Below are 111,593 nucleotides of genomic sequence, written 5' to 3' on the forward strand. Positions count from 1 at the left end.
CAGGCCTCGCTGGAGCCGGGGACTCCGTCGCCGGCAGCACGGCTCGGCCTCGTGCGCGCCGCGCGGGACGCCGGCCTCGACTGCGGGGTGTTCGTGGCGCCGGTCCTGCCCTGGCTCACGGACTCCGCGGACCACCTCGACGCGCTGCTGGCCGCTCTCGCGGACGCGGGCGCGAGCGGCGTGACCGTGACGTCGCTGCACCTCAAGCCGCACACGAGGGAGTGGTTCCTGGGGTGGCTCGGGCAGGTGCGGCCGGACCTCGTCCCGCGGTACCAGGATCTCTACCGCGGTCGGGTCTACGCCCCGCCGGAGTACCGGCGATGGCTCGCCGCGCGGGTGGCGCCGCTGCTCGCCAGGCACGGGTTCGCGCGCGGCGTCGGCGGGCGCGCCGGCGCCGACATCGAGCCGAGCGCACGCGAGGACGACGCCCGGTACCCGGCCGGCGCGCTCGCCGGAGCGTCCGGACGCGGAACCGGGCCGGCCCCCGCAGTGGCTGCGGCGGCCGGCCCGGATCAGGACGCGCTGTTCTGAGTCAGAGCACGTAGGACGACGGCGGTCAGTACGCGCGCGAGGGCCGGCGCGAGTCGCGCGGACCCCGCGCGTCACGCTGGCCGCCGCCCGAGCGGTGGCCGCGGTTCGGCGGGCCGTCGTCGAGCCGGATCCGCAGCGGGCGCCCCGCGACCTTGGCGGCACCGATCCGGCGCGCCACGTCGGGGGAGACCCCGCCCGGGATCTCCACGAGGGAGAAGCTCGGGAAGATGTCGATCTTGCCGATGTCGGCGCCGCGGAGGCCGCCCTCACCGGTGATCGCGCCGACGATCGCCTGCGGGCTGACGCCGTCCCGGTGGCCGACGGCGATCCGGTACTTCTCGCCGTCTCCGCCCCCACGTCGTCCGCCGCGCTCGCGACCCCGGTCACCGTCGAACCCGCGCTGCCGGTCGCCGTCGTGCGCGGGAAGGGCGAGGTCATCGCCGGCGGGAGCGCCGTCGTCGCCGACAGCGAGCGCGAGGAGCGCAGCAGCGACGTCGAGCGGGTCCACGCCGAGCTCCGCGACGTGGGCGACGAGACGCTCCCGGTGCGCGGACACGTCGCCCGCCCCGAGGCGCGCGTGCGCCGTCGCCAGCGCCGCACCGGTCCGGTGCGCGGCGACCTCGGCGTTCGTCGGGATGGTGGCCTCGACGAGGCGGGAACCCGTGACGCGCTCGATCGTGCGCAGGCGCGGCTTCTCCTTCGGCGTGAGGAACGTCAGGGCGTTCCCGGTACGCCCAGCGCGGCCGGTCCGCCCGATCCGGTGCACGTACGTCTCGACCTCGCGCGGCACGTCGAAGTTGACGACGAGCCCGATGCGCTCGACGTCGAGACCACGGGCCGCGACGTCGGTCGCCACGAGCACGTCGAGCGCACCCGAGCGGAGCCGCTCGACGATCCGCTCACGTTCACGCTGAGCGACGTCGCCGCTGATCGACGCGGCGTTGATCCCGCGCGACGCGAGGGCGGTGCCGACCTCCTCCGCGGTCTCACGCGTACGGACGAACACGATCGCGGCGTCGGCGTCGCTCGTCGCGAGGACCCGCGACAGCGCCTCGGCCTTGTTCCGGTACGGCACGATGGCGTACGTCTGCGTCACCGCGGCGATCGGCGTGGCCTGGCGGGCGACGGCGATCTCCTCCGGGTTGCGCAGGTGCGTCTCGGCGACCTTGCGGATCGGCGGCGGCATGGTCGCGGAGAACAGCGCGACCTGCTTCGTGGCGGGCGTCTTCGCCAGGATGACGTCGACGTCCTCGGCGAAGCCCATCCGGAGCATCTCGTCGGCCTCGTCGAGCACGAGGTAGCGCAGCGCGTCGAGGTCGAGCGAACCCCGCTCGAGGAGGTCGATCACGCGACCGGGAGTCCCGACGACGACCTGCGCTCCCCGCTCGAGGCCGCGCAGCTGCGGCACGAAGCTCGCGCCGCCGTAGATCGGCAGCACCTTCACGCCGGCACCGGACGGCACGAACGACGCCACCGCGTCGCTCACCTGGATCGCGAGCTCGCGCGTCGGCGTGAGCACGAGGGCCTGCACGGCGGCCAGCTGCGGGTCGACGGCGGCGAGGAGCGGCAGACCGAACGCGGCGGTCTTGCCGGTGCCCGTCTGGGCGACGCCGACGAGGTCCCGGCCGGAGAGCAGCGCCGGGATCGCCGCCGTCTGGATGGGGGTGGGGGTCGTGAAGCCGAGGCCGGTGACGGCGTCGAGGAGGGCCTGCGGCAGGCCCAGGTCGTCGAACGACGGCTCGGAGCCGGCGCCGACGGGCTGGGTGGCAGGGGAGGTCAGGGCAACATCGGACATGCGAGGAGGAACCGATCGTTCGAGTGGGAGCGCTGGTCGGTGCCGGCGGCACCGAGCTCCGCATCCCGACCCGCACGCACGCCTGAGGCGCTCACACATCTCGTGGGTCCCCGGCGGAAGTCTCGCTCCAGGTGGGGACAGTCTACGGGCACGAGTCCATCGGCGTCCCGCGGCGCCCGGGTGAGGTCGCTCACGCCACCGAGGGGCCGCGACGCCCGGACACCGGCCCGCGTCCGCCGACCCGGCAGGATGGGGCGATGGGTCCCTCGCGTCGCTCCGCCGTCCCGCCGTTCGCCGTCATGGACGTGCTCGCGGCCGCGAACGCGCGGCGGGCCGCGGGCGCCGACGTCCTCGTCCTGTGCGCCGGCGAACCCGCTACGGGCGCACCGGCCGACGTGCGCCGCCGGGCGGCCGAGCTCGCCGCCGCGGACGGCCTGGGTTACACCGAGGCCGTCGGCATCCCGGCCTTGCGGGAGGAGATCGCCCGCCACTACGGCCGCTGGTACGACGTGGAGGTGGACCCCCGGCGGATCGCCGTCACCACGGGATCGTCCGGAGGGTTCGTCCTGGCGTTCCTCGCCGCGTTCGACCCGGGCGACCGCGTCGCGCTGGCCCGACCCGGCTACCCCGCCTACCGCAACATCCTGCGCAGCCTGGGCTGCGCCGTCGTCGAGCTCGACACCGGACCCGAGGTCCGCTACCAGCCGACGCCGGAGCTGCTGGCCGCCGCCCATGCCGAGGCGCCGCTCGCGGGTCTCGTGCTCGCCAGCCCCGCCAACCCGACCGGCACCATGGTCAGCCCCGCCGAGCTGACGGCGATCGCCGACTGGTGCGCCGAGCACGGCGTGCGGCTCGTCTCCGACGAGATCTATCACGGGATCTCCTTCGCGGGGATCCAGGCGGCCACGGCCGCGGACCAGGTCGGGGCGATCGCCGTCAGCTCGTTCTCCAAGTACTGGGGGATGACCGGGTGGCGCCTCGGCTGGCTCGTGCTGCCGGACGACCTCGTCGACGCCGTCGACGCCCTCGCCGGCAACCTCGCCCTCTGCCCACCGGCGCTCGCGCAGCACGCGGCGCTCGAGGCGTTCACGCCGGGCTCGTACGCCGCGGGCGCGGCCGCCGTCGCCACGTACGCCGCGTCGCGGGACCTGCTGCTCGCTCGGCTGGGCGACCTGAGGTGGGACCCGGTGGCCCCTGCCGACGGCGCCTTCTACCTGTACGGCGACATCAGCGCGACGGGTCTCGACGCCGTCACGTACCGCTCCCGGCTGCTCGGCGAGGCCGGCGTCGCCCTGACGCCCGGCACGGACTTCGACGGCGCCGCCGGGCATGACTGGGTGCGGTTGTCCTTCGCGGCCGAGCCCGGCGTGGTCGCTGACGCGATCGAGCGGATCGTCGCCTGGCAGGATGCCGCGACCACGCGCCGCTGACGCCCGGGACGCCCGCCACCGGCTGGGCACTACGATCGAGGGCGGTCCTGCCGTCCCGGACCGACCCCCTCCCGAAAGGACACTCCAGCCGTGCTCCGCACCTCCCCGGCCGGCTCGCTGCGGGCCGAGCACACCGCCCAGGTCGTCACGCTCACGGGCTGGGTCGACCGTCGGCGCGATCACGGGGGAGTGGCGTTCATCGACCTGCGGGATGCCTCGGGCATCGCCCAGGTCGTGATCCGGGACGAGGCGGTGGCGCACCCCCTGCGCAACGAGTTCGTGCTCCAGGTGACCGGCGAGGTGTCGCGCCGCCCGGCGGGGAACGAGAACCCCAACCTGCCGACGGGCGAGATCGAGGTGGTGGCGAGCGACGTCGTCGTCCTCAACTCCGCTGCCGCGCTGCCGTTCCAGGTCTCGACGGCGCTCGCTGACACCGAGGCGATCGGCGAGGAGGTCCGGCTCAAGTACCGCTATCTCGACCTGCGCCGGCCGGCCCCCGCGCGCGCCATCAGGCTCCGAGCGAAGGCGAACCAGGCGGCGCGGCGCGTGCTCGACGCCGAGGAGTTCGTGGAGATCGAGACGCCGACGCTCACCCGGTCCACCCCGGAGGGGGCACGCGACTTCCTCGTGCCGGCCCGGCTCGCCCCCGGGTCCTGGTACGCCCTGCCCCAGTCGCCGCAGCTGTTCAAGCAGCTGCTCATGGTCGCGGGGATGGAGCGGTACTACCAGATCGCGCGGTGCTACCGCGACGAGGACTTCCGCGCCGACCGGCAGCCGGAGTTCACGCAGCTCGACGTGGAGATGAGCTTCGTCGAGCAGGACGACGTCATCGCGCTCGCCGAGAAGGTGCTCGTCGCGCTGTGGGAGCTGATCGGGTTCACGATCCCGACGCCGATCCCGCGGATGACGTTCGACGACGCGATGCGCCTGTACGGCACCGACAAGCCGGACCTGCGATTCGGCAACCCGATCGTGGAGCTCACCTCCTACTTCGCCGACACCCCGTTCCGGGTGTTCCAGTCCGAGTACGTGGGCGCCGTCGTCATGGCCGGCGGCGCGTCGCTGCCGCGTCGGCAGTTCGACGCCTGGCAGGAGTGGGCGAAGCAGCGTGGGGCACGCGGGCTCGCGTACGTGACGTTCCCCGAGGACGGCTCTGACCTCGGCGGTCCGGTCGCGAAGAACCTGTCCGACGCCGAGCGCGCAGGCCTGCGGGAGGCCACGGGCGCCGCTCCCGGCGACGCCGTGTTCTTCGCCGCCGGCGCCACGACGCCGTCACGCGCCCTGCTCGGAGCCGCGCGCCAGGAGATCGCGAAGAGAACGGGGCTCATCGACAGCGCCGACCAGGAGGGCGCGTGGGCGTTCGTCTGGGTCGTCGACGCGCCCCTGTTCAAGCCGACCGGAGACGCCGCGGACGACGGTGACGTGGCGCTCGGCCACTCCGCGTGGACGGCCGTGCACCACGCGTTCACGTCTCCGACGCCGGAGTGGATCGACACGTTCGAGCAGGACCCCGGCAGTGCGCTGAGCAACGCGTACGACATCGTGTGCAACGGGAACGAGATCGGCGGTGGCTCGATCCGTATCCACCGTCGGGACGTGCAGGAGCGCGTGTTCCAGGTGATGGGCATCGACGCCGCCGAGGCCCAGGAGAAGTTCGGGTTCCTCCTCGACGCGTTCTCCTACGGCGCACCGCCGCACGGCGGCATCGCGTTCGGCTGGGACCGCATCCTCGCGCTGCTGACCGGCTCCGAGTCGATCCGCGAGGTGATCGCTTTCCCGAAGTCGGGCGGCGGCTACGACCCGCTCACACAGGCGCCGGCGCCGATCACCGCGGAGCAGCGCCGCGAGTCCGGCGTCGACGCGGTGCCGGACGACGAGACCGCACCCCAGGCGTGACCGGGGCCGCCCCGCTGCCGGACGCGTGGGCGGCGCACCCGCTGCTCGTCGCCGACACCGGGCGCTGGGTCCCGAGCAGCGTGTGGTCGACCCACGACGCGTTCCTCGCCGTCGTCAGCGGCGTCGAGTCCGGCGTGCGCTCCCTGCTGGGACTCGGTGCGCCGGCCCCGCTGGCGGCGCTGCTCACTCAGGTTGCCGCTGAGTCGGGCGCCGACACGCCGTGGGCTGCCGGCCTGGACGTCACGCGCGCCTCGTTCACCCGCGGGGCGTGGGAGGCGGCTCCGGCGGGCCTGCGAGCTCACAGCGGTCTCGAGCGGGTGAGCAACTGGGACTGGTTCGTCGCCGACGCGGGGAGCCTGCGCACGCCGGCGGCGCCGGACGCCGCCGGGGCGGTGGAGCGCCTCGAGGCGTCCCGCCGCGCCGACGTCGACCGGATCGCCGCGCTCCACGCGGAGGTGCTGCCGACGTCCTCGTTCACGCCGGACCGCACCGACGTCACCTGGACCGGCTGGGTCGCCGGCGGGGAGCTCCTCGCCGTCGCCGGAGCGGCGGACCGCCCGCGCGCCAGCCAGCTCGGGGGCGTGGCCACGCATCCGACGGCGCGCGGCCGTGGCATCGGCGCCGCCGTGGTCTCGGCGGCGGCGCGGGCGGCCGCCGAGCGTCGCGAGCTGGTGTGTCTCGGGATGTACGCCGACAACCACGCGGCCCGCGGGCTCTACACGCGGCTCGGATTCGCCGTCGGGCAGGAGTTCACCTCGTTCGAGCGCGCCGGAGGCTGACGGGCTCACCGAGCGCGTTCAGTGGGAGAGCGAGAGCCGCTCGTACACCCGGCGCAGCGGCCGGGGCGCCCACCAGTTCGCGTCGCCGAGGATCGTCATGGTCGCGGGGACGAGGAGCATCCGCACGAGCGTCGCGTCGACGGCGACCGTGAGGGCGAGCGCCACGCCCACCTCCTTGATCATGAGCATCTCGCCGGCCGCGAACCCGGCGAACACGACGATGATGACCAGCGCCGCCGACGTGATGATCCGCCCGGACCGCTGCAGACCCAGGCGCACCGCCGCGTCGTTCGAGAGCCCGGCGTCGTACAGCTCCTTCACACGGGCGAGGAGGAAGACCTCGTAGTCCATCGCCAGGCCGAAGCCGAACGCCACGACCACGGCCACGATGTACCCCTCGAGGCCGCCGTTGGAGGTGAAGCCGAGCAGGCCCGCCCCGTGCCCGTCGGCGAAGATCCACGTCGCCGCGCCCAACGAGGCGGCGAGCGACAGGATGTTCACGAGGAGCGCCTTGAGCGGGACGAGCACGGAGCCCGTCATGAGGAACAGCAGCACGAAGGTCGCGAGCACCACCAGGCCTCCGGCGAGCGGGAGCCCCTCGCGCAGCGCATCAGCGAAGTCCACCTGGTTCGCCGCCTGGCCGCCCACCCAGAACTCTGGGCCCTCATCGAGGTCGTGCAGGTCGCGCACGATGCCGACGGCGTCCTCGCCCGCCGGGTCCTCGGCGTCCGGGCGGACGCCGATCACGGCGTACGCGGACCCCTCGGAGAGCGGCACCGGCCCGTCCACCGACGCGACGCCGTCGAGATCCTCGATCTCGGCGACCAGAGGGGCCAGATCCTCGGGCTGCGCCTCGGCGACGACCCGGATCGGCGCCACCGACGTCTGCGGGTAGTCCTCCGCGATCGCAGCGAGGAACGCACGCTGGTCGGAGTCCGCCGGGAGCAGGTCGGTCGTCGAGCTGCGCAGGGCGAGGTGCGTCAGCGGGTACGCCATCACGCCGAGCACGAGCAGCACCAGGGCGCCGACGAGCCACGGCCGCCGCTGCACACGCCCGGCCAGTCGCGAGAAGATCCCGCGTGACGGCGCGACGTCGCCCAGCCGGCCACCCAGCCAGCGGAGCCCGGGAACGCGCGCGAGCGCGGGAGTGCCCACGAGCCGGCGGCCGCCGAGCGTGAGCAGCGCCGGCACGAGGGTGAGCGCGGTGAGCAGCGCGATGACGACGACGCTCACGGCCGCCGCACCGATGGAGCGCAGCACGTCGGCGCGCATGAGCAGCAGCCCCGCCACGGCGACGGCGATCGTGACGGCGGAGAACGTCACGGTCCGTCCGGCGGTCGCGACGGTCCGCCGTACCGCGGCGACGACGACGGCGTCCCGCGCGCCGGCGCGGTGCCGGGTGCGGCCCCGCCCGCCGGGGTGGGTGGAGGCCGGCTCCTCGTCGATGCCGGCGTGGAGCTCCTCCCGGAACCGCGACACCATGAGCAGGCCGTAGTCGATGGACAGCCCGAGGCCGAGCACCGTCACGACGTTGACCACCACGGAGTCGAGGTCGAGCACGTAGCTGAAGCCGAGGAGGGCGCCGAGCCCGCCCGCGATCGAGGCGAGGGCGCCGAGGAGCGGCATCCCCGCCGCGAGGACGCCGCCGAACACCACGACCATGACGAGGAGCGCGATCGGCAGCGCGATGATCTCGCCGCGCACGAGGTCCCGCTCCATCGCCTCGACGATCTCGTCGCCGATGAGCGCACCCGTGGACACGATGCCGCTCGCCTCGGGCGCGGCCGCCCGCAGCTCCTGCGGCACGTCGCGCAGCCGGTCGACGACGGCGTCCGTCGCTTCCGCCTGGGCGTCGCCGTCGAGCGTGGGATCGAGGTCGACGCTCATGAGGAAGCCGTCCCCGCGTGCGGAGACGAGTGCGGCCACAGCGGGGTCGGTGGGGCCGGACGGCAGCACCCAGGGGTCGATGACGTCGGCGACCCCGTCGATCGAGCCGACCTCGACCCGGACGGGGCCGAGCGCCTCGCCGAGCGCCGCCGCGTCGGTCGCGACGTCGACGTCCTGGACGAGGAGCGTGACCCGGACTCCGCCGGACTGATCGGCAAGGATCTCCGCTGCGCGGTCGCTGGAGGAGCCCGGCACGCGCGGTTCTCCGACCGAGAGCCGGTCGAACAGTCCTTCGCCGGTCACACCGACGACGGCGACCGCCGCCGCGAGCGCGGACACGACGAGCCAGATGAGCACTGTGGCACGCGGACGGTGCGCGACGGCGGCGCCGAGACTGTCGAACACGAGGCAACTCTCGCAGGTGACGTCCCCGCGCGGATGCGCAGCCGGACCTGTGGGTGGCGGCCCGTAGGCTCGCGGTGTGGATCTGTTCGAGGCGGCTGCGAGCGACCCGGCCGGCGTCCCGGCCGCCCGGCCCGATGCGCCGCTGGCCGTGCGCATGCGCCCGGCCTCGGCGTCCGAGGTGGTCGGGCAGGAGCACCTCCTCGAGCCCGGAGCGCCGCTGCGGCGCCTCACGGAACCGGCCGACCCGGGCGCGCCGCCGCCGTCGTCGGTGATCCTCTGGGGACCACCGGGCACGGGCAAGACGACGCTCGCGTACCTCATCGCCCACGCTTCAGGTCGCCGGTTCGTGGAGCTGTCCGCCGTCACGGCCGGCGTGCGCGACGTCCGCGCGGTCATCGACGACGCACGCCGGCGCCTCGCGGGCGGCGGCGTCGAGACGGTGCTCTTCGTCGACGAGGTGCACCGGTTCTCGAAGACGCAGCAGGACGCGCTGCTGCCGAGCGTCGAGAACCGGTGGGTCACGCTCGTCGCGGCGACCACGGAGAACCCGAGCTTCTCCGTGATCTCCCCGTTGCTCTCCCGCTCCCTGCTGCTGACGCTGCGGCCGCTGACCGAGGCCGACGTCGCGCGGCTGGTCGACCGGGCCCTCGACGACGAGCGGGGCCTGGCCGGCCGCTACACGCTCGACGACGACGCGCGTGCGCACCTGCTCCGGCTCGCGGGCGGCGACGCACGCAAGGCGCTGACGATCCTCGAGGCGGCGGCCGGCACCGCGGCCCTGCCCGGCGCGGGCGACGACGCGCGGGGGATCGACCTGGAGGCGGTCGAGCGGGCGGTCGACGTCGCGGCGGTGCGGTACGACCGTGACGGCGACCAGCACTATGACGTCACGAGCGCGTTCATCAAGTCCATGCGCGGGTCGGACGTCGACGCCGCCCTGCACTACCTCGCGCGCATGGTGGCGGCGGGGGAGGACCCGCGGTTCATCGCCCGGCGCATCGTCATCGCGGCCAGCGAGGAGGTCGGGATGGCCGACCCCACGGCTCTCGCGACGGCTGTGGCGGCGTTCCAGGCGGTCTCGTTCATCGGGCTGCCCGAGGCGAGGATCGTGCTGGCCCAGGCCGTGGTGCACGTCGCCACCGCCCCGAAGTCGAACGCGGCGTACAAGGCGATCGACGAGGCGCTGGCCGACGTCCGGGCCGGGCGGGGCGGGTCGGTCCCGGTGCACCTGCGCGACACGCACTACGCCGGCGCCGAGCGCCTCGGCCACGGCGAGGGGTACGCGTACGCGCACGACGCGCCGCACGGCGTCGCGGCCCAGCGGTACGCTCCCGACGGGCTGGAGAGCGCCCGGTACTACCACCCGACGGCGCGCGGCCTCGAGGGGCAGATCGGGCCGCGGCTGGAGCGGATCCGGGAGATCCTCGGCGGCGCGGGGCGGGCGTCCGCCCCGTCTGACGCCGAGCGTGCCGCACCTCCTGCGCCTCCCGCCCCGGAGAGAGCCGATCGGCCCGACGCGCCGGGCGTGTAGACTTTCGTGGTTGCCCGGCGCCGGCGAGCTTGCTCGCGAAGAGGCCCGGGCCCCTGGGGCCTTAGCCGCATGAGCCGGCCCCACCGTCGATCCGCGACCTGCGGGTTCCGGCGGTGACATCGACACAGGAAGATGAAGGACATCACGTGAGCTCCACGAAGCGCGCGCGCAACCAGGTGCGCCTGTCCCGCGCCCTCGGCCTCCCGCTGACGCCGAAGGCCGCCAAGTACTTCGAGAAGCGGCCCTACCCGCCGGGCGAGCACGGTCGCGCCCGCCGCCGCACCGAGTCCGACTACGCCGTCCGGCTCAAGGAGAAGCAGCGTCTCCGCGCCCAGTACGGCATCCGCGAGGCGCAGCTGCGTCGCGCGTTCGACGAGGCGCGCCGCGAGGCCGGCCTGACCGGTGAGGCGCTCGTCGAGCTCCTCGAGATGCGGCTCGACGCCCTCGTGCTGCGGTCCGGCTTCGCCCGCACGATCGCGCAGGCCCGCCAGGCAGTCGTCCACCGCCACGTCCTCGTCGACGGCAAGATCGTCGACCGCCCGTCCTTCCGCGTGAAGCCGGGCCAGGTCATCCAGGTCAAGCCGCGCAGCCAGGCCCGCACCCCGTTCCAGGTGGCCGCCGCCGGCGCTCACCGCGACGTGCTGGCCCAGGTGCCGGAGTACCTGGACGTGTCGCTCGAGAAGCTGCGTTCCGAGCTCGTGCGCCGCCCGAAGCGAGCCGAGGTCCCCGTGACCGCCGACGTCCAGCTGATCGTCGAGTGGTACGCGCGCTGAGCCGCACCCACCTCGCTGCATCCTCGGATCGCCCCGGTCGCCCGTCAGGGTGGCCGGGGCGTTCCGGCCATTGAAGCCGACACAGCCGCTCGCGGTAGTGTCGGACCGCTCGCCGTCCCCTCACCCCCGCGAAGGAGCGCCCATGTCGCTCGGTGACATCGCCGGGCTGGTCGCGGCACTCGCCTTCGTCGCCCTGGTGGCGTTCATGGCGGTGCCGTTGCTCAAGCTCGGCAAGGTGCTCGACGAGACCCGGACGACTGTCGCGCGGGTCACGGAGCAGTCGATCCCCATCGTCGACGAGGCGGCGGAGACGCTCCGCACCGCCAACGCGCAGCTCGCGAAGGTCGACACGGTGACGACGTCCGCGGCGGAGATCGGGACGAACGTCTCGGCGCTCACCACGCTCGTGTCAGCGACGGTCGCCTCGCCCCTCATCAAGGTGGCGTCGTTCAGCTATGCCGTCCGCAGCGTCGTCGGTCGCCGGGCCGCTCGGCGAGGGCGGAGGCGGTAGTGCGCCGGATCTTCTGGATCGGCGTCGGCGCCGCCGCTGCGGTGCTGGTCGTGCGACAGCTCGCCCAGGCACGCGCGAAGGCCGACGCAGCCGCCGAGGCGTTCACCCCCGCCGGGTTCGCCGACCTCGTGGCACGCGGTGTCGACACGCTCCGCGACGTCGGCACCGAGATTGCTGCCGCGATGCGGGAGCACGAGGCCGAGCTCCGAGCCGACCTGCTGCCCCCACCCGACGAGGTGGCCGCCGCCCGGGCCCGCCGCGCGTCCGCACCGCGCCCCGCGCGCGGGAGGGACGAGGACGACGGCGCGGACGCCGAGCTGTACGAGTTCTTCTGATCGATCTTCCGCCGCGGCCCCTGGCCGCGGTGCACCTGCAACCCCGAGGGACCATGCGCACCGCCGAGATCCGACGTCGCTACCTGGACTACTTCGCCGAGCGCGACCACACGGTCGTGCCCAGCGCCTCGCTCATCTCCGCCGACCCGTCGATCCTGTTCACGATCGCCGGCATGGTGCCGTTCATCCCGTACATCGTCGGGACGGAGCAGGCACCGTACTCGCGTGCGGTGAGCGTCCAGAAGTGCATCCGGACGAACGACATCGAAGAGGTCGGCCGCACTACCAGGCACGGCACGTTCTTCCAGATGAACGGCAACTTCTCCTTCGGGGACTACTTCAAGGAGGGTGCCGTCGAGTTCGCCTGGGAGCTGATGACGAGCTCGCAGGACGACGGCGGATTCGGCCTGGACCCCGACCTGCTCTGGGTCACGGTGTGGGAGGAGGACGCGGAGACGGCGCGCGTGCTCCGGGAGGTCATCGACTTCCCCGCGGAGCGGGTCGTGCCGCTGTCGCGTGCTGACTCGTTCTGGGACACCGGCCAGCCGGGTCCCGCCGGCCCGACGGCGGAGTGGCACCTGGACCGGGGCGCTGACCGCGGCCCCGACGGCGGACCGGCCGTCGACACGGCGGGCGACCGCTACGTCGAGTTCTGGAACCTCGTGTTCGACGAGTTCCTCCGCGGTCCCGGCCCCGGCAAGGACTATCCGCTGCTCGGCGAGCTGCCGATGAAGAGCATCGACACCGGAATGGGTCTCGAGCGCGTCGCGGCGATCCTCCAGGGCAAGGACAACATCTACGAGATCGACGAGGTGTTCGGCGTCATCGCCCGCGCCGAGGAGCTCTCCGGCCGCCGGTACGGCGCCTCGCGCGAGGACGACGTACGGATGCGCGTCGTCGCCGACCACGTGCGCTCCGCGATGATGCTCGTCTCGGACGGCGTGAAGCCGTCGAACGAGGGCCGCGGGTACGTCCTGCGCCGGCTGCTGCGCCGCAGCGTCCGGGCGATGCGCCTCCTGGGCGTGACGGATCCCGCGCTGCCCGAGCTGCTCCCGGTGTCGAAGGACGTCATGAAGGCGTCCTACCCCGAGCTGGAGGCGGACTTCGGCCGGATCTCCACCATCGTCTACGACGAGGAGGACGCGTTCCGGCGCACGCTCACCTCGGGAACGACGATCCTCGACACGGCCGTGCGCCGGCTCAAGGAGAGCGGCGGCTCCCAGCTGGGCGGCGAGCAGGCGTTCGCGCTGCACGACACGTACGGCTTCCCGATCGACCTCACGCTCGAGATGGCGGCCGAGCAGGGCGTGAGCGTCGACGAGGAGGCGTTCCGGCGCCTCATGGGGGAGCAACGCGCCCGGGCACGGGCCGACGCCCTCGCCAAGCGCAGCGGCCACGCCGACACGAGCGTGTACCGCGACATCGCGGGTTCCCTGCCCGCACCGGTGAGCTTCCTCGGATACACCGACGCCGAGGCGCGGGTGGCCGTCGTCGGCCTCCTCGTCGACGGCGTGCCCGCCCCAGCGGCGCAGGCGCCCGCCGAGGTCGAGGTCGTGCTCGACCGCACGCCCTTCTACGCCGAGGCGGGCGGCCAGCTCGCAGACCAGGGCCAGATCGTCCTCGACGACGGCGCGGTGGTCGAGGTCGACGACGTCCAGGCTCCGATCAAGGGCTTGTCGGTGCACCGCGGCCGGCTCGTCGAGGGCGTGCTGGGGCTGGGCTCGTCGGGCGTCGCGTCGATCGACACGGCCCGGCGGCGAGCGATCGCGCGCGCCCACACCGCGACGCACATGGTGCACAAGGCGATCCGCGAGCACGTCGGTGAGAGCGCCACACAGGCGGGCAGCGAGAACGCCCCGAGCCGGTTCCGGTTCGACTTCCGTTCGGGTTCGGCGCTGCCGAGCGCGGCGCTCGCGGAGATCAACGCGCGTGTCAACACGCTCCTCGCCGACGATCTCGACGTGACGGACGAGGTCATGGCTCTCGACGACGCGCGGGCCGCAGGTGCCATGGCGCTGTTCGGGGAGAAGTACGGTGACCGTGTGCGCGTCGTGTCGATCGGCGGGGACTGGTCGAAGGAGCTCTGTGCCGGGACGCACGTGGCGAGCACCGGGCACCTCGGTCTCGTCACGCTCCTCGGCGAGTCCTCGATCGGGTCCGGCGTGCGCCGCGTGGACGCTCTCGTGGGCGACGGGGCGTTCGGCTACCAGGCCAAGGAGCACGCGCTCGTGGGCCAGCTGACGCAGCTCGTCGGGGCGCGCGGCGAGGAGCTGCCGGAGCGGGTGAGCTCCCTCATGACCCGTCTCAAGGAGGCGGAGCGCGAGATCCAGTCGTTGCGGCAGGGCCGTCTGCTCGCCGCGGCCGCGTCGCTCGCCGCGTCGGCGGCACTCGTCTCCGGCGCCCGCGTCGTGACGCACGACGCCGGCGAGGTCGCCTCCGTCGACGACGTGCGGGCGCTCGTCGTCGACCTGCGCGACCGACTGGGCGAGGCGCAGGCCGCCGTCGTCGTCGTCGGCGGAGTCGCGAAGGGCCGCGCCGTCGTGGTCGCCGCGACGAACCCGGCCGCGCGCGAGTCCGGCGTCCGGGCGGGCGAGCTCGTCCGCGTCGCGGCCGGCGCGCTCGGCGGGGGCGGCGGCGGGCGCGACGACCTCGCGCAGGGTGGCGGGTCGGACCCGGACCAGATCCCGGCAGCCCTCGAGCAGGTGGTCGCGGCCGTGGGACGCACGTTGGACGAGCGGGGCTGAGGCGGTGCGGACCGGCGTGCGCCTGGGCGTGGACGTGGGAAGCGTCCGCGTCGGTGTCGCGCGCTGCGACCCGAGCGGCGTGATCGCGACCCCGGTGACGACGCTGGCCCGGCGCGGCAAGCGTGGCGGGGTCGCGGAGATCGCGGGGCTCGTGCGTGAAGATTCGGCGATCGAGGTCGTGATTGGCCTGCCCAGGGCGTTGGACGGTCACGAGGGGTCGTCAGCACGTCAGGCACGCGCGTACGCTGGACAGGTTGCCCGCGCCGTCGAACCGGTGCCCGTGCGACTGGTGGACGAGCGGCTGAGCACTGTCGCCGCCCATCGCGCGATGCACGAGGCCGGCCGTGCGGGCAGACGCCACCGCGAGGTTGTCGACCAGGCGGCGGCTGTGGTGATCCTGCAGTCGGCCCTGGACGCGGAGCGCGCCACCGGGGCACCACCAGGGGAGCACGTGGTTCCCGCGCGCCCGGAAACCGGGGGGACGATGACGAAGGAGGGAAGTCCGTGAGCGACCTGTTCGCCGACGAGCACGTCAGCGACCTCGAACGAATCGAGGAGATCGAGATCGACCACGACGAATCCGCCCGACGCCGGTCCGCCCGCCGCGCAGCCCGGCGCGAGGCCGAGCTGCGCCGTCGCAAGCGCCGCCGGCGCACGATCGCGAGCCTCGTCGTCATGATCCTCACGCTCGGCCTGCTCGTCGCAGGTGGCTGGTTCGTCGTGCGTCCGATGCTCAACGACCTGGGTGGCGACCCCACCGTGACCGACTTCCCCGGCCCGGGGGAGGACGACGTCCAGGTGGTCGTCGCCGAGGGTGCGTCCGGGGCGGAGATCGGTCAGACGTTGCTCGACGAGGGCGTCGTGGCGACCGTCGACGCATTCGTGGACGCCTACAACGCGAACGCCAACGCCACCCAGATCCAGCCGGGCACGTACAACCTCCAGACGAAGATGGCGGCTGCGGACGCCGTGCGCGCGCTGCTGGACCCGTCCGCGCGGGCCGACTCCACGATCACCATCCCTGAGGCGTGGACCGCCGCTCAGATCTACGAGCGGGTGGCGAACGTCCTGGGGGTGCCCCTCGAAGACGTCCAGACGGCGGCGAGCGACCCCGCGAGCCTCGGCCTGCCGGCAGACATCAACACGAATGCGGACGTGATCGATCCGCTCGAAGGCTGGCTTGCCCCCGGCACCTACTCGGCGGAGCCCGGCGCTACGCCCACCGACGTGCTCTCACAGATGGCGGCTCGTCAGCTCACGGTGCTCGACGAGGCCGGGGTGGCTCCGGAGGAGCGACTCCGCGTCCTCACCATCGCGTCGATCGCAGAGCGCGAGGTCGCGAACGCCGACTACTACGGCCAGGTCGCCCGCGTGATCGAGAACCGGCTGGTGGAGGGCAACGCGACGGGCGCGACGACGCTCGGGATGGACTCCACGCTGTCCTACGCCCTGGGCCTGCCGGCGAACGAGATCGACCACAACCAGGACCACCCGTACAACACCCGTGTGCGGCCGGGTCTCCCGCCGTCGCCGATCGCCACGCCGCGCCCGGAGGCGATCGCTGCAGCGGTCAGCCCGACCGAGGGGGACTGGCTGTTCTTCGTCACCCTGGACCTGTGCTCGGGTGAGACGGAGTTCACGAGCAGCTCGGCGGAGTTCGAGGATCTTGCCGCTCAATTCCGGGCGTGGTTCGACGAGTACGAGGCGAACGGCAGCGAGTGTGGCTGATCCCCCCGGGGAGCTCAACGCATCGAACCGCCGCGCCGCCGTCCTCGGTCGCCCGATCGAGCACAGCCTCTCGCCCGTCCTGCACCGTGCAGCGTACGACGCGCTCGGCCTGACGTCCTGGACGTACACGCGCCACGACGTCGGTGAGGCCGAGCTGGCGCCCTTCGTAGCCGGGCTCGACACGTCCTGGGCGGGGCTCTCCCTGACGATGCCGCTCAAGAAGGTGGCGCTGGCGTGCTGCGACCACGTCGAGCCGCTCGCCGAGCTGCTCGGCGTCGTCAACACGCTGCTCCTGCAGCCGGCCGGCAACGGACGGCTCGTCGTCGGCGCGAACACCGACGTCGCCGGGATCGTGGCGTCCCTCGCGGAGGTTCGTGACCTCACCGCCCGGCCGCTGCGCTCCGCCGTCGTCCTCGGCGGTGGGGCCACGGCGATCTCGGCACTCGCCGCACTCGGCTCGCTGGGGGTGCGTCGGGCGATCGTGGGTGTGCGCACCCCGGCCCGGTCGGGTGACCTCGTGCGCGCGGCGCACCAGACCGGGCTCGAGCCGGACGTCCGCCGCTGGGGGGCGGCGGCCCGAGCCGTCCCGCGGGCCGACGTCGTCATCCAGACCGCACCGGCCGGCGCGAGCGACGCCGTCGCCGCGGCCTTGGACGCGCACGGCGACCGCCTCGATCCTGCGCAGGTGCTCCTCGACGTCGTCTACGACCCGTTCCCGACGCCGCTCGACGCGGCGTGGGAACGGGCGGGCGGCACGGTCGCCCCGGGCTGGCTCATGCTGTTGCACCAGGCCGCCGAGCAGGTCCGGCTCATGACGGGCAAGGTTGCGCCCGTGGAGGCGATGCGCGCCGCGCTGACCGACGCTCTGGGCGCCGGCTGACGTGCTCGTCGCCGTGTGCGCGCTGCTCGGCGCGATCGGTGGCGCGTTCGCGGCGCCGTGGCTCGGCACCCTGTCGCGCGGACGCTCCACGACCGGGTGGTTCGCCCGGCCCGTGGTCGCAGCTGTCGTCGGGGTGGTGGCCGCGGGTGCGGCGGCCCTGGTGGGGCCGAGGGCGGCTCTGCCCGCGACGCTCGTCGTCGCCCTCGCCGCGACGGGCGCGGGCCTGGTCGACGCCGCCGCCCACCGCATCCCGAACGCGATCGTGCTCCCCGCGTACCCGCTCGCCGTGGTCGGGTACGCCGTCGCGGCGCTGATCGACGGCGACGGCGCCGCCCTCGTCCGTGCGCTGGCCGGCGGGGCGATCTGCTGGTCGTTGTACGCCCTGCTCGCGTGGGTCTACCCGCCGGGCCTGGGGTTCGGCGACGTCAAGCTCGCCGGCCTGCTCGGCATCGCGCTCGGCTGGTTCGGGTGGACGCATCTCGTGGTCGGCGTCGTCGGGGCCTTCGTGCTGGGTGGCCTCGCCGCCCTCGCCCTGCTCGTGACCCGGCGGGCGAGGCGGTCGACGGCGATCCCGTTCGGCCCGTGGATGATCGGGGGAGCGTTCGTCGGTGCCGCCTGGGGACCCGCCGTCCTCGCCGGGCTGCTCGCCGCCTGACCTCCGCACGGGTGCGGCGCCGTGCCCAGGGGCTGGGCGCTCGCGCGGGCGGACGAGCCGCGCGTGGGAGGATGCGGACCATGCTCAGGTGGTTGACGGCGGGCGAGTCCCACGGCCCGGCGCTCGTCGCGGTGCTCGAGGGGCTGCCGGCGGGGGTCGAGATCACGACGACGCAGATCGGGGACGCGCTGGCGCGACGCCGGCTCGGGTACGGCCGCGGCGCGCGCATGAGCTTCGAGCGCGACGAGGTGCGCCTGCTCGGCGGCGTGCGGCACGGTCTCACCCAGGGCGGCCCGATCGCCGTCGAGATCGGCAACACGGAGTGGCCCAAGTGGGAGACCGTGATGGCGGCCGACCCGGTCGACCCGGCCGCGCTCACCGGCGCTCGCGGTGCGCCGCTGACGCGCCCCCGTCCCGGCCACGCCGACCTCATCGGGATGACGAAGTACGGCTTCGACGAGGCACGGCCCGTGCTCGAGCGCGCCAGCGCTCGCGAGACGGCGTCCCGGGTCGCGCTCGGGCGCGTCGCCGCGGCGTTTCTCGAGCAGGCGGCGGGTGTCCGCCTGGTCTCGCACGTCGTGGCGATCGGTCCCGTGTCGGCGCCCGACGACGCCGACCTGCCCACCCCGGACGACGTCGCCGCGCTCGACGCCGACCCGATCCGCTGCTTCGACGCCGCCACGTCGGCCGCGATGGTCGCGGAGATCGACGACGCGCAGAAGGCCGGCGACACGCTCGGTGGCGTCGTCGAGGTCCTCGCGTACGGGCTCCCGCCCGGCCTCGGGTCCTACGTGCAGTCCGACCGCCGGCTCGACGGACGGCTCGCCGGCGTGCTCATGGGCATCCAGGCCATCAAGGGCGTCGAGGTCGGCGACGGGTTCCGCACGGCGGCCCGGCGCGGGTCCGCCGCCCACGACGAGATCGAGCGCGCCACCGACGGCCGGGTGCGCCGGCGCACGAACCGGGCGGGCGGCGTCGAGGGCGGCATGACGAACGGCGAGGTGCTCCGTGTGCGTGCCGCGATGAAGCCCATCTCGACGGTCCCGCGCGCCCTGGACACCATCGACACCGCGACGGGCGACGCGGCCAAGGCCATCCATCAGCGCAGCGACGTCTGCGCCGTCGCCCCGGCCGCCGTCGTGGCCGAGGCCATGGTGGCGCTCGTCCTCGCGCAGGCGCTCCTCGAGAAGGTGGGCGGCGACAGCGTCGCGGAGTCCGCCCGCAACCTCACCTCCTACCTCGAGGCGATCCCGGAGCAGCAGCGGTGACGCGGCCGCGCGTCGTGCTCGTCGGCCCGCCCGGATCCGGCAAGACGACCGTGAGCGCCCTGCTCGCGGCCGCGCTCGGCGTCGACGTGCGGGACACCGACGCGGACGTCGAGGCCACGGCTGGGCGGCCGATCACGGAGATCTTCGTGGACGACGGCGAGGACGCGTTCCGCGATCTCGAGCGCGCCGCGGTCGCGGCCGCGCTGGCCGAGCACGACGGGGTCCTGGCGCTCGGCGGGGGAGCGGTCCTGGACGCCGGGACCCGCGCGAAGCTCGCCGAGCACACGGTGGTGTACCTCGAGGTGTCGCTCACGAGCGCGGCGCCGCGGGTCGGTCTCGACCGGTCCCGGCCCCTGCTGCTCGGCAACCCGCGCGCGCAGTGGAAGAAGCTGATGGACGCACGCCGTCCCCTGTACGAGGAGGTCGCCGCGATCAGCGTGAGCACCGACTCCAAGTCCCCGGACGACGTCGCCGCGGAGATCCTCGCCGCGCTCGGCCGGGCGGAGGCGGCACGATGAGCGCCGCGACCCGCATCACCGTGAGCGCCGAGCACACCTACGACGTCGTCGTCGGTCGCGGCCTGCTCGGCGAGCTGCCGGCGCTCGTCGGCCCCGACGCCCGGCGCGTGCTCGTGCTCTACCCCCGAGCTCTGGACGCCACGGCGGAGGTGGTCCGGGTCGAGCTCGCCGAGGCCGGGTACGAGGCGTACGCGGCCGAGGTCCCGGACGCGGAGGAGGCGAAGACGGCGCAGGTGGCCGCGTTCTGCTGGGGAGTGCTCGGGCAGGCGGGCTTCACGCGCACCGATGTCGTGGTCGGGCTCGGTGGAGGGGCGACGACCGACCTCGCCGGGTTCGTGGCGGCGACCTGGCTGCGTGGCGTGCGTGTGGTCCAGCTGCCGACGACGCTCCTCGCCATGGTGGACGCCGCCGTCGGCGGGAAGACGGGCATCAACACGGCGGAGGGGAAGAACCTCGTCGGGGCGTTCCACTCGCCGGCCGGCGTGCTCGCCGATCTCGACACGTTGGCGACACTGCCGCGGCACGACCTCGTGGCCGGGCTCGCCGAGGTCGTCAAGTGCGGGTTCATCGCGGATCCGCGGATCCTCGAGCTGATCGAGGCGGACCCGTCCGCGGCGATGGACCCCGCCTCGGACGTGCTGCGCGAGCTGATCGAGCGCGCGATCGCCGTCAAGGCCCGGGTGGTGAGCGCGGACCTGCGGGAGGCGAGCCTCCGGGAGATCCTCAACTACGGGCACACGCTCGGGCACGCGATCGAGCATGCCGAGCGGTACCAGTGGCGGCACGGCGCCGCCGTCAGCGTGGGCATGGTGTTCGCGGCCGAGCTCGCGCGTCTCGCATCGGGCCTGTCCGACGACGTCGTCGCCCGGCACCGGGCGATCCTCACCTCGCTGGGGCTCCCGGTCACCTACCGCGGCGACCGGTGGGGGCAGCTGCTCGACGCGATGCGGCGCGACAAGAAGACCCGCGGTGATCTGCTGCGGTTCGTGGTGCTGAGCGACGTCGGCGCCCCGACGCGGCTGGAGGGTCCGGACCCGGCCCTGCTCGCCGCTGCGTACGCCGAGATCAGCCGCGACGTGACGCCCGGGTCGAACCGCGTGGAGCTGTAGGTCGTCACGCCGCGTCCAGCCAGGCGAGGCGCGTCGCGTCGACGCGAAGCGACCGGTCGCCGTCGACCCGGGTCACCGCCCCCTCGGTGAGCAGCAGCTCGAGCACGTGCGCGCCCAGCGCCCCCGCCAGGTGAGGGCGGCGTTCGGTCCAGTCGAGGCAGCCGCGCACCAGCGAACGCCGGGAGCCGGGCTCCGCGTCGCCGAGCCGCAGACGGGCTGCCACAGGTCCCCGGACGCCGTGGAGCGTCCCGACGCCGCCCGCCACGAGCGGTGCCAGCGACCCCTCCGCGACGAGCGCGTCAGCGATGTCGAGCGCGAGGCGGCCGGCGAGGTGGTCGTAGCAGCTGCGGGCCTCCGCGAGCCGTGCCGCGGCGCGAGACTCGCGGTAGGAGCCGATCGGGCGCCGCGGCGCTATCGCCTGCAGCGCCTCGACCGCGCGGGCGACGTCGGGGGAGGCGAGCGCGAAGTACCGGTGCCGACCCTGGCGGTGCGCGACGACGAGGCCGCCCGCGAGCAGCCGGGCCAGGTGCGAGCTCGCCGTCGCCGGTGTCACGCGTGCGGCGCGCGCCAGGTCCGACGCCGGCAGCGCCCGCCCGCCGGACAGAGCCGTCAGCATCGCCGCCCGCGCCGGCTCTCCCATGAGCCGTGCGGGCTCCGCCAATTCCGCGTCGCCGTCCATGAGGCAACGGTACGACGGCCACAGTTCGGGGTGCGTCGAAGTGTTGCCGACGTACCGTCACCACCATGACCCCCGACGTCGTCATCGCCGCGGACCCCGCCGAGACTCTCGCGATCCTGGAGGACCCTGCGTATCGCGTCCCGCCCGCGCCGGCGGCGACAGCCCCGCTCGCCCGCCTGCGGGCTCTCGCGTCGCGCTTCGTGGACGGCCCGGTGCACGCGGACCGGCGCGCCCGCCAGGAGGCACTGCTCGCAGGGCTGGACCCGGCGACGCTCGCGGCCGCCGCACGCCGCCTCGCCGCCGAGCGACTCGGCGCAGCGGGCTCGTCGGCGTCGGCTGTTGCTCGCCACGTGCCGGTGGCTGTGCTCGCCGGCGCGCTCGGCTTCGCACACCCCGCGGACCTCCCGATCGTCGTCGCGCGGGTGGCGGGCGCGTATCGCGACGGCGTCGCGACCCCCGACGCCGACGCCGCGGCCACCGAGCTGTTACGCGCGTCCCCCGGCCACGACGAGCCCGAACGGGCGCTGCGGGTCCAGCTCCTCGTGCAGGCCTACGCGGCCACCGCGACACTCATCGAGAGCCTGCTCCGCGCCGGCGCGTCCGACCGGGCGACGACCCGCCGCCTCCTGCTGCACGACCCGCCGGTGGCGTCGACGCGCCGCGTGGGCCCGGGCGGCAAGGGAGTGGCGGTGCCGCTCGCGGGCCCCGCCGCACGCCGGACGCCCACGGGCACGCTCGCGTTCGGGGCGGGGGCGCACGCCTGCCCGGGGCAGGAGCACGCCGTGGCGATCGCCGTCGCCGTCGCTGGTGTGCTCTCGACGACCGGCGGGAGCGTCCGATGAGCCCCGGGGAGTTCCGGAGGCGGCACCGTCCCGGTGCCCCGCTCCTGCTGCCGAACGCCTGGGACCTCGCGTCCGCCCGGTGGTTGGTCGGCGCAGGGTTCGACGTCGTCGGGACCACGAGCCTCGGCGTCGCGTTCGCCGCCGGCAAGCCGGACGGCTCCGGCGCGATCGCCGAGGAGACATCCGCCCTCGCCAGCACGCTCACGAGGGCGGGCATCGCCGTCACCGTCGACATCGAGGCCGGCTTCTCCGACGACCCGGACGACGTCGGCCGGTACGCCTCCCGCCTCGCCGCGCTCGGCGTCGTCGGCCTCAACCTCGAGGACTCCGACGGTCGCGGAGGTCTGGTCGACGTGGACCTCGCCGTCGCGAAGGTCGCGGCCGTCGCGCACGCGGCGCCCGAGGTGTTCCTCAACGCCCGGACCGACCCGTTCTGGTTGGCGCGCGGGGATCCGGCCGCCGACCTGGCGGCCGCCGAGGGAACTGCCCTGGAGCGCGGGGTGGCGTACGTCGCCGCCGGGGCGTCCGGCGTGTTCGTTCCGGGTGCTCTGCCACCGGCGACGATGCGCACGCTCGCCGCCCAGCTCCCGGCCCCCCTGAACGTCCTCGTCCAGGAGCGGCTGGGCGTCGCGGAGCTGGCGCGGTCCGGGGTCGCCCGCGTCAGCACCGGGTCCCTGCTGTTCCGCAGCGCTCTCGCGGCCGTGCGCGACGGCGCCGCGGCACTGCGGGGCGTGCCGCCGGCGGGGGTGCCGTCGTACGACGATGTGGCGGGCGCCGGGGCCACCGATCGGGGGATGGGCGACGTCGAGGAGTCCGGATAGCGTGAGGTGATCCGCCTCGCGACCGAAGGAGCCAGCGTGTCCGTCCAGCCCGTCCCGCCTCCGCTCGACACCCCCCGCACCGGGTACGCCCCGATCGGCGACCTGCGGATGTACTACGAGATCCACGGCTCGGGCGGGACGCCGCTCGTGCTGCTGCACGGGGGACTGTTCAACATCGACCTGCAGTTCGGCGAGGTGCTCCCGTACCTCGCCGCGAGCCGGCAGGTCATCGCCGTCGACTTCCAGGCCCACGGCCGCACGAACGACATCGACCGTCCGCTCACGACGGAGAACCTCGCCGGCGACGTCGTCGCGCTGCTGCAGCACCTCGACGTGCCGCGCGCTGACCTGTTCGGCTTCAGCGTCGGCGGCGCCGTCGCGCTACGTCTGGCGATCACGCACCCGGAGCTCGTCCGGAAGGCGGTCGTGTCGTCGGTCTCGTTCCACCCGAGCGGGGACCGGGGGGAGAACACGGACGCGGTCGCGGAGCTGGACGTCAGCATGATCGCCGGCACCCCGATGGAGCAGGAGTACCTCGCGAAGTCGCCGCACCCGGAGAGGCTCCAGGCGCTGCTGGACAAGATCGCCGCGTACGACCACGGGGTAGCGGGCTGGTCCGAGGACGACATCCGCGGCTACGCCGCACCGACGCTCGTCACGGTCGGCGACTGCGACATGGTCAAGCTCGAGCACGTGGTGCGGTTCCTCCAGCTGCGCGGCGGCGACGTCAACGGCGACTTCGACGGCGTCCCCGCGTCCCAGCTGGCCGTCTTCCCGGGCAGCACCCACTTCTTCGGGATGGCGCGCACGAACCTCGTGCAGGACGTCGTGCTGACGTTCCTCGACGCGCCGGAGCCCGCGAGCTGAGCGGGGCGCACGGCGTGCGGTCGGCGCCGGAGGAACGCGGCGCGGCCGGGTCGGCCGGCCTGGCGTTCGTCACCCGATCCTCGGACTCCCCGTGGGTCGACGCGGTGTGGACGTGCACCAGCGACCGCGTGAGTCGGATGACGTCTGTCGCCGCGGCGCGCTGGGGGCTCGTCTTCTGGGAGCACGAGGGGACGGCTCGCGCGGCCGTCACCGGTCCGGAGACGAGGTCCGGCGACGCTCCGGTCCCGGAGGGAGCGGCGTTCGTCGGCATCGAGTTCGCCGTCGGGACGTCCTTGCGCCACGTGCCCACGCCGCTGCTCGTCGATGGCGGGATCGAGCTGCCCGACACGGACCGCGCCTCGTTCCGGCTCGACGGCGCTCGCTTCGAGACGCCCCGGATCGACGACGCCGAGGCACTCGTCGAGCGCCTGGTCCGGGCCGGGACCCTCGTGCGTGACCCCGTGGTGGCTGGAGTCCTGCGCGGCACGTCGCCCCGCACCTCGGCCCGCACGATCCAGCGCCGGTTCCGGGCGGCGACCGGTCTCACGCAGGGTGCCGTCGCCCAGATCGAGCGCGCCCGCACCGCAGCCGTGCTGCTCAGCACGGGCGGTGCGGGCGCCGACGTGGCCGCCACGCTCGGCTATGTCGACGAGCCGCACCTGGCCCGCGCGCTGCGCCGGTATGTGGGACGCACCGCCGGCGCCCTGCGTCGCGGCGTGGGCGGCGCGATCGCGCTCGACCTCGGTCCCTCGGGTCAGCCGACGGCGTAGATCAGCTTCACGATCCCGTTCGGGTAGGCGGTGCTGTCGCGCAGCGTCAGCGCCTGCTTCTCCAGGTCCTCGCGGCTGAAGAGGCCCTTGCCGGCACCGAGCAGGACGGGGAAGACCAGCAGGTGGTAGCGGTCGATCAGGCGCGCCTCCGACAGCCGGCGCGCGAGCTCCGCGCTGCCATGGATGAAGATCGCGCCGCCCGCCGTCGTCTTCGCCTCGGCGACGTCGTCGGTGGACCGCAGGATCGTCGTCGTCCCCCACCCGTCGACGAGCGCCTCCTCGGGAAGCGAGGAGGAGACGACGTACTTCGGGAGGTCCCGGTACGCGGCGTGATCCTCCGAGTCCTTCCAGACCGGCGCGAACGCCTCGTAGCTCCGCCTGCCGAACATCAGCGCCGTGGTGCTCTCCAGCTCCTCGCCCTTCAGGGCGAAGGCCTCGGGCACGAACGGCGTGTCCATGACCCATCCACCGCTGCGGTGTCCCTCCTGCGTCCCTCCCGGCGAGTCCACGACCCCGTCGAGGGACATGAACCCTGTGTAGACCAGCTCCCGCATCCGATTCCTCTCTCGCTCCGCACCCTGCCCGCCCACGCTAGGGGGCGTCAGGGGCCGGCGTCTTGGACGAGAACGACACACCGCCGTGCGCGGTGAGGATCTCGTCCGTCAGGGCGGGCCAGAGCCGGCCGTGGACCTCCGCTCGGAACGACCGCTCGCCGAGGAACGCGGCAACCAGCCCGGCGTCGGGATCCACCCAGAGGAAGCTCCCGGACTGGCCGAAGTGCCCGTACGTGGCGGGGGAGGACTGGGAACCCGTCCAGTGCGGCGACTTGTGGTCCCGGATCTCGTAGCCGAGGCCCCAGTCGTTGTGGTCCTGCTTGCCGAAGCCGGGCAGGACGCCGGCGAGACCGGGGAGCTGCACCGTGCTGGCCTCGTGCGCGAGCTCCGCGGAGATGAGGTGCGGGTGTGCCAGCTCGAGCCCGAGGGCGAGGACGTCGAGCGTGGAGCCCGACGCCGCGTGGGCCGGGCTGCCGTCGAGCGTGGTGGAGTCGAGCTCCAGCGGCTCGATCACCGCACGCCGGACCCAGGAGCCGACGTCCGTGCCGACCGCCGCCGCCACGACGTCTCCGAGCACCTCGAAGCCGAGGTTGGAGTAGACGCGGCGACGCCCCGGCTGCTGGGTCACTCCGCCGGCCTCGAACGGGAGCCCGGACGCGTGGGCCAGCAGGTGGCGCACGGTGGACCCGTCCGGACCGGCGGGGTCGTCCAGGCCGAGGGCGCCGGTGTCGATCGCGGCGAGCGCGGCGAGCGCGGTCAGCGGCTTCGTGACGGACTTCCACGGCAGCACGGCCTCGACGTCACCATCGGTCGAGAGGACGTGCGTCCGGTCGGCCACGGCCAGCGCGACCGGGAAGTCGAAGGAGTCCAGGGTGGGGTAGGTGGCCACGCGACGAGCCTGCCACGTGCGCCACGGGCACGAGCGCCGGCGGGTTCCTCGCAGCTTCCCTCACTTGATCGCGCGCGATCAGTCCACCAGGCTTGATCAGCGACCGCCGAGGGCGAACCGGAGGCAGCATGCTGGGCCTGAGCTGGTGTTCCGAGCGCTCCGGATCGTGGCGCTTTCCTGAAGTCGTCAGACACGATCAGCCACGGACGCTTGATCATGAGTGATCTATCCCATATGTTTGATGCATGTTCGTCGTGACAGCCGACCAGCGCGGGAGCCGCCGAGGGACCGACCTCGTGGAGGAGGCGCTCGCGGAGCTCGCCGCGCTCGTGCCCGAGCCGACAGTCCTGCGGCCCTTCGCCCGCACCGCCGGCGACGAGCTGCAGGGTGTGCTCGCCGACGCCGAGGCGACCGTCACCGTCGCGCTGCACCTCCAGCGCCGAGCGACGTGGAGCGTCGGGATCGGCGTCGGGGCCGGGACCCTCGGAGCGGACACCCGCTCGAGCACCGGCGACGCGTTCTTCCGCGCCCGGGACGCCGTCGAACGCGCCAAGGGCCGCACCGTGCCGGTGCCGCTCGCGCTCGCAGCGGGCGACGCCGGGGCGGCGGTGGGAACGGAGACCGTGCCGGCCCCCGAGGTGGAGGCGCTGCTCCATCTCCTCGCCGCGCTCGTGCGCGACAGGTCCGACGCGACGTGGCGGGTGCTCGACCGCCTCGCCGAGCCCGGGGCCACGGGGAAGGACGCCGCAGCGGCCCTGGCCATCACTCCGCAGGCTGTGAGCGCCCACCGACGCGACGCCCTCTGGGACACCGAACAGGTCGCCCGCCGCGCCGTCGCGACGCTCCTCGGCGCGCTTCCCGACGCGTCGGCCTGAACCCCTGACAGGATCGGGCCCATGCTCCTGACCATCGGCGTCGTCGTGGCCGCCCTCGCCCTCTCGTGCGTCGTCGGCTCCCCGCTCGCGACGTGGGTGCTGCGCCTGTCCGAGGGCACCGGCGCCAAGAAGGCCGCCGCGCTGCGCGCCGGCGAGGTGCTGCGCGGTGGCCTCGTCATCGGCATCCTCGAGCGCCTCGCGGTGACCGGCTCGATCCTGCTCGGTCACCCCGAGGGGATCGCCGTCGTCGTCGCCGTCAAGGGCCTCGGTCGCTTCCCCGAGCTGCGAGCGCGGGAGGGCGAGCAGCCCGGCGTCAGCGACGCCGTGTCGGAGCGCTTCATCATCGGCACCCTCGCCTCGCTGTGCTGGGCGGCGGCGATCGGGGCGCTGGCCAGGCTGCCGCTAAACTAGGGGAGTTTGCGCACCCGAACAGAGAGACTTCCGTGGCCTCCACCAACGACCTCAAGAACGGCCTCGTGCTCGACCTCGACGGCCAGCTCTGGACAGTAGTCGAGTTCCAGCACGTCAAGCCCGGCAAGGGCCCGGCGTTCGTCCGCACCAAGCTCAAGCACGTGCTGTCCGGGAAGACCGTCGACAAGACGTTCAACGCGGGTATCAAGGTGGACACCGCGACGGTCGACAAGCGCGACATGCAGTACCTGTACAAGGACGGCGACGACTTCGTCTTCATGGACAGCTCGGACTACGAGCAGTTCCACGTCGGCCCCCAGATCGTGGGCGACGCGGCGAACTTCATGCTCGAGAACACCGAGGTCATCGTCGCGCTGCACGAGGGCAACCCGCTCTACGTGGAGCTCCCGACGTCCGTCGTGCTCGAGATCACCTACACCGAGCCCGGGCTGCAGGGCGACCGCTCCTCCGCGGGCACGAAGGCGGCGACCGTCGAGACGGGCTACCAGATCCAGGTCCCGCTCTTCCTCGAGATCGGCACCAAGGTCAAGGTCGACACGCGCTCGGGTGACTACCTCGGCCGCGTGAACTGACCCGTGGCAGCTCGCAGGAAGGCGCGCAAACGGGCGCTCGACCTCCTCTACGAGGCCGACCAGAAGGCGGTGTCCGGCGGCGCTCCCGCCAGCGGTGACGCCGTCGCCCTGCTCGCCGAGCGGATCGCGACGCCGCACGGCGAGGCGCCCATGCGGGAGTACACGGTCGAGATCGTCGAGGGCGTCGCGGCGCACCAGGCACGGATCGACGAGCTCCTCGAGACGTACGCCCAGGGGTGGAGCCTCGAGCGGATGCCGGCGGTCGACCGCGCGATCCTGCGCATCGGGGTGTGGGAGCTGCTGTTCAACGACGACGTGCCCGACGCCGTCGCCGTCGACGAAGCGGTGGCCCTCGCTGCCGAGCTCTCGACCGACGACTCGCCGACGTTCGTCAACGGCCTCCTCGGGCAGCTGCTGCGGCTCGCGCCGGTGCTGCGGGACGAGGAGGCCGCCGCGGGCGGCTAGGCTGAGGTTGGACCAACCACCTTTAAGCCCGTCCCGAGAGGCGGGGAAGGAGGAGCCGGGATGAATTCCGGACGGTCCTCCACGGGCACTGTCGTGCTCGCGGAGGACGACATCGCGCGGGCACTGACCCGCATCGCGCACGAGATCCTCGAGCGCAACAAGGGCGCTGACGACGTCGTGCTGCTCGGCATCCCGACGCGCGGCGTGTTCCTCGCCCGTCGCCTGGGCGAGCGCGTCGCGGCCGCCGACGGCGGGGCGCTGCCGAGCGCTGATCTCGTCGGCACCGTCGACATCACCATGCACCGCGACGACCTGCGGCGGCAGCCGACGCGCGCCCTCGAGCCGACCCGGCTCCCGGCCGGCGGCATCGACGACAAGGTCGTGGTGCTCGTCGACGACGTGCTGTTCTCGGGCCGGACCGTGCGGGCCGCGCTCGACGCCCTCTCCGATCTCGGCCGCCCGCGCGCGGTGCAGCTCGCCGTCCTCGTCGACCGGGGGCACCGCGAGCTGCCGATCCGCGCGGACTACGTGGGCAAGAACCTGCCCACCGCGCACGCCGAACGGGTCACGGTGCGCCTGCGCGAGCTCGACGACGCGGATGCCGTGACGATCGTGCCGGCCGAGGGGGAGGGTCGATGAGGCACCTGCTGTCCGCCGCGGACCTCGGGCGCGACGAGGCCGTCGCCCTGCTCGACACCGCGGAGACGATGGCCGACACGCAGTCGAGAGCCATCAAGAAGCTGCCCCCGCTGCGCGGCCTCACCGTGGTCAACCTGTTCTTCGAGGACTCCACGCGGACCCGGATCTCGTTCGAGGCGGCCGCGAAGCGGCTCTCGGCGGACGTCATCAACTTCTCCGCGAAGGGGTCCAGCGTCTCCAAGGGGGAGTCGCTCAAGGACACGGCGCAGACGCTGCAGGCGATGGGGGCGGACGCCGTCGTCGTCCGCCACTGGGCCTCGGGCGCGCCGCACCGGCTCGCGCACGCAGGCTGGATCGCCGCCCCGGTCATCAACGCCGGCGACGGCACCCACCAGCACCCGACGCAGGCCCTGCTCGACGCGTTCACGCTGCGCCGTCGCCTCGCCGGTCCCGACGGGCCCATCGGGACCGATCTCGCCGGGCGGCACGTCGTCGTCGTCGGCGACGTCCTGCACTCCCGCGTCGCCCGCTCGAACGTCGACCTGCTCAGCACGCTCGGCGCCCGCGTGACGCTCGTCGCCCCGCCGACGCTGCTGCCGGTCGGCGTCGAGAGCTGGCCGTGCGAGGTGGGCTACGACCTCGACGCCGCGATCGACGCCGGACCCGACGCCGTCATGATGCTGCGCGTCCAGCGGGAGCGGATGAGCTCCGGGTTCTTCCCGTCCGAGCGCGAGTACGCGCGGGCCTACGGGCTCGACGCCGCCCGCGTGTCCAGGCTCGGGAAACACGCGCTCGTCATGCATCCCGGACCGATGAACCGAGGGCTCGAGATCTCGGCCGACGCGGCGGACTCCGCCCGCTCGACTGTCGTCGAGCAGGTCACGAACGGCGTCTCCGTGCGGATGGCCGTCCTGTACACGCTGCTCGCGGGCGGCCCCGACGGCGACTCGACCACCAGCCCGGGCTCCGGCCCGGAGGGAGGCACCACTCCATGACGTACCTCGTGCGGGGCGCGGCCCCGCTCGGCGGCGAAGCGACCGACCTCCTGCTGGGCGACGGTCGGATCCTCGCGACGGGACCCGACGCGGCCCGTGAGGCGCCGTCCGACGTCGTCCGGATCGACGCCGACGGGCTCGTGGCCCTGCCCGGCCTCGTCGACCTCCACACCCACCTGCGCGAACCCGGCCGCGAGGACACGGAGACCGTGTTCAGCGGCACCCGGGCCGCCGCCGTCGGCGGGTTCACCGCCGTGCACGCGATGGCGAACACCCAGCCGGTGGCCGACACCGCGGGCGTCGTCGAGCAGGTGTGGCGGCTCGGGCGCGACGCCGGGTGGGTGGACGTGCGCCCGGTCGGCGCTGTCACGGTCGGCCTCGCGGGGGAGCGGCTCGCCGAGCTCGGCGCGATGGCGCACTCCGCCGCGCGCGTGCGGGTGTTCTCCGACGACGGGAAGTGCGTGGCCGACCCGGTCCTCATGCGCCGGGCGCTCGAGTACACGAAGGCGTTCGACGGCGTCGTCGCCCAGCACGCGCAGGAGCCGCGCCTCACCGAGGGCGCACAGATGCACGAGGGCGTCGTGTCGGCCGAGGTCGGGCTCACGGGCTGGCCGGCGGTGGCCGAGGAGGCGATCATCGCGCGCGACGTCCTGCTGGCCGAGCACGTGGGTGCCCGCATCCACATCTGCCACCTCTCGACGGCCGGCTCCGTGGAGATCGTCCGCTGGGCGAAGTCGCGCGGGATCGACGTCACGGCCGAGGTCACGCCGCACCACCTGCTGCTCACGGACGAGCTCGCGCGCACGTACGACCCGAGCTTCAAGGTCAACCCGCCGCTGCGGACGTCGGAGGACGTCGCCGCCGTCCGGGCCGGTCTGGCCGACGGGACGATCGACGTCGTCGCGACCGACCACGCCCCGCACGCCGTCGAGGACAAGGACTGCGAGTGGTCCGCCGCGGCGTTCGGCATGACGGGCCTGGAGACGGCGCTGTCCGTGGTGCAGGCCACGATGGTCGACGACGGCCCGTTCGGCTGGGCGGACGTCGCCCGCGTCCTGTCCGTGACACCCGCGGTCATCGGGCGGGTCGCCGACCACGGCCGCCCCCTCGCCGTCGGTGAGCCCGCGAACGTCACGCTCGTCGACCCGTCCGCGCGCACCGTCGTCGACGGTGCCGCGCACCTGAGCGCGAGCCGCAACACGCCGTTCGCCGGACGCGAGCTGCCGGGAGCCGTGCTCTGGACGTTCCTGCGGGGCCGCGCCGTCGTGCGCGACGGGAAGCCGGAGGACGCATGACCTACCCCGTCGCCACGATCCTCCTGGCCCTGCTCGCGGTGGCCCTGCTCGCCGCGATGTGGTGGGGCTGGCAGCGCCGCGCCCGGCGCACCGGCGCGGGTCTGCCGGACGTCCCGGCCGCTCCGGCGCCCGACGGCGTCACGCCGCTCCTCGCCGGCGTCGAGGGCGTGTACGTGTCCTCGACCCGAGCGGGCGACTGGCTCGACCGCGTGGCGGCGCAGGACCTCGGGATCCGGTCGCCGGTCGTCGTCACCGTCCGGCCCGACGGCGTCCTGCTGAGCAGGACGGGCGCCCGCGACGTCTTCGTCCCCGCGGCCGACCTCCTGGCCGTGCGCCGCGACGCCGGGATCGCCGGGAAGGTCGTCGGGCGCGGCGGCCTGGTCGTGCTCACGTGGCGGCTCGGCGAGCAGACGCTCGACACGGGTGTGAAGCCGCGGCGCGCCGCCGACCGGGACGCGCTCGTGCGCGCCACCGAGACCCTGCTGGGCACGACCGCCGGGCACTCCGCGACGCCGTCGGCGCCCGTGCCTTCCACCCCGACGAACGAGGACAGCGAGTGAACGCCGCATCGACCCATCCGGACCCCGCGCTGCTCGTGCTCGAGGACGGCACAGTGTTCCGCGGACGGGCCTGGGGCGCCCGAGGTGCCAGCGTCGGTGAGATCGTCTTCTCGACCGGGATGACCGGGTACCAGGAGACGCTCACCGATCCGAGCTACCACCGCCAGATCGTGGTGATGACCGCGCCGCACATCGGGAACACCGGGGTCAACGACGAGGACCCCGAGTCCCGGCGCATCTGGGTGGCCGGGTTCGTCGTCCGGGACCCTGCACGACGGTCCTCGAACTGGCGGTCTCGTCGCGACCTCGGCGCCGAGCTCGGGGAGCAGGGGATCGTGTCGATCGCCGAGATCGACACGCGAGCCCTCACCCGTCACCTGCGCGACGCCGGCGTCATGCGCGCCGGGATCTTCTCGGGCGAGGCGTATCCGGCCCTGCCCGGCCCGCTCGGCGAGGCGGAGCTGGTGGAGCGGGTCCGCTCGGCACCCGCGATGGCCGGCGCCAACCTCGCGAAGGAGGTCACGGCTGCGGAGCCGTACACGATCGAGCCGATCGGGGAGTGGGACGAGCCGATCGGGACCGTCGTCGCCGTCGACCTCGGCATCAAGTCGATGACGCCCACGCGGCTCGCCGAGCGCGGGCTGCGGGTGCACGTCGTCCCCACGGGACTGTCGATCGACGAGCTCGCGGCGTACTCACCGGACGGCGTGTTCTTCAGCAACGGACCCGGCGACCCCGACGCCATGGAGGACGAGGTCGCGCTGCTGCGCGAGGTGCTCGACCGGCGCACACCGTTCTTCGGCATCTGCTTCGGCAACCAGATCCTCGGCCGGGCGCTCGGCTTCGGGACGTACAAGCTGACGTTCGGGCACCGCGGGATCAACCAGCCGGTGAAGGACGTCCGCACGGGCAAGGTCGAGATCACGTCCCAGAACCACGGCTTCGCCGTCGACGCCCCGATCGGACGCCCCGCGACAGCGCCCTTCGACGGCGGCCGCTACGGCCGGGTGATCGTCTCGCACGTCGGCCTCAACGACGACGTGGTCGAAGGGCTCGCCTGCCTCGACGTCCCGGCCTTCTCGGTGCAGTACCACCCCGAGGCCGCGGCGGGACCGCACGACGCCGCGTACCTGTTCGACCGGTTCGTCGACCTGATCCAGGAGCACCGCGACGCTGCGCCCCAGCAGCCCACACACGAGGAGGGGCGGGCCTGATGCCGCGCCGCACAGATCTGACGAGCGTGCTCGTCATCGGGTCGGGACCGATCGTCATCGGGCAGGCCGCCGAGTTCGACTACTCCGGCACCCAGGCGTGCCGGGTGCTCCGCGAGGAGGGCCTCCGGGTCATCCTCGTGAACTCGAACCCGGCCACGATCATGACGGACCCCGAGTTCGCCGACGCCACGTACGTCGAGCCGATCACGCCGGAGGTCGTGGCGTCGATCATCGCGAAGGAGCGGCCCGACGCGCTGCTCCCGACGCTCGGCGGGCAGACCGCCCTCAACACGGCCATCGCGTTGCACGAGGCGGGCGTCCTGGCCGAGTACGACGTCGAGCTCATCGGTGCCAACATCGAGGCCATCCACCTCGCCGAGGACCGGGACCAGTTCAAGGGCGTCGTCGAGCGGTGCGGGGCCGAGTCGGCCCGCTCGCACATCGCGCACACGATCGAGGAGGTGCTCGAGGCCGCCCGTGACCTCGGGTACCCGCTCGTCGTCCGGCCGTCCTTCACGATGGGCGGCCTCGGGTCCGGCATCGCGTACGACGAGGCCGACCTGCGTCGCATCGCCGGCGCCGGGCTCCACTACTCACCGACCACCGAGGTGCTCCTCGAGGAGTCGATCCTCGGCTGGAAGGAGTACGAGCTGGAGCTCATGCGCGACCGGAACGACAACGTCGTCGTCGTGTGCTCCATCGAGAACGTCGACCCGGTCGGCGTGCACACGGGCGACTCGATCACCGTCGCCCCGGCGCTCACGCTCACGGACCGCGAGTACCAGCGGCTGCGCGACGTCGGCATCGCCGTCATCCGCGAGGTCGGCGTCGACACGGGCGGCTGCAACATCCAGTTCGCCGTGCACCCGGACACGGGTCGCGTCGTCGTCATCGAGATGAACCCGCGCGTGTCGCGCTCCTCGGCGCTCGCGTCGAAGGCCACGGGCTTCCCGATCGCGAAGATCGCGGCGCGGCTCGCCGTCGGGTACACGCTCGACGAGATCCCGAACGACATCACGGGCTCCACGCCCGCGTCGTTCGAGCCGACGCTCGACTACGTCGTCGTGAAGGTGCCGCGGTTCGCGTTCGAGAAGTTCCCGGCCGCGGACCCGCTGCTCACGACGACGATGAAGTCCGTCGGCGAGGCCATGGCTCTCGGGCGCAACTTCACCGAGGCCCTGCAGAAGGCGATGCGCTCGATCGACAAGGCGGGCTCGACGTTCCACTGGCGCGGCCAGGCACCTGACCCGGAGCGGACGGCGGCGTTGGTGGACGCCGCGCGCACGCCCACGGAGGGGCGCCTCGTCCAGGTGCAGCAGGCGATCAGGGGCGGCGCGACGCTCGAGGAGCTGTTCGAGGCCACGGCGATCGACCCGTGGTTCCTCGACCAGCTGTTCCTCCTCGAGGAGGTCGCGGGCCGGCTCGCTGCCGTCGACGCGCTCGACGCCGGCGTGCTGGCCCTGGCGAAGCGGCACGGCTTCTCCGACGCGCAGGTCGCCGAGATCCGCGACCTGGGCGAGGCCACGGTCCGGGAGATCCGGCACGCGTACGGCCTGCGCCCGGTGTACAAGACCGTCGACACGTGCGCCGCGGAGTTCGAGGCACGCACGCCGTACCACTACTCGAGCTACGACGCCGAGACGGAGGTGCAGCCGCGGGACCGTCCCGCCGTCCTCATCCTGGGCTCGGGACCGAACCGCATCGGGCAGGGCATCGAGTTCGACTACTCGTGCGTGCACGCCGCCCTCGCGCTCAAGGGCGAGTACGAGACGGTCATGGTCAACTGCAACCCCGAGACCGTCTCCACCGACTACGACACGGCGGACCGGCTGTACTTCGAGCCGCTGACGTTCGAGGACGTGCTCGAGGTCTACCACGCCGAGCTCGCGGTGGGCCCGGTGGCCGGCATCATCGTCCAGCTCGGCGGCCAGACCCCGCTGTCGCTCGCCACGCGCCTCGCCGACGCCGGCCTGCCGATCTGGGGCACGCCACCGGAGGCGATCGACGCCGCGGAGGACCGCGGGGTCTTCGGAGAGGTCCTCGTCGCGGCGGGGCTGCCCGCGCCGGCGTTCGGCACCGCCACCTCGCTCGCGCAGGCACGCGCCGTCGCCGACCGCATCGGCTACCCGGTCCTCGTGCGGCCGTCGTACGTGCTCGGCGGGCGTGGGATGGAGATCGTCTACGACGTCGAGCAGCTCACCGACTACGTCCGGCGCGCCACCCCGACGGACGGGCCGGCGGACGCCCCGGTGTTCGCGTCGCCCGTGCTCATCGACCGGTTCCTCGACGAGGCGATCGAGATCGACGTCGACGCGCTGTACGACGGTCACGAGCTGTTCCTCGGCGGCGTCATGGAGCACATCGAGGAAGCCGGGATCCACTCCGGCGACTCGGCGTGCGTCCTCCCGCCGGTGACGCTCTCGCGCCGCGAGATCGAGCGCATCCGCACGTCGACCGAGGCCATCGCGCGCGGCGTCGGCGTCCGGGGCCTGCTCAACGTCCAGTTCGCGCTCTCGTCCGACGTCCTCTACGTCCTCGAGGCGAACCCGCGGGCGTCGCGCACCGTGCCGTTCGTCGCCAAGGCCACGGGGGTGCCGCTCGCCAAGGCCGCGTCGCTGCTCATGGCGGGGGCGACGATCGCCGACCTGCGCGCCTCGGGACACCTCCCCGCCGTCGACGGGACGTACGCCCACCCGTCGTCGCCGGTGGCCGTCAAGGAAGCGGTCCTGCCGTTCAAGCGGTTCCGCACCCGCGCCGGGACGGTCGTGGACACGGTCCTCGGCCCGGAGATGCGGTCGACGGGCGAGGTCATGGGGTACGACGTCGACGTGCCGGCCGCGTTCGCGAAGTCCCAGGCCGCCGCGTACGGCGGCCTGCCGACGTCCGGCCGCGTCTTCGTCTCGGTCGCGGACCGCGACAAGCGCTCGATCGTGTTCCCGGTCGCGCGGCTGGTCGAGCTCGGGTTCGAGATCCTCGCGACCACCGGCACGGCCGACGTGCTCCGCCGGTACGGGATCGACTCGCGCGTCGTGCGCAAGGCGTCCGACGGCAGGGGACCGGACGGCGAGCTGACGGTCGTGGACCTCATCACCGCCGGTGAGATCGACATGGTGGTCAACACGCCCAACGGGCAGGGGGCGCGCGCGGACGGCTACGACATCCGCACCGCCACGACGGCCGCCGACAAGCCCATCGTCACCACCACGCAGCAGTTCGCTGCGGCGGTGCTCGGCATCGAGGCGATCCGGCGGGGACCCTTCGCCGTCGCCTCCCTCCAGGAGCACGACGCCGCCCGCGCGGCCCGGGAGACCGAAGGAGTCCACGCATGACACGACGGAAGCCGTTCGGCGAGCGTCTGCACGCGGCGATCGACGCACGCGGCCGCCTGTGCGTGGGGATCGACCCGCACCCACCGCTGCTGCGCGCCTGGGGCCTCGCCGACGACGCCGCGGGCGTGCGGGAGTTCTCGCTGCGTGTCGTGGAGGCGCTCGGCGGGCGGGTGGCCGTGTTCAAGCCGCAGTCCGCGTTCTACGAGCGGCACGGCTCCGCCGGTGTCGCGGCGCTCGAGGAGACGATCGCCGCGGCTCGCGCGGCCGACACCCTCACGCTCGTGGACGCCAAGCGCGGCGACATCGACTCGACGATGCGGGCCTACGCCGACGCGTACCTCGCCGACGGCTCGCCGCTCGCGGGCGACGCCGTGACCATCTCGCCGTACCTGGGGTTCGCCTCGCTCGCCCCGGCGGTCGAGACGGCGCTCGAGAGCGGACGCGGGGTCTTCGTCCTCGCGCTCACCTCCAACCCGGAGGGGGGAACCGTGCAGCGTGCCCAGGCCGACGGCACCACCGTGGCGGCGTCCATGGCCCGGGCCGCTGCCCGGCTCAACGCTGCCGAGGTGGCCGACGGCGCCCCGCTCGGCAGCGTCGGCCTCGTCGTCGGGGCGACGGTCCCCGACCTCCCGGACGACGTCGACCTCGCCGACGTCCGGGGTCCGCTCCTCGCCCCTGGCTACGGCGCCCAGGGCGCCCGCGGAGCGCAGCTGCGCGCCCTGTTCGGCGACGCGTGGGGCGCCGTGCTGCCGTCGACCTCCCGCGAGGTGCTCGCCGCCGGGCCCGACGCGGCGGGGCTCCGCGCGGCGGCCGACAGCGCGCTGGCGGACGTCACCGCCGCCTAGCGGGGACATCGCATAGGTTGGCTGGCGTGACCGACTCGATCCCCGCGACGTCCCAGGTCGCCGTCGACCTGCCCGGCAGCTGGAACGCCCGCGACTCCGCGACCCTCACGGGAACGCGGGCGGGTGTGCTCTGGCGGTCGGCCACGCTGAGCGAGCTCACCGACGCGGGGCGTGCCCGGCTCGCCGAGCTCGGCGTGCGGACGGTGGTGGACCTGCGCAGCCCGGTCGAGGTGGAGCGCGACGGCGTCGACACCGCCGGCGGCGACGTCACCGTGCACGCGCTGCCGGTCACTGCCGGCGCGCAGGTGCCGGGCGCCGTGGTTGCGGCGGAGCACCACGGCGGTGCGCCGTCGGGCGACGGCTACCTCGCGGCGCTGCGCGCGATGCTCACGCAGGGCGACCCGGGCCAGGGGGCCGCCCAGTTCATGGAGGACACGTACCGAGCGATCGTCACGGACCCCGCCTCGACCGAGGCGCTCGGCACCGCCCTCCAGCTCGTCGCCACGTCGCCGGGCCCGGTGCTCGTGCACTGCGCGGCTGGGAAGGACCGCACCGGGCTGCTCGTCTCGACGGCCCAGCGACTCGTGGGCGTGCCGACGGATCGCGTCGAGGCCGACTTCCTCTACTCGAACCGGGCAGCGGACCAGCACCGGATCGGGATCTCCGCGGACGGTCTCGACCCTGCCTACCTGCAGCCGCTCCGGCGGGTGAGCCTGCGCTACCTCCACGCCGCCTGGGAGGAGGTCGACGCCGTCCACGGCGGGTTCGACGGGTATCGGCGCGCCCTCGGCGTCGACGACGCGCTGCTGGCCGCTCTGCGCGCCCGGCTCGCCGGCTGACCCGCCCCGGGCGGCCGGTGCGGATTGCCGCACCCCCAGGGGATCGCTAGGTTGCCGTACATCCCACCGCGCACGACCGAGGAGACGACCGTGGCACTTCCTGAGCTGACCCCCGAGCAGCGAGCCGCGGCCCTCGCGAAGGCGGCGGAGGCGAGGGCGGTCCGCGCCGAGGTCAAGAACCGGCTCAAGTACTCCCGCGGCTCCCTCTCCGAGGTGATCGAGGCCGGCAAGGCGAACGAGGCGATCGGGAAGCTCAAGGTCGTCGCGCTGCTGGAGTCCCTGCCGGGGGTCGGTAAGGTGACCGCGCGCCAGATCATGTCCGAGGTCGGGATCTCCGAGTCCAGACGGGTCCGTGGTCTCGGGCCGCACCAGGCGGCCGCTCTCGTCGAACGATTCGGCTGAGTCGCGCGCCGACCCGGAAGGACGCCCGATTACCGCCTCGCCTCAGCCCCCGCAGGGCGACGTCCGACTCACCGTGCTCGCCGGACCCACCGCCGTGGGCAAGGGCACCGTCTCCGCCGACATCCGCGAGCGCTATCCCGAGGTGTGGCTCTCGGTCTCGGCGACCACGCGGCCCGCTCGGCCCGGCGAGGTCGACGGCGTCCACTACCACTTCGTCACGGAGGACGAGTTCGACACGATGGTCGCCCAGGGCGATCTCCTCGAGTGGGCCGTCGTGCACGGCCGGCACCGGTACGGGACCCCGCGCCGCGACGTCGAGGTGCATCTCGCCGCCGGGGTGCCGTCGCTCCTCGAGATCGACCTGCAGGGTGCGCGGCAGGTCCGGGAGACCATGCCGACGGCGCGGTTCGTGTTCCTCGCCCCGCCGAGCTGGGAGGAGCTCGTGCGGCGCCTCGTCGGGCGCGGGACCGAGGGCGAGGCGGAGCGCGAACGGCGGCTCGCGACGGCGCGCGTGGAGCTCGCCGCGGAGCCCGAGTTCGACCACGTGATCGTCAACGACGACGTGCATGGTGCCGCCGATGCGCTGATCGCGCTCATGGGGCTCCCGGCCCGGTAGACTACGTCCTGATCCCACCCCAGATCCGAAGGGTGTCCCATGTCTGGAACCGTCGCTGCCCCCGAGGGCATCACCGATCCGCCCATCGACGAGCTGCTCACCGCTGCCGACTCGAAGTACGCGCTCGTGATCTACGCCGCGAAGCGCGCGCGTCAGATCAACGCGTACTACGCGCAGCTGAACGAGGGCCTGCTCGAGTACGTCGGCCCGCTCGTCGAGACCCGTAACCAGGAGAAGCCCCTCTCCATCGCGATGCGCGAGATCAACAAGGGCCTGCTCACGGTCGAGGCCACCGAGAGCACCGAGGACTGAGTCCACCCGTGGCGCGCCAGGGTCGCCGGATCGTGCTCGGCGTCGGGGGCGGCATCGCCGCCTACAAGGCTGTCGCCGTCCTGCGCCTCCTCAGCGAGGCCGGGCACGACGTCCACGTCGTGCCGACCCCGTCCGCCCTGCGTTTCGTCGGCGCCCCGACCTGGGAGTCGCTCGCCGGGCACGCCGTCCACACGGACGTGTTCACCGGAGCCGCCCAGGTCGAGCACGTCGCCCTCGGGCGGTCCGCCGACCTCGTCGTCGTCGCCCCGGCCACCGCCGACCTGCTCGCCCGCGCAGCGCACGGTCACGCGGACGACCTGCTGACGGCGACCCTGCTCACCGTGACCTGCCCGGTGCTCGTCGCCCCGGCGATGCACACCGAGATGTGGCTCCACGCCGCGACGCGGGCCAACGTCGCCACCCTCCGGGAGCGCGGCGTCGCCGTCCTGGACCCCGACGACGGGCGCCTCGCCGGCGCCGACTCCGGACCGGGCCGACTGCCCGAGCCGGAAGCGATCGTCGCCGCCGCCCTCGCGCTGCTGACCCCCACCGACCTCGCCGGTGTGCGCGCCGTCGTCAGCGCCGGCGGAACCCGCGAGCCCGTCGACCCCGTGCGCTTCCTCGGCAACCGCGGCACCGGGCGCCAGGGCGTCGCCGTGGCGGCCGAGCTGGCCCGGCGCGGTGCCGACGTCACGCTCGTCGCCGCGAACGTCGAGATCGGCATCCCGCCCGGCGTCGCCGTCGTGCCGGTCACCACAGCTCTCGAGCTCGAGCAGGCGATGCGCGACGCCGCGGGCGACGCCGACGTCGTCGTCATGTCCGCTGCCGTCGCCGACTTCCGGCCCTCCACCACCGCGCCCGCGAAGGTGAAGAAGGCCGACGGTGTCGCGCCCCCGACGATCGAGCTCGTCACGAACCCGGACGTGCTGGCGGGGCTGGTCGCCGCGCGCCACCCGGGTCAGGTGATCGTCGGCTTCGCGGCCGAGACCGGCGACGACGCCGGCAGCGTCCTCGACCACGGCCGGGCCAAGGCCCGCCGCAAGGGTGCCGACCTGCTGGCCGTGAACGCCGTCGGCACCGACCAGGGGTTCGGGGACGTGCCGAACGCCGTCGTCGTCCTCGACGCCGCGGGTGACGAGGTCGGACGCGCGGGTGGGAGCAAGGCGGACGTGGCTCGCGGTCTCGTCGACCTGGTGGCCGCCCGGATCACCGGCGTGGACACCGGCGCGACTGCTCCCACGGGCGGGGCGGCGAGCGATACGCTCGCGCCGTGAGCCCCACCGACGCCGGCGCGCGCAGCCTTCGCAGCTTCACCTCAGAGTCCGTGACCGAGGGTCACCCGGACAAGGTGAGCGACCTCATCAGCGACACGATCCTCGACGCGATGCTCGACGCCGATCCCGACGCACACGTCGCGATCGAGACGCTCGTGACGACAGGTCTCGTGCACGTGGCGGGCGAGGTGACGACGTCGGCGTACGTCGAGATCCCGCGGCTCGTGCGCGACGTGATCCTGGGCATCGGCTACTCGTCGTCGACCGTGGGGTTCGACGGCGCCTCGTGCGGGGTCTCGCTGTCGATCGGTCAGCAGTCGCCCGAGATCTCCCAGGGGCTCGACAAGTCGTGGGAGCTGCGGCACGACGACACCGGGCACGACGCGTACGACGCGCAGGGCGCCGGCGACCAGGGCCTGATGTTCGGCTACGCCACCGACGAGACGCCGACCCTCATGCCGACGCCGATCGCGCTCGCGCACCGGCTCTCCGAGCGGCTCTCCCACGTGCGCAAGCAGCGCGTCGTCGAGGGCCTGCGGCCCGACGGGAAGACCCAGGTCACGATCGGCTACGACGGCGACGTCCCGGTGCGTCTCGAGACGGTGGTGCTCTCCGCCCAGCACGACCCGGACTTCGAGGAGCGCGACCTGGAGGAGGCGCTGCGCACCCACGTGCTCGCCCCGGTGCTCGAGGGAGCAGCCGACGGGCTCGACACGGGCGACGTCGAGCTGCTCGTGAACCCCACGGGCGCGTTCACGCTCGGTGGGCCCATGGGCGACGCCGGGCTCACGGGGCGGAAGATCATCGTCGACACGTACGGCGGGATGGCCCGGCACGGCGGCGGCGCGTTCTCCGGGAAGGACCCCTCGAAGGTCGACCGCTCCGGCGCGTACGCGATGCGCTGGGTCGCCAAGAACGTCGTGGCGGCCGGGCTCGCCCGCCGGTGCGAGGTGCAGGTGGCGTACGCGATCGGGCGGGCGCACCCCGTCGGCGTCTACGTGGAGACGTTCGGCACCGAGGCCGACGGCGTGAGCGCCGACGCCATCTCGCGGGCGATCCGCACGGTGTTCGACCTGCGGCCCGCGGCGATCATCCACGACCTCGACCTGCTGCGTCCGATCTACTCGCTCACGTCGAACTACGGGCACTTCGGCCGCGAGCTCCCCGAGCTCACGTGGGAGCGCACCGACCGCACGCAGGCCTTGCTCGACGCCGTCTGACGGGCGCTGTGGACGGCGCCCTCGCGGCGTCGGCACCAGACGTCAGGATGGGGTCATGACCGACGAGCGCGTGGTGGCCGTCGTCGTCGACGTCCCGCTGCCGCACCTCGACCGGCCCTTCGACTACACGGTGCCGGCGGAGCTGGCCGACGACGTCGCCCCGGGCGTGCGGGTGAAGGTGCCGTTCGCGGGCCGGGAGCGGGACGCGTGGGTCGTCGCCGACGGGTCCGCAGCCGCGGAGGCCGGCGGTGACGGCGCGGGCAACGGCCGCAGGCTGGCACCGATCCGGCGGGTGACGTCGGCGGTGCCGGTGCTCACGCCCGCGGTGCTCGCGCTCGCACGCGACGTCGCTGACCGGTACGCCGGCACGCTCACCGACGTGCTGCGCTTCGCGGTCCCGTCGCGGCACGCGCGCACGGAGCAGTCGGTCCTCGGGGGCACGGCGGTCCCCGACGCTGCCGCGGGGGCACCGCGCGCGACTGACGACGACGTCGAGGCGTGGGCCGGGACCGTCGGCGGCCGCGCCCTTCTCCGCCGGCTCGGCGCGGGCGAGGCTCCACGGGCGGCCTGGTCGGTTCCGGGAGGACCGGATCGAGCCCGCGCCGGGATCGCTGCCGCCGTCGCGGCGACCCGCGCCTCGGGTCGGGGCGCGATCGTGGTCGCCGGCGATGCCCGGGAGGCTGGCCGGCTCGCTGACGCCCTCGAGGCCCGCCTCGCGGAACCGGTGGCGAGGCTGCTCGCGAGCACCGGGCCGGCCGCGCGGTACCGGGCGTACCTGCGGGTGCTCCTCGGCGAGTGCCGGGTCGTGGTCGGCACCCGCTCGGCGGCGTGGGCCCCGGTGGCCGACCTCGGCCTGCTGGCCGTGTGGGACGACGGCGACGACCTCCTGATCGAGCAGCGCGCTCCGTACCCGCACGCGGCCGAGGTGCTCGCGATGCGCGCCGACGCCGAGAGCGCGGGCATGCTCATCGCATCGTTCGGGCGCAGCACCTGGGCGCAGCATCGCCTGTCCACCGGGTGGGCCGTCGAGCTGCGGGCGGACCGCGCGACGGTGCGCCGCCGCGTGCCGCGCGTCGAGGCACCGGGCGAGGCCGACCTGGCGCGCGAGGGTCCCGGTGCGCTCGCGCGGATCCCGACCCCCGCGTGGCGGCTGGTGCGCGAGACCCTCGACGCCGGACCCGTGCTCGTCCAGGTCCCGCGCGCCGGCTACGTGCCGGCGCTGGTCTGCGCGACGTGCCGCGCTGCCGCCCGGTGCCAGGCGTGCGCCGGACCCCTGCGCCTGGTCCGCAGCGGCCCGCCGTCGTGCGGGGTCTGTGGGCGGGTCCAGGCGGACTGGCGGTGCCCCGCGTGCTCTCAGACCCGGCTCCGCGCCGTCCGCATCGGTTCGGACCGGACGGCGGAGGAGCTGGGGCGCGCCTTCCCGCAGGTGCCGGTCGTCGTCAGCGGCCAGGCGGCCGGGGTGACGGACGCCGTCGACGCGAAGCCGCGGCTCGTGATCGCCACGCCGGGAGCGGAGCCGGAGGCCGAGCACGGGTATGCGGGCGCGCTCCTGCTGGACGCCGCGGCGACGACGGCGCTGCCCGCCCTCGACGCCGGGGAGGAGGCGCTGCGTCGCTGGTTCGCTGCCGCCGCGCTCGTCCGGTCCGCCGACGACGGCGGTCGCGTGATGCTGCTCGGCGGGCCGCCCGCGGCGCTCGCGCAGACCCTGGTGCGGTGGGACCCGGCGACGTTCGCCGAGCGTGAGCTCGAGGAGCGCCGCGAGCTCGCCTTCCCACCCGCCGCACGCCTCGTCGCGATCTCGGGTCCGGCACCGGCCGTCGCCGACGTGCTGCGCGAGGCACACCTGCCGCCGTCGGCCGACGTGCTCGGCCCGGTGCCGACCGGCGGGGACGACGACGAGGTTCGCGCCCTCGCGCGGGCGCCCCTCGAGGACGGGCTGGCTCTGACCCGCGCCGTGCGCGCGGCGCTCGGGGTGCGCAGCGCCCACAAGCGCGCCGGGGCCGTGCGGGTGCAGGCCGACCCGCGCTGGCTCGTGTGAGGGTGGACGCATGACACTTGCGCCTGAGCCCGGGTCCATCGACGCCGTCGTCTTCGACCTCGGCAACGTCGTCGTCCACTGGGATCCCGTGCCGGCATTCGCCGATCTCGGCTCACCCGCCGAGATCGAGGAGTTCTTCGCCGAGGTGGACTTCACCGCGCTCAACCACGCCCGCGATGCGGGGGCGCCGTGGGCGGAGGCGGCAGCCGACGTGACGGCGCGGTTCCCGCACCGCGCCGGCTGGGTGGAGGCGTACGTCGACAACTTCCCGCGGACCCTCACCGGCCTCGTCCCGGGCACGTCCGACGTGGTCCGCGAGGTCAAGGCGACAGGGATCCGCGTCCTCGGGCTGACGAACTGGTCGGCGGAGACGTTCCACCACGCGCCGGCAGCGGCGCCCGTCCTGGCCGAGCTCGAGGGCATCCTGGTCTCGGGCGAGGTCGGCGTGGCGAAGCCCGACCCTGCGATCTTCGACGAGCTCGTGCGGCGGTTCGGGCTCGTGCCGGAGCGCACGGCGTTCACCGACGACTCCCCGGCGAACGTGGCCGCCGCGCGCGCGAGCGGGCTGCACGGCCTGCTCTTCACGGATGCGGCGACGCTGCGGCGCGACCTGCGGGCGGTCGGCGTACCGGTGGCGGCTTCCTAGACTGTCCCGTGTGACTGCTGCCCCGCTCGCACCCGAGCCCGGACGGGGCGACGCGCTGCGCGTCCTCTTCGCCGGCACACCCGACGTCGCGATCCCGACGCTGCGCGCGCTCGTGGGCTCGCGGCACCACGTCGTGGCCGCCTTGACGCGCCCGCCGGCACGCCGGTCCCGGCGCGGGCACGACGAGCCGAGCCCGGTCGCCGCGACGGCGGCCGAGCTCGGTGTCCCCGTGCTCGAGCCCAGGTCCGTGCGCGCCACGGACGTCGCCGAGGAGCTGCGCGCGCTCGACCTCGACGTCGCCGTCGTCGTCGCGTACGGAGCGCTGCTGCCCGAGGACCTGCTCGCGATCCCGCGGCACGGCTGGATCAACCTCCACTTCTCCGTGCTGCCGGCCTGGCGCGGTGCGGCGCCGGTGCAGCACGCCGTCTGGCACGGTGACGAGGTCACGGGCGCGACGACGTTCCGCATCACCGCCGGCCTGGACGAGGGCCCGGTGTACGGCGTGCTCACCGAGCGGGTCCGCCCCCGGGACACGAGCGGGGACCTGCTCGCCCGGCTCGCCGACGCCGGTCCGCGCCTCGTGCTCGACACGCTCGACGCCGTCGCGGACGGCACGGCGCGGCCGCAGGCCCAGCCGGACGACGGCGTCACTCTCGCCCCGCGCCTGAGCGTCGAGCAGGCGCGCGTGCGCTGGGCGGACCCGGCCCTCGCCGTCGACCGGCAGGTCCGTGCGTGCACTCCCGCGCCCGGCGCGTGGACGACGCTCGACGGGGCGCGCGTGAAGGTCGGGCCGCTCGACCCCGTGGACGCGCCGCCGCTCCCCGCCGGCCGGATCGCCGTCGAGCGCCAGCGGGTGCTCGTGGGCACGGGCTCGGCGCCGGTCGAGCTCGGGCGTCTCGCGCCGGCCGGGAAGGGGTGGATGGACGCCGCGTCGTGGGCCCGTGGGGCGCGGCTCGCAGGGGACGCCACGTTCGGGGCCGACGATGGCTGACCGGCACGGGGTCGACCGTTCCCGCGGGCGCCGTCCACAGCCCCGCCGCACCGCGGACGCCGCGCGTCGGGCAGCGTTCGACGTGCTGCGCGCCGTCGAGCGCGACGACGCCTACGCGAACCTCGTGCTGCCCGCCCTGCTCGCCGAGCGGGGGCTGAGCGGCCGCGACGCGGCCTTCGCGACCGAGCTCGCCTACGGCACGCTGCGGATGCGGGGCCGGTACGACGCGATCCTGGCGATCGCGAGCACCCGGCCGCCGCAGGAGCTCGACCCGCCGCTGCTCGACGTGCTGCGGCTCGGAGCCCACCAGCTCCTCGGGATGCGCGTGGCCGCGCACGCCGCGGTCTCCGAGACCGTGACGCTCGCGCGGGAGGTGGTCGGCGCGGGGGCGTCGTCGTACGCCAACGCCGTGCTGCGGGCGATCGGCCGCGCCGAGCCGGAGGAGTGGGACCGCCGGCTGGCGGAGCGCACGACCGATCCGACCGCGCTGCTCACGCGGAGGCTCAGCCACCCGGAGTGGGTGGTCCGGGCGTTCCGCGAGGCGCTGGCGCTCGACGACGGCGCGGTCGTCGGCGATGCGGGGGAGGAGCTGCTCGCGCTCCTGGAGGCGGACAACGCGGCCCCGGCCGTGACGCTCGTCGCGCGCCCCGGCCTGGCCGGCATCCGCGACCTGCCCGGCGCCACGCCCGCACGGTGGGCGCGGACCGCCGCCGTCCTCGGCGCCGGCGACCCCGCCTCGATCGAGGCGGTGCGGACCGGCCGGGCGGCGGTCCAGGACGAGGGCAGCCAGCTCGTCGCCCTCGCGCTGGCGGCCGCCCCGGTGGACGGCCCAGACGACGCCTGGCTGGACCTGTGCGCCGGCCCGGGCGGCAAGACGGCGCTCCTCTCCTCGCTCCTGGCGGAGCGGGGTGAGGGGGGCCGCCTGCTCGCGGCCGAGGTCGTCCCGCACCGGGCCGACCTCGTGCGGCGGGCCGTGCGGGCGCTCCCGCCCGGGCTCGTCGAGGTCCGCGCGCTCGACGGGCGCGAGCTCGGGACGGAGCGCCCGGGTGCGTTCGACCGCGTGCTCGTCGACGCGCCGTGCACCGGGCTCGGCGCGCTGCGGCGCCGGCCGGAGGCGCGCTGGCGGAGGAGTCCGGCCGACCTGGCGTCGTTGGGACCGCTGCAGAGGGACCTGCTGACGTCGGCCGTCGGCGCCGTCCGACCCGGCGGCGTCGTCGCCTACGTCACGTGCTCGCCGCACCTCGCGGAGACCCGCGTGGTGGTCGACGACGTGATGCGCCGCGTCGGGGGGCTGGAGCTGCTCGACGCGGCGGCGGTGCTCGACGGCGTGTCCCAGGAGTCGATGCACCTCGGCGCCGGCCCGTACGCGCAGCTGTGGCCCCACCGGCACGGCACCGACGCGATGTTCCTGGCGCTGCTGCGTCGCACCGGCTGAGCGCGGCGCGCCCGCACGTTCGTTCGCCCGGCGGGCCGCGTCGCCCTAGGCTCACGCGGGTGGGCATCCTCATCACTCCGAGCATCCTCAACTCCGACTTCTCGGACCTGCGAGGCGAGCTCGCGAAGATCGCCGGTGCGGACTACGCGCACGTCGACGTCATGGACAACCACTTCGTCCCCAACCTCACGCTGGGGCTGCCCGTGGTGGAGTCGATCGTCCGCGCGAGCCCCGTCCCGGTCGACGCGCACCTCATGATCACCGACCCGGACCGGTGGGCGCCCGCGTACGCCGAGGCCGGGGCCGGCTCGGTGACGTTCCACGCCGAGGCGGCGGCCGCACCCGTGCGGCTGGCGCGGGAGATCCGGTCCCAGGGAGCACGCGCGGGTCTCGCGCTGCGGCCCGCGACGCCGATCGAGCCGTACGTGGACCTGCTCGCCGAGGTGGACATGGTCCTCGTGATGACCGTGGAGCCGGGCTTCGGCGGGCAGCCGTTCCTCACCTCGATGCTGCCGAAGATCCGGCGCACACGGGACGCCGTCGCCGCCGCCGGCCTCGACGTGTGGGTCCAGGTCGACGGCGGCGTCTCCCGCTCCACGATCGAGCAGGCGGCCAACGCCGGTGCGAACGTCTTCGTCGCGGGGTCGGCCGTGTACGCGGCCGAGGACGCCGCGGCGGAGGTGTCCACGTTGCGGGACCTCGCGGACGGCGCGTTTCACGACTGACCACCCGCCGGGTATCCTCGACGCGAACACGTACGTGCTCCGGGGTCGGTGTAATTCCGAACCGGCGGTGACAGTCCGCGACCCGTGAGGCCCTTGGGCCGAGCGGTTGACCTGGTGGAACTCCAGGACCGACGGTGAAAGTCCGGATGGGAGGAAGCACGAGGTGGGGCGACGCCGTCGTCCTGCCGACGACGGCGCGCACCCGCGCCCGTCGTCCCCCGGGTCGCGTACTTGCGACCCGGAGAGGACGACGTGACGGACACCAACGCCCCAGACCCGGCGACGGCTCGCGTCGTGCGGGCTCGGCGCGTGCTCGGGCCGTGGCCCGCGATCGCCCTGGGCGTCGCGGTCGTGGCCGTCTGGTGGGCCGTGACGGCGTCCGGCGCCGTCAGTGCGGCCCTGCTCCCGTCGCCCGCTGACGTCCTGCGGAGCCTCGGTGAGCTGGCCGCCACCGGTGACCTGCTTCCCGCCGTCGGGGTGACGGCGGGCGAGGCGCTGATCGGCGCGGCCCTGGCGTTCGTCTGTGCGCTGCCCCTCGCGTGGCTGATCGGTCACTCCCGGCTCGCGGCCGCCGCGCTGGAGCCGTACGTGGCGGCGTCGCAGGCCATCCCGGCGGTCGCGCTCGCGCCGCTCCTCGTCCTGTGGATCGGGTACGGGCTGCGACCGATCGCCGTGCTGTGCGCGCTCCTCGTGTTCTTCCCGATCGTCATCGCCACGCTGCTCGGCCTGCGCACGCTCGACAGGGACGTCGTCGCCGCCGCCCGGGTCGACGGCGCCGGCCGCTGGTCGCTCGTGCGGTGGATCGAGTTCCCGCTCGCGCTGCCGAGCATCCTCGCCGGCGTGCGCAACGGCGTCACGCTGTCGGTCACGGGGGCGGTGGTCGGCGAGTTCGTCATCGGCGGCCGCACCGGCCTCGGCCTCCTCCTGACCACCCAGCGCGACCGCTCCGACGCGTCCGGGATGTTCGCCACCCTCCTCGTGCTGTGCGCGCTCGCCATGAGCCTGTACGGCCTCGTCCGCCTGCTCGAGCACCGACTGGAGATCACCTCATGACCCGCTCCCTCACGTCCCGCCCGCTCCGCTCGGCTCTCGGCGCAGCCGTGGTCGCCGTGCCCCTCGTGCTGGCGGCCTGCGGCTCGACGGCGCCGGGGGAGGAGGGCACGCCGTCGTCCGCCGCACCCGACCTCGGCGCCCTGACCATCGGCCTGACCTACACCCCGAACGTGCAGTTCGCGCCGTTCTACGTCGCCGCCGAGAACGGCTACTACGACGAGGCCGGGCTCGACGTGGAGCTGCGCCACCACGGCCCGTCGGAGTCGCTCTTCGGTGCGCTCGAGGCGGGGGAGGAGGACCTCGTCGTCGCGGGCGGCGACGAGATCCTCCAGGCGCGGTCCCAGGGGGTCGAGGCCGTGTCGGTGGCGACGCTGTACCAGACCTACCCGGTCGCGCTCCTCGTCGCGGACGACGCCCCGGTGACCGGACCGGACGACCTGGCGGGCGCCGTCGTCGGCACCCCCGGGCCGTACGGCGAGACGTACTTCGGCCTCCTCGCCCTGCTGGACGCGGCCGGGCTCGCGCAGGACGACGTCCAGGTGGAGTTCATCGGCTACACGCAGCAGGCGGCCCTCACCACCGGCGCCGTCGACGGCGTCATGGGCTACGTCAACAACGACGCCGTCCAGCTGGAGCGTTCCGGTGTCGCCATCCGGACGATCCCGCTCGGCGACGTCCCGCTGGTCGGCATCGGGCTCGGCGCCCGCGACGACGTCGTGGCCGAGCGCCCGGACGCCGTGCGCGCGTTCCTCGACGCCACGCTCCGCGGACTGGCCGACGTCGTCGCGGATCCCGAGGCCGCCGTCGAGCTCTCCGCCGAGCACATCCCCGGGATGACGGCGTCCGCCCAGGAGGACGCGCTGGCCACGCTCGAGGCCACGATCCCGCTGTACGGCGACGCGAGCGGCCGCGCCGACCTCGAGACGTGGACCGCGATGGTCGAGTTCATGGCGAGTCGCGACCTCCTCGAGGGCGAGGTCGACGTGGCGGACGCCGTCACGAACGACCTGCTGCCCTGAGACGCCGAGCGGGGGCGCGGCAGCGAGTCGTTACGCTGACCCGCGTGAAGACGTTCGACGAGCTGTACGCGGAGCTGACCGAGAAGGCGCGCACCCGCCCCGCCGGCTCGCGCACCGTCGCGGAGCTCGACGCCGGCGTGCACGCGATCGGCAAGAAGGTGCTCGAGGAGGCCGCCGAGGCGTGGATGGCGGCCGAGCACGAGAGCGACGAGGCCACGGCCGAGGAGATCTCGCAGCTGCTGTACCACGCGCAGGTGCTGATGATCGCGCGCGGGATCGACCTGCAGGCCGTGTACCGACATCTCTGAGGCCCACCCTCAGCCGTCGTCACGCCGCCACCCGAAGAGAAGGCCACCCGTGCTCCGCATCGCCGTCCCGAACAAGGGATCCCTGTCCGAACCCGCCGCCGAGATGCTCGCTGAGGCCGGCTACCGCCAGCGTCGCGACTCCCGCGAGCTGGTGCTGCCCGACCCGGAGAACGACGTCGAGTTCTTCTTCCTGCGCCCGCGGGACATCGCCGTCTACGTCGGCTCCGGCACCGTCGACGCCGGCATCACGGGGCGTGACCTGCTCATCGACTCCGGGGTCGAGGCGGTCGAGCACCGCCGGCTGGGCTTCGCCCGGTCGACGTTCCACTTCGCGGCCCCGCCGGACGACATCACGTCCGTGCCCGAGCTCGCCGGCCGGCGGATCGCGACGTCGTACCCGGTGCTCGTGTCCGGCTACCTGGAGCGGCACGGTGTCAGCGCTGAGGTGGTGCGCCTCGACGGCGCGATCGAGTCCACCGTCCGGCTGGGGGTGGCCGACGCCGTGGCCGACGTCGTCGAGACCGGGACCACGTTGCGCGCCGCCGGCCTGGCGACGTTCGGCGAGCCGATCCTCGTCTCCGAGGCCGTGCTCATCCGCCCGTCGGGCGAGCCGCGCCCGGGGCTGGACATCCTCGACCGGAGGCTCCAAGGGGTCATCACGGCGCGCGAGTACGTCCTCATGGACTACGACGTCCCGGTGGAGCGGGTGGAGCGCGCCATCCGGATCACCCCCGGCCTCGAGTCGCCGACGGTGTCGCCGCTGCACGACCGCGGCTGGGTCGCTGTCCGCGCGATGGTGCGCCGCTCGCAGACTCATCGGGTCATGGACGACCTCTACGACGTCGGCGCGCGCGCCATCCTCGTCACGACCATCCACGCGACGCGGCTGTAGCGCCCGGACGGACCGATGGACGCCAGAGGAGACCTGTACGCGCCGTTCGCGCCGCGGACGGCGCGGATCGTGGCGGCGGTGCTGCTCGTCGTCGTCGCCGCCGCGTGCCTCGCGCTGGTCGCGTTCCTGCCGTCGACGGCGGCGCAGGCGGTGACGACCGCCGACCGCGCGGGGTTCGTGGTGTTTGCCGCGCTCCTCGGGGCGATCCTGGTGCGCCAGGCGATGGTGCGGGCGGTGCCCGACGACGAGGGGCTCACCGTGCGCAACCTGTTCCTCACGCGCCGCGTGTCCTGGACCGAGATCGTGTCGGTCCGGTTCGGCGGCGGCCGCGCCTGGGCGCAGCTCGACCTCGACGACGGCGAGACGCTCGCCGTGATGGCGATCCAGGGCGCCGACGGCGCACGCGGTCTCGCCGAGTCGCGCCGGCTCGCGGCGCTCGTCGCGCGTCACGAACCGCGCCCACCGGACTGACCCTCCGCGAGAGGTTCGTGGCCCCTCCGCGAGAGGTTCGTGGCAGCCTCAGCCGGCGGTCGTCGCCGTGAACGAGCCGCGCCACGGCCGCGGCGTGACGACGTCGAGCGGCACCGGCGCGTAGACGTGCGGGTAGCGCTCGCTCGTCGGATCCGCGGGGTCGCCGGGTTCGACGACGACGGCGGCGCGGGCGGCGAGCGCGTCGGCGTCGACCTCGAGCAGCACGAGGTCGTCGGCGTCCGCATAGAACGCGCGCGCGATGCCGTCGACCTGGTCGGCGTGCGAGCAGTGCACGAATCCGACGTCGTCGAACCGCGCGCCGCGCGTGGGGACGTCGTAGGTGCCGCGCGCCTGCGCCGCGTCCCAGTCGTCGGCGAGCGCCAGGTGCCACACGCTCCCGGTGGCGGGCGCGAGCAGCCGGACAGCCCACCGCCCGGCGGCGGCCGCCGCGAGGAACGGCGCGGCGTCGTCGTCGAGCCCCCGGCCCATCGTGGAGAGCCGGACGGGTGCCTCGCGCAGCGCCGGGAGGAGGTCGGCGCACGCCGCGCGGACGAGGCGGTGGCGCCCGCCCGGGGCGACGAGGTCGGCCGCCTGCTCCGCGACGCGAGCGCCGAGCGGCGCGTCGAGCAGGGGCACGACGACGTCCGCCGGGGCGAGCGCGACTCGTCCGTACGCCGTGAGGGAGTGGTGGGAGACCCCGAGGTGGCGCTCCCGGGGATCGGCGCCGGAGACGCGCAGCGACGCGATCCCGCGCCCGCCCAGCACCGCTGCGGCGTTGAGGGCCTCGCCCGCCGCCACCCCGGAGAAGCCCCACCGCGTGCCGGTGCCGAGGTTCCCCGGACCCTGCGCCACCACCACGAGGTCCGCTCCGGCCACGTGCCGCGCGGCGAGCAGACCCGTGTGCGTCGTCACGGCCTCGAGGTCCCCGCCGAACGCCTGCCCCACGGTGATCGTGGCCTCCAGCCAGCCCGCGTCCCGGAGCTCGGCCACCGTCCGAGAGAACCACGCGGGCAGCGCGCCGCCGTCGGTCATCACGTAGGCGACGCGCGGCGGCGGCGCCCCCACGAGCGCCGCCTCGGCCCGAGCCCCCGCCACGATCGCGGGGAGGGCCGAGTGCAGATCGGCGACGACGACGGGCAGGCCGCCGAGGTCGTCGGCGTCGCGGAGCATCTCGTGCGCGGCGGACTCCTGCTCGTCGACGCCGAGCACCAGCGGCTGCGTGGGCGTGTACCTGGCCTTGACGAGGTGCCCCGGGCCGACGTGCGGATCTGCCGGGAGCCGGTCCGGCACGGCCGCGACGAGGGCGTACCCACCGGTGCCGAGCCCGCGGGCCAGCGCCGACGCCGTCAGGGTGACCCGGTCGCCGGTCCGCACCTCGCCCACGAGCTGGGGGTAGGCCAGCGCGCGCACGAGCGTGCCGGCCGGGAGGACGCCGGCGGCGCTCTCGTCGTCGACAGCGCCGCCGGGCGCGGAGCCGGACAGCTCGACCTCGAGCTCCTGAGCCCCCGACCACGCGCGGCCGAGGGTGCGGACGGTGCCGTCGCGCCAGATGATCACGTCGCCAACGCTAGCCTGGGCACGATGGCTACCCGGGTCGACCCAGCCGAGCGTCTGCTCGACCTCGTCATCGCGCTCGCCCACACCACGCACCGCATGACGAAGTCGCAGATCCGGCGCGTCGTGCACGGGTACGGCGAGGCCGCGTCCGACGAGGCGTTCGAGCGCATGTTCGACAGGGACAAGAGCGCACTGCGCGATCTCGGGATCCCGCTCGTCACGCAGACGGACGACGCGCACGCGGACGACGTCGGCTACCGCATCGACCTCGCCGGGTACGAGCTTCCGCCGCTGGACCTGACGCCGGCCGAGATCGGCCTGCTCTCGCTCGCGACGCAGGTCTGGCAGGACGCCCAGTTCGCCGCCGTCGCCCAGCGCGGGCTCACGAAGCTGCGCGCCGTGGCGCCGACCGCCGCGACGGACCTGACCGGCCTCGCTCTGCGCGTACGGCCGCCCGAGACGGCGTTCTCGCCCCTCCTGGAGGCGATCGAGCAGCGGTCCGCCGTGACGTTCCCGTACCGTGCGGCCGGCACGGGCCGGGAGGAGCGGCGCGAGGTCGAGCCGTGGCGCCTCGTGGCCCAGGACCACGCCTGGTACCTCCGTGCGTTCGACCGTGGCCGCGGCGCGGAGCGGATGTTCCGCCTCTCCCGCATCACCGGACCCGTGCGGCGCAGCGGGCGGGCCGGCGTCGTCGAGATCCCCGCGGGCCTGGGTGAGTCGGCGCCCGCGCGTCGGGCGGCGGGGACGGCGCGGCTCGCGCTGCGGCCCGAGCGAGCCGCCGCGCTGCGAGCCCGCGCCATCGGGCCGGTCGTCGCCGGCGGCGACCGCGACGTCGTCGAGATCCCCATGCCTGACGCCGAGGAGCTGGCCCAGGAGATCGCCGCGTTCACCGACGCCGTCGTGGTCCTCGAGCCGCTCGAGCTGCGCGACGCCGTCCTGCACCGGCTCGCCTCCGCCGCCGCGCTGGGGGAGGGTCACGATGGCTGAGACGGCGACGGACCGGCTCACGCGGCTCCTGGCGCTCATCACGTACGTCGAGGACAACCCCGGCGTGCCGGTCGCCCAGGTGGCTGACCACTTCGGCGTGAGCGAGGCGCAGGTGCTCAGCGACGTCGACACGCTGTGGGTCTCCGGCACACCCGGCTACCTGCCCGACGACCTCATCGACTTCGCCGTCGACTCGTACGAGCAGAACCTGCTGACGCTCACCGAGTCGCGTGGCATGGACCGGCCGCTGCGGCTGGGGCCGACCGAGGCCGTCGCCCTGCTGGTCGCGTTGCGCGCACTGGCCCGCGTGCCGGGGTTCGCCGGCGACGACGTCGTCGCGTCCGCCCTGGAGAAGCTCACGTCCGCCGCAGGGGAGGCGGCCTCGGCCGCCGACGCGATCGACGTCCGGCTCGGGACCCCGAACGGGTACGCCGGCGTGCAGGACACGCTGCGCGTGCTGCGGGGCGCTCTCGTGGACGGCCGGCGTGTGCACCTGCGCTATGTGTCGGCGTCGGACGCGGTCAGCGAGCGGGACGTCGACCCGCTCCAGATCGTCAGCGACGGCGACCGGTGGTTCCTGCGTGCGTGGTGTCACCGGGCCGGCGACGTACGGCACTTCCGGCTCGACCGCGTGCTCGCCGCCGACGTGCTTGACGAGCCCGTCGCCGCCCACCCCGAGGTGGGCGAGGAGCATGGGGTCGAGCCGTCGCCGTCGCCGACCGACACGACCGTCGTGCTCGAGCTCACGGCACGCAGCCGCTGGGTGGGCGAGCGGTTCGGTGGCGACGTCACCGACCTGGGCGACGGCTGGATCCGCGTGTCCCTGCGCGTCGCCGATCCGGCATGGCTGGCCGGGCTCGTGCTGGGTCTCGGCGAGGACGTCCGCCGGGTGTCGCCGCCGGACGTGGCGCGCAGCATCGCGGGCCGTGCCCGGGCCGCCCTCGAGGCGTACGAGAGCCACGGAGCCGCTGTACCGTCGGGATCGCCCGACCCGGCTGAGTAGGCTGCGACGATGCTCTGGTTCGTCGTCTGGACGGTGCTCGTCCTCGCCGCGCTCGCCGCGCTGGTGCTGGTCGGGCTCCGGCTGTGGCGGTCCGGGAAGGCGTTGCTGGCCGAGCTCGAACGGGCCAGCGAGCTGGCGGAACGGCTCGAACGGCGCCTCGCGGCGCTCGAGGAGGCGGCCCCGCAGCTCCCCGTCGAGGCCGAGATCATGCTGACGAGCGAACGTCGCGACGCGCTGCACGCCGCGCGGGCCGACATCCGTGCCGCCCGAGCGACGCGGCGCGCGATCCGCGCCGACCGGGCGTACGGGTGGTGGAACCGGATCGGGATGCTGAACCACGAACGCCGTCCCGCGCCCTCCGGTGGCGTATACACTGATCCCGACACCGCGCCTGCGGGAACTCGAAGCGGAGAGAGCGCACCATGAGAATCCAGCCCTGGCACATCCTCGTGCTGGTGGTCGTCATCCTGCTCGTCTTCGGGGCAAGCCGACTTCCGAACATCGCGCGCAACGTCGGCAAGTCCATGAAGATCATGAAGGAGGAGGTCAAGGACCTCCGCGAGGACGGCACCGACCCCAACGCCGAGGCGGCCGAGGACCCGGACAACCCGGAGGCCTCCGCCACGAACCCGCCGGCGAGCCCGCCGCAGGTCGCACCGCGTCCGGCGTCCCCGCCCCCGGTCTCGACCGACGCCCCGGGCGTGCCTTCGCCGACGACCCAGTACGACCCGCGGTCCTCCGACCGCACCGCCTAGCCCCGCGTGGCCGCTGTCGCATCCCGGGGGCGCAAGGCGAACCCTGAGGGCCGGATGGCCCTGGGTGCGCACCTGCGTGAGCTCCGGCGCCGGTTTCTGCTCATCACAGCCGGCCTCGCGGTCGGGATGGTCGTCGGCTGGGTCCTCTACCCGTACGTCTTCGACGCCATCCAGGCGCCGATCGTCGCGCAGGCGGAGGCAGGACTCGACGCCCAGCTGAACTTCGTCGGGGTCGCCTCCGCGATCGACATCAAGATCAAGGTCTCGCTCTTCGTCGGCCTCGTCGTGTCGAGCCCGTGGTGGCTGTACCAGGTCTGGGCGTTCATCATGCCCGGGCTCCGCTCGAAGGAGAAGCGCTACGCGTTCGGGTTCGTCGGCGCAGCGGTCCCGCTGTTCCTCGGCGGCACGTTCCTCGCCTGGAGCGTCCTGCCGAACGCCGTCCGCCTGCTGACGGAGTTCACGCCCGAGGGCGCGGCGAACCTCATCGACGCGTCGACGTACATCACGTTCGTCATGCAGTTCATGATCGCGTTCGGCCTTGCGTTCATCATGCCCCTGCTCATGGTTCTGCTGACGTTCATCGGGATCGTGCGAGGTCAGACGTGGGCCAAGGGCTGGCGCTGGGCTGTGGTGGGCATCTTCGCCTTCGCCGCCGTCGCCACGCCGACGCCTGACGCGATCTCCATGATCCTGCTGGCGCTGCCGATCTGTGGGCTCTACGGCATCGCACTCACCGTCTGCCTCCTGCACGACCGTCGTCGAGACCGCAGGCTGGCCGAGGAGGACGAGCTGGCGGAGGCGCCGGCCTCGGACGAGGGAGCGGCCGGGGCCGCAGAGGCGTGAGCCCACGCGGCGGGCACGACCGCCCGCGCCGCTCCGGGCAGCGTCTCGGCCTTCTCGTCAATCCCGTCGCGGGCCGCGGGAAGGCCCGACGCGCGGGACGCGGCGTCGAGGAGCTCCTCGCCGCGAGCGGGCACAGCGTGGTCGACCTGTCCGGCGCCACGCCCACCGAGGCACGCCACCGCGCCGAGTCCGCCGTGGGGTCGGGCGACGTCGACGCCCTGATCGTCGTCGGCGGTGACGGCGTGGTGAACCTCGGCGCGAACGCCGTGCTCGGCCACGACCCCCACGTGCCGCTCGGGATCGTGCCGGCCGGGAGCGGGAACGACGCCGCGCGGGGGCTGCGGATCCCCGTCGGCGACGTCGAGGCGGCCGTCGGCGTGCTGCTGGCGGCGCTCCACGCGCCGCGGGCGATCGACGCCGTCGAGGTCGAGCGGCCCACCGTCCCGGGGCGGCGCTGGTACGTCGGCGTGCTCTCGGCCGGTTTCGACGCCGCCGTCAACGAGCGGGCGAACCGGATGCGCCGGCTGCGGGGCCGGGCGCGCTACGCGGCGGCGGTCCTCGGCGAGCTGCGCCGGTTCCGCGGGTACACGTTCGCCCTCGAGGTCGACGGCGCGCGCTCGGAGCTGGCGGGCACGCTCGTCAGCGTGGCGAACGGCACGGCGATCGGCGGCGGGATGCGCATCGCCCCCGGAGCCGACCTCACCGACGGTCTGCTCGACGTCGTCACGGCCGATCGCGTCAGCCGGCGCGAGCTGCTGCGCATCTTCCCTCGCGTCTACGCGGGTACCCACGTCGACCATGACGCCGTGCACGTCGTGCACGCGCGGAGCGTCCTCCTCGACGTCGGTCCCGGGGTGAGCCCGCTCGCTCCGCCCCCGATCGCCCACGCCGACGGGGAGCCGATCGGTGCTCTTCCCCTCCGCGCGACCGTGCGTCCCGGTGCCCTGCGCGTGCTCGCGTGAGTCCTACGCTGGAGGCATGACCTCCCCGGCCGAGCGGTACGCCGCGTACCGACGCCGCGCGCAGACCGAGCGCACCGCACTGGCCGCGTTCTCCCGCGAGCTGGACTTCGATCTCGACGCCTTCCAGGTCGAGGCGTGCGAGGCCCTCGAGGCGGGCCGCGGCGTGCTCGTGGCTGCCCCGACCGGGGCTGGCAAGACCGTGGTGGGGGAGTTCGCGGTCCGGCTCGGGCTCGACGAGGGGCGCAAGTCGTTCTACACGACCCCCATCAAGGCGCTCAGCAACCAGAAGTACCTCGACCTCGTCCGCGTGCACGGCGCCGAGAACGTGGGGCTCCTCACGGGCGACGTCACGATCAACGGGGAGGCTCCGGTCGTCGTCATGACGACCGAGGTGCTCCGGAACATGATCTACGCCGGTTCGCCGACGCTCGACGGGCTTCGCTACGTGGTCATGGACGAGGTGCACTACCTCGCCGACCGGTTCCGCGGTTCCGTCTGGGAGGAGGTCATCATCCTGCTCGCGGCGGACGTGCGGCTCGTCTCGCTGTCGGCCACCGTCTCGAACGCCGAGGAGTTCGGGCAGTGGCTCGAGACCGTGCGGGGGGACACCGCCGTCGTCGTGTCGGAGCACCGCCCCGTTCCGCTCTGGCAGCACATGATGGTACGGAACGACGTCCTCGACCTGTACAGCAGCAAGGTCGACCCGACGGACCCCGGGGCGCACCCGCCCATCAACCCGGACATCCTCGAAGCCGTGCGCCGTGCCGAGCGGACCGGGAGCGGCTCGGGAGCACCGCACCGCGCCCGGCGTGGCCGTGGAGGGCGCAGCACGCGCGACGCGCGCCGCACCGGCCACCAGCAGGTGCGCCCAGCCCGGCGGCCCGTCGTCGTCGACCGCCTCGACCGAGAGGGGTTGCTCCCGGCGATCGTCTTCGTGTTCTCCCGCGCGGGCTGCGAGGACGCCGTCGCGGCGGTGGTCGGCTCGGGGATCACGCTCACCACCGAGGAGGAGCAACGGCGCATCCGGGAGATCGTCGAGGTCCGGTGCGCGGCCCTCCCGGCGGAGGATCTCGACGTCCTCGGGTTCTGGCAGTTCGCCCGCGCCCTCGAACGCGGCGTCGCCGCCCACCACGCCGGCCTCCTCCCGGTGTTCAAGGAGACGGTCGAGGCGCTGTTCAGCGCCGGGCTCGTCAAGGTGGTGTTCGCGACCGAGACCCTCGCGCTCGGCATCAACATGCCGGCCCGGTCCGTCGTCCTCGAACGGCTCGTGAAGTGGGACGGCCGCGAGCACGTCGCCGTCAGCGCGGGGGAGTACACCCAGCTCACGGGACGTGCGGGCCGACGCGGTATCGACGTCGAGGGGCACGCCGTGGTGCTGTACGCCTCCGGGACGGACCCGGTCGCCGTCGCCGGCCTCGCCTCGCGCCGGACGTACCCGCTGCGTTCCAGCTTCCGGCCGACGTACAACATGGCGGTCAACCTGGTGCTGAGGTCCGGGCGGGCCATGGCTCGTGAGGTGCTCGAGACATCGTTCGCGCAGTTCCAGGCGGACCGCGCCGTGGTCGGGCTGGCCCGGCAGGCGCGCGCGCACGCCGAGGCGCTCGAGGGCTACCGCGAGGCCATGGCCTGCGACCGTGGCGACATCGAGTCCTACCTCGAGCTTCGGCGCGAGATCGGCGATCGCGAGGCCGACCTGTCCCGGGAACGCTCGGGCGCGCGGCGACGCGCCGTCGTCGAGAGCCTCACCGGCCTGCGCCCCGGCGACGTGGTGGAGATCCCGCGCGGGCGCCGGTCCGGCTACGCCGTGGTGCTCGACGACGGCGGCACGCCCGGACTCGACGGGCCCACCCCGCTGGTCCTCATGCAGGACCGTCAGGTACGTCGGATCTCGGCGGACGAGGCGCCCGCCGGGGTACGTCGCTCCGGGCGGGTGCGGATCCCGCGGTCGTTCAACGCGCGCGACGCACGCGCCCGGCGGGACCTGGCCTCCTCGCTGCGCAATGCCCTCGCTGAAGGAAAGGCCGGCGATCCCGGGGGGAGTGCCCGGGCGCGGTCCGGCGCCGGTGACGACGCCGAGCTCGCCCGCCTGCGCGCCAGGCTCAAGGCCCACCCGTGCCACGGGTGCCCGGAGCGCGAGGACCACGTCCGCTGGGCTCATCGCACCCGCGGCCTGGCCGCGGAGCACGACGGCCTGGTGCGCCGGATCGAGTCCCGGACGTCATCCATCGCCCGGGACTTCGACCGCGTCTGCGAGATCCTCCTGACCCTCGGCTATCTGGACCTGGACGACGACGGCGAGACGGTCGTCACGACGGACGGTCGCTGGATGCGTCGGCTCTACGCCGAGCGCGACCTCGTGCTCGCGGAGTCGCTGCGGGCCGGGGCGTGGTCCGAGCTCGACGCGCCGGGCCTCGCGGCGCTGTGCTCGACGATCGTGTACACGTCCCGGTCCGAGGAGACGGAGTCGGCGCCGCGGTTGCCGGGCGGCCCCGGGGGCGCCGTGGCGCGCGCTGTCGAGGCGACGGTGCGGATCGCGGGCGAGATCGAGGAGCTCGAGCGGGAACGACGCCTGACGCCGACGCCGCCGGTCGATCCTGGGCTCGTGCGGGCCGTGCACCAGTGGGCGAACGGTGCGCCTCTCGCCACGGTCCTGGAGTCCGGCGATCTCGCGGCCGGCGACTTCGTCAGGTGGTGCCGGCAGGTCGTCGACCTCCTGGACCAAGTCGGGGGAGCCGCCCCCGACCCGAGCATGCGGGCGCGGGCGCGCGAGGCGACCGACCGGGTGCTGCGCGGGATCGTCGCGCAGTCCGCGGTCTGAGGACGACAGGACGACGTCGGGCGCGACACGCCGCACGACACGCCGGGCCGACTCGATCCAGGTGCCGTCAGACCGGTCATGCTGACCTGCGGTCTCGCCCGTCACCAGCGTGAACGCCCATCTTGACAGGCCGAGTCGCACCGGTAGATTCGCCTGCCGTACCACTTCGGCACGTATGGGCAGCGGACCGACCAAGGCGTCGTCGCCGCCCCTCGACCCGGGGCGGTCACCGACCGGGCTCGCGCGTTCACTAGACAACGGGTCACGACGCAGGTCAGCGTCCAGGCACGGACCGAAGGACGCGCGAGCCGGTCGGTCATTCCGGCGGGGCGCGCCACACGTCACGAGTCCGGCGCCGCCAGGAGCCGCGCGGCGGCGGGGATTCCTCGAACGCCAGCACGCCCGCTTATCCTGCTCCCGTGCCGTCGCCCCCGTCCCGAGCCTGGACCCTGCTCCTCGCCGCCGGTGGCGGGCTCCTCACCGACACGGCGTTCCCGATGCGGTCCTGGTGGCCGTTCGCCTTCCTGGGGATCGCGCTCCTCGCCCTCGCGCTGCGGCGTGACAGCGCCCGGTGGGCCTTCGTCGTCGGAACCGTGTGGGGCCTCGCCTTCTTCTCCGTGCACCTGTGGTGGGCGAACGACGCCGTCGGCTCCGTCCCGTGGGTGGCGCTCTCGGTGTTCGAGGCGTGCGCCGTCGGACTCTTCGGAGTCGCGTGGGCCTGGATCCGGCGGGTCCCGTGGATCGCCGCGCACACCACTGCCCAGACGTTCGCGTTCGCGTTCGCCTGGACCTCGATCGAGCAGCTGCGCTCGCAGGTGCCGTTCGGCGGGTTCCCGTGGGGGAAGCTCGCGTTCTCCCAGGTCGAGTCGCCCCTGCTGCGGCTGGCGTCCATCGGCGGCGCGCCGGTCGTCTCGGCGGTGGTCGCCGCGCTCGGGTTCCTGCTCGCCGTCGCCTGGTGGCGCCTGCGGACCCTGCGGATCGCCGCGACCGCGGGCGCCGTCGTCGTCACCGTGGGCGTCGTCGCCGCCTGCCTCGCGATCCCGCTCGACACCCGCGCCGAGAACGGCACGATGCGGATCGGTGCCGTTCAGGGCAACGTCGCCGAGCCGGGCCTCGGTGCCTTCGACAACGCCCGCGAGGTCACCGACAACCACGCGCGGGGCACCGAGGAGCTGGCCGAGGCGGAAGGGCCGGGCACGCTCGACGTCGTCGTCTGGCCCGAGAACGCCGCCGACTACGACCCGCGCAGCGACGCCGCCGCGGGCGATGCCGTGGAACGCGCCGCGCAGGCGGCCGAGGCGCCGATCCTCCTCGGCACGCAGCGGTTCGCGGACGACACCCGGTACAACGAGTCGATCCTGTGGGAGCCGGGGGTCGGCGCCACCCAGGTGTACGCGAAGCAGCGTCCGGCCCCGTTCGCCGAGTACATCCCGTTGCGCGACCTCGCCCGACGGTTCTCCTCGGCGGTGGACCTCGTGACCGTCGACATGTCCGCGGGCACGGAGGTGGGAGTCATCGACGTCCCGGTGGACAGCGGGAGCATCCCCGTGGGCCCGGTGATCTGCTTCGAGGTGGCCTACGACGACCTGGTGCGGGACGCCGTCGTCGCCGGGGCACAGGTGCTCGTGGTGCAGACGAACAACGCCTCGTTCGGGTACACCGCGGAGTCCGAGCAGCAGCTCGCGATGACCAGGTTCCGCGCTGTCGAGCTCGGTCGCACGGCTGTGCAGATCTCGACCGTCGGCGTCTCCGGCGTCGCCACCCCGAACGGCGTCCTGCGGCACGAGACCGAGCTGTTCACGCCGGCCCAGTTCGCCGAGACCGTCCCGCTGCGGACGTCCCTCACGCCAGCGGCGCGGCTCGGGGACGTCCCGGTCATCACGATGGCGGTGCTCGCGGCGGTCGCGTTCGTCGGAGGGATCGCGACGTGGCGGAGGCGCGCATGACGCAGCCGCACCACACCCGCGAGCCGCGCGTCGTCGTCGTCGTCCCCACGTACGACGAGCGCCGCACGCTGCCGGGCACGCTGAGGCGGCTCCTCGCGGCCGTGCCCGTGGCAGACGTGCTGGTGGTCGACGACGCGAGCCCCGACGGCACAGGGGAGTACGCGGACGAGCAGGCAGCTGCCTCGGACCGCGTGCACGTGCTGCACCGCACGTCGAAGGACGGGCTCGGCCGCGCGTACGTGGCGGGGTTCCGGTGGGCGCTCGACCGCGGCTACGACTACGTCGTCGAGATGGACGCCGACGGTTCGCACCGGCCCGAGCAGCTGCCCGAGCTGCTGTACGCGGCAACCTCCACCGGGGCCGACCTCGTCATCGGGTCACGATGGGTCCGCGGCGGAGAGGTCGTGAACTGGCCGCTGCGGCGCCAGGTGCTGAGCCGAGGTGCCTCCACGTACGCCCGCCTCGCGCTCGGTGTGCCGGTGCGCGACGTGACAGCCGGGTTCCGGGTGTTCCCGGCCCGGACGCTACGGCGTCTGCACCTCGACTCCGTGCAGTCGCAGGGGTACTGCTTCCAGGTCGACCTGACGTGGCGGGTGCACCGGGGCGGCGGTCGCATCGTGGAGGTGCCGGTGTCGTTCGTGGAACGGACGGCGGGGGAGTCGAAGATGAGCCGGGCCATCGTCGTCGAGGCCCTGATGAACGTCACGGCCTGGGGCGCGGAGTACCGCGCGGCCCAGGCCGTGAGGGGTGTGCGCCGGGTCGGTCAGGCGCTGCGGCGCAGCTGACCGCTGCGGAGCAGTGCGAGCCGCTCGTCGAGCAGCACCTCGAGCTCGCCGATCGTCCGGCGCTCGAGCAGCATGTCCCAGTGCGTGCGCTGCGGCTTGGTCGGCTTCGGCTCGGGGCGCGTGGCGTCGCGCAGGAGCGCCTCGCCGCCGCCGGGCGCCTCCCACACGGGGGGCACGTCGGCCTCTGCCGCGAACGGGATGACCAGCACACGCCCGTCGGGGCAGTCGTAGACCGCCTCGATCCGGGGGGCGAAGTCCACGCCCTCCTCGGTCTCCATGCTGTTCGCACCGATCTTCATGCCGCGAAGTGTTCGCTCAGCCATCGCCGTCTCCTCGTCTCGCGCCCGTGGCTCGTGGCCTGGGTCTCGCGTCCTGTAGGTTCCAACGGCCCCGGGCGCACCCATGTTCCACGTCCAGGGTGAAGGTGCTGTGAAGTTCGCGCACGCCGAGGGTGCAGTTGTGCGGCGGACGGCGGCGGTGCGTCGCGACGGTCCGCGCCGGGCGCGTTCGCGGCGCACCAGGCGCCGACGGCGGGGACGACGCCGGGGCGTCAGGGGAGGAGGCGCGTCTCGCCGACGGGCACGGTGGACCACCAGTGGCCGTACCTGCCGTAGACCCCGGGTTCGCGGTCGGCGACGAGCTCGAGCAGCGCGCGCGCCTCGCCGGCGAGCGAAGCCCAGACGTCCTCGGGCAGGGCGTGGAACGCCGTCGCCTCGATGCGGCCGTCGAGCGGCCGCCAGACGCCCGCGACGTACCCGTCGACGAGCAGCGTCGGCAGCACGTCGCCGTTGTTCCTCGTCACCAGCCGGCGGTAGTCGGACGGGATGACGCGGCTGCGGTCGGCGTACGCGAGGAGCACGTTGTCCCACATCGGCAGCAGCCGGGGCGGCGCCTCGGTGTCCGGCGCCGGCCGTGGCGACCCGGGCACGTCGAACAGCACCGAGCCGGCCGGACCCACGAGCTGCTCCACGCCGTCGCCGAGCTCGTCCAGGACGGCCCGGACGGAGGACCGCTGGACGAGGGTGAACTGGCTGACGTCGGCCACGGAGGCCGGCCCGAACGCGACCAGGTAGCGCCGCACGACCTCCCGCAGCGCGGCCCGCGCCGCGTCGGCATCCCGGGGCAGGGTCCGTGCTCCCGACGCCACGTACGAGACCTTCGTCCCGAACGACCACGGCTCCGGCCCGGGCGTGCGCCAGAGCGGCGCGAACGATCGGGTCGCCCACAGCGCCCCCGGCCTCGCCGTCGGCCCGAGACGTCCCGCCAGCCAGTCCTCGAGCTCCTTCGCGGTGCGCGGCGTCTCGGCATGCCGCAGGAGGTCCGGGACCGCCGCGTCGAGATCGTCGACGGCGATGCCCGCAGCGGTGAAGCGCCGGTCACCGAGACGCGCGGCGCGCAGCGTCGGCTGCATCGCCTGGTGGAAGGTGGCGTAGTCGCTCGCGTCGACGGCCTGGAGCGTGACGCGCATGAGCGTTGCCCGCACCACCGTCCGGGCGGCGAACGCGGCGTCGAGCTGCGCGGGATCGAAGTCGGCGAGCCTCGCCCACAGCGCCAGGTAGGGCGAGGCCGGGTGCTGCGCCTGCAGGGCGACGAGACGGCGGACGGCGGCGTGGACGTCGAGGTCCGCCCTGCGCAGGAGGAGCTGACGTTCGAGGGTCGCGCGGTTGAGCTCGCGCGCGGTGACGCTCATGTGGCCGACTCGCCGGACGATCGGCGCGCGCGAGGCGTCGTCACCCGCGGTTGCTCAGCGTCGCGACGCCGACCTCGCGACAGGCGAGGACCGCGCGCCAGTCCTCGACGCCCTCGGACGCCTCGAACCGTCCGGGAGTCAGCTGTTGGGTCATCGCGTCGTCCTATGATCCGGAATTGTCGATCAATCGGCGAACGTACCCGAGCGGGCGCACGCTGTCGAGCACCGCACGTGCCTGGCACCTAGTGTCGTCGGCGTGAGCGACGACTGTCTCGTCTGCCGCAAGCATGCGGACGCCGACGAGGGCCTGCGGGTCTTCCGCGACGAACGCGTGTACGTGGGCCACATGCCGGCCACGCCCGACGCCTACCTGGGGCACCTCCTGGTCGAACCGGTCGAGCACCTGCCCGGCCTCGCGGACCTCGACGTGGAGCAGGCCGAGGCCGTGGGCCGTGCCATGCGACACGCGAGCGCGACGTTGCGGGGCACCGGGTTCGAGCACGTCTACGCGTTCGTCTACGGCGACGCCGTCCCGCATCTTCACGTGCACCTGGTCGGGAGGCGTCCGGGTACACCCCGTGAGTTCTGGGGAGCGGCGATCACGGACTGGCCGGGCGCGCTACGCGGCGGTGCCGACGCCGTCGGCGGTGTCGTCGCCGAGCTGCGCGCGACGTGGCCGACGTAGCCTTGTGCGGGTGACGAGCACACCCGCCCAGTCGCAGCGCCTGCGCGATCTCAGGCTCTTGCGCACCGTGCGCGACCGGATCGACCGGGAGTACGCACAGCCCCTGAACGTGGAGGCCCTCGCGCGCGGCGTGAACATGTCGTCGGGGCACCTCAGCCGACAGTTCAAGGAGGCGTTCGGCGAGTCGCCGTACAGCTATCTGATGACGCGGCGCGTCGAGCGGGCGATGGCGTTGCTGCGCCGCGGCGACCTCAGCGTCACCGACGTGTGCTTCGAGGTGGGCTCGTCCTCGCTCGGGACGTTCAGCACCCGGTTCACGGAGCTCGTCGGCATGTCGCCGAGCGAGTACGCGCGGCGGGCGCGGACGTCCACGGGCGAGCTCCCCTCGTGCGTCACCAAGCAGGTCACCAGACCGATCAGGAATCGAGAAGCGCCGGCCGTGGACGTGCACCTAGCGTGAACGCCATGGACATCACCATTCACACCACGTTCCTCCCGCACACGGACCCGGAGGCCTCGCTGGGCTTCTACCGTGACCTGCTCGGCTTCGAGCTCACGATGGACGTCGGCAAGGGCGACATGCGCTGGCTCACGTTCGTCTCGCCGTCCCAGCCCGACGTCCGCCTCGTCCTGACGCCGCCCGCCGCCGACCCCGGCATCACCGAGGACGAGCGCCGCACCATCGTCGAGCTCATGGCCAAGGGCAGCTACCAGTCGATCATCCTCGGCACGAAGGACCTCGACGGCACGTTCGCACGGCTCCAGGCCGGCGAGGCCGAGGTGGTCTCCGAGCCGACCGAGCAGCCGTGGGGGGTGCGCGACTGCGCGTTCCGGGACCCGGCGGGCAACATGGTCCGCATCGACGAGGTGCAGTGACCATGACGACGCAGCAGCAGACGAAGCGCCCGAAGGGCACCCCCGGCGCGCTGTCGCTGTGGATGCAGCGCAAGGCGAACGCGTCCACAGCCTCGAAGATCCGCCGCAAGGGCGGCCACATGATGGGGATGGACCTGCTGGTCCTGCACACGGTCGGGCGCCGTTCCGGCGAGCCGCGGGAGACGCCGCTCGCCTGGTTCGACGACGGCGACGGCGGCCGGCTGGTCGTCGCCTCCGGCGGCGGCAGCCGCAACCCCGGCTGGTACGCGAACGTCGTCGCACACCCCGATCGTGTCGCCGTCGAGCTGCACGGCGCCGGCACCACCTCGGTGACGCCGCACGTGCTCGACGACGCGGAACGGGCCACGGTGTGGCCGGCGATCGCCGCCGCGGCGCCGACCATCGACAAGCACCAGCGCAAGAGTGCCCGCCAGTACCCGGTGGTCCGGCTCCGTCCTGCCCCGGTGGAGGGCTGAGAGCCGTGTGCGTGCCCGGCCTCCCGCGCATCACGAGGCGCAGCGCCGGCAGCCGACCGGTCATCACCTTCCGGTCCGTCGTGGAGCCCGCGGAGAAGATGAAGGGCCTCGAGGTCCCGCCGGAGGCCGTGGAGGCCCTCGGTGGGGGAGCGCGGCCGCCCGTGACGATCACGATCCACGGCCACACGTGGCGGAGCCGGGTCGCGATCATGCGGGGTCGGCACCTCCTCGGTCTCAGCCGGGCGAACCGGGAGGCCGCGGGGCTCGAGGTCGGCGCGGAGGTGGAGGTCGAGCTGGCGCTCGACACCGAACCCCGCGTCGTCGTCGAGCCGGAGGACCTCGCCCGCGCGCTGGACGCTGACCCGACGGCCCGCGCCGCCTACGATGCCCTTCCACCGGGCAGGAAGCGTCGGCACGTGCTCGACGTCGAAGGCGCCAAGCAGCCGGAGACCCGCGCTCGGCGCATCGACAGAACTCTGGCCGAGCTGCGCGGCTGACGCCGCCCGCCATCCGACCGATCAAAGGAGAACCCCAGGTGACCGCCACGGAGTCCACGCGCACCGCCACGCCGTCGTCGCACGCCGCCGACGCGCACGACTTCATCCGCGTGCGGGGCGCCCGCGAGAACAACCTGCGCGACGTCGACGTCGAGATCCCGAAGCGGCGGCTCACGGTGTTCACGGGGGTCTCCGGCTCGGGCAAGAGCTCGCTGGTGTTCGCGACGATCGCCGCCGAGTCGCGGCGACTCATCGACGAGACCTACTCGACGTTCGTGCAGGGCTTCATGCCGTCGCTGCCGCGGCCGGACGTGGATGTGCTCGAGGGCATCACCACGGCCATCTTGGTGGACCAGGAGCGCATGGGAGCCAACGTGCGGTCCACGGTCGGCACGGTCACCGATGCGAATGCCATGCTGCGCAACCTGTTCAGCCGCATCGGCGACCCCTACGTGGGACCGCCCACGGCCTTCTCGTTCAACATCCCGACGTCGACGGCGAGCGGGGTGTTCTCCACCGGGAAGGCCGGGGGCGAGGTCGAGAAGAAGGTCGTGCGCAACCAGGTGTACCTCGGCGGCATGTGCCCCGAGTGCGAGGGCCGCGGCACGGTCTCCGACCTCGACCTGTCCGTGATCGTCGACGAGTCGAAGTCCCTCCACGAGGGCGCGATCCTCGTGCCCGGCTACAAGGCGGACGGCTGGATGGTCAAGGGCTTCTCCGAGACCGGCCTGCTCGACGGCGACAAGCCGATCCGCGACTACACCGACACTGAGCGCCACGACTTCCTGTACCGCGAGAAGGGGAAGCTCAAGGCCCTCGGGATGAACATGACCTACCAGGGACTCATCCCCAAGCTCCAGGAGTCGATGTTCTCCCGCGCGCCCGAGTCGCTGCAGCCGCACATCCGGGCGTTCGTCGAGCGGGCCGCCGTGTTCGTGGCGTGCCCGGCCTGCGAGGGAACCCGCCTCAACGACTCCGCCCGCTCGGCGAAGGTGAACGGTGCCAGCATCGCGGACGTGTGCCGGATGCAGATCTCGGACGCCGCCGAGTGGGCGCGGGGCGTCGACGACCCGGGCGTGGCGCCGCTGATCGGCAGCCTGCTGCACCTGTTCGACAAGTTCGTCGAGATCGGGCTCGGCTACCTGTCGCTGGATCGGGCGGCGGGCACGCTCTCGGGCGGCGAGGCGCAGCGCACCAAGATGATCCGGCACCTCGGATCCGCGCTGACCGACGTCACCTACGTCTTCGACGAGCCCACGATCGGTCTGCACCCGCACGACATCGAGCGCATGAACCGTCTGCTCCTGGACCTGCGGGACAAGGGGAACACGGTGCTCGTGGTCGAGCACAAGCCGGAGACGATCGCGGTGGGCGACCACGTGATCGACCTCGGACCCGGCGCCGGGACCGACGGCGGCACGGTCTGCTTCGAGGGCACCGTGGAGGGCCTGCGGTCGAGCGACACGCTCACCGGCCGTCACCTGGACGACCGCACCCACGTCAAGGACTCCGTCCGGACGCCGTCTGGTGCACTGGAGATCCGTGGCGCGTCGCAGAACAACCTGACTGGCGTCGACGTCGACGTGCCGACCGGCGTCCTGACCGTCGTCACCGGTGTCGCCGGCTCCGGGAAGAGCTCCCTCATCCACGGCAACCTCGCGGGGCGCGACGGCGTCGTCGTCGTCGACCAGGGCGCGATCAAGGGGTCGCGCCGCTCCAACCCGGCCACCTACACCGGCCTGCTCGAGCCGATCCGCAAGGCGTTCGCGAAGGCGAACGACGTGAAGCCCGCGCTCTTCAGCTCGAACTCCGAGGGCGCGTGCCCCACGTGCAAGGGCAACGGCCGCATCTACACCGAGCTGGGGTTCATGGAGACCGTGGAGACGCCGTGCGAGGACTGCGGTGGCAAGCGGTTCATGGCGTCGGTGCTCGAGTACACCCTGGGCGGGCTGAACATCGCCGAGGTGCTCGACCTCTCGGTGGCGCAGGCGCACGCGTTCTTCCGCGAGGGCGAGGCGAAGATCCCCGCCGCGCACAAGATCCTGGCACGGCTCGAGGACGTCGGGCTCGGCTACATCAAGCTCGGGCAGCCGCTCAACACGCTCTCGGGCGGCGAACGGCAGAGGCTCAAGCTCGCCATGGAGATGGGGGAGAGCGGCAGTGTGTACGTGCTCGACGAGCCGACCACCGGCCTGCACCTGGCCGACGTCGAGAACCTGCTCGCGCTGCTCGACCGGCTCGTCGACGGCGGTAAGTCGGTGGTCGTCATCGAGCATCACCAGGCGGTCATGGCGCATGCCGACTGGATCATCGACCTCGGGCCGGGGGCAGGGCACGACGGCGGTCGCGTCGTGTTCGAGGGAGCGCCCGCCGACCTCGTCGCCGCCCGGTCGACGCTGACGGGGGAGCACCTCGCCGACTACGTGGGCGCCTGAGAACGTCCCCGCCGTCCTCAGCTGAACACCGCGAGCACCATCGCCGTGGCGACAGCGATCGCCACAGCCGCGATGGTGCGTATCCACACTCGCCAGCGCAAGCCGAGCGCGGCGGTTGCGGCACCTGCTCCTGCGTGCGCGGCGGGAGCGGTCACTCCGCCACGCTCCGCCCCGCCGCGCGCGCCTCGATCGCGTCGAGGTCGCGAACGGCGTAGCGGTGGTGCTCCCATTCCTCCTCGAGGATCGTGTGGAGGCAGGAACGGACGGTCTCCGGGTACTGCGGGTCGTGGGGGTTGGGGCGCTCTTCGGCCAGCAGCTCTGGCGTCAGGCCGGCCAGGAAGTCGCCCACCATGGCCACGCGGCCGGCACGAGCCTCGAGAACCTCCGCGTACGACGGCGTCCCGTCGGCGAGCTCCGACGTGTCCATCTCCCTCGCGGAGCCCGCGTCGACCTGGCCCAGGGGATGGAACGGCTGTTCGACGCCGAGGATGCCCCGCCGCAGCCACATGTCCGTGGCGAGCACGAGGTGCCGCAGCGTCTGGGCGAACGACCACTCGCCGTCGACCGAGACGTCCACGGTGCCCTCCGGCATCACGGCCGCGCGCTCGAGGGTGGCCGCCCACGTGCGCTGAAGCGCGTCCCAGGAGGTGCGCAGGCCGTCCGGCGTCTCGGCGTACCGCTCGGCGCGGCCGGGAAAGCGGCGATTGAGCTCGGCGTCGACGAGCGGTAGAACGTTGACGCCGTTGACGAGCAGCGAGCCCTCACCGTCGAACAGCCAGGGCGAGTCGATCTCCAACGTTGTTGCCTCGATCCCGCGGAGGACGACGCCGGACAGGTCGCAGGAGACGATCCAGCTTCCCTCCAGGTCGGAACCGTAGAACCGGGACCCGGACAGGTCCACGCGATGGAAGTCCGAGCTCTTCAGGTCGTCGGCGTCGGTAAAGCGCGCCATGCTTCCTCCTCGTCGAGCGGCCCTGGCGAGGCCGACGTTGCCTATCGAAGCCGATGGCACCGACAGCCGCTACCGTCTGGTTCGACGTCGTCAGCGCGGCCTGCACCAGCGAGGACGCCGGACGGGATCGCGAGATCGGGTTGCGAGCGAGCGTGGGGCGCTATCGGTTGGGGACCGCGTCGAACTCGACCTCGTGCGCACCGTCGTACGTGAACCGGATCGACCGGTAGACGAGGGTCACCTGCTCCTCGAGGCGATCCGGCGCCTCGGCATCCTCGAGGGTGTACGCCGCGACCGACGCGTCCGCGAGCCGTACCACCACGTAGGCGCTCGTTTCACCCTCAACGGCACGCACGAGGGACAGAACGACGGCGTCCCACAGCATGTTGTCGTACAGCGCCTTCTTCAGATACGGCGATGACCGGTCGTACCGCTTACCGAGCGTCAGGGGCTCGAACTTCACCCGTCCCCGCCGAGCCAGGCTGCCGACGTCCACAGGCGCCGCCATCGCGAAGCTGATGCTGTGCACCTCGATCTCGTCCTCGTGCCCCTCGACGTGGCTCTCGCCCGGGACGTCGGGAACCTTCAGGAATCCGGCGATCGCCATGGGAGCTCCTCGACGTCGGTGCGACAAGCGGGTGCGCGTCAGTCTCCTCTCGTCATGCTCGGCACACCATCGGTGCCCGGCGAGCCCGGCGGAAGCCGGTGGCTCATGGCGCGCCGTAGCGAGCGGCCATCGCGTCGAGCGTCGGCCACGGAGGACCCTCGCGCAAGGCGCGTAGGAGCTCCTCGCCGAATCGCCTCCCGTTCGGAAACTCGTCGCCAAGCTCCCAGCGCCACGCTGCGACCATCGCCAGAACGAGTTGCCGGCATTCGTCCAGCAGCCCCTCGTCAACGCTCGGGTAGAACTCGCAGACCGCCTCGGGAACATGGGCGAGGTCGAACTCGACGGGTCCACGGCAAAACGTCTCGAAGTCGATGAACAGCAGGCCGTTCTCTGTGTTGAGCACGTTGCCCGGGTGCGGCTCGCCGTGAAGCAACTGCTCCACGACACCGCGGTCCTCGATCGCGCGCCGCAGGCTTCCTAGTCTGCTGCTGAGGAACACGCGGTCCGCGTCGGCGAGTTCCGGCGAGCGATGCGGGTCGGCAACGACTTCCTTCGCCTCTGCGATGCGGTCCGTGAATCGTGGGCTTGCCATCACAAGCTTGCGCATGCCGGCGTGCAGCCTCTCGAGCGCCGTCGCGTAGTCGACTGATGAGCCGTGAGGCGTCACAGGCTCGTAGTAGACCCACAGCGTGATGGCGAAGCCGTCCCACGTGTACACGAGCGGGTCCACCCGAGGCTCCAGAGCGCCGATGGGGCATCCGATCTCAGTGAGCCGCCCGGCCAGCTCGACTTCGTTCTGTGCCACTTCTTGCCCGACCCGGGCGACCCGTGCGAGGACATCGCAAGGCGTCAGCCGCAGCGCCAGCTTGTTCGAGTTGTGCAGAACGACTGCGTCGTCGGCCGACAGGCCGAGCGATGCGGCGAGCGACGTCGCAGCCGCGATCGCACGCGCGACGTCGGACATCTCCACGCGAGAATCTCCCTCGTGTCTCGAGCCGGCTCGTGTCGTTGCGTGATCGTTCGTCCCGAGCGTAGTGGCGTCAGACCTGGTCGCGCGGCGCTGCTAACGTGCCCTCGTTCACTCGAGATCCGGAAGGCGCCGCCGCCATGAAGTACACCGTCTCGATCGAGATCGCCCTGCCGCGGGAGAGGGTGGTCCAGTTGCTCGCGGACCCGGCGCACCTGCCGATGTGGCTGCGGGGCTTGGTCATGCACGAGCCGCTCAGTGGCACACACGGGCAGGTCGGCACCATGTCGCGAGTCGTGCTGCAGATGGGCAAGCAGGAGATCGAGTGCACCGAGACCATCACGCGCCGGGAGCCGGTCGACCTGCACGGGATCCCGAGCGAGAGCGTGGTCCACTTCGACCGCGAGATCGTCGGCAAGGGCATGTGGAACGCGGTGCGCGATCGGTTCACGGAAGCCGGCGCGCAGACGACGCTCTGGCAGAGCGAGAACGAGTACCGGTTCAGCAGCGTGCTGATGCGGCTGGTCGGCCTCGTGATGCCCGGCACCTTCCGCACGCAGTCACTGCGGCACATGCAGGACTTCAAGGCGTTCGCCGAGCAGGGGAGGGACGTCCGTGACGTCAAGGCTTGACCACGGTCGTAGCTCGCGCCATCCGACTGGTAGAGGTGAGTGCTCGTGAGGCGCGAGTTCCTGGGCACGCGGGCAGCCCCGCGAAGCGGGAGCGCGGCGGGGTGTCTCCAGCCGAGGTGGGACCCGGACCCTCACCCGTCGCGCGCCGGAACCGGCCTAACCTCGGGCTTTCATCGGTGAGGGTGTCCGAGAGTTGACCCGGATCACAGAAAGGTGGGCGCGGGCGGTGTGTTGCTGACCGAGACGGCCCGGGCGAGGGCGTGGACGTGGACGTGGAGCAAGGCCCTGGTCGAGGCGTTCAACTCGTTGTTCAAAGCCGAGCTCGTGCGCAAGAAGGGCCCTTCCGCTCGCCGAACTCGAGGAGGCCCGCTACCGTCACCACCCCCGCCCCGGCTACCGTCGAGGCGTCAGTGCCAAGCCTGCACTGACCTGAAGCGCGACACTCTCGCTCCACCCGCCAACCGCGCAGTCCACCTCGACGGAGCCCCATGACCGGCAAGGTACTGAAGCCTCGTTTTGTCGCCGTGGCGACCTCCGGTCTCGTCGGTGCTGCCCTGCTCGGCGGCTGCGGCGCGGGCGGTCCCGAGACCATCGGGTCGTTCCTCGACGACACCCTGCCAGCCGGGTCGAGCGGCACGCTCGTGGCGGCCGTCGGCGACGACCTCGTGCGCTGCGAGGGCTGGGGCGAGTCCGACCGAGAGCAGGGCGTCGCGGCTGGCTGCGACACCGTCTATGACATCATGTCGATGACGAAGCAGTTCACGGCCGCCGCGGTACTGACCCTCCAGGAACAGGGTGCCCTCGCCGTGACCGATCCGATCTCACGCCACCTCGACGACATCCCCGCCGACAAGCGCGCCGTCACCGTCGAGCAACTACTCACCCACACCGCGGGCTTCGTCGACTCACTGGGCGAGGACGACGAGCCGCTCACGAAGCCGGAGTTCCTCCACCGCGCGCTCACGTCCGAACTGCAGTCGGCGCCGGGCTCGACGTACCTCTACTCCAACGTCGGGTACAGCCTGTTAGCAGCCATCATCGAGTCGGCATCTGGAACGTCGTACGAGCGGTACATGGCGGACCAGCTCTTCGGTCCGGCCGGCATGGACCGCACCGGTTACGTCCTGCCGACGTGGGACCCGGCCGATCTGGCTGTCGAGTACGACGCCGCGGGCGTCGCACAAGGGACACCGCAGGAGCATCCGTGGGCCGACGACGGCCCGTACTGGAACCTCCGGGGTAACGGCGGGCTGCTGTCCACCGCCCGCGACATCTACCGGTGGCACCGGGCGCTCGTGGGAGATCGGGTCCTCGACGAAGCCGCGAAAGAGCAGCTGTTCGAGCCCCGGGTCCGCGAGGAGCCCGACGGCGACACCTTCTACGGCTACGGCTGGGTGCTGCACAAGTCCGGCGACGGTGTCATCGCCTGGCACAACGGCGCCAACGACTGGGCGTACGGCGAGATCGAGCGCGCCTCCCAGGAGCGCACGCTGGTCTTCTGGATCACCAACCAGGCGCGCAGCGACGAGGGCTGGGACTTCGAGGACCTCGGCCCGGACATCACGGACGGGATCACCGACCGGCTGCTCGCGGGCAGCTAGAAGCAGGCCGGTCGTCGAAGGCGCCGAGGAGGCGCCGAAGCAGCTCCACGTCTCCCTCGACGTAGGCGTCGCCCCTCCTGACGGCGTGCTCGAGCGCGCGCCCGGCGAAGACCAGGTCCTGGACCGTGCGGACGTCGCAGGTCAGTGTGGCGTCGGCGGGGCCATGGCCCCTGACCGCCGCGAGGCGACCATCGCCGACGGTCAGGAGGAAAGCGTCGCTGGGCAGCCGAAGCTGTACCGTCCCGCGCGTGATACGGGCGACGGCGGGATCGAAAGTGGTGCGCAGCGCGACGACGAGCGCATCGGCGCTGAGCTCCATGGCCGACCCTGGATCCGGGGGAAGCGGGCTGCCCCATCGGCCGAGCGCCAACAGGACGGGCTCGAGGCCGCGACCGTGGTCGGTCAGCTCGTAGACCAGACCCGCGGCTGGCGGGAGGGTGCCGCGCCGCCGCAGGACGTCGGATTCCTCCAGCTCGCGCAGACGCTGCGTCAGCACGTTCTGGCTCATGCCGGGCAGCCCCCGGTGCAGGTCGGAGAAGCGCTTGGGCCCGAACACCAGCTCGCGGACCACCAGCAGCGCCCACCGCTCGCCCACGGCGTCGAGGGCGCGGGCGATCCCGCAGAGGTCTCGATAACTGCGCATAGCGACATCCTACTTCCCAACACGCACCTGATGCTCCTACATTAGGAGCATCGACCTCGGGAGGACGATATGCCACAGGTGATCTCGGCCGACGGCACGGCCATCGGCTACGACGTCCTCAGCGACGGCGGCCCTCCAGTAGTGCTCGTCAGCGGCGGCCTCGACGACGGGACTGAGAACGTCCCGTTGGGGGAGTGGTTGGCTGGCAGCTTCGCCGTGGTCAACTACCGGCGTCGCGGACGTGGCGACAGCGGCGACAGGCAGCCGTACACGGTCCGGCGGGAGATCGACGATCTCGCCGCCGTCATCGGCGTGGCCGGGGGCAGGGCCAATCTCTTCGGCGCGTCCTCGGGCGGCGCGCTCGCGCTCGAGGCGGCCGCTGCCGGACTGCCCGTCGACCGGGTCGCCGCCCACGAAGTGCCGTACCAGGTCGACAACGCCTCGGTCGCTGCGTGGCACGCATACACGCGCAACCTCGACGCCGCGCTAGACGCCGGCGAACCGGGCGAAGCCCTGCGTCTGTTCATGCGGCTGGCCGGTTCCTCCGAGCAGGACATCGCGGCGGCAGAGGCTTCGCCGTATTGGCCGGGTTTGATATCGCTTGTGCCGACGCTCCGCTATGACGCCGCCTGCCTCGGAGACGGGCCACCCCCCGCGGCGCGGCTGGCCCAAGTGGCCGTACCAGTGCTGTTGACCACCGGTGTGATCACCGACCCGCACTCGACGGGGCTGCCGGTGGACTTCTTCGGTGCGGCCGCCGACGCCACCACAGCCTTACTGCCGAACAGCAGACGCGTCACCCTCGAGGTCGCCGGGCACATCGCCGACGCCGGACTGCTCGGACCGCTTCTGGCTGACTTCTACACCGCTTGAGGTCACGTCGACCACCGGCGAGTTCCGGTGACGTCCTGGTCAGCCACGGTTGCGGACCGAACCCGCCGGTGGACGATCCGCTCGAGGCCGGCGGCTCCAGACCACTGCTGCACCCGCATCTGCGTTGTACCGGAGCCGTGCCAGGTCGCACGAGTTCCCTTCCGATAATGGACATTATGTCAGACTCCAGCCTGCGTATCGCATCAGATGAATCACCCACGCAGCTTGGATCCACTACGCCGCTGTCAACGAGGTATCGCCTCCTGACCTGCGGAAACACGTGACGGAACGGCGCCTCGAGTGCTCCTTCGGCGACCCCCAGAGCGTCGGCGACGCGGGCGACACTCAGGTGTTGGCACACCCGAACGGCTCGTGCGCCAACCGCCGGACCACCGTGTCCCTGGCCGCGCCCTGGCATCCGCAGCGACGACACCATCTGTCGGGCTCGACAACCCGGCACCGGAGAATCGCCCGATCGGGCTCCAACCGCTGCCCGAGCATTTCGAGCCCGAGATCATCAAGACGAGCGAACGTGGTCAGGTCAGGGCGGGCGAAGGTAGCGTCAGACATGTCGAGGTCTTCCAGATGGACGGCATAGTCACCTCCATCCTCGGGAGACCTCGACCCCTACCCGGCCACCGACGCGCCGACCGGAATACACCCTCAATTGCGACTGCGAAGAGCCCAAATAGCCCCGGTGCGAGAGTCGGCCCGCGTGCTACGTTCGGGCCATGACTAGACCGAGTGAGATCCTCGGCAGCGTGGTCGCCGCCAGCGAGCGCGAGCAACTCGAGACGTTCCTGGATTACCTGCGCGACGCCGTCGTGCGCAAGGCCCGCGGGGTGTCGGAGGAGGACGCCCGGCGCAGCCCGGTGCCGACCGGCACCAACCTCGGCGGCCTGATCAAACACCTGCGGTGGGTGGAACTGGGCGGGTTCGCCGAGCAGATCGGGCAGATCCCCGCCGCGGAGCTGCCCACGCCGCCGTGGACCGACGCAGACCCGGAGGCCGACCTGCGGCTGGAGCCGAACGAGAAGCTCGACGACGTCATCGGCGCCTACCAGGCGGAGTGCGACCGCTCCCGCGAGATCGCCGCCCAGCACAGCCTCGACTACGCACCGCGGGGCAGGGAGCTGACGTTGCGGTGGGTGTACCTGCACGTGATCCTGGAGACCGGCCGGCACGCGGGCCACGCGGACATCCTGCGCGAGATGATCGACGGCAGCGTCGGCGACTGACGGCTCGCGGCACGTCGTCGGTCCGTGTTCCGGTCGTCGGAGGCGGCGTTACACCGGTATCGGCGGAGGCTGACCTCCAACACCGTGGGCCGCCACCCGAACGGCTCGTGCGCCAACCGCCGGACCACCGTGTCCCTGGCCGCGCCCTGGCATCCGCTGCGACGACACCATCTGACGGGCTCGACAACCCGGCACCGGAGAATCGCCCGATCGGGGTCTGATCAGAGCCGAATACGACCGGACTTGATACGCAGCGTGTCCAGTAGAGCCAGGGAGTCCCCACTGCGAGGCCATTCCCTACCGCGTCGCCGGACGCTCCTACTGCTCGACGCCCTTCGCAGCGGACACGTCGACGCAGACGATTCCCTGGTTGCCGTCCTGGTCGGCGATCACGGTGAGCGCGGGCGCGTTGCTCTCGTCGACGACGGTCCCACCCGCGGCGACGACAGCGGCGATCCGTTGCACAGCCACCTCAGGCGCCACATAGACCTCGATGTGGAACCGCTGCCGCGGGGTCTCGTACTCGTCGACGTCCCCGAACCACAGGTTCGGCACCCGTCCCGTGGCGTCCCGGATCTCGTCGCTGGGAGATCCGCGGCCCTGTGCCTCGGCGCTCCCGGTCAGTAGGGCGGCCCACACCGGGGCGATGGTCGCGGAGCGCGCTGTGTCAAGGCCGAGCTCGATGTCGCTGACCGAAGCCGGGTCGGCGGCGACCTCGTGGTCGGCGGCGATCTCGGTGATCCGTCGCGCCAGGTCGACGTCCTGCTGGGTCACCCACTCGACGACGTGCTCGGTGCCCTCGCCATCGCGGTAGATCGCGTCGTCGCTGACCAGCTTGAGGTCGACATACCCCCTGCCGATCGACACGCGCGGGTGGTGGCCGAGCGCGTCGCCCGCCTCCCCCACAGCGGCGACGAACCGTGCGGCGGTGCCGAAGTCGGCAACCACGTAGCGGGCATGCAGTCCCTGGGCCAGCTTGCGCCAGTCCGTCAGGTTTGCCGCGACGATCTGTTCGCCGTTCAGCATGTCCATAAACGGTGAGTCTATGGCTAGGCGCGCAGGCGCCCCGGCTCTATCCGCGAAAGGCATGGTGTGCCTCCCATTCCGGTCACCGCGCCGATACGACTACGCCGTCGTCTGGCGAAACCGGCGGGACCTCGGAGATCGGCGAGGCGTTCATCTAGCTGTGCCACAACCGCCGTCCACGGGCGTCGGGGGGCGCTAAGCCTGAGCGCGCGCGTTGTCAGTCGGTGGCGCGCCCCGTGCGGCGGCGACATAGCGACCGCGCGGATCCGAAAGCCACGGTCACGACATAGGGTTGTCGCCGTGGCTGAGCCCCGCACGTGGCAGTCCGAGACCGCGCGTCTCGGCAACGCTGATCCGTCCGATCCCACCGGCTGGTTCGAGGAGCTCTGGTCGTCCGCCACGGCCGGCGACGTCACGATGCCGTGGGACCGGGGCGACCCGCACCCCGCACTTGCCTCTTGGACCAACGATCGCGATCCGGGGACAGCGAGCGGAACGGCCGTGGTCGTCGGGTGCGGACTTGGTGCCGACGCCGAGTACCTGGCTCGGCTCGGCTACGAGACGACGGCATTCGACATCTCCCCCACCGCTGTCGCCGCGGCCCGCGAGCGCCATCCCGGGTCACCGGTGACCTACGCCGTCGGGGACCTGCTCGAGCTGCCGCGCGCGTGGCTCCACGCCTTCGACCTGGTCGTCGAGATCTACACAGTCCAGGCCGTGAACCGGAGTGTCCGCAGCGAGCTCACCGCCGGCGTCCGCTCACTGGTGGCGTCGAGCGGCACCTTGCTGGCGATCCAGGCCATCGCCGTCGAAGGCGATGACGACGGCCCGCCCTGGCCGCTGACCCGGGCGGAGATCGAGGCGTTCGGCCAGGACGGGCTGACGCCGGTCTCGACCGAGGAGCTCGCAGTCCCGGACTCCCCCCACAATCCCGGAATCTGGCGCGCCGAGTTCCGCCAGGCCTAGCACGATCGTTCCGCGCAATCCAGCGGGGCGATGGAACCGGTCGGCATCAGGTCCCCCGAGTAGTGGGGAGCCATGGAGTCCCTCTCCGACGCCTGCGCGGCTGCCGGTGTCGAGCTGAGCATCGAGATGTTCACCGGTGGCTGACCGACGCAACCTGTGACGACGGCGTCACGTGATGGCGGACGAGACGGTCCTCCCCCGGCCTCCGGCCTGTCATCCGGATGTCGGCAGCAGGGCGCCCAGCACGAGATGCGGCGTGCTGCGCCGCCTGGGTCAGCGGGAGTCGACGCCGTCACACCGGGGTGTCGGCCGGCCTCGAGCACGTTCTGGGCGTGGTGTCGGATCGGGGCAACGGCGTTCGTTGCAGGGTCAGAGGCAGTCCACGAGAGGCGCCCACAACGGGAAGGACCGCGACCATGAAGCTGACGACCACCACGCAGGTCACCGTCGATGGAGTGATGCAGGCCAACGGCGGGCGAAACCCCGACCTCGACCCTGGGTTCGAGCGCGGCGGGTGGGCCATCCCTCTGTTCGACGACGAAGCCATGGCGTACGTCGACCAGCAGTACCAGAGCGCTGACGCGTTCCTCTTCGGCCGGCGCACGTACGAGCTCTTCGCCGGCTACTGGGGTGCGATGCAGCCGGGCAGCGGCCCCATCGCCGACGCCCTGAACTCCGCTCCGAAGTACGTGGCGTCGACCACGCTCACCGACCCGGAATGGGCGAACACCACCGTCCTCTCCGGTGACCTCGCGGCGGCCGTCGGGGAGCTGAGGTCCAGGCCAGGCGGGACGCTCAATGTGCCCGGCAGCGGCAGACTGATTCGCTGGCTGCTCGAGCACGACCTCGTCGACGAGGTGAACCTGCTCGTCTGCCCCGTCATCGTCGGCGCGGGTACCCGCCTGTTCCCCGAGTCCGGCCCGGACCTGGCGCTCCAGCTGGTCGAGTCGCGATCCTTCCCGAGGGGCATCACGCTCCAGGTCTACCGGCCGGCCGGGCGCCCGCAGTACGCCGGCGCCTGAGCACCCGCCGTGCCTGACACCTCGAACCACAAGGAGATGAGCGAGATGCACTACCTGGTGTCCGTGATCGACGACACGGCCGACCTTCCCCCGGACGACGAGATGGCGGCCCGCGCGACCGACGACGAGATGTCGGCCATCGACGTGTTCAACGAACGCCTCAAGACCGACGGGTTCTGGGTGTTCGCCGGTGGCCTCGGAGCGCCCTCCACGGCGACGGTGATCGACAACCGGGGCCCGGAGGCCGCGTTCACGGACGGGCCGTTCGTGGAGACGAAAGAGTACCTCGGCGGGTTCTGGATCCTCGAGGCACCCGATCTCGACGTCGTGCTCCAGCTCGCCACCGAGGCGTCCAGGGCCTGCAACCGGAAGGTGGAGGTGCGGCCATTCATCGAAGGAGAAGCGTGACCAGGGAAGGTGACGGCGGCCCGACGGGCAGCCGCACGAGAAGAGGAGAGGATTCGAGAATGACGCAGTACCTGATCTCGTTCCAGGCGAGCTGGTGGACGGCTCCCGAGGAGGATCTGCCCGAGGTGGCGCGAGACGCGCATGCCGTGGAGCAAGAGGCCGTTGCTGCGGGCGCCTGGATCTTCGGCGCCGGGCTGACGGGGCTCGAGCACGTGAGCGTGGTCGAGGCCGACGGGACGATCACCGACGGCCCGTACCCGGAGACCAAGGAGTTCCTGGGCGGCTTCGTGATCGTCGAGGTACCCACGCGCGAGGAGGCGTTGCAGTGGGCGGCCAAGTTCGCCGCGGCCTGCCGCTGCACCCAGGAGGTCCGTGAGTTCCTGCCCCAACGGACGACGTTCGAGTGAGGTGCCCGCGAGCGTGAGCGACGCGCGGGAGGCGATCACCCGGGCCCACTCGGAGGAGTGGGCCCGGGTGGTGGCGTCCCTGACGCGGCGGTTCGGCGATCTCGACGTCGCCGAGGACGCCGCCGCCGAGGCGTTCGCGATCGCCGTCGAGCGGTGGCCCGCCGACGGCGTTCCGCCCAAGCCCGGCGCCTGGCTCACCACGACCGCGAACCGTCGGGCGATCGACCGGATCCGGCGTGAGAGCAAGCGCGACGGCAAGCAGAAGGAGGCCCGGCTGTTGTACGACGACGACCCGCCCGAGCCCCTCGGCGTGATCGACGACGACCGGCTCCGGCTCATCTTCACGTGCTGCCACCCGGCACTCGCGATCGAGGCCCGGGTGGCCCTGACGCTGCGCATGGTCGGCGGCCTCACCGTTCCCGAGATCGCGCGCGCCTTCCTCGTGCAGGAGAGCACCATGGGGCAGCGGATCACCCGTGCGAAGGCCAAGATCAAGGCCGCCCGCATCCCGTACCGGGTGCCGTCCGGGGAGGACCTCCCGGCCCGGGTCTCCGGGGTGCTCGCCGTCCTGTTCCTCGTCTTCAACGAGGGCTACCTGGCGACGGGCTCCGACGTCGACCCCGTGCGTCGCGACCTCACTGCCGAGGCCATCCGGCTCGCCCGGCTGATCCGGGAGCTCGTGCCGGAGGACGGCGAGGCGGCCGGCCTGCTGGCACTGATGCTCCTGACCGAGGCTCGGCGTCCCGCGCGGGTCTCGGCTGGCGGCGAGCTGGTCACCCTCGTCGAGCAGGACCGCGGCACCTGGGACGCGGGGCTGATCGCCGAGGGTCACCGGCTGGTGCGCGAGCGCCTGGCTGCCCGGGTGGCCCCGGGTCGGTACCAGGTCCTCGCGGCGATCAACGCCGTGCACACCTCCGCCCGCGACGTCCGGGACACGGACTGGTCGCAGGTCGTCGCCCTGTACGACCAGCTCGTGCGGCTCGACCCCTCGCCGGTGGTCGCCCTCAACCGGGCCGTCGCCGTGGCGGAGCTCGACGGGCCGGACGTGGCCATGGCCGCCGTCGACAGCCTCGCGGACTCCTTGGACGGCTACCACGCGTTCCACGTGACCCGGGCCGACCTGCTGCGTCGTCTGGGTCGCAGTCGCGAGGCACGCGAGGCATACGACCGAGCCATCGAGCTGGCGGGCAACACCGCCGAGACCGCATACCTCACGCGACGCCGCGACCAGCTCGGATAGCGCCGCCGCCCGCGGGAACGACGCGGTGATCGTCGCGGACGCCGACCTGACGCTCCCCGTCGCGCCGCCGGGCACCCTCGGGCAGACTCGAGGAGCCCGGAGCCGCACGAGAGTCGAGGACGGCGATGACGCTCCACACCGACATCCCTACGACCGCCGAGATCACTGCGCTGTGGGACGTCCGCTCCCCGGCTGCCGTGACGCTGTACGTCCCGACGGACCCAGCCTCCACCGGGGAGGCCGAGCGCATCGAGTTCCGGAACCTGGCACGTCAGGCGCTGAGCCAGCTGGAGCGCGCCGGCCGGACCGAACGCGACGCCGTCGCGGAACGTCTCGACCACCTGCACGACGACTCCGAGTTCTGGCGCTACCAGGCTCGCACGCTCGCGGTCTTCGCGACTCCGGACCAGACGTCGGCCTTCCGGCTGCCCAACCGGCTCGCGCCGTTCGCAGGCGGCGGAAGCCGGTTCTTCGTCAAGCCGCTCCTCCGCGCCGTGACCTTTCCGCAGACCGCGTTCGTGCTCGCCCTCGCGATCGGGTCCGCGCGCGTGCTCGAGACGATCCCGGACGCCGCGCCCGAGCTCGTCGACGTGGCGGGAATGCCCGCGGACCTGGTCACGGCGATGGGGCCCGGTGCCCTCGACGACGCTCCGCCGCCGCGGCGCCTGACGAGGGCGGAGGGGCGCGACGTCCGCGTGCACCAGTACGCGCGCCAGGTCGAGCAGGCGCTGCGGACGTTCCTCCACGGGCGGGGCGCACCCCTCGTGCTGGCCGCGACGGAGCCGATGGCCAGTGCGTTCCGTGCCGTGTGCCACTACCCCGCGCTCGCCCCGGGGACCGTCCAGGGGAGCCCGGAGGCGCTGACCGACACCGAGCTCGTGGCCGCCGCGCGTGAGCACCTCGACGCGTGGTACGCCTCCCAGCTCGCGGCGCTGCGTGCGACGTTCGAGGACCGCACCGGCGCCGGACGGACGGCGCAGGACGTCGCCGAGATCGCCCGTCTGGTGACCGAGGGCGCGGTCGAGACCCTGTTCGTCGACGTCGACGCGGTGCTCCCGGGCAACCTGGACGACGCCGGGCAGGTCACGTTCACGGAGGGCGGCGAGGGTGCCGTGTACGGGATCGTGGACGAGATCGCCCGCCGTGCCTGGGACACCGGCGCCCGCCTGCTGGCGGTGCGGCGCGAGGACGTCCCGGGGGGCGGTGACGCCGCGGCGATCCTGCGGTACGCGCCGTCGTCGTCGTAATCGCCACGCTGCGGATACCGTCGGAGCCGATGCCCCGCCTCATCCTGCTCAACGGAGCTCCCGCCGTCGGCAAGTCGACCCTCGCGGCCCGCTACGCCGCGCACCACCCGATGAGCCTCGCGCTCGACATCGACCGGGTGCGCGGCATGCTCGGCGGCTGGGCGGACGACCCGACGGCGGCCGGCCTCCTCGCGCGTGAGCTCGCCGTCGCGATGGCGCGGACCCATCTCGTGGCCGGTCACGACGTCGTCGTCCCGCAGCTCCTCGGGAGGCTGGAGTTCATCGAGCGCCTCGACGCGCTCGCCACGGAGGTCGACGTGACCTTCCTCGAGGTGGTCGTGGTCGCGGAGCGCGAGGAGGCGTGGCACCGGTTCGACGCCCGCTCCGCGGCGCCCGAGAACCGTGAGCACGTCGACGCCGCCACCCTCGTCCGTCGGGCCGGTGGGGACACCGCGTTCCACGAGCTGTACGACCGCGTGCGGGACGCCGTGGCGCAGCGGCCGGCGACGCGCGTCGTCGAGTCCGTCGCCGACGACGTCGACGCCACCTACGCCGCGCTGGAGCGCGTTCTCGGCTGAGCGTGCGCGTCCGGCCGTCCCCGCGAGGTCAACGGGCGCACCGGAAGCCGACGTGGCTCATCCCGGTGTCGACCTGTTGCGGACGACGCGCCGCGGGTCGGTATCGCCGGCAGTACGAGTCGGCGCAGAGGAACGAGCCGCCCTTGACGACGCGGCGCGGGACGGTGAACGGCTGGGCCGCGTCGACGCTCGAGGCCGCGTCCCCTCCCCTGGGGTTCCTCGGGATGCAGCACCCGCCGGCATCGTGCGCCCGGTACCAGTCCGACGTCCACTCCCACACGTTGCCCGCCATGTCGTGCAGCCCGTAGGCGTTGGCCGGGTAGGAGCCCACCGGCGCCGTCGCCCCGTAGCCGGGCTCCGCGCGCCACGGGAAGTCGCCGTGCCAGTAGTTCGCCCGCCGCTCCCCCGCGGCCTCCGGCTCGTCGCTCCAGGTGAACTCGGCGCCGTCGAGCCCACCGCGCGCCGCGAGCTCCCACTCGGCCTCCGTGGGCAGCCGCAGGCCGGCCCACGCGGCGTACGCCTCGGCGTCCTCGTACGCGACGTGCACCACCGGGTGGTCGAGCCGCTTCCGTACCGACGAGCCCGGGCCGAGCGGACGGCGCCAGCTCGCCCCCGGGGTCCACGCCCACCACTGGCTCAGGTGCCGCAGATCCACCGGACCCGCCGTCGGCGTGAACACCATCGATCCCGGCGCGAGGTTCTCCGCAGGCGCCCCCGGGAAGGCCGCCGGGTCGAGCGGACGCTCGGCCACGGTGCGGTACCTCGTGTCCTCGACGAAGCGGGTGAACTCGCGGTTGGTCACCTGCGTGGGACTGATCTCGAAGCCGTCCACCGCCACGCGGTGCGCGGGAGCCTCCTCCGGGTAGTGGACGTCGGAGCCCATCGTGAACTCCCCGCCCTCGATCCGGACGAGCCCCTCTCCCCCGCCGTCGCGAGCGATCGCCGACATCCTCAGTTGCTGCCGAGGAACGACTGGAGCTTCTCGACCGCCTGGTCGATGCTGAAGCTCGCGGCGCGCTGGCGCGGCGGGTACTCACGGAATGTCGCCAGGAACTGCGTCATGATCACCTGCGACGCGAAGACGAGATAGTCGTTGTCGAACAGCCAGTCGTAGTAGGTGTTCGACGTGATCGTCGCCCGCTCGAACGGGTCGGTGCGCAAGTTGTACAGGAGCGGGACCCGCAACGGTACGAACGGCTCGGCCCACACGCGGAGCGTCCCGGGCACCCGCTGCTCCATGAACACGACCTTCCAGTTGTCGAACCGGAGCGCTAGCACGTCGCCGTCGTCGGAGAAGTAGACCATCCCCTTGCGCGGGCTCTCGTCGGCCTCGCCGGTCAGGTACGGGAGCAGGTTGTAGCCGTCGATGTGCACCTTGTAGGTGACGTCGCCGATCGTCTTCCCCTGCTTGAGGTCGTCGACGACGCCCGTGTCGCCGGCCGCCGCGAGCAAGGTGGGCAGCCAGTCGTGGTGCTGGACGATCTCGTTCGACACGACGCCGGCCGCGATCCGCCCGGGCCACCGGATCATCTCGGGCACCCGGAACGCACCCTCCCAGTTCGTGTTCTTCTCGCTGCGGAACGGCGTCATCCCGCCGTCGGGCCACGTGTTCATGTGCGGCCCGTTGTCCGTCGAGTAGATGACGATCGTGTCCTCGGCGATGCCGAGCTCGTCGAGCTGGTCCAGCAGGCCCCCGACGACGCGGTCGTGGTCGATCATCGTGTCGTGGTACGGCGACTGCCACCGTCCGGCCTGACCCACGCTCTCCGGCTTCGGGTGCGTCCTGAAGTGCATGTGCGTCGTGTTCATCCACACGAAGAACGGCGTGTCCGCGTCCACCTGGCGTGCGATGAAGTCCTGCGCGGCGGCGGCGAACTCCTCGTCGACCGTCTCCATCCGCTTCTTCGTGAGCGCCCCGGTGTCCTCGATCCGCTGCTTGCCGCGCGGACCGAAGCGGCCGTCCTCGGTCGGGTCGTCGACGTCCGTCGCCCAGGAGTGGATGACCCCGCGGGGGCGTGCACGCTCGTTGAACCCCGGGAAGTCCTCGGGCGACGGCCAGTTCGGCAGCTCGGGCTCCTCCTCGGCGTTGAGGTGGTAAAGGTTGCCGTAGAACTCGTCGAACCCGTGCGCCGTCGGGAGGAACTCGTTCTTGTCGCCGAGGTGGTTCTTCCCGAACTGTCCGGTCGCGTACCCGAGCGGCTTCAGCAGCTCCGCGATGGTGGGGTCCTCCGCCTGCAGGCCGATGGGCGAGCCCGGGATCCCGACCTTGCTCAGGCCGGTGCGGAACACGCTCTGCCCGGTGATGAACGACGACCGGCCCGCGGTACAGCTCTGCTCCCCGTACGAGTCGGTGAAGCGCATGCCCTCGGCGGCGATGCGGTCGATGTTCGGGGTCCAGTACCCCATGAGGCCGTCGCTGTAGCAGCTGAGGTTCGTGATGCCGATGTCGTCGCCCCAGATCACCAGGATGTTCGGCTTCCCGTTCGGCATGGCTGCTCCCTCTGGTGGCGGTGACCTGCCCCGGACGTCGCGGTCCGGGCTCGTGCGCACATCATGTCGGCGGGGCACGCACGGCGCGAGTGCTGAGGCGGCGTCGATAGCCTGGTCGCATGACGCGGTACGTGGCGCTCCTGCGGGGCGTGAACGTCGGGGGCATCACGGTGCGGTCGGCCCGGCTTGCGGAGATGGCCCGCGGGATGGGGCTCGACGACGTGCGCACCGTCCTGGCCAGCGGGAACCTCGTGTTCAGCTCCGACGAGCCCGTCGAGCGGCTCAAGACCCGCATCGAGTCGGAGCTGTCGGACACGTTCGGCTACGACGCGTGGATCGTCCTGACGACGAGCGCACACGTGGCGCAGGTCGTCGCGGCGTACCCGTTCGAACCCGACCGCGAGGGCCACCACGCGTACGTCGTGTTCGGCTCGCACCCCGGGGTGCTCGCCGAGCTCACGGCCGAGGCGACGAGCGTGGTGGGCACGAGCGGCGCGGACGAACAGGTCGCACCCGGGGACGGCGTCCTGTACTGGGAGTGCCCGAAGGGTTCGACGCTCGACACCGCCGTCTCGAAGGTCCTGGCCCGCAAGGCGTACCGGCAGAGCACCACGAACCGGAACCTGCGCACGTTGCGCAAGCTGACGTGAGCGCCCCGGAGGTGCGCGGCCTGTTCGTCGGGCTCGCGACCCTCGACGTCGTGCACCGCGTCGCCGCGCGGCCCGGTCCGGACGAGAAGGTCGTCGCCACCCGCACCGACGTCGCGGCGGGTGGTCCGGCCGCGGTCGCCGCCGCCACGTTCGCCGCCCTCGGTGGAATGGCCACGCTCGTGACGGCGATCGGGCGCGGGCCGATCGGGCGCGCGCTCACGCACGACCTGGACGCGTGCGGCGTCGTCGTCGTCGATCTCGCCGTCCAGGAGGAGGCTGCCGCCCCGTCGAGCGCCGTCGTCGTCGAGCACACGGGCGAGCGCTCGGTCGTGAGCAGCGCCGCCTCGGCCCCCGCTCCGCGGCCCCTGCCCCCCGAGGAGGCGGATCGTATGGTGGCAGCGGCCGACGTCGTCCTCCTCGACGGGCACCACCCTGCTCTCGCGCTGCCGGTGGTCTCGGCCGCCGGACGCCACGCGGTCCCGGTGGTCCTCGACGGCGGGAGCCACAAGCCGCTCGTCGACGAGCTCCTGCCTCTCGTCGGCGCCGCCGTCTTCTCCGGCACGTTCCGGTTCCCCGGTGGCGGCGCACCGGACGGGGCGACGACGGCGCTCGGTCCCGCCTTCGTGGCCGTCACCCAGGGAGCGCGGCCGGTGCGCTGGTGGACGGCCGACGGGGCCGGCGACGTCCCGGTCCCCGCCGTCGACGTCGTCGACACGCTGGGCGCCGGGGACGCGTTTCACGGTGCCTTCGCCTACGCGACGGCGTGCGGCGCCGGACCCATCGACGCCGTCCGCACCGCGATCGCCGTCGCCGGCGTGCGTGTGTCCCACCTCGGGCCGCGCGGTTGGCTGACGGACCCTCGACTCAAGCACATCGCGGCGGGCGCGGGGCGGCGGTCGTGAGCGCAGGATCGCGGCGTGGCCACGGACCTCGAGCGAGGGGTCAGAGGTCGGCGAGGGCGAGCGTCTCGCCGTCGGACCAGGTCCGGTACGCAGCCGGGGCGATGCCGAGCCCGTCCGGGCCGAGCTGCCGGCCGATGAGCCCGAGCCCCAGGTCCGAGGCGAGCGACTCGTGGATGGGGACCGCCACCCGCGGCGCGACCGCACGCGCGAAGTCGACGACCTCCGCGAGCTTCAGCCACGGTCCGCTCACCGGCAGGAGGAGCAGGTCGACGTCCTCGCCCGGCGCGGTCAGCGCGTCGCCCGGGTGGTACACGGCGTGCGGACCGGACCGCACGACGTAGCCGTGGTTGAGCGGGCGAGGAAGGTCCTCGTGGACGACGGCGTGCCACTCCCCCACAGCCCGCACCGTGACGTCGCCAAAGGCCAGCTCCTCGCCGGCGCGCACGGGCCGACGGCGTGCGTCGGGACCGCCGATGAGGGTCACCACGTCGGCCGGGGCGTGGACGACCAGCTCCGGATCGGCGTCGAGCGCCGCCACCAGCTGCTCGGGTACCACGTGGTCGGCGTGCTGGTGGGTGACGAGCACGACGTCGGCGTCGCGTGTGGCGTCGGCCGGGCCGAACGAACCCGGGTCGATGACGAGCGTGACCTGCGGGGTGGTGATGCGCACGCACGCGTGCGCGACCTTCGTGACGTCCAACGTCGTCAGCCGGCGTGCCGTGCGCGGCGACGCTGCGCGAGCTCGTCGTCACCGGACGCCGCGGCGTCGTCCTCGGCCCGCTCGGTCGGGAACTCCGCGAGCGTGCCCTCGACCTCACGCCACACACGGCCCACGGCGATGCCGAACACGCCCTGGCCGCCCTGCACCAGGTCGAACACCTCGTCGGCCGACGTGCACTCGTAGACGCTCGCGCCGTCGCTCATGAGGGTGATCTGCGCGAGGTCGTCCACGCCCCGCTCGCGCAGGTGGTCGACGGCGGAGCGGATCTGCTGCAGCGAGACGCCGGTGTCGAGAAGCCGCTTGACGACCTTGAGCACGAGGACGTCGCGGAAGCTGTACAGGCGCTGCGTGCCGGAGCCCGACGCCGAGCGGATGCTCGGTTCGACCAGCCCGGTCCGCGCCCAGTAGTCGAGCTGGCGATACGTGATGCCGGCGGCGCGGCACGCCGTCGGACCGCGGTAGCCGGTCGTGGTGTCCAGATCCGGGAGGGTGTCCCCGAACAGGAGCCCCTGCGCCCGCTGTGGGGTCGCGCCGGCGACGTTCGCGCCTGCCTCAGTGCTGCTCACACCGGTCTCCGTTCCGCGCACCCTGCGTCATGATCGTACGCCCGCCCGGCCCGTTGCCGGTGTGGGGGTGACGTCACGCCACGCTAGGGCGGTGCGCATCGCGCGTCAACGAGCCGCGCCGCGTCGAACGCCTCGGCGTGTCGGAGCGGCGTGTCTCACCATGAGGTCGAAGGTCAACGATCGGCTTGAGTCCCCTCGTTCCCGCCCGGTGAGTCACCGAAGTCCTCGGCGCTGACGTGGTCGAGGAAGTTCCGGAACTCCTCGATCTCGCGGGTCGCGCGCTCCTGCTGGTCGGCGTCGTCGGGATCCTCCTCCTCGAGCTCGATCCCCGCCGTCGCGAGCACGTCGGGGGCGCAGCGGATCGGCACCTCGGCGCGCAGGGCGAGAGCGATGGCGTCCGACGCCCGGGAGTCCACGACGATCCCGCCCGCGAGCTCGAGCTCGGCGTAGAACGTCCCCTCGCGCAGCGCCACGACGCGGACCTCGACGAGCGACGACCCGAGGATCGTCACGACGTCGAGCAGCAGGTCGTGGGTCTGCGGCCGGGGCGGCACGATGCCCGCCTGCGCGGACGCGATCGCCGCCCCCTCCCGCGGCCCGATGAGGATCGGCACGACGAGCTGCCCCCCACGCTCGGCCAGGAGCACCACGACCTCGCTCGCCGGCAGCCGGACTCGGACCCCGAGCACGTCCATCGTGCGCATGCTCCCGGGAGCGTCGGACGACTCGTCGGCGGACATGCCCTCCAGGCTACGCGCGCCTCAGGTGAGTCGCTCGACCCCGGCCCGCACGAGAGCACCGTGCAGCCGGCTGAGCAGCTCGGTGAGGTCGCCGGCCACGGCCGTGGCGCGTTCCCGCGAGACCGCCGCCGACTGCGCGTTCCCGTGGCCTCGCAGCGGTGCGACGATCTGCGCGACGACGTCGACCTGACGGTCCGCCGCGGCCCGCATCAGACGGAGGTGCCTGGTGTCGATGCCGTGGGTGCCGAGATCCTGCGCGAGCTGCACGATCGCGACGGCGGCGCTCGGGTAGCGACCCGCCGCGTCGGCGGAGATCAGCCCCGCCGAGGCCAGCTCACCGACCCGCTCGACGGTCACACCGGTCAGCTCCGCGAGCTCGGCGGCGTGCAGGCGTCCGCGGGGCAGGGCCCCCGTCAGCTCGCCGTCGGCCGACGCCAGTCGAGCCTCGGGCGCCGACTCGGCGCCGGAGTCGAGCTCGGCGAGCCGCTCCCGGATGACCCGCAGCGGGAGGAAGCTGTCGCGCTGTGCGGCGAGCGCGAAGCGCAGGCGTTCGACGTCGGCCTGGCAGAACACCCGGTAGCCGGCCGGCGTGCGGCGGGGGGCGACGAGGCCCTGGTCCTCGAGGAAGCGCAGCTTGGAGTGGCTGACGGCCGGGAACTCGCGCTTGAGCACGGCGAGCACCGCGCCGATGTTCATCGTGGGATTGCGGGAGACACCGCGCGGCCACGGCTCGGCGACGACCGGCGCGTCGTCGCCCGCCCCCGGGCTCTCGTCGCTACGCCGTGCGGAACCTGGCACGCTCACGCCTCGTCGGCCTCGCTGCGCCGTGGGCTCGGGTGGAACGTCAGCCGGTACTTCCCGATCTGCACCTCGTCGCCCGCCTTGAGCCGAGCGGACTCGATGCGTTCCCGGTTGACGTACGTGCCGTTGAGGGAGCCGACGTCCCGGACGACGAACCCGCCCTCCTCACGCCGGAAGTCGGCGTGCCGCCGGGAGACCGTGACGTCGTCGAGGAAGATGTCCGCGCGGGTGTCCCGCCCGGCCGACGTCGACTCGGCGTCCAGGAGGAACCGGGCACCGGAGTTCGGGCCGTGCTGCACGATGAGCAACGCCGACGACGCCGGCAGCGCCTCGACGGCGGCCGCGTCGGTGGGGCCGAGCTGCTGCCCGAGCGGGGTCTCGGTGTCCCGGCCCGCGGCGACGTTCTCGTAGTGGGCGGTCGTGCCCGACCCGGGCCCGACGGACGTCTCGTCCGGCCCTCTGGCCGGCCCGCTCGACCCAGCCCCCACGGAGGTCTCGTCCGGTTCTCTACCCGGCTCGCTCATCACCGGCCTCCTCACGCTGCACGTCTGTCGCTCCCCAGACGGTTCACCCTACCGGCCAGGTTGGTCCACCGGGAGGCGGAGCTCAGTCGTCGTCGTCCGGGGCGGGGACCGCGTACTCCGGGTCGGCGAGCGTCCGGGTGGACAGGATCTGGACGAGGTCCGACTCCTGCACGTCCACGCGGGCGCCGGCCGTGCGGATCGTCGCCAGCGCTCCCCCGGGGATGTCCAGCGCGACGCTCAGCGTCTGTGGCTCGCCGATGGCGAGGATCGTGTAGGGGCTCGTGACCTGGATGTCGTCGATGACGACGCCGCCGTCGCCGTCGACCACGTAGCTCGACGTACCGATCCGGACGGAGTTGACCTCGATGCTCTCCGCCCCGGCGTTGCGCAGCTCCTCGATCACGTGCACGAACGTCGAGGCCCGCACGGCGTCCTCGGCGTCGAAGATCGCCAGCTCGATACCCGGGCCCTCGACCGGGAGCGTGCCGGCGAGGATCCCCTGGACCGTGGCGTTGCGCTCGGCGACCTGCTGGGCGTCGGAACCGCTGAGGAGGTCGTTCCGGTCACGACGGAGCCGGCTCTGCTCCTCGGTGAGCTCCTCTCCCCGCTGCGTGATCTCGTCGAGGAGCCGCACCAGGTCGTCCTGGCGCATCGACGCGAACTCGTCGGCACGCGTCTGGCGCACCTGGAGCACGATGGCGAAGCCGAGCAGAGCGCACAGCGCGGCGACGAGCAGCTGGGACCGGCTGAACCAGCGCCGGCGCGCGGGAGCCGGGACGACGGCGCCGGCGCTGACGTCGGAGGGTTCGGGGACGTGTGCCATCTCAGGCCTTCAGCAGTGATCGTCGGATCGAGGCCGCGTTGGAGAAGATGCGGATGCCGAGCACCACGACGACGGCGGTGCTGAGCTGGGCGCCGACGCCGAGCTGGTCGCCGAGGAACACGAGCAGGGCAGCGACGACCACGTTCGACAGGAAGGACGTGACGAACACGCGGTCGTCGAAGACGCCGTCGAGCCGCGCACGGACCCCGCCGAACAGCGCGTCGAGCGCCGCGACGACGGCGATGGGCAGGTACGGCTGGAGCTCGGTCGGCACGGTGGGCGAGACGATGAGGCCCACGATGATGCCGAGGGCGAGACCGAGGACGGCGATCACTGCTCGTCTCCTCCCTGGGTCGTCCCGACCGGCTGGGCGTAGCTCAGCGACGCGGGACTCGCGCCGGACATCCGCAGGTCATTGTGCACCGTGACCGAGGTGCCGATGCCGTACTGGTCGCGCAGCACGGCAAGATGCCCGGCCGCCGGGGTGCGTGCGAGCCGGGTGCGCAGGTCCTGGGTGTTCCCGATCGCCGCCACCTCGTAGGGCGGGCTCAGCGGGACCAGGTCGACGAGGATCGCCTGCCCCGCCGTGCGGATCGCGCTGATCGCCGTGACCCGCGTGCCGTTGATGGTGATCGCCTCGGCGCCAGCGGCCCACAGGCCGTTGACGACGACCTGGAGGTCGGCGTCCTGGACGCGTTCCTCGGGGTGCTCGTCCGGCTCCGCCAGCGCCCGGTCGGAGTCGGTGAGCCCGATGACCAGTCCCGGGCCGTGCACGGGCGACGAGCCGGACGCGACGCCGAGGCGCTGCAGCTGGGCGACGAGCTGCGGGTCGGAGCGTTCGAGGGCGGCCTCCTGGAGGTCGCTGATCTCAGCCGCGAGGTCGACGTTCGTCTCCGCGAGCACGTCGTTCTCCCCGGACCGCGTCTGGATCTCCTCGATGAGGACGGTGCGCGCCTCGGTCGTGACCTCGGCCGGCGCCCGCAGGTCGCGTGCAGCGACCACGACGCCCACTCCGAGTGCGACGGCGAGCACGCCCACGAGCGCGCGTTCGAGCCCGCGCGACCGTTCCCGCTCCCCGGTGACGCGCCGCCGCGCCGCATCCTCGTAGGCGGGGTCGAGCGGATGCTCCATCACCTCGACGAGCAGCGTCATCGACGCGTCCGGCCGACGCGTGGAGTGCACGGGGTGCCCGGCGTGCGGGGCCGAGCTCCCGGTCACCGTGCGGGCCCGACGCTCAGGCCGGGCTCGGCCAGGACCCCGGCGAGCTGCCGCACGTAGAGCACCGCGCCGTACCAGGAGACCAGGGCTCCCCAGCCAGCTCCGGTCCAGCCGACGACGGAGCCGACGGTGCCCCACGTGCCGGGTACGAGCCCGACCGCGAGGCCCGCGGCACCGACCGCCAGGGCAGCGACGGCGACGGTGCCCGCCGCGTGGACGGGGTAGCCGCGGTAGCCGCGCGAGCGGAGCGACGGGATGGTGCACACGAGCAGGAGGTCCCGTGCGCCGAGCACGATGACGAACCACCAGGGCACCGCGCCGGCCCACGCGAGGGCGACGTACGCGAGGGCCACGCACACTCGCACCGCCACGCGGCCGAGCGTGCGCGCGTCGACTGACGTCGCGGGACCCATGGTCGTCAAGCGTACGTGCCGGATCGCCGGCAGACTGGCGGACGGGACGGGAGATCCGCGGGGCGACGCCAGTAGGCTCCGGTGCCATGACGATGCGATTCGGGATGTTCGTCCCGCAGGGCTGGCGGTTCGACCTCGTGGGCATCGACCCCGCGGAGCAGTGGTCGGTGATGTCGTCGCTCGCGGCGCACGCCGACGCCGGCCCGTGGGAGTCGATCTGGGTCTACGACCACTTCCACACGACGCCGGTGCCGAGCGAGGAGGCGACGCACGAGGCCTGGAGCCTCATGGCGGCATTCGCCGCGAGCACCTCGCGCGTCCGGCTCGGCCAGATGTGCACCTGCATGGCGTACCGCAACCCCGCCTACCTCGCGAAGGTCGCGGCCACGATCGACGTCATCTCCGGCGGCCGCGTGGAGATGGGGATCGGGGGCGGCTGGTACGAGCACGAGTGGCGCGCGTACGGCTACGGGTTCCCGCGCGCCGGTATCCGGCTCGGGATGCTCGACGAGGGCGTCCAGATCATGGCGCAGGCGTGGCGCGACGGCGTCGCGACGTTCGCGGGCGAGCACTACCAGGTCGACGGCGCGATCGTTCGCCCGCTGCCGCTCCAGGAGGGCGGGATCCCGCTGTGGATCGCCGGCGGCGGCGAGAAGGTGACGCTGCGGATCGTGGCGAAGTACGGGCAGTACGCGAACCTCGACGGATCGCTCGAGGGCTTCTCGCACAAGTCCCGGGTGCTCGCCCAGCACTGCGCGGACGTCGGCACCGACTTCGACGCGATCACACGTAGCGCCAACTACAACGTCATGATCGGCGCCACGGAGGCCGAGGTGGAGGAGCGCCTGCGCGTCCACGAGGAGCGCCTGCTCCCGCACCTGGGGCCGGAGCGCACCGCCGACCACATGGCCGGCCAGCGCGCGGCGCTCGCCACGGGCACGCCGGAACAGGTCGTGGAGCGGCTCTCCGCCGTCAAGGATGCCGGCCTGTCGTACGGCATCTTCTACTTCTCCGAGGCGGCGTACGACCGTTCGAGCCTCGAGCTGTTCGAGCGAGAGGTGATCCCCGCACTGTCCTGAGGAGGACGTATGAGCGCCACACCACCGGAACCGACGGAACCGCCCGAGCTCGAGCTGCGGGTCCTCGAGGAGGACGAGACGGTGCCGCCGCGGCCGGAGGAGGAGATCGCCGACGCCGAGCGGTCGGAGACGCCGCCCGGCTCGTCGGCCGGGGCGGGTGCGTGAGCCATCGCCGCACCCTGCCGGACGGTCAGGCGGCTGTGGAGCGGTGGCGGAGGCGCACGCCGAGCGTGTAGATCTCGCACCCGAGGCAGAACCCGAACGCGGCGTTGAGGAACGCGGCAGCGAGCGCGACCGCTGCCGCGACCGGGACGGCGGCCGGGACCCCGAGCAGGGCCAGGACCACCCCGGCGCCGGTGACCACGAGCCCGACGAGCTGGGCGAACCGGGGCGGCGCCGGGTCCTCGAGCTCCGCCGGCGGGCCGAGACGCGGTCGAACGACCGCCCGGAACAGCGCCGCCTGCCAGGTCGCGCTCACGCCGCGCGTTGCGCCGATCGCGAACGACGCGGCGACGAGCCCCAGCAGCAGCGTCCCGGCGACGCCGCCGCCCAGCACCAGGACGACGACGAGCAGCACGCTCGTGACGCCCGCCGCCACACGTGGCCCGCGGGGGTCGATCCCGGTCGGACGCGTCATGCGGCAGCCGCCTCCCTGAGCGGCCGGACGGCGTCGCGTGCCTGCCCTGGGCTCGGCGCTCCCGCGACCCGACTCACGAGGCGCCCGTCGCCGTCGAACACGAACGACGTGGGCGTGCGCAGCACGTGCAGGCGGCCGACCAGCTCCGCGTGGTCCTCGACGTCGAGCTCGACGTGCGTGACCGACGCGTCCTCCCGGGCGAGCGACGCCCACACGCGGGCGGCCTGCCGGCACGGCGCGCACGCCGCCGCCGACACCTGGACGACTGTCGCCCGGCGCCCCGCGGGAACCCCCGTCGCCGCCAGCAGCCCGGCGAGCCGGTCGTCGGGGCGGGCTTCCCGGACGGGTGTCGCCCGGCCCCGGCCACGCTGCAGCAGGAGCCACCCGAGCGTGGCGGCGAGCAGCACGACGGCGGCCAGCGTCAGCCGGCCGGAGACGGTCGCGAGATCGAGCACGTGCGCACGCTACGGCGCACACGCCCGCGGCGTCGGGACGACCCGATCCGTCTCACCTGGCGAGCACGTTCCCGTCGGGCGGGGTCAGCGCCCGGCCCCGCGCTCGGAGACGAGCGCGCCGTCGGGCACCCGCCGCGCCGCGCCGTCGTCGGCGGAGAGCACCGCGTCGCCGACCACCCGTACGCGAGCCCCGAACGTCCAGTCCCCGCGCACCCGCAGGGACGTCGCGTCCACGAGCGACGGAGGGCCGGCCGGGAAGCGTGCGTCGAACCCGGCGAGCAGCCGGTACGGCGAGTCCAGCTCGACGAACGGTGCCGCGACACGGGCGACGAGCCGGGCGTCGTCGTCCAGCGCGTACACGTCCGACCGGACGAGGAGCAGGTCGTCAGTCGTCTTCACCGGAAGGAACCTCGACCGGTTCACCTCCAGCACGCGGGCGCCGTCGAACACCTCGATCGCCGCCCCCATGGCGGTCTCGAGCTGGATCACCGGCGTCGAGTCGGGGTCGGCCGGGTCGACGGTCTTCGCGTTGCTGATGAGCGGCAGCGGCAGGACGCCGTCACGCTCCGCGAGCAGGTCGGCCAACGCGGCCAGGTCGAGCCACAGGTTGTTGGTGTTGAAGTACTTGTGCCGGGTGATGTCGGACGCCGCGGCACGGTCCTGCTGCCGGGTCTGCGCCGTCTCGCGCAGCACGAGTCGGCTGTCGCTGCGCCGGACGACGACGTGCCCGCCCTTCCGGTCGGCGGGCGTGCGGCGCGCGACCTCGGCGGCGAACGCCGCCCCCGACGCCGCGAACCACGCGGCGATCCCGGCGTCGGGCACGGCTCCCAGGTTGTCGGCGTTGGACACGCTCGCGTAGCGGTAGCCGGCGTCGAGCAACCGTTCCAGCAGGCCGGAGGTCTGCAGCGCCGTGTACAGGTCGCCGTGCCCCGGCGGGCACCACTCGAGCTCGGGGTCGGCGGGCCACGTCACCGGCGTGAGGTCGTCGGCGCGCAGCTTCGGCTCCCGGTTCTGCAGGAAGTCGGAGGGGATGCCGTCGACGGCGAGGTCGCGGTGCCGGGCCAGTGCGGCGAGCGAGTCGTCACGGGTGCGGAAGCTGTTCATGAGCACGAGCGGGAGCGGGACGCCGTGCCGCGCCCGCGCCGCCAGCACCTGCTCCGCGATGACGTCGAGGAACGTGGCCTCGCCGCGGACCGGGAGCAGCGACTTCGCCCGGTCCATGCCCATCGACGTGCCGAGCCCGCCGTTGAGCTTGATCATCACGGTCCGGGCGAGCGCTCCCGCGTCGGCGGTCTCGAGGGCGTCGGCATGCTCGACGTCGACGAGCGGGGCGACGTCGCGTTCCGCGAGCATCCCGCTCTCGCCACGTTCGAGCTCGCGGTAGAGACGCGCGAAGGTGTCGATCGCGAGGGCAGGCACAGCGGCCTCCGCCATCCGGGTACGGGCGAGGTCCAGCCCCTGGTCGCTCATCTCCCCGAGCGTAGGGCGGGCGCCGCACCCGCCGCACCCGGCGCCCCTAGAGTGTCCGGGTGAACGATCCCGCGCCGCTCGACGGCGTTCCCCCTTCCGTCGAGATGTGGACCGACGGGGCGTGCAAGGGCAATCCCGGACCGGGCGGCTGGGGTGTCCTACTCCGGTCCGCCGGGCGCGAGAAGGAGCTCTGGGGCGGCGAGGCTGCCACCACCAACAACCGCATGGAGCTCACGGCCGTGATCGAGGGTCTGCGCACGCTCAAGCGGGACTGCGTCGTCGTCGCGCACGTCGACTCCCGGTACGTGATGAACGGCATGACCTCATGGATCACGGGCTGGAAGCGCAACGGGTGGCGGACGTCGGACCGCAAGCCGGTGAAGAACGAGGACCTGTGGCGAGCCCTCGACGCGGAGGTGGCCCGCCACGAGGTGAGGTGGGTGTGGGTCAAGGGCCACGCCGGCGACCCGGGCAACGAACGCGCCGACGCCCTCGCGAACCGCGGCATCGTCGAGCTGCGCGCCGGGTGACGCGGTGCGCCTGTTCGTCGCGGTCCCCCTGCCGGGAGCCGTGCGCGCCCAGCTGGCGACCGCTGTCGAGCCGATCCGCGGCGGGGACGACGGCGCGCGCTGGGTCTCCCCGCGGCTGTGGCACGTGACCGTCGCGTTCCTCGGCGAGGTGCCCGACGCCGACGTGCCGGCCGTGCAGGCGCACTGGGCGGAGCGGGCGAGGGAGACCGGCCCGCTCGAGCTGCGTCTCGTGGGCGGCGGGGCGTTCCCCGACGCGCGGCGGGCGCGCGTCCTGTGGGCAGGGGTCGACGTGGACCTCCGGGCGTGGACTGCGCTGGCGGCCGACGACGCGGTGCCGCACGTGACGCTCGCTCGGTACCGGCCGGCGCAGGACGTGCGCCCCGCTGTCGCGGCCCTCGCGGCGGTGCGCACGAGCGCGTGGCGGTGCCACGGTCTCGCGCTCGTCGAGTCGCGGCCGTCCCCGGACGCGGAACGCCGCTACGTCCGCGTGGCGACGCTTCCGGCACGCTGAGACGTGCGGGCGCCGACCGGAGCTCGCAGACTGGTCGGATGCAAGCCACCGATGTGCTGACCGACTGCTTCGTCCGGATCCACGGGGTCGTCACCTCCGTGCTCGACGACGCCGGCCCCGACCTGCTCACGTGGCGGGCGGGCCCGACGGCGAACACGCCCGCGTGGCTCGTCTGGCACGCGACGCGCGTGATCGACGCGCAGGTGAGCGACGCCGTCGGGCACCCCGAGTGCTGGACCCAGGACGGCTGGGCCACACGCTTCGACCTGCCGTTTCCCGCCTCGGCGACGGGTTACGGTTTCACCCCGGACGACGTCGCCCGCGTGCGCGTCGGGGCGGCCGAGCTGCGTGGTTACGCCGACGCGGTGCACGCCACGACGCTCGCGGATCTCGCGGGCCTGGCCGAGGGCGACCTCGACCGCGTGGTCGACACGGCGTGGGACCCGCCCGTCACGCTCGGCGTCCGGCTGGTGAGCACCGTCGCGGACGCGTTCCAGCACGCGGGCCAGGCCGCCTACGTGCGGGGGCTCTGGCGGGCGGCGAGCGCCGCCTGACGCCGGCGCCACCACAGCACGGCGGCCACCGCCACGGCGGCCAGCCCGGCGAGTGCCGGCAGCGTCCACGCGGCGGCACCCGGCCCCCCGCCGGCCGCGGTCGCCGCCTCGGCGGCGTCCGACGTCTGTGCGTCCGGCGTGGGGCTCGCCGTGACGACGTCCGACGGCGCGGCGCTCGACGCCGCCGGGGCGGACGGCGTCGGATCCGGCGACGGCGAGACATCGGGCGTGGCGGACCGTGCGAGCGCTGCGGCGACCGCCTCGAGCGTCGCCGGACCCGCGACGCCGTCGACGGCGAGCCCCGCCTGCTGCTGGAACGCGCTCACGCCCGCGGAGGTGCGCGGCCCGTACGCCCCGTCGACGGCGACGTCGTGGCCGAGCGCGGCCAGGTCGGCCTGCAGCCGCTCGACGTCGGGTCCGGAGGCGCCGATGCCGAGCCATCCCGGCGGGAGGGTCGCCGCTGGTTCCGGCGTCGGTTCCGCGGGCGGCGCGCCCGGGTCCGCCGGCTCCTCCGGCACGACCGGCGGCACCGCGGCACCCGGGTACGCGGCGAACACCTGGGTGAGGTAGCCGGAGCCGTCGGCGGCGACGGCGTACCCGACGCCGATCGAGGTGAACGCCGGCGACAGGATGTTCGCGCGGTGCCCCGGCGACTCCATGAGGGACGCGTGGAACCCGGCGGCGCTGGGCGCCGTCGACCACGCGACGTTCTCGCCCCAGGTCGTCCACCCGGCCGGGATCTGGTCCCCGACGGCGGGGTTGTGCGAGAGGTCACCGGCGGCTGCCATCTGCTCCGACCACGCCTGCGCGACCGCCGCGAGGCCGGGTTCCCACGCGAGGCCGCCCAGACCGGCGGCCGCGCGCGAGCCGTTGACGTGCGCCGCGACGTCGCCGCCCACCGACGCCAGGGCGGGCGCGGTGGCCGGCGGAGCCACCAGGAACGCGAGGGCGAGCAGCGCCGCGACGACGGACAGCCCTCCCCGTCGCCCCGCGCGTCGCGTTCCGTGCACGAGGGCGAGTCTGCCCGACGGCGCCGCCGCCGGTCGATGCCGACCCGTGCCCGCGGCCCGGCGGCGGTCGGTCGCCCGGTCTGGCCGGACCGTCAGCCGAACAGGTGCTCGTCGTCCTCGTGCGTGTCCGGGACGGTGGCGACGATGACCGTCCCGTCCGCACGCCGCGTGCCCTCGATGTCGCGCGTGGTGGGTGCGCCGATGAGCCGCGGCCCCTGGTCCTCGAGCGGGACGAGCACCGGTTCCTCGGCGCTCACCGTCACGCGCTCGCCCCGGACCAGCAGCGTCGCCTCCGTGCCCCGCTCGACCGTCAGCGTGAGGTCCTCCTGCCGCAGGTCCACGCGGACCCGCGTGCCCTGCAGGGTGAGCCGGAACGTCAGCCCTTCCCACAGCTCGGGGAGGCGCGGGTCGAGCGTGACCTGGCCGCCGCCGTCGCGCATGCCGCCGAACCCGGCCACGAGCGCGCTCCAGATCCCCCCGGCGGACGCGACGTGCACGCCGTCGGCGGTGTTCGCGTGCAGGTCGGCGAGGTCGACGTACAGGGCATCGCCGAAGTACTCCAGCGCGAGCTCCTGGTAGCCGACCTCTGCCGCGACGATCGACTGGACCACCGCAGAGAGCGTGGAGTCCCCGGTGGTCAGCGGGTCGTAGTAGTCGAAGTCGGCGAGCTTCTCCTCGGCCGTGAACCCGTCACCCTGGAGGAAGAGCGCCAGGACGACGTCGGCCTGCTTGAGCACCTGGAACCGGTAGATCACCAGGGGGTGGTAGTGCAGCAGCAGCGGCCGCTTGTCGGCCGGCGTGTTCGACAGGTCCCACAGCTCCTTCTCGAGGAACTGCGCGTCCTGCGGGTGGATGCCGAGCCGGGCGTCGAACGGGATGTGCATGTGATCGGCGGCGCGGCCCCACTCCGCGACCTCCGAGTCGGCGAGCTGCAGCCGCGTCACCATGTGCCGGTAGGCCTCGGGGTCCGCTGCGGCGAGCCGTTCGACGGCCGTCGCAGCAGCACGCAGATTGAACCTGGCCATGACGTTCGTGTAGAGGTTGTCGTTGACGACCGTCGTGTACTCGTCGGGGCCCGTGACGCCGTGGATGTGGAACGCCCACGCGCCGTTCCCGCGCCAGAACCCCAGGTCGGCCCACATCCGAGCGGTCTCGACGAGGACGTCGATCGCCTCCCGGGCGAGGAAGTCGTCGTCCCCGCTCGCCGTCAGGTACTGGCACAGCGCGAACGAGATGTCGGCGTCGATGTGGTACTGCGCCGTCCCCGCCGCGTAGTAGGCGGACGCCTCCTCACCGTTGATCGTCCGCCACGGGAACAGCGCCCCGTCCTGGTTGAGCTCGGACGCGCGACGGCGGGCGGCGTCGAGCATCGTGTACCGGAAGCGCAGCGCGTTCCGCGCGGCCCGCGGCATCGTGTACGTGAGGAACGGCAGGACGTAGATCTCGCCGTCCCAGAAGTAGTGCCCGCCGTACCCGGAGCCGGAGACGCCCTTCGCCGCGATCCCGCTGCCCTCGGCACGCGCGGACGCCTGCGCGATCTGCAGCAGGTTCCACCGGATCGCCTGCTGGGCGGCGGGCTGGCCGTGGAGGACGACGTCGCTGCGCGCCCAGAAGTCGTCGAGCCAGGACCGCTGCTCGGCGAACGTCTCCTGGGTGCCGTTCTCGCGGACGCGGTCCAGCGTGCGCCGGCACCGGTCGACGAGCTCCCGCGCCGGGATGCCCCGCGACGTGTGGTAGCTGACCACCTTCGTCACCAGGATCGGCTCCCCGCGCCGGGCCCGGATGCGGTACACGTGCTTGGCGAGGTCGGGCTCGATCTGGCTGAGCTCCTCGACCTCGTTCGCCGTCTCGATGGTGTGGTCGGCGGCGACGGCCAGCGTCATCCCGGAGTTCGTGCACCGGTAGCCGAGGACGTAGCGGCCCTCGCCCTCCCACTGCAGCTCGGGCTGCAGGACGCGTTCCGCGAGCCGGCCCGCCTGCCGCGGGTCGAACCCGGAGCCGAGCGCCGCGGCGCGCACGGCGTACTCGTCGCTGCCGTCCTGGCGGTTGAGGATCTGGCTCGAGATCGCGACCGGGGCGTCGGCGTCGAGCAGCGTGACCTCGTACGTCATGACCGCGAGGTGCCGCTGCGCGAACGACACCATGCGCCGTGACCGCACGCGGACGTGCTTGCCGGCGGGCGTGCGCCACAGGATGTCGCGCGTCAGGGTGCCGTCCGCGAAGTCGAGCGTGCGCTCGTAGGAGGGCAGGTCGGCCACGGTGAGCAGCAACGGCTCGTCGTCCACGTACAGGCGCAGGATCTTCGTGTCCGGGACGTTGACGATGGTCTGCCCCACCCGGGCGAAGCCGAACGCCTCCTCCGCGTGCCGGATGGGCCACGTCTCGTGGAACCCGTTGATGAACGTGCCGTGGCTGAAGCTGTCGCGGCCCTCCTCGACGTTGCCGCGCATGCCGAGGTAGCCGTTGCCGACCGAGAACAGCGTCTCCGTGGTGCCTTGGTCGCCGGCGGAGAAGCGCACCTCGCGCAGCCGCCACTCGTCGACCGGGAAGCGGTCCCGGTCGAGGTGGTCGGGCATGCCGTACGCGTCGCGCCTCACCGGGCGCTCCGCGCGGCGCGGCGTGGAGCGCCCTCGCCCACGAGCTCACCGAGATCGGTCACCACGACGTCGGCACCGGCGTCGCGCAGCGCGTCCGGCCCGGCGCCCCGGTCCACCCCGACGACGCACCCGAACCCGCCGGCGCGGCCCGCCTCGACGCCGGAGATGGCGTCCTCGACGACGGCGGCCCTGGCCGGATCGACGCCGAGCTGCTGCGCGGCGAACAGGAACGTGTCGGGTGCCGGCTTGCCGGGCAGGCCCCGCGCGACGGCGACCGCGCCGTCGACGACGACGGCGAACCGGTCGGCGAGACCTGCCGCGTCCAGCACGGCCGGCGCGTTCTTCGAGCTGGAGACGACGGCGACGCCGAGCCCGGCCTCGGCCAGTGCGTCCAGCAGCCGCACCGACCCCGGGTACGCGGTGACCCCCTCGTCCTCGAGCACCTCGCGGAACACCTGGTTCTTCCGGTTCCCGAGGCCGCACACCGTGTCGGCGCCCGGCGGGTCGGTCGGCTCGCCGTCGGGGAGCTCGATGCCGCGGGACGCGAGGAGCGTGCGCACGCCGTCGTAGCGGGGTCGGCCGTCGATCGACGCGAAGTAGTCGGCCTCCGTGTAGGGCGCCGCGCCGTGGGCGGCGAGGTACGGCTCGAACAGGCGCGCCCAGGCACGCATGTGGACCTCGGCCGTCGGGGTGATCACACCGTCGAGGTCGAAGAGGACGGCGTCGATGTCGGCGAGGGCGACGGGGGCTCCGGTGGGGCCGTCCGGGCCGGGTGGCGTGCTCATGGTGTGCTCCTGGTCGAGGAGGGTGCGCCGCATCGCCGTCGACCATACGCACCGCAGTTGGCGATCCGGAGCATCGTAGTCCTCGATCCAGCCGCTCACGACGCGACGGCGGGACGGGCCGACGGCCCGCCCACTAGCGTGTGCCCATGAACCGCAGGCCTGCCGCGCAGGCGTTCCTCGGCGTCGTCATCGTCCTGATCGGCGTGCTGGCGCTGCTGAGCCAGCTCGACGTCGTCACGATCGACCTCGGCGACCTGATCTCGACCTGGTGGCCGCTGGTGATCGTCGGCATCGGGCTCGTCGCGCTGGTGACCGTTCCGCGGGCCTGGGTGGGCCCGACGATCATCATCGCGGTCGGCGCGTTCCTGCTGCTCATGACGACCGACGTCGTCGACGTCGACTTCTGGCAGCTCGCCTGGCCGGTGGCGATCATCCTGGTCGGAGTGGCGCTCCTCACGCGGCTCGGCACGCAGGAGGACCACGCGGACACGGTCAACTCCACGGTCATGTGGTGGGGGTCGCAGCGCCGGACGCGGTCGCAGACGTTCCGGGGTGGCAGCCTGACGGCGATCATGGGCGGCATCGATGTCGACCTGCGCGACGCCGCCATCGTCAGCGACGCCGAGATCTCCGTGTTCGTCATGTGGGGCGGTGTCGACATCACCGTGCCGCCGACGTGGCGGGTGCGCCTCTCGGGGCTCCCCCTGCTCGGCGGGTGGGACGACAAGACGACCCCGCCCGTCGATCCGCACGCACCGGAGCTGCGGATCCACATCACCTCGGTGATGGGCGGCGTCGACGTCGAGAACAAGCTGCCGCGCAGCCTGGTCTGACCCCGTGCTCAGCGTGCGGGTGATCGCCCCCCGCGAGACGTGCCGGGCGGTCACGGAGATCGTGAAGGCCGACCCGACCGTGGCCAACCTCGCCGTGGTGCGCGGGGCGACGCTCGACGGCGGCGGTGACCTCGTGCTGTTCGACGTCGCCCGGGAGAACGCGAACGAGGTGATCGGCGCGCTGCGAGGCCTCGGCATCGAGTCCTCGGGCTCGATCACGCTCACCGAACCGCTCGCGGTGATCTCCCTCGCGGCCGATCGCGCCGAGGAGGAGGCACCGGGCCATCCCGCCGACGGCGTGGTGTGGGACCAGATCGAGGACCAGGCGCGCAACGACGCGCGACCCTCGTGGTCGTTCATGGTGTTCCTCGTCCTCGCGACGCTGATCGCCGGGATCGGCCGCTACCTCGACCAGCCGATCCTCATCATCGCCGCCATGGTCGTGGGGCCGGAGTTCGCTCCGGTCGCCGCGATCTGCATCGCGCTCGCCCGACGTCGTCTCCGCCTCGTCCCCGAGGCCGCCCTCACGCTGATCGGCGGGTTCGCGATCGCCACCGTCTTCTCGTGGGCGGTGTGGGCGATCGCGTACGCGTTCGGGGCGATCGACCGTGAGCGCGCCACGACGGGTCCCCTCACGGAGTTCATCGTGAGCCCCGACATCTGGTCGTTCCTCATCGCACTGCTCGCGGGGTGCGCCGGGGTGCTCTCGCTGACGACGGCGAAGTCGTCGGCGCTGGTCGGGGTCTTCATCTCGGTCACCACGGTGCCCGCGGTCGGCACGATCGCGCTGACGCTCGCCGTCGGCGAGTGGGGTGAGGCATGGTCCTCGCTGATCCAGCTCGGGATCAACCTGCTGGGACTCCTGGTCGCCGGGACGGTCACCCTTCTGGTGCAGCGCTTCGCGTGGGAGCGGTTCGGGCGGATGCGGCCCCGCCCGGCCCACCGCGGGAGGCGTGCCGCAGCAGCACCACCCCCGTCGCGACCATGAGGAGCGTGGTGGCGAGCACGACGACGTCGCCCGGGCTTCCCGGCGTCAGCTCGCCGGCGAGGTCGGAGAGCGCGTGCAGCACGATGAGCGGCGTCAGCCACCGGAACCGTGCCTGGTAGGCGGCGAACGCGAACCCGAACGCGGCGGTGAGGTCGACGTTCGTCAGGACGGTGCCGACGTCGGCGTCGGACGTGGCGAGCGCCGAGAGGTGCTGCAGCCCGAACAGCACGCCCGTGCTGACGACGGCGATCGCCGTCGAGAAGCTGCGGCTCAGCCGGGCGAGCGTGAACCCGCGACTGAGCAGCTCCTCGTTGACGGCCACGAGCACGAACGTCAGAGCCCACCACCCCGCGCCGGGCTCAGCGTCGCGTGGACCCTGCGGCCAGGTCCACGAGGCCGCCTCGAGGGCGAACGGCACGAGCCACAGCAGCGCCGGCCACGACCGCCAGAGGGTGAGGCCGATCTCGGACCACATCCGGGCGGCGGAGACGACCACGACGGCGTAGACGACGCACAGGCCGTTGACGACGAGGCCGACGTCCCACCCCCGGAGGCCGAGGAGCGGCAGGACCTCGATCCCGACCACGATGAGCGCGAACCGTCCGAGCATGACGGCCAGCACCACGGCGACGGCGCGGGCGCCGCCGGTGCGACTCCGCTCCGAGATCACGGCCTGATCCTGCCGGACCACGTCGGCGCTGTCTCATACTCTCCGGCGATGACTCCCGCGTGACGGACTGGGAGCCGGGCTAGATGTCGAGCTCGACGACGAGCGCCGCGTGGTCCGACGCCTGGTGCGTGCCGGTGAGCATCTCCGGGTACGTCTCCCACGCCGTCGGGCGGGTCACGCGGGTACCCCACAGGCCGGTGCGGAACACGCGCCCCGACGTGAACCTCGCGGCCAGACCGCGGGACAGCAGGATGTAGTCGAGCCGGTTGCGGATCCCGCACGAGTCGAACGTCCCGGGCCGGGGTCCGACGTCGAAGCCGTCGAGGTCGAAGCACGAGACCAGCGGCCCGTCGCTCTCGAACAGGGCGGCGAGGCTGACCGGCACCTGTCCCACGGCCGGTGAGCCCTCGTTGAGGTCCCCCAGCACGACGACGTGCTCCCCCACCGCGACGAGCTCGTCGACGATCGCCCGGACCGCCTCCGCCTGACGTCGACGTCGCTCGCCGCCGCCACCGGACTGCGACTTGAAGTGGTTGACGAGCACCTGGATCACCGTGCCGGACGGCGTGGTGACCTCGTACTGCGCGCAGTCACGGCTGAACACCAGGCCGACCGCGTCCTCCGTGTCGACGTGCGAGTGGATCGCCCCGATCGGGAACCCGGGCTTGGTGAGCAGGCCGACGTCGATGCCGCGCTCGTCGTTGCCGTCGACGAGCATGAGGTGCCGGTAGTGGTCGCCGAGCAGCTCCGCGTCGAACCGGAGCAGGGCCGGGCGGTCCTCCGCCTCGATGACCGCGAGGACGTCGGCGTCCACGTCGTGCACGACGCGCGCCGTCATCCGTATCCCGGTCTCGTCCGTGGCCTCGACGGCGAGCTCCACCCACCCGATCCACATCCCGCGGCCGGTGGCGATGATCTCGATGTCGCGCGTCGTGTCCCGCGGCTCGGTGTCGAACGTCCCGCGGTTCTTGCGCAGCCACGCCCAGGGCGGATCCGCGCTCTGCCGGCGTCGCACCGCCCCGTGCGAGTTCACGTAGTAGATGCCGAGGACCACGAGGAGCTCGCGCATCCGCTCCCGGTCCTGCTCGGTGTACGCGTCCTGCGCGATGAGCGCGTTGAGCTCGCTGTAGGCGGCGAGCACGGGCTCGCCGGCGGCCCAGTCGCGGGTGTCGAACGCCTTCGGGCGCGCGAACAGGTTCTCGACGTTGAACGACGCGATCCGGACCATCGCCCACCTCCGGGGCCGACGACGCCGGCGGCCGTCCGCCGGTGGGGCAAGTCTAGGAAGGTCCTCCGGCGACGGCGATCCGGGCGGCAGGTGTTCGGCGAGTGTTCGGCGCGGCGCCATCGTCGCGGGCGCGCGACTCCTCTAACGTCACGGGACATGCCACGGACCTCGTTCGCAGCGTTGCCCGAGACCGACCGCCGCAGCTTCCTGGGACTCGCCGGCGGTTCCGCGGCGGGGCTGGCCTTCAGCCTCGCCCTCCCCACCGCCGCCGGCGCGACGACGCGCGGCGGGAACCTCCCCTTCCCGTTCACGCAGGGCGTCGCCTCCGGTGATCCCCTGACGGACGCCGTCGTCCTCTGGACGCGCATCGCGCCCGACCCGCTGGCACCGGCGGGCGGACTCGATCCGGGGGCGCGCGTCGAGGTCGGGTGGCAGGTCGCCGAGGACGAGCGTTTCCGCCGGGTCGTGCGCCAGGGCAGCGTGGTGACGAGCGAGGACACCTCGCACACGGTGCACGTCGACGTCCGCGGTCTGCGGCCGGGCCGGCCCTACTGGTACCGCTTCCGCGCCGGCGGCCACATCAGCGAGGTCGGTCGCACGACGACGGCGCCGAGCCCGCGGTCGATGCAGCCGCTCAAGCTGGCCGCCGCGTCCTGCCAGAACTGGCGCGCCGGGTACTTCCAGGTGATGTCGGACGCGATCGCGCAGGGCGCGGAGCTCATGGTGTTCGTCGGGGACTACCTCTACGAGTACCCGGTGCAGCAACTGCCGATCGGGCGCGCCATCGATCCGACGCTCCCGTCGGAGGTCATTCCCACCACTGTGACCCTCGACCAGTACCGGCTGCGGTACTCCCTCTACAAGACCGATCCCGACCTGCAGGCCGCGCACCGGGTCATGCCGTGGGTCATGTCGTGGGACGACCACGAGGTGGCCAACGACTACGAGTCGTGGCCGACGCCGGACCTCGACCGTCGCGCCGCCGCGTACCGCGCGTACTGGGAGTTCACGCCGATCCGCTGGCCCCGGATCCCGCAGGGGGCGGACGCCCGGCTGTTCCGGCGGTTCCAGTTCGGACAGCTCGCGCAGATCGACATGCTCGACACGCGTGAGTACCGGGACCCCCAGGTGCGCGGGACCGTCGTCGACGACGGGCCGCGGCGCGACCCGGCACGCCAGATCCTGGGTGCCGAGCAGGAGGCGTGGTTCGCCGAGGGTTTCGGGGCCGAGCAGGTGCGCTGGAACATCGTCGCGCAGCAGATCCTCATGGCCCGGCTGAACACGGCGAGCGATCCCGAAGCGCCGGTCGTCTTCTCGGCGGGCACGTGGGACGGCTACCAGGCGGGGCAGCAGCGCATGTTCGACGTCGTCGCCGCCTCGCAGTCGCGCGGCACGTCGCGCAACTTCTTCGTGCTCTCGGGCGACGTGCACTGCTCGTACGTCTCCGACATCGGCGTCGACACGCTCGATCCGACGTCTCCGGTCATCGGCGCCGAGATCACGTCGACGTCCGTCACGTCCGCCCAGGACTTCGACCCCGAGGCGAACGAACGCCGCCAGGTCCGCCGGCGCGTGAACCCCTCGCTCAAGTGGGCCGACCTGCACTGCGGTTACGTGCTGTGCGACATCCGGTCCGACGTGCTGCGCGCCGACGTCCGCGTCGTGGACAAGGTCTCCTCCCACGAGGATCCCGTCTTCACGGGCGCGAGCTTCGAGGCGTACGACGGCGTGCCCGGCATCGTGCAGGTGTGACCCTCACGCGTGCGGTGCGAGTCAGCGCCACACGGCGACGGAGCGCGCGGACTCGACGACCACCGATCCGTCCGAGGCGATGGTGTGGACGCCGTAGAAGGTCGTGTCCCCGACCTGGACGCGCCAGGCCTCCTCCCCGGAGGTGACGTCGAGGGCCGTCAGCCACTGCCCGTCCTCGTCGGAGATACCCGCCAGGAGGCGCGTGCCGTCCGTGCCCACGAACCACGTCCCGACCTCGGCGGCTGGCGCGCTCCAGAGCTCGGTCCCGGTCCGAAGGTCGTGCGCCACCATGGGCGTCTGATCGGACGACATCATCGGGAGAAGCACGACGACGTCGTCCGTAGCCGCCAGCGGGTACGTCTCCTCGGGCGGCTCCCAGAGCGCCGTCCCGGCGCGGTCTCGTGCCACGAGGCGAAGCGACCTCTCCATCTCCGCGTCCGTCTGGTCGGTCGTGAGGACGACGTCGGGCTCGAGGTCGTCCGTGACGGTCGGGAGGATCTGACCCGGGAGCAGCGTCGCGACCGTCCGGCCGTCGACGTCGCGCAACGTGCGCTCGGAGTCGAGCGGGCCGACGGCGACCAGGTCGCCCACCGCGCCGGTCCACGAGAGCTCGACGTCGGACCCGTCCTCGACGTCGAGGGTCGGCCCGTCCGGCACGCTCCAGAGCACCACGACCGACCCCACGACCGCGAACCCTCCCGCCTCCCTCACCTCGAGCTCCGGGGCGGCGCTCTCGAACGCTCGCGACCACACCTGCGTGCCGTCCGCGGCGAGGCGCCGGATCACCAGCTCGTCGTCGTCGACCACTGACTCGATGCGACCGTGGCCGAACGCGGTCACCGCGCCGACGCCCTCGGCCCGCTCCTCCGTCACGAGCCCGGTGGAGAGCTCGATCGAGAGGATCGACGAGGCGTCGCCGTCTGCCGTGAGGCACGCGACGAACGGGCCGGACGCGTAGTCGCACCGCGCGAGCGTCAGGTCCGGGACCCTCCACAGCTCATCCCCTGTCTCCAGGTCGAGCGCCTGCACGCAGCTCTGCCCGAGCACGAGGAGGAGGTCTCCGGCGAGGTTGAGCTGCGCGTCCGGTTCGCAGAGGTCGGCCTCCCACCGGAGGCTCGGCGGCGCGGACATGTCGGGCACGACTCCCGGCGTGTCGCTCGCCGGTGGCGGCACGTTGGCCGCGAGGACCATGCCCACGGCACCGAGCGCCGTCGCAACGGCGACCCAGGGCAGCGCGGTGTGCCAGGGGCGCCGCTCGACGTGAACGGGCCCGTCCGGGTCTCCTCCGGCGGGCTCGTCACGCGCTGCGTCCGTGACGGGCGAGATGTCGAGCTCGATCTCGTCCCGCGCCATAGGGCGATCCTGCCCCAGTCCCGGCTTCATGTGGCCCGATCCGCGCCGGCCGTCAGCGCGGTCTCATGGAGCCCGCCACCCGGCCAGACCCTCCGGAGTCAGCACGATCGCCGTCCCGTCCGGCAGCACGTCCAGGATCCCGCCACCGTCCGGGCCATGGACGTCCACGCGCCACTCCTCGACCCCGGTGCGCACGTTCAGTGCCGCGAGCCAGGCGCCGTCCTGCGCGAACTGGGTCACCAGGATCCGGGTGCCGTCCGTCCACAGCCTGCTGAACCCGAGGTTCGAGTCCGCGCGCCAGAGCTCCACCCCGGACATCAGGTCGTACGCGACGATCTCCGCGACGTTCTCGTAGGAGAACGGGACGAAGACGACCACGCCGTCGACGACCGCGAGGGGCCACATCCCCCTCGGCGCCTCCCACAGGTCGTGGCCGGTCCGGTCGCGGGCGACGACGTTCAGGTCCGTCCCGTACATGGGGTTCGACGGGTCGGCGATCAGCACGACGTCCGGGTCGAGGTCGTCCGAGACCCCCGGCAGCATCTGCCCGGGCGCGAGCGTGCCGATGAGGAGCCCGTCGACCCGGTAGACGGGGCGTTCCGCGTCCGCCGGCCCGAGCGCGACGTACCGCGCGGAGAGGTCGGCGGCCGAGATCTCCGGCAAGCGTGCGCCGTCGGCCATGCCGAGGGTCTCCGACGAACCCCAGACGCCCACGATCGGTCCGAACCCGTACACGCGTGCCGCATCGGACTCCCGGATCTCGGCGTCCGCGGGGAGCGTCGCTGCCCAGACCTCGGATCCGTCCGGCGCCACACGGCGCAGCGAGATCCCGTCGCCGGCGAGCGTGGACTCGATCACGTCGTCGCCGGCGGCGAGCGCGTCGACGAGACCCCGGACGTCGCGCTCGGAGAC

117 protein-coding genes, 2 pseudogenes and 1 riboswitch (2 of these 120 cut by a window edge) are annotated in these 111,593 nt (G+C 73.2%); of the genes and pseudogenes, 83 read left to right on the forward strand and 36 right to left on the reverse strand.

The annotated features are described in order from the left end of the window. A protein-coding gene (locus BCAV_RS10120) for an Rv2578c family radical SAM protein (protein ID WP_015882499.1) crosses the window boundary here: on the forward strand, positions 1-531 show its 3' end. It extends 576 nt beyond the left edge of the window; only the last 531 of its 1,107 coding nucleotides appear in the window; its start codon lies beyond the left edge, outside the window; its stop codon occupies positions 529-531. 25 nt (positions 532-556) lie between these two features. On the opposite strand, the gene BCAV_RS10125 is transcribed toward BCAV_RS10120, so the two are convergent. After that, on the reverse strand, positions 557-2,326 hold the full coding sequence (locus BCAV_RS10125) for a DEAD/DEAH box helicase (protein WP_015882500.1): 1,770 nt from the start codon (positions 2,324-2,326) through the stop codon (positions 557-559). Positions 2,327-2,583: 257 nt separating this feature from the next. On the opposite strand from BCAV_RS10125, the gene BCAV_RS10130 reads away from it, so the two are divergent. The 3 genes from BCAV_RS10130 (at position 2,584) to BCAV_RS21610 (ending at position 6,431) form a co-directional block, all read left to right on the forward strand. Then, positions 2,584-3,756, forward strand: coding sequence for a pyridoxal phosphate-dependent aminotransferase (locus BCAV_RS10130; protein WP_015882501.1), 1,173 nt, complete (start codon positions 2,584-2,586; stop codon positions 3,754-3,756). Between the two features lie 90 nt (positions 3,757-3,846). Beyond that, a complete protein-coding gene (gene aspS, locus BCAV_RS10135) occupies positions 3,847-5,652 on the forward strand; it encodes an aspartate--tRNA ligase (RefSeq protein ID WP_015882502.1) in 1,806 nt (601 codons plus the stop codon). Beyond that, positions 5,649-6,431: a GNAT family N-acetyltransferase gene (locus BCAV_RS21610; RefSeq protein ID WP_015882503.1), complete on the forward strand. Its 783-nt coding sequence runs from the start codon at positions 5,649-5,651 to the stop codon at positions 6,429-6,431. Before aspS ends, BCAV_RS21610 begins: the two co-directional genes overlap by 4 nt. Before the next feature lie 18 nt (positions 6,432-6,449). Here the strand turns inward: BCAV_RS21610 and BCAV_RS10145 are convergent, their stop codons facing one another. Then, on the reverse strand, positions 6,450-8,723 hold the full coding sequence (locus tag BCAV_RS10145) for an MMPL family transporter (RefSeq protein WP_015882504.1): 2,274 nt from the start codon (positions 8,721-8,723) through the stop codon (positions 6,450-6,452). Positions 8,724-8,799: 76 nt separating this feature from the next. On the opposite strand from BCAV_RS10145, the gene BCAV_RS10150 reads away from it, so the two are divergent. The 12 genes from BCAV_RS10150 to aroB all read left to right on the forward strand — a co-directional run bounded on the left by BCAV_RS10150 (position 8,800) and on the right by aroB (position 20,775). After that, positions 8,800-10,254 carry a replication-associated recombination protein A gene (locus BCAV_RS10150; protein WP_015882505.1) on the forward strand — a complete coding sequence of 485 codons (1,455 nt, stop codon included), beginning with the start codon at positions 8,800-8,802 and terminating at the stop codon, positions 10,252-10,254. Positions 10,255-10,400: 146 nt separating this feature from the next. After that, positions 10,401-11,027: a 30S ribosomal protein S4 gene (gene rpsD, locus BCAV_RS10155; protein ID WP_015882506.1), complete on the forward strand. Its 627-nt coding sequence runs from the start codon at positions 10,401-10,403 to the stop codon at positions 11,025-11,027. Between the two features lie 142 nt (positions 11,028-11,169). After that, on the forward strand, positions 11,170-11,538 hold the full coding sequence (locus BCAV_RS10160; protein WP_015882507.1) for a DUF948 domain-containing protein: 369 nt from the start codon (positions 11,170-11,172) through the stop codon (positions 11,536-11,538). Continuing rightward, the gene (locus BCAV_RS10165; RefSeq protein WP_015882508.1) at positions 11,538-11,873 is read left to right on the forward strand and encodes a hypothetical protein; all 336 of its coding nucleotides are present in this window, start codon (positions 11,538-11,540) and stop codon (positions 11,871-11,873) included. Before BCAV_RS10160 ends, BCAV_RS10165 begins: the two co-directional genes overlap by 1 nt. A 53-nt stretch (positions 11,874-11,926) precedes the next feature. After that, a complete protein-coding gene (gene alaS, locus BCAV_RS10170; RefSeq protein ID WP_015882509.1) occupies positions 11,927-14,617 on the forward strand; it encodes an alanine--tRNA ligase in 2,691 nt (896 codons plus the stop codon). Between the two features lie 4 nt (positions 14,618-14,621). Then, a complete protein-coding gene (ruvX, locus tag BCAV_RS10175; protein ID WP_050761716.1) occupies positions 14,622-15,125 on the forward strand; it encodes a Holliday junction resolvase RuvX in 504 nt (167 codons plus the stop codon). Continuing rightward, positions 15,122-16,345, forward strand: a complete 1,224-nt coding sequence (mltG, locus tag BCAV_RS10180) for an endolytic transglycosylase MltG (protein WP_015882511.1) — start codon at positions 15,122-15,124, stop codon at positions 16,343-16,345. The genes ruvX and mltG overlap by 4 nt, the downstream gene beginning before the upstream one ends. After that, a complete protein-coding gene (locus tag BCAV_RS10185; protein ID WP_015882512.1) occupies positions 16,338-17,225 on the forward strand; it encodes a shikimate dehydrogenase in 888 nt (295 codons plus the stop codon). The genes mltG and BCAV_RS10185 overlap by 8 nt, the downstream gene beginning before the upstream one ends. A gap of 1 nt (position 17,226) precedes the next feature. Further along, positions 17,227-17,880: a prepilin peptidase gene (locus BCAV_RS10190; protein WP_015882513.1), complete on the forward strand. Its 654-nt coding sequence runs from the start codon at positions 17,227-17,229 to the stop codon at positions 17,878-17,880. An 80-nt stretch (positions 17,881-17,960) separates the two neighbouring features. Next, positions 17,961-19,148 carry a chorismate synthase gene (aroC, locus tag BCAV_RS10195; protein ID WP_015882514.1) on the forward strand — a complete coding sequence of 396 codons (1,188 nt, stop codon included), beginning with the start codon at positions 17,961-17,963 and terminating at the stop codon, positions 19,146-19,148. Further along, positions 19,145-19,666 carry a shikimate kinase gene (locus BCAV_RS10200; RefSeq protein WP_015882515.1) on the forward strand — a complete coding sequence of 174 codons (522 nt, stop codon included), beginning with the start codon at positions 19,145-19,147 and terminating at the stop codon, positions 19,664-19,666. The genes aroC and BCAV_RS10200 overlap by 4 nt, the downstream gene beginning before the upstream one ends. Then, positions 19,663-20,775 carry a 3-dehydroquinate synthase gene (aroB, locus tag BCAV_RS10205; RefSeq protein ID WP_015882516.1) on the forward strand — a complete coding sequence of 371 codons (1,113 nt, stop codon included), beginning with the start codon at positions 19,663-19,665 and terminating at the stop codon, positions 20,773-20,775. The genes BCAV_RS10200 and aroB overlap by 4 nt, the downstream gene beginning before the upstream one ends. Positions 20,776-20,779: 4 nt before the next feature. On the opposite strand, the gene BCAV_RS10210 is transcribed toward aroB, so the two are convergent. After that, a complete protein-coding gene (locus BCAV_RS10210) occupies positions 20,780-21,454 on the reverse strand; it encodes an ArsR/SmtB family transcription factor (protein ID WP_015882517.1) in 675 nt (224 codons plus the stop codon). Between the two features lie 65 nt (positions 21,455-21,519). Between BCAV_RS10210 and BCAV_RS10215 the strand changes: the two genes are divergently transcribed. The 4 genes from BCAV_RS10215 to BCAV_RS10230 all read left to right on the forward strand — a co-directional run bounded on the left by BCAV_RS10215 (position 21,520) and on the right by BCAV_RS10230 (position 24,754). Further along, complete coding sequence (locus tag BCAV_RS10215; protein WP_015882518.1) at positions 21,520-22,296, forward strand: hypothetical protein; 777 nt, start codon at positions 21,520-21,522, stop codon at positions 22,294-22,296. Continuing rightward, complete coding sequence (locus tag BCAV_RS10220) at positions 22,293-23,117, forward strand: isocitrate lyase/PEP mutase family protein (RefSeq protein WP_015882519.1); 825 nt, start codon at positions 22,293-22,295, stop codon at positions 23,115-23,117. Before BCAV_RS10215 ends, BCAV_RS10220 begins: the two co-directional genes overlap by 4 nt. A gap of 36 nt (positions 23,118-23,153) precedes the next feature. Further along, the gene (locus BCAV_RS10225) at positions 23,154-23,984 is read left to right on the forward strand and encodes an alpha/beta fold hydrolase (protein WP_015882520.1); all 831 of its coding nucleotides are present in this window, start codon (positions 23,154-23,156) and stop codon (positions 23,982-23,984) included. A 137-nt stretch (positions 23,985-24,121) separates the two neighbouring features. After that, positions 24,122-24,754, forward strand: coding sequence for a helix-turn-helix domain-containing protein (locus tag BCAV_RS10230; RefSeq protein WP_083770161.1), 633 nt, complete (start codon positions 24,122-24,124; stop codon positions 24,752-24,754). Here the strand turns inward: BCAV_RS10230 and BCAV_RS10235 are convergent. Both BCAV_RS10235 and BCAV_RS10240 read right to left on the reverse strand, forming a co-directional pair. Then, the gene (locus BCAV_RS10235) at positions 24,739-25,308 is read right to left on the reverse strand and encodes a dihydrofolate reductase family protein (RefSeq protein WP_015882522.1); all 570 of its coding nucleotides are present in this window, start codon (positions 25,306-25,308) and stop codon (positions 24,739-24,741) included. The two genes, BCAV_RS10230 and BCAV_RS10235, sit on opposite strands and share 16 nt — an antisense overlap. Before the next feature lie 37 nt (positions 25,309-25,345). Further along, positions 25,346-26,197 (reverse strand): serine hydrolase domain-containing protein, encoded by an 852-nt coding sequence (locus BCAV_RS10240; RefSeq protein WP_015882523.1) that lies wholly within the window; start codon positions 26,195-26,197, stop codon positions 25,346-25,348. Between the two features lie 245 nt (positions 26,198-26,442). Between BCAV_RS10240 and BCAV_RS10245 the strand changes: the two genes are divergently transcribed. The 27 genes from BCAV_RS10245 to BCAV_RS10375 all read left to right on the forward strand — a co-directional run bounded on the left by BCAV_RS10245 (position 26,443) and on the right by BCAV_RS10375 (position 51,659). Next, on the forward strand, positions 26,443-27,072 hold the full coding sequence (locus BCAV_RS10245; protein ID WP_015882524.1) for a hypothetical protein: 630 nt from the start codon (positions 26,443-26,445) through the stop codon (positions 27,070-27,072). A 21-nt stretch (positions 27,073-27,093) separates the two neighbouring features. Then, positions 27,094-27,483: a hypothetical protein gene (locus tag BCAV_RS10250; protein ID WP_015882525.1), complete on the forward strand. Its 390-nt coding sequence runs from the start codon at positions 27,094-27,096 to the stop codon at positions 27,481-27,483. Positions 27,484-27,515: 32 nt separating this feature from the next. Continuing rightward, entirely contained in the window at positions 27,516-28,076 is a 561-nt protein-coding gene (gene efp, locus BCAV_RS10255) for an elongation factor P (protein ID WP_015882526.1), read from the forward strand. A gap of 3 nt (positions 28,077-28,079) precedes the next feature. Continuing rightward, positions 28,080-28,541: a transcription antitermination factor NusB gene (gene nusB, locus BCAV_RS10260; RefSeq protein ID WP_015882527.1), complete on the forward strand. Its 462-nt coding sequence runs from the start codon at positions 28,080-28,082 to the stop codon at positions 28,539-28,541. 60 nt (positions 28,542-28,601) lie between these two features. Beyond that, positions 28,602-29,180, forward strand: a complete 579-nt coding sequence (gene pyrR, locus BCAV_RS10265; RefSeq protein WP_015882528.1) for a bifunctional pyr operon transcriptional regulator/uracil phosphoribosyltransferase PyrR — start codon at positions 28,602-28,604, stop codon at positions 29,178-29,180. Beyond that, positions 29,177-30,175 carry an aspartate carbamoyltransferase catalytic subunit gene (locus tag BCAV_RS10270; protein ID WP_015882529.1) on the forward strand — a complete coding sequence of 333 codons (999 nt, stop codon included), beginning with the start codon at positions 29,177-29,179 and terminating at the stop codon, positions 30,173-30,175. The genes pyrR and BCAV_RS10270 overlap by 4 nt, the downstream gene beginning before the upstream one ends. Then, entirely contained in the window at positions 30,172-31,470 is a 1,299-nt protein-coding gene (locus BCAV_RS10275) for a dihydroorotase (RefSeq protein ID WP_015882530.1), read from the forward strand. Before BCAV_RS10270 ends, BCAV_RS10275 begins: the two co-directional genes overlap by 4 nt. After that, positions 31,467-32,030: a PH-like domain-containing protein gene (locus tag BCAV_RS10280; protein ID WP_015882531.1), complete on the forward strand. Its 564-nt coding sequence runs from the start codon at positions 31,467-31,469 to the stop codon at positions 32,028-32,030. The genes BCAV_RS10275 and BCAV_RS10280 overlap by 4 nt, the downstream gene beginning before the upstream one ends. Continuing rightward, positions 32,027-33,244, forward strand: a complete 1,218-nt coding sequence (gene carA, locus BCAV_RS10285; protein ID WP_015882532.1) for a glutamine-hydrolyzing carbamoyl-phosphate synthase small subunit — start codon at positions 32,027-32,029, stop codon at positions 33,242-33,244. The genes BCAV_RS10280 and carA overlap by 4 nt, the downstream gene beginning before the upstream one ends. Continuing rightward, positions 33,244-36,573: a carbamoyl-phosphate synthase large subunit gene (gene carB / locus BCAV_RS10290; RefSeq protein ID WP_015882533.1), complete on the forward strand. Its 3,330-nt coding sequence runs from the start codon at positions 33,244-33,246 to the stop codon at positions 36,571-36,573. The genes carA and carB overlap by 1 nt, the downstream gene beginning before the upstream one ends. Further along, positions 36,570-37,418, forward strand: a complete 849-nt coding sequence (gene pyrF, locus BCAV_RS10295) for an orotidine-5'-phosphate decarboxylase (protein ID WP_015882534.1) — start codon at positions 36,570-36,572, stop codon at positions 37,416-37,418. Before carB ends, pyrF begins: the two co-directional genes overlap by 4 nt. A 26-nt stretch (positions 37,419-37,444) precedes the next feature. Continuing rightward, on the forward strand, positions 37,445-38,257 hold the full coding sequence (locus BCAV_RS10300; RefSeq protein WP_015882535.1) for a tyrosine-protein phosphatase: 813 nt from the start codon (positions 37,445-37,447) through the stop codon (positions 38,255-38,257). 90 nt (positions 38,258-38,347) lie between these two features. After that, on the forward strand, positions 38,348-38,659 hold the full coding sequence (mihF, locus tag BCAV_RS10305; protein ID WP_015882536.1) for an integration host factor, actinobacterial type: 312 nt from the start codon (positions 38,348-38,350) through the stop codon (positions 38,657-38,659). Between the two features lie 73 nt (positions 38,660-38,732). Further along, positions 38,733-39,275 carry a guanylate kinase gene (gene gmk / locus BCAV_RS10310; RefSeq protein ID WP_015882537.1) on the forward strand — a complete coding sequence of 181 codons (543 nt, stop codon included), beginning with the start codon at positions 38,733-38,735 and terminating at the stop codon, positions 39,273-39,275. Between the two features lie 39 nt (positions 39,276-39,314). Then, positions 39,315-39,587 (forward strand): DNA-directed RNA polymerase subunit omega, encoded by a 273-nt coding sequence (rpoZ, locus tag BCAV_RS10315; RefSeq protein WP_015882538.1) that lies wholly within the window; start codon positions 39,315-39,317, stop codon positions 39,585-39,587. An 8-nt stretch (positions 39,588-39,595) separates the two neighbouring features. Next, a complete protein-coding gene (gene coaBC, locus BCAV_RS10320; protein WP_015882539.1) occupies positions 39,596-40,861 on the forward strand; it encodes a bifunctional phosphopantothenoylcysteine decarboxylase/phosphopantothenate--cysteine ligase CoaBC in 1,266 nt (421 codons plus the stop codon). Beyond that, positions 40,858-42,081, forward strand: coding sequence for a methionine adenosyltransferase (gene metK / locus BCAV_RS10325; RefSeq protein WP_015882540.1), 1,224 nt, complete (start codon positions 40,858-40,860; stop codon positions 42,079-42,081). Before coaBC ends, metK begins: the two co-directional genes overlap by 4 nt. A 55-nt stretch (positions 42,082-42,136) precedes the next feature. Continuing rightward, positions 42,137-44,119, forward strand: coding sequence for a primosomal protein N' family DNA-binding protein (locus BCAV_RS10330; RefSeq protein WP_015882541.1), 1,983 nt, complete (start codon positions 42,137-42,139; stop codon positions 44,117-44,119). Between the two features lie 10 nt (positions 44,120-44,129). Beyond that, positions 44,130-44,765, forward strand: a complete 636-nt coding sequence (locus BCAV_RS10335) for an HAD family hydrolase (RefSeq protein ID WP_015882542.1) — start codon at positions 44,130-44,132, stop codon at positions 44,763-44,765. Positions 44,766-44,820: 55 nt separating this feature from the next. Continuing rightward, positions 44,821-45,756: a methionyl-tRNA formyltransferase gene (gene fmt, locus BCAV_RS10340; protein WP_015882543.1), complete on the forward strand. Its 936-nt coding sequence runs from the start codon at positions 44,821-44,823 to the stop codon at positions 45,754-45,756. Then, positions 45,749-47,191 carry an RsmB/NOP family class I SAM-dependent RNA methyltransferase gene (locus BCAV_RS10345; RefSeq protein ID WP_015882544.1) on the forward strand — a complete coding sequence of 481 codons (1,443 nt, stop codon included), beginning with the start codon at positions 45,749-45,751 and terminating at the stop codon, positions 47,189-47,191. Before fmt ends, BCAV_RS10345 begins: the two co-directional genes overlap by 8 nt. Before the next feature lie 59 nt (positions 47,192-47,250). Further along, positions 47,251-47,916, forward strand: coding sequence for a ribulose-phosphate 3-epimerase (gene rpe / locus BCAV_RS10350; protein ID WP_015882545.1), 666 nt, complete (start codon positions 47,251-47,253; stop codon positions 47,914-47,916). A 31-nt stretch (positions 47,917-47,947) separates the two neighbouring features. Continuing rightward, a riboswitch (FMN riboswitch) is annotated at positions 47,948-48,079 on the forward strand. 89 nt (positions 48,080-48,168) lie between these two features. Further along, complete coding sequence (locus BCAV_RS10355; protein WP_015882546.1) at positions 48,169-48,969, forward strand: ABC transporter permease; 801 nt, start codon at positions 48,169-48,171, stop codon at positions 48,967-48,969. After that, a complete protein-coding gene (locus tag BCAV_RS10360; RefSeq protein ID WP_015882547.1) occupies positions 48,966-49,988 on the forward strand; it encodes an ABC transporter substrate-binding protein in 1,023 nt (340 codons plus the stop codon). The genes BCAV_RS10355 and BCAV_RS10360 overlap by 4 nt, the downstream gene beginning before the upstream one ends. 44 nt (positions 49,989-50,032) lie before the next feature. Next, a complete protein-coding gene (locus BCAV_RS10365; protein ID WP_015882548.1) occupies positions 50,033-50,296 on the forward strand; it encodes a phosphoribosyl-ATP diphosphatase in 264 nt (87 codons plus the stop codon). A gap of 49 nt (positions 50,297-50,345) precedes the next feature. Beyond that, positions 50,346-51,188 carry an ATP phosphoribosyltransferase gene (gene hisG / locus BCAV_RS10370; RefSeq protein ID WP_015882549.1) on the forward strand — a complete coding sequence of 281 codons (843 nt, stop codon included), beginning with the start codon at positions 50,346-50,348 and terminating at the stop codon, positions 51,186-51,188. Positions 51,189-51,203: 15 nt separating this feature from the next. Beyond that, positions 51,204-51,659: a PH domain-containing protein gene (locus BCAV_RS10375; protein ID WP_015882550.1), complete on the forward strand. Its 456-nt coding sequence runs from the start codon at positions 51,204-51,206 to the stop codon at positions 51,657-51,659. Positions 51,660-51,707: 48 nt separating this feature from the next. Here BCAV_RS10375 and BCAV_RS10380 read toward each other — a convergent pair whose 3' ends face one another. Then, on the reverse strand, positions 51,708-53,216 hold the full coding sequence (locus BCAV_RS10380) for a DUF3866 family protein (RefSeq protein WP_015882551.1): 1,509 nt from the start codon (positions 53,214-53,216) through the stop codon (positions 51,708-51,710). Between the two features lie 24 nt (positions 53,217-53,240). Here BCAV_RS10380 and BCAV_RS10385 point away from each other — a divergent pair, with 24 nt between their 5' ends. The 9 genes from BCAV_RS10385 to BCAV_RS10425 all read left to right on the forward strand — a co-directional run bounded on the left by BCAV_RS10385 (position 53,241) and on the right by BCAV_RS10425 (position 63,315). Next, a complete protein-coding gene (locus BCAV_RS10385; RefSeq protein WP_015882552.1) occupies positions 53,241-54,203 on the forward strand; it encodes a helix-turn-helix transcriptional regulator in 963 nt (320 codons plus the stop codon). After that, positions 54,196-55,206 (forward strand): helix-turn-helix transcriptional regulator, encoded by a 1,011-nt coding sequence (locus BCAV_RS10390; RefSeq protein ID WP_015882553.1) that lies wholly within the window; start codon positions 54,196-54,198, stop codon positions 55,204-55,206. The genes BCAV_RS10385 and BCAV_RS10390 overlap by 8 nt, the downstream gene beginning before the upstream one ends. Before the next feature lie 9 nt (positions 55,207-55,215). Continuing rightward, on the forward strand, positions 55,216-55,632 hold the full coding sequence (locus BCAV_RS10395) for a hypothetical protein (RefSeq protein WP_015882554.1): 417 nt from the start codon (positions 55,216-55,218) through the stop codon (positions 55,630-55,632). After that, positions 55,629-55,961, forward strand: coding sequence for a Sec-independent protein translocase subunit TatA (tatA, locus tag BCAV_RS22510; RefSeq protein WP_015882555.1), 333 nt, complete (start codon positions 55,629-55,631; stop codon positions 55,959-55,961). The genes BCAV_RS10395 and tatA overlap by 4 nt, the downstream gene beginning before the upstream one ends. 54 nt (positions 55,962-56,015) lie before the next feature. Continuing rightward, on the forward strand, positions 56,016-56,804 hold the full coding sequence (gene tatC / locus BCAV_RS10405) for a twin-arginine translocase subunit TatC (protein WP_015882556.1): 789 nt from the start codon (positions 56,016-56,018) through the stop codon (positions 56,802-56,804). After that, on the forward strand, positions 56,801-57,766 hold the full coding sequence (locus BCAV_RS10410) for a diacylglycerol/lipid kinase family protein (RefSeq protein ID WP_015882557.1): 966 nt from the start codon (positions 56,801-56,803) through the stop codon (positions 57,764-57,766). The genes tatC and BCAV_RS10410 overlap by 4 nt, the downstream gene beginning before the upstream one ends. 16 nt (positions 57,767-57,782) lie before the next feature. Next, positions 57,783-60,584 carry a DEAD/DEAH box helicase gene (locus BCAV_RS10415; protein ID WP_015882558.1) on the forward strand — a complete coding sequence of 934 codons (2,802 nt, stop codon included), beginning with the start codon at positions 57,783-57,785 and terminating at the stop codon, positions 60,582-60,584. Between the two features lie 419 nt (positions 60,585-61,003). Continuing rightward, positions 61,004-62,530, forward strand: a complete 1,527-nt coding sequence (lnt, locus tag BCAV_RS10420) for an apolipoprotein N-acyltransferase (protein WP_015882559.1) — start codon at positions 61,004-61,006, stop codon at positions 62,528-62,530. Then, positions 62,527-63,315 carry a polyprenol monophosphomannose synthase gene (locus BCAV_RS10425; protein WP_015882560.1) on the forward strand — a complete coding sequence of 263 codons (789 nt, stop codon included), beginning with the start codon at positions 62,527-62,529 and terminating at the stop codon, positions 63,313-63,315. Before lnt ends, BCAV_RS10425 begins: the two co-directional genes overlap by 4 nt. On the opposite strand, the gene BCAV_RS10430 is transcribed toward BCAV_RS10425, so the two are convergent. Both BCAV_RS10430 and BCAV_RS10435 read right to left on the reverse strand, forming a co-directional pair. Continuing rightward, complete coding sequence (locus BCAV_RS10430) at positions 63,294-63,638, reverse strand: RNA polymerase-binding protein RbpA (RefSeq protein ID WP_015882561.1); 345 nt, start codon at positions 63,636-63,638, stop codon at positions 63,294-63,296. The genes BCAV_RS10425 and BCAV_RS10430 overlap by 22 nt on opposite strands. A 227-nt stretch (positions 63,639-63,865) precedes the next feature. Beyond that, positions 63,866-65,005, reverse strand: a complete 1,140-nt coding sequence (locus BCAV_RS10435; protein ID WP_015882562.1) for a winged helix DNA-binding domain-containing protein — start codon at positions 65,003-65,005, stop codon at positions 63,866-63,868. A 256-nt stretch (positions 65,006-65,261) separates the two neighbouring features. Here BCAV_RS10435 and BCAV_RS10440 point away from each other — a divergent pair, with 256 nt between their 5' ends. The 6 genes from BCAV_RS10440 to BCAV_RS10465 are packed head-to-tail and all read left to right on the forward strand — an operon-like array spanning position 65,262 to position 69,974. Then, positions 65,262-65,690: an HIT family protein gene (locus tag BCAV_RS10440; protein WP_015882564.1), complete on the forward strand. Its 429-nt coding sequence runs from the start codon at positions 65,262-65,264 to the stop codon at positions 65,688-65,690. 10 nt (positions 65,691-65,700) lie between these two features. Then, a complete protein-coding gene (locus BCAV_RS10445; RefSeq protein WP_043349407.1) occupies positions 65,701-66,150 on the forward strand; it encodes a helix-turn-helix transcriptional regulator in 450 nt (149 codons plus the stop codon). A gap of 5 nt (positions 66,151-66,155) precedes the next feature. Beyond that, positions 66,156-66,566, forward strand: coding sequence for a VOC family protein (locus BCAV_RS10450; RefSeq protein WP_015882566.1), 411 nt, complete (start codon positions 66,156-66,158; stop codon positions 66,564-66,566). A gap of 2 nt (positions 66,567-66,568) precedes the next feature. Further along, positions 66,569-67,042 carry a nitroreductase family deazaflavin-dependent oxidoreductase gene (locus BCAV_RS10455; protein WP_015882567.1) on the forward strand — a complete coding sequence of 158 codons (474 nt, stop codon included), beginning with the start codon at positions 66,569-66,571 and terminating at the stop codon, positions 67,040-67,042. An 11-nt stretch (positions 67,043-67,053) separates the two neighbouring features. Next, complete coding sequence (locus tag BCAV_RS10460; RefSeq protein ID WP_245528832.1) at positions 67,054-67,539, forward strand: YdeI/OmpD-associated family protein; 486 nt, start codon at positions 67,054-67,056, stop codon at positions 67,537-67,539. 38 nt (positions 67,540-67,577) lie between these two features. Continuing rightward, on the forward strand, positions 67,578-69,974 hold the full coding sequence (locus BCAV_RS10465; RefSeq protein ID WP_015882569.1) for an ATP-binding cassette domain-containing protein: 2,397 nt from the start codon (positions 67,578-67,580) through the stop codon (positions 69,972-69,974). Positions 69,975-70,125: 151 nt separating this feature from the next. Here the strand turns inward: BCAV_RS10465 and BCAV_RS10470 are convergent, their stop codons facing one another. The 3 genes from BCAV_RS10470 to BCAV_RS10480 all read right to left on the reverse strand — a co-directional run bounded on the left by BCAV_RS10470 (position 70,126) and on the right by BCAV_RS10480 (position 72,497). Then, positions 70,126-70,926 (reverse strand): DinB family protein, encoded by an 801-nt coding sequence (locus BCAV_RS10470; protein WP_015882571.1) that lies wholly within the window; start codon positions 70,924-70,926, stop codon positions 70,126-70,128. A gap of 160 nt (positions 70,927-71,086) precedes the next feature. Then, on the reverse strand, positions 71,087-71,533 hold the full coding sequence (locus BCAV_RS10475) for an Hcp family type VI secretion system effector (RefSeq protein WP_015882572.1): 447 nt from the start codon (positions 71,531-71,533) through the stop codon (positions 71,087-71,089). Between the two features lie 103 nt (positions 71,534-71,636). Further along, positions 71,637-72,497, reverse strand: a complete 861-nt coding sequence (locus BCAV_RS10480) for a phosphotransferase family protein (protein WP_043349414.1) — start codon at positions 72,495-72,497, stop codon at positions 71,637-71,639. A gap of 143 nt (positions 72,498-72,640) precedes the next feature. On the opposite strand from BCAV_RS10480, the gene BCAV_RS10485 reads away from it, so the two are divergent. Together BCAV_RS10485 and BCAV_RS10490 are read left to right on the forward strand one after the other, a co-directional pair. Then, positions 72,641-73,132: an SRPBCC family protein gene (locus BCAV_RS10485; protein WP_015882574.1), complete on the forward strand. Its 492-nt coding sequence runs from the start codon at positions 72,641-72,643 to the stop codon at positions 73,130-73,132. 488 nt (positions 73,133-73,620) lie between these two features. After that, positions 73,621-74,733: a serine hydrolase domain-containing protein gene (locus tag BCAV_RS10490; protein ID WP_015882575.1), complete on the forward strand. Its 1,113-nt coding sequence runs from the start codon at positions 73,621-73,623 to the stop codon at positions 74,731-74,733. Here the strand turns inward: BCAV_RS10490 and BCAV_RS10495 are convergent. Continuing rightward, a complete protein-coding gene (locus BCAV_RS10495; protein WP_015882576.1) occupies positions 74,705-75,376 on the reverse strand; it encodes a winged helix-turn-helix transcriptional regulator in 672 nt (223 codons plus the stop codon). The two genes, BCAV_RS10490 and BCAV_RS10495, sit on opposite strands and share 29 nt — an antisense overlap. A 69-nt stretch (positions 75,377-75,445) precedes the next feature. On the opposite strand from BCAV_RS10495, the gene BCAV_RS10500 reads away from it, so the two are divergent. Next, positions 75,446-76,249, forward strand: a complete 804-nt coding sequence (locus BCAV_RS10500) for an alpha/beta fold hydrolase (protein ID WP_015882577.1) — start codon at positions 75,446-75,448, stop codon at positions 76,247-76,249. Positions 76,250-76,609: 360 nt separating this feature from the next. Here BCAV_RS10500 and BCAV_RS10505 read toward each other — a convergent pair. Next, positions 76,610-76,819: pseudogene (locus tag BCAV_RS10505) on the reverse strand (ISL3 family transposase); the annotation flags it as partial. A 161-nt stretch (positions 76,820-76,980) separates the two neighbouring features. On the opposite strand from BCAV_RS10505, the gene BCAV_RS10510 reads away from it, so the two are divergent. Then, positions 76,981-77,487, forward strand: coding sequence for a DinB family protein (locus tag BCAV_RS10510; RefSeq protein WP_015882578.1), 507 nt, complete (start codon positions 76,981-76,983; stop codon positions 77,485-77,487). Positions 77,488-77,536: 49 nt separating this feature from the next. Here the strand turns inward: BCAV_RS10510 and BCAV_RS22125 are convergent. Both BCAV_RS22125 and BCAV_RS10515 read right to left on the reverse strand, forming a co-directional pair. After that, a pseudogene (locus BCAV_RS22125) lies at positions 77,537-77,705 on the reverse strand (ISL3 family transposase); the annotation flags it as partial. Positions 77,706-77,805: 100 nt separating this feature from the next. After that, positions 77,806-78,519: a VOC family protein gene (locus tag BCAV_RS10515; protein WP_043346994.1), complete on the reverse strand. Its 714-nt coding sequence runs from the start codon at positions 78,517-78,519 to the stop codon at positions 77,806-77,808. Between the two features lie 294 nt (positions 78,520-78,813). Between BCAV_RS10515 and BCAV_RS10520 the strand changes: the two genes are divergently transcribed. The 7 genes from BCAV_RS10520 (at position 78,814) to BCAV_RS10550 (ending at position 84,381) form a co-directional block, all read left to right on the forward strand. Further along, positions 78,814-79,479: a class I SAM-dependent methyltransferase gene (locus BCAV_RS10520; RefSeq protein ID WP_015882580.1), complete on the forward strand. Its 666-nt coding sequence runs from the start codon at positions 78,814-78,816 to the stop codon at positions 79,477-79,479. Positions 79,480-79,895: 416 nt separating this feature from the next. Further along, positions 79,896-80,501 (forward strand): dihydrofolate reductase family protein, encoded by a 606-nt coding sequence (locus tag BCAV_RS10525; protein ID WP_015882581.1) that lies wholly within the window; start codon positions 79,896-79,898, stop codon positions 80,499-80,501. A 45-nt stretch (positions 80,502-80,546) separates the two neighbouring features. Further along, positions 80,547-80,909, forward strand: a complete 363-nt coding sequence (locus tag BCAV_RS10530; protein WP_015882582.1) for a YciI family protein — start codon at positions 80,547-80,549, stop codon at positions 80,907-80,909. A gap of 59 nt (positions 80,910-80,968) precedes the next feature. Beyond that, on the forward strand, positions 80,969-81,316 hold the full coding sequence (locus BCAV_RS10535) for a YciI family protein (protein ID WP_015882583.1): 348 nt from the start codon (positions 80,969-80,971) through the stop codon (positions 81,314-81,316). A gap of 13 nt (positions 81,317-81,329) precedes the next feature. Further along, a complete protein-coding gene (locus BCAV_RS10540; RefSeq protein ID WP_015882584.1) occupies positions 81,330-82,556 on the forward strand; it encodes an RNA polymerase sigma factor in 1,227 nt (408 codons plus the stop codon). Positions 82,557-82,681: 125 nt separating this feature from the next. Further along, on the forward strand, positions 82,682-83,803 hold the full coding sequence (locus BCAV_RS10545; RefSeq protein WP_015882585.1) for a baeRF11 domain-containing protein: 1,122 nt from the start codon (positions 82,682-82,684) through the stop codon (positions 83,801-83,803). A gap of 29 nt (positions 83,804-83,832) precedes the next feature. Beyond that, positions 83,833-84,381 (forward strand): AAA family ATPase, encoded by a 549-nt coding sequence (locus BCAV_RS10550; protein ID WP_015882586.1) that lies wholly within the window; start codon positions 83,833-83,835, stop codon positions 84,379-84,381. A gap of 28 nt (positions 84,382-84,409) precedes the next feature. Here BCAV_RS10550 and BCAV_RS10555 read toward each other — a convergent pair whose 3' ends face one another. Together BCAV_RS10555 and BCAV_RS10560 are read right to left on the reverse strand one after the other, a co-directional pair. Next, entirely contained in the window at positions 84,410-85,330 is a 921-nt protein-coding gene (locus BCAV_RS10555) for a formylglycine-generating enzyme family protein (protein ID WP_015882587.1), read from the reverse strand. Positions 85,331-85,332: 2 nt separating this feature from the next. Next, positions 85,333-86,871 (reverse strand): arylsulfatase, encoded by a 1,539-nt coding sequence (locus tag BCAV_RS10560; protein WP_015882588.1) that lies wholly within the window; start codon positions 86,869-86,871, stop codon positions 85,333-85,335. 119 nt (positions 86,872-86,990) lie between these two features. Between BCAV_RS10560 and BCAV_RS10565 the strand changes: the two genes are divergently transcribed. Both BCAV_RS10565 and BCAV_RS10570 read left to right on the forward strand, forming a co-directional pair. After that, positions 86,991-87,521 (forward strand): DUF1697 domain-containing protein, encoded by a 531-nt coding sequence (locus BCAV_RS10565; RefSeq protein WP_015882589.1) that lies wholly within the window; start codon positions 86,991-86,993, stop codon positions 87,519-87,521. Continuing rightward, the gene (locus BCAV_RS10570; RefSeq protein ID WP_245528834.1) at positions 87,518-88,423 is read left to right on the forward strand and encodes a PfkB family carbohydrate kinase; all 906 of its coding nucleotides are present in this window, start codon (positions 87,518-87,520) and stop codon (positions 88,421-88,423) included. Before BCAV_RS10565 ends, BCAV_RS10570 begins: the two co-directional genes overlap by 4 nt. A gap of 40 nt (positions 88,424-88,463) precedes the next feature. Here the strand turns inward: BCAV_RS10570 and BCAV_RS10575 are convergent, their stop codons facing one another. From BCAV_RS10575 to BCAV_RS10615, 9 genes are all read right to left on the reverse strand, one after another. Further along, positions 88,464-89,123 (reverse strand): MBL fold metallo-hydrolase, encoded by a 660-nt coding sequence (locus BCAV_RS10575; protein ID WP_015882591.1) that lies wholly within the window; start codon positions 89,121-89,123, stop codon positions 88,464-88,466. Between the two features lie 5 nt (positions 89,124-89,128). Further along, positions 89,129-89,710: a MerR family transcriptional regulator gene (locus BCAV_RS10580; RefSeq protein WP_015882592.1), complete on the reverse strand. Its 582-nt coding sequence runs from the start codon at positions 89,708-89,710 to the stop codon at positions 89,129-89,131. Between the two features lie 173 nt (positions 89,711-89,883). Further along, positions 89,884-90,450, reverse strand: a complete 567-nt coding sequence (locus BCAV_RS10585) for a bifunctional nuclease family protein (RefSeq protein WP_245528835.1) — start codon at positions 90,448-90,450, stop codon at positions 89,884-89,886. 21 nt (positions 90,451-90,471) lie between these two features. After that, on the reverse strand, positions 90,472-91,248 hold the full coding sequence (gene ftsR, locus BCAV_RS10590; RefSeq protein ID WP_043349429.1) for a transcriptional regulator FtsR: 777 nt from the start codon (positions 91,246-91,248) through the stop codon (positions 90,472-90,474). A gap of 2 nt (positions 91,249-91,250) precedes the next feature. Continuing rightward, complete coding sequence (locus BCAV_RS10595) at positions 91,251-91,775, reverse strand: FHA domain-containing protein (protein WP_015882595.1); 525 nt, start codon at positions 91,773-91,775, stop codon at positions 91,251-91,253. An 82-nt stretch (positions 91,776-91,857) separates the two neighbouring features. Further along, positions 91,858-92,598, reverse strand: coding sequence for a DUF881 domain-containing protein (locus BCAV_RS10600; protein WP_015882596.1), 741 nt, complete (start codon positions 92,596-92,598; stop codon positions 91,858-91,860). Position 92,599: 1 nt separating this feature from the next. Then, a complete protein-coding gene (locus BCAV_RS10605; RefSeq protein WP_015882597.1) occupies positions 92,600-92,932 on the reverse strand; it encodes a small basic family protein in 333 nt (110 codons plus the stop codon). Then, positions 92,929-93,750, reverse strand: a complete 822-nt coding sequence (locus BCAV_RS10610) for a DUF881 domain-containing protein (RefSeq protein ID WP_015882598.1) — start codon at positions 93,748-93,750, stop codon at positions 92,929-92,931. The genes BCAV_RS10605 and BCAV_RS10610 overlap by 4 nt, the downstream gene beginning before the upstream one ends. Positions 93,751-93,812: 62 nt before the next feature. Continuing rightward, positions 93,813-94,229, reverse strand: coding sequence for a hypothetical protein (locus BCAV_RS10615; RefSeq protein WP_015882599.1), 417 nt, complete (start codon positions 94,227-94,229; stop codon positions 93,813-93,815). Positions 94,230-94,321: 92 nt separating this feature from the next. On the opposite strand from BCAV_RS10615, the gene BCAV_RS10620 reads away from it, so the two are divergent. Beyond that, positions 94,322-95,308, forward strand: a complete 987-nt coding sequence (locus BCAV_RS10620; RefSeq protein ID WP_043349440.1) for an LLM class F420-dependent oxidoreductase — start codon at positions 94,322-94,324, stop codon at positions 95,306-95,308. A gap of 9 nt (positions 95,309-95,317) precedes the next feature. Beyond that, positions 95,318-95,473, forward strand: coding sequence for a hypothetical protein (locus BCAV_RS22955; RefSeq protein ID WP_015882601.1), 156 nt, complete (start codon positions 95,318-95,320; stop codon positions 95,471-95,473). A 25-nt stretch (positions 95,474-95,498) separates the two neighbouring features. Here BCAV_RS22955 and BCAV_RS10625 read toward each other — a convergent pair whose 3' ends face one another. From BCAV_RS10625 to BCAV_RS10635, 3 genes are all read right to left on the reverse strand, one after another. Next, on the reverse strand, positions 95,499-95,945 hold the full coding sequence (locus BCAV_RS10625; protein ID WP_015882602.1) for a DUF4395 domain-containing protein: 447 nt from the start codon (positions 95,943-95,945) through the stop codon (positions 95,499-95,501). After that, the gene (locus BCAV_RS10630) at positions 95,942-96,400 is read right to left on the reverse strand and encodes a thioredoxin family protein (RefSeq protein ID WP_015882603.1); all 459 of its coding nucleotides are present in this window, start codon (positions 96,398-96,400) and stop codon (positions 95,942-95,944) included. Before BCAV_RS10630 ends, BCAV_RS10625 begins: the two co-directional genes overlap by 4 nt. Positions 96,401-96,484: 84 nt before the next feature. Further along, on the reverse strand, positions 96,485-97,870 hold the full coding sequence (locus tag BCAV_RS10635; protein WP_015882604.1) for a UTP--glucose-1-phosphate uridylyltransferase: 1,386 nt from the start codon (positions 97,868-97,870) through the stop codon (positions 96,485-96,487). Positions 97,871-97,974: 104 nt separating this feature from the next. Here BCAV_RS10635 and rnhA point away from each other — a divergent pair, with 104 nt between their 5' ends. Genes rnhA through BCAV_RS10650 form a run of 3 tightly spaced genes read left to right on the forward strand, consistent with a single transcriptional unit; the run spans position 97,975 to position 99,465 of the window. Then, positions 97,975-98,400 (forward strand): ribonuclease HI, encoded by a 426-nt coding sequence (gene rnhA / locus BCAV_RS10640; protein ID WP_015882605.1) that lies wholly within the window; start codon positions 97,975-97,977, stop codon positions 98,398-98,400. A gap of 4 nt (positions 98,401-98,404) precedes the next feature. Beyond that, complete coding sequence (gene thpR / locus BCAV_RS21620) at positions 98,405-98,911, forward strand: RNA 2',3'-cyclic phosphodiesterase (RefSeq protein ID WP_015882606.1); 507 nt, start codon at positions 98,405-98,407, stop codon at positions 98,909-98,911. Positions 98,912-98,949: 38 nt separating this feature from the next. Continuing rightward, positions 98,950-99,465, forward strand: a complete 516-nt coding sequence (locus tag BCAV_RS10650; protein ID WP_015882607.1) for a mycothiol transferase — start codon at positions 98,950-98,952, stop codon at positions 99,463-99,465. Here BCAV_RS10650 and BCAV_RS21625 read toward each other — a convergent pair. The 3 genes from BCAV_RS21625 to BCAV_RS10665 all read right to left on the reverse strand — a co-directional run bounded on the left by BCAV_RS21625 (position 99,426) and on the right by BCAV_RS10665 (position 103,857). Continuing rightward, a complete protein-coding gene (locus tag BCAV_RS21625) occupies positions 99,426-100,475 on the reverse strand; it encodes a CAP domain-containing protein (protein WP_015882608.1) in 1,050 nt (349 codons plus the stop codon). The genes BCAV_RS10650 and BCAV_RS21625 overlap by 40 nt on opposite strands. A 92-nt stretch (positions 100,476-100,567) precedes the next feature. Then, positions 100,568-103,051 carry a glycoside hydrolase family 65 protein gene (locus BCAV_RS10660; protein WP_043349448.1) on the reverse strand — a complete coding sequence of 828 codons (2,484 nt, stop codon included), beginning with the start codon at positions 103,049-103,051 and terminating at the stop codon, positions 100,568-100,570. A gap of 17 nt (positions 103,052-103,068) precedes the next feature. Continuing rightward, on the reverse strand, positions 103,069-103,857 hold the full coding sequence (locus BCAV_RS10665; protein WP_015882610.1) for an HAD family hydrolase: 789 nt from the start codon (positions 103,855-103,857) through the stop codon (positions 103,069-103,071). A 146-nt stretch (positions 103,858-104,003) separates the two neighbouring features. Here BCAV_RS10665 and BCAV_RS10670 point away from each other — a divergent pair, with 146 nt between their 5' ends. Together BCAV_RS10670 and BCAV_RS10675 are read left to right on the forward strand one after the other, a co-directional pair. After that, complete coding sequence (locus tag BCAV_RS10670) at positions 104,004-104,690, forward strand: LiaF transmembrane domain-containing protein (RefSeq protein WP_015882611.1); 687 nt, start codon at positions 104,004-104,006, stop codon at positions 104,688-104,690. 4 nt (positions 104,691-104,694) lie between these two features. Beyond that, positions 104,695-105,678 (forward strand): DUF389 domain-containing protein, encoded by a 984-nt coding sequence (locus BCAV_RS10675; protein ID WP_050761720.1) that lies wholly within the window; start codon positions 104,695-104,697, stop codon positions 105,676-105,678. Here BCAV_RS10675 and BCAV_RS22130 read toward each other — a convergent pair. Together BCAV_RS22130 and BCAV_RS10685 are read right to left on the reverse strand one after the other, a co-directional pair. Further along, positions 105,569-106,348, reverse strand: coding sequence for a CPBP family intramembrane glutamic endopeptidase (locus BCAV_RS22130; protein ID WP_015882612.1), 780 nt, complete (start codon positions 106,346-106,348; stop codon positions 105,569-105,571). The genes BCAV_RS10675 and BCAV_RS22130 overlap by 110 nt on opposite strands. 79 nt (positions 106,349-106,427) lie before the next feature. Further along, positions 106,428-107,576 (reverse strand): endonuclease/exonuclease/phosphatase family protein, encoded by a 1,149-nt coding sequence (locus BCAV_RS10685; protein ID WP_015882613.1) that lies wholly within the window; start codon positions 107,574-107,576, stop codon positions 106,428-106,430. A 156-nt stretch (positions 107,577-107,732) separates the two neighbouring features. On the opposite strand from BCAV_RS10685, the gene BCAV_RS10690 reads away from it, so the two are divergent. Continuing rightward, a complete protein-coding gene (locus BCAV_RS10690) occupies positions 107,733-109,328 on the forward strand; it encodes an alkaline phosphatase D family protein (protein WP_015882614.1) in 1,596 nt (531 codons plus the stop codon). Between the two features lie 21 nt (positions 109,329-109,349). Here the strand turns inward: BCAV_RS10690 and BCAV_RS10695 are convergent, their stop codons facing one another. Then, positions 109,350-110,681 carry an outer membrane protein assembly factor BamB family protein gene (locus tag BCAV_RS10695; RefSeq protein ID WP_015882615.1) on the reverse strand — a complete coding sequence of 444 codons (1,332 nt, stop codon included), beginning with the start codon at positions 110,679-110,681 and terminating at the stop codon, positions 109,350-109,352. 63 nt (positions 110,682-110,744) lie between these two features. Beyond that, positions 110,745-111,593, reverse strand: the 3' portion of a protein-coding gene (locus tag BCAV_RS10700) for an outer membrane protein assembly factor BamB family protein (RefSeq protein WP_015882616.1). The gene runs 468 nt beyond the window's last position; only the last 849 of its 1,317 coding nucleotides appear in the window; its start codon lies off the right edge, out of view; it ends in the stop codon at positions 110,745-110,747.

The sequence above is a fragment of the Beutenbergia cavernae DSM 12333 genome, from assembly GCF_000023105.1.
Taxonomy (GTDB): domain Bacteria; phylum Actinomycetota; class Actinomycetes; order Actinomycetales; family Beutenbergiaceae; genus Beutenbergia; species Beutenbergia cavernae.

Excerpts from the sequence above, each read along its gene's own strand:
- BCAV_RS10245 (WP_015882524.1), top strand. The coding sequence starts at position 26,443 with ATGTTCGTCGTGACAGCCGACCAGCGCGGGAGCCGCCGAGGGACCGAC.
- BCAV_RS10455 (WP_015882567.1), top strand. The coding sequence starts at position 66,569 with ATGACGACGCAGCAGCAGACGAAGCGCCCGAAGGGCACCCCCGGCGCG.
- BCAV_RS10280 (WP_015882531.1), top strand. The coding sequence starts at position 31,467 with ATGACCTACCCCGTCGCCACGATCCTCCTGGCCCTGCTCGCGGTGGCC.
- pyrR (WP_015882528.1), top strand. The coding sequence starts at position 28,602 with ATGAATTCCGGACGGTCCTCCACGGGCACTGTCGTGCTCGCGGAGGAC.
- BCAV_RS10485 (WP_015882574.1), top strand. The coding sequence starts at position 72,641 with ATGAAGTACACCGTCTCGATCGAGATCGCCCTGCCGCGGGAGAGGGTG.
- BCAV_RS10130 (WP_015882501.1), top strand. The coding sequence starts at position 2,584 with ATGGGTCCCTCGCGTCGCTCCGCCGTCCCGCCGTTCGCCGTCATGGAC.
- pyrF (WP_015882534.1), top strand. The coding sequence starts at position 36,570 with ATGACACGACGGAAGCCGTTCGGCGAGCGTCTGCACGCGGCGATCGAC.
- aroB (WP_015882516.1), top strand. The coding sequence starts at position 19,663 with ATGAGCGCCGCGACCCGCATCACCGTGAGCGCCGAGCACACCTACGAC.
- BCAV_RS10435 (WP_015882562.1), bottom strand. The coding sequence starts at position 65,005 with ATGAGCGTCACCGCGCGCGAGCTCAACCGCGCGACCCTCGAACGTCAG.
- BCAV_RS10670 (WP_015882611.1), top strand. The coding sequence starts at position 104,004 with ATGAACCGCAGGCCTGCCGCGCAGGCGTTCCTCGGCGTCGTCATCGTC.
- BCAV_RS10510 (WP_015882578.1), top strand. The coding sequence starts at position 76,981 with ATGACTAGACCGAGTGAGATCCTCGGCAGCGTGGTCGCCGCCAGCGAG.
- BCAV_RS10565 (WP_015882589.1), top strand. The coding sequence starts at position 86,991 with ATGACGCGGTACGTGGCGCTCCTGCGGGGCGTGAACGTCGGGGGCATC.
- BCAV_RS10610 (WP_015882598.1), bottom strand. The coding sequence starts at position 93,750 with ATGACGCTGCTCGTCGAGGTGATGGAGCATCCGCTCGACCCCGCCTAC.
- BCAV_RS22955 (WP_015882601.1), top strand. The coding sequence starts at position 95,318 with ATGAGCGCCACACCACCGGAACCGACGGAACCGCCCGAGCTCGAGCTG.
- alaS (WP_015882509.1), top strand. The coding sequence starts at position 11,927 with ATGCGCACCGCCGAGATCCGACGTCGCTACCTGGACTACTTCGCCGAG.
- BCAV_RS10430 (WP_015882561.1), bottom strand. The coding sequence starts at position 63,638 with ATGGCTGAGCGAACACTTCGCGGCATGAAGATCGGTGCGAACAGCATG.
- BCAV_RS10360 (WP_015882547.1), top strand. The coding sequence starts at position 48,966 with ATGACCCGCTCCCTCACGTCCCGCCCGCTCCGCTCGGCTCTCGGCGCA.
- BCAV_RS10230 (WP_083770161.1), top strand. The coding sequence starts at position 24,122 with ATGACGTCTGTCGCCGCGGCGCGCTGGGGGCTCGTCTTCTGGGAGCAC.
- BCAV_RS10270 (WP_015882529.1), top strand. The coding sequence starts at position 29,177 with ATGAGGCACCTGCTGTCCGCCGCGGACCTCGGGCGCGACGAGGCCGTC.
- BCAV_RS10525 (WP_015882581.1), top strand. The coding sequence starts at position 79,896 with ATGAAGCTGACGACCACCACGCAGGTCACCGTCGATGGAGTGATGCAG.
- BCAV_RS10685 (WP_015882613.1), bottom strand. The coding sequence starts at position 107,576 with ATGGTCCGGATCGCGTCGTTCAACGTCGAGAACCTGTTCGCGCGCCCG.
- BCAV_RS10390 (WP_015882553.1), top strand. The coding sequence starts at position 54,196 with ATGGCTGAGACGGCGACGGACCGGCTCACGCGGCTCCTGGCGCTCATC.
- BCAV_RS10125 (WP_015882500.1), bottom strand. The coding sequence starts at position 2,326 with ATGTCCGATGTTGCCCTGACCTCCCCTGCCACCCAGCCCGTCGGCGCC.
- BCAV_RS10635 (WP_015882604.1), bottom strand. The coding sequence starts at position 97,870 with ATGAGCGACCAGGGGCTGGACCTCGCCCGTACCCGGATGGCGGAGGCC.
- BCAV_RS10695 (WP_015882615.1), bottom strand. The coding sequence starts at position 110,681 with ATGGCGCGGGACGAGATCGAGCTCGACATCTCGCCCGTCACGGACGCA.
- BCAV_RS10595 (WP_015882595.1), bottom strand. The coding sequence starts at position 91,775 with ATGAGCGAGCCGGGTAGAGAACCGGACGAGACCTCCGTGGGGGCTGGG.
- rpoZ (WP_015882538.1), top strand. The coding sequence starts at position 39,315 with ATGTCTGGAACCGTCGCTGCCCCCGAGGGCATCACCGATCCGCCCATC.
- BCAV_RS10275 (WP_015882530.1), top strand. The coding sequence starts at position 30,172 with ATGACGTACCTCGTGCGGGGCGCGGCCCCGCTCGGCGGCGAAGCGACC.
- BCAV_RS10615 (WP_015882599.1), bottom strand. The coding sequence starts at position 94,229 with ATGGGTCCCGCGACGTCAGTCGACGCGCGCACGCTCGGCCGCGTGGCG.
- BCAV_RS10560 (WP_015882588.1), bottom strand. The coding sequence starts at position 86,871 with ATGCCGAACGGGAAGCCGAACATCCTGGTGATCTGGGGCGACGACATC.
- BCAV_RS10600 (WP_015882596.1), bottom strand. The coding sequence starts at position 92,598 with ATGGCACACGTCCCCGAACCCTCCGACGTCAGCGCCGGCGCCGTCGTC.
- BCAV_RS10250 (WP_015882525.1), top strand. The coding sequence starts at position 27,094 with ATGCTCCTGACCATCGGCGTCGTCGTGGCCGCCCTCGCCCTCTCGTGC.
- BCAV_RS10555 (WP_015882587.1), bottom strand. The coding sequence starts at position 85,330 with ATGTCGGCGATCGCTCGCGACGGCGGGGGAGAGGGGCTCGTCCGGATC.
- carB (WP_015882533.1), top strand. The coding sequence starts at position 33,244 with ATGCCGCGCCGCACAGATCTGACGAGCGTGCTCGTCATCGGGTCGGGA.
- BCAV_RS10415 (WP_015882558.1), top strand. The coding sequence starts at position 57,783 with ATGACCTCCCCGGCCGAGCGGTACGCCGCGTACCGACGCCGCGCGCAG.
- BCAV_RS10385 (WP_015882552.1), top strand. The coding sequence starts at position 53,241 with ATGGCTACCCGGGTCGACCCAGCCGAGCGTCTGCTCGACCTCGTCATC.
- aroC (WP_015882514.1), top strand. The coding sequence starts at position 17,961 with ATGCTCAGGTGGTTGACGGCGGGCGAGTCCCACGGCCCGGCGCTCGTC.
- tatC (WP_015882556.1), top strand. The coding sequence starts at position 56,016 with ATGGCCCTGGGTGCGCACCTGCGTGAGCTCCGGCGCCGGTTTCTGCTC.
- BCAV_RS10160 (WP_015882507.1), top strand. The coding sequence starts at position 11,170 with ATGTCGCTCGGTGACATCGCCGGGCTGGTCGCGGCACTCGCCTTCGTC.
- rnhA (WP_015882605.1), top strand. The coding sequence starts at position 97,975 with ATGTGGACCGACGGGGCGTGCAAGGGCAATCCCGGACCGGGCGGCTGG.
- BCAV_RS10660 (WP_043349448.1), bottom strand. The coding sequence starts at position 103,051 with ATGCCCGACCACCTCGACCGGGACCGCTTCCCGGTCGACGAGTGGCGG.
- BCAV_RS10690 (WP_015882614.1), top strand. The coding sequence starts at position 107,733 with ATGCCACGGACCTCGTTCGCAGCGTTGCCCGAGACCGACCGCCGCAGC.
- BCAV_RS10210 (WP_015882517.1), bottom strand. The coding sequence starts at position 21,454 with ATGGACGGCGACGCGGAATTGGCGGAGCCCGCACGGCTCATGGGAGAG.
- BCAV_RS10515 (WP_043346994.1), bottom strand. The coding sequence starts at position 78,519 with ATGGACATGCTGAACGGCGAACAGATCGTCGCGGCAAACCTGACGGAC.
- BCAV_RS10345 (WP_015882544.1), top strand. The coding sequence starts at position 45,749 with ATGGCTGACCGGCACGGGGTCGACCGTTCCCGCGGGCGCCGTCCACAG.
- BCAV_RS10335 (WP_015882542.1), top strand. The coding sequence starts at position 44,130 with ATGACACTTGCGCCTGAGCCCGGGTCCATCGACGCCGTCGTCTTCGAC.
- BCAV_RS10220 (WP_015882519.1), top strand. The coding sequence starts at position 22,293 with ATGAGCCCCGGGGAGTTCCGGAGGCGGCACCGTCCCGGTGCCCCGCTC.
- BCAV_RS10585 (WP_245528835.1), bottom strand. The coding sequence starts at position 90,450 with ATGTCCGCCGACGAGTCGTCCGACGCTCCCGGGAGCATGCGCACGATG.
- BCAV_RS10545 (WP_015882585.1), top strand. The coding sequence starts at position 82,682 with ATGACGCTCCACACCGACATCCCTACGACCGCCGAGATCACTGCGCTG.
- BCAV_RS10450 (WP_015882566.1), top strand. The coding sequence starts at position 66,156 with ATGGACATCACCATTCACACCACGTTCCTCCCGCACACGGACCCGGAG.
- tatA (WP_015882555.1), top strand. The coding sequence starts at position 55,629 with ATGAGAATCCAGCCCTGGCACATCCTCGTGCTGGTGGTCGTCATCCTG.
- BCAV_RS10665 (WP_015882610.1), bottom strand. The coding sequence starts at position 103,857 with ATGAGCACGCCACCCGGCCCGGACGGCCCCACCGGAGCCCCCGTCGCC.
- BCAV_RS10495 (WP_015882576.1), bottom strand. The coding sequence starts at position 75,376 with ATGCGCAGTTATCGAGACCTCTGCGGGATCGCCCGCGCCCTCGACGCC.
- BCAV_RS10470 (WP_015882571.1), bottom strand. The coding sequence starts at position 70,926 with ATGGCGCGCTTTACCGACGCCGACGACCTGAAGAGCTCGGACTTCCAT.
- BCAV_RS10650 (WP_015882607.1), top strand. The coding sequence starts at position 98,950 with ATGCAAGCCACCGATGTGCTGACCGACTGCTTCGTCCGGATCCACGGG.
- BCAV_RS10425 (WP_015882560.1), top strand. The coding sequence starts at position 62,527 with ATGACGCAGCCGCACCACACCCGCGAGCCGCGCGTCGTCGTCGTCGTC.
- BCAV_RS10480 (WP_043349414.1), bottom strand. The coding sequence starts at position 72,497 with ATGTCCGACGTCGCGCGTGCGATCGCGGCTGCGACGTCGCTCGCCGCA.
- BCAV_RS10235 (WP_015882522.1), bottom strand. The coding sequence starts at position 25,308 with ATGCGGGAGCTGGTCTACACAGGGTTCATGTCCCTCGACGGGGTCGTG.
- BCAV_RS10620 (WP_043349440.1), top strand. The coding sequence starts at position 94,322 with ATGCGATTCGGGATGTTCGTCCCGCAGGGCTGGCGGTTCGACCTCGTG.
- BCAV_RS10490 (WP_015882575.1), top strand. The coding sequence starts at position 73,621 with ATGACCGGCAAGGTACTGAAGCCTCGTTTTGTCGCCGTGGCGACCTCC.
- BCAV_RS10550 (WP_015882586.1), top strand. The coding sequence starts at position 83,833 with ATGCCCCGCCTCATCCTGCTCAACGGAGCTCCCGCCGTCGGCAAGTCG.
- BCAV_RS10535 (WP_015882583.1), top strand. The coding sequence starts at position 80,969 with ATGACGCAGTACCTGATCTCGTTCCAGGCGAGCTGGTGGACGGCTCCC.
- BCAV_RS10330 (WP_015882541.1), top strand. The coding sequence starts at position 42,137 with ATGACCGACGAGCGCGTGGTGGCCGTCGTCGTCGACGTCCCGCTGCCG.
- BCAV_RS10500 (WP_015882577.1), top strand. The coding sequence starts at position 75,446 with ATGCCACAGGTGATCTCGGCCGACGGCACGGCCATCGGCTACGACGTC.
- BCAV_RS10475 (WP_015882572.1), bottom strand. The coding sequence starts at position 71,533 with ATGGCGATCGCCGGATTCCTGAAGGTTCCCGACGTCCCGGGCGAGAGC.
- BCAV_RS10215 (WP_015882518.1), top strand. The coding sequence starts at position 21,520 with ATGACCCCCGACGTCGTCATCGCCGCGGACCCCGCCGAGACTCTCGCG.
- BCAV_RS10625 (WP_015882602.1), bottom strand. The coding sequence starts at position 95,945 with ATGACGCGTCCGACCGGGATCGACCCCCGCGGGCCACGTGTGGCGGCG.
- BCAV_RS10375 (WP_015882550.1), top strand. The coding sequence starts at position 51,204 with ATGGACGCCAGAGGAGACCTGTACGCGCCGTTCGCGCCGCGGACGGCG.
- BCAV_RS10530 (WP_015882582.1), top strand. The coding sequence starts at position 80,547 with ATGCACTACCTGGTGTCCGTGATCGACGACACGGCCGACCTTCCCCCG.
- BCAV_RS10395 (WP_015882554.1), top strand. The coding sequence starts at position 55,216 with ATGCTCTGGTTCGTCGTCTGGACGGTGCTCGTCCTCGCCGCGCTCGCC.